The organism is Pseudomonas capeferrum, from assembly GCF_000731675.1.
Taxonomy (GTDB): domain Bacteria; phylum Pseudomonadota; class Gammaproteobacteria; order Pseudomonadales; family Pseudomonadaceae; genus Aquipseudomonas; species Aquipseudomonas capeferrum.
Genome location: NZ_JMIT01000001.1, coordinates 795,380 through 910,722, shown reverse-complemented (window position 1 = coordinate 910,722; position 115,343 = coordinate 795,380). Strand labels below are relative to the sequence as shown.

The window sequence follows — 115,343 nt, the reverse complement described above, 5'->3', positions numbered from 1 at the left end:
GGCTGCGACCGTGCCGGCATCAAGCCGACCCGGACCATGGCCGCGTGCAGTTGGCTCAACTGTTGATCGTCGCTGGCGTCGGCAAATGCACCTGGGTCGATGCCCAGCGCTTTGCCAGTGGAAAGCTGCAGCGCGTCGACCAGCCGCTGCAACGCTTCGCCGAAGGTGTAGGGCTGGCCACAGGTGCCACCCTCGCCCGGGGCCTCGCTGTCGATCAGCGTCAATGAGCGCACCTGCCGCCCCTTGGCTTGCAACCTGGCGGCGATGGCATGTGCCACCCAGCCCCCGAACGAATGCCCGACCAGGTTCAACGGCCCCTGCGGGTACAGCGCCTCGATCGCCAGCACATGGCAATCGGCAGCGGCTTCCACCGTGCTGTGCGGCACCGAGCAGCCATCCAGCCCGCGGGCCTGCAAGCCATACAGCGGCCAGTCCGGCCCCAGCGCTTCGGCCAGGCCAATGAAGCTGGTGACGCTGTCGCCGGCCCCCGGCACGCAGAACACCGGCGCGTGCCCAGCCTGACCGGTCTGGATCGCTACCAACGGCTGATAAGCCGCCACCTCGGCGTTAGGCACCGCGCCCAACGCCTGCCCGAGCACCTGCCCCAGCGCGGCCACATGGGGCGCCTGCATCACGCTGCGGTGGTCGCCCGGCACGCCCAGGGCGACCAGCGCCTGAGTCGGCAGCGTCTCGCCCCAGCCCAGGGCCGACAGGCTGTCGCTGCCCTGCTCGGCGCGCAGCAGGTGCACCGGTACACTCAGCGGCGCAGGGCGGTAATGCGCCAATGCTCGGCCGTGCGCCAGTTCGCGGGTGAAGTAGTGCTGCAGTTGCGCATCCGTCATGCTCGCCCACAGCCCATACAGCAGCTGATGTTCGCGGCAACTGGCCACCAGGGCGGTAAAACCCGTCTCCCCGGCTTCCAGGTGCTGCAACCGCGCCAGCTTGTCGGCGCCTGCCGGGCCCTGCGTGCGCCAGAACAGGCTGCAGTTGGCCAGCAACTGCCGCTCCAGTGCACGCGGCCCCTCCCAGCGCGCCTTGCCCTGGTCGGCCAGGCGCGGCACATAAGTGTCGATCAAGCCCAGGAACTCGACTGGCTCGTCCGCACCCAGCAACTGGTTGGCGATCTCGAAGGCCAGTACCCCACCGAACGACCAGCCGGCCAGGCGGTAAGGCCCCTGCGGCTTTACGCTGCGCATCTGCTCGATGTGGTAGCGGGCCAGACACTCCAGGGTGCGTGGTTGTGGGCGGTCACCCGGTACGCCGGGCAGTCCGTAGATAGCGAAGTCACCGGGCAGGTGCTGGGCCAGCACCGGGAAGTAGAAGTCCAGGCCGGTGAATTCGTGAACCAGGAACAGCGGCGTCTGCGTACCGCTGGCCCGCACCGTGATCACACCACGCGGCGCGGCATCCCGGTTGCCCAGCCGCGCCGCCAGCAAGGCGACGCTGGGCTGCTGGAACACATCGTTGATGGCCACTTGCAAACCCGCCTTGGTGATCTTGTCGACCAGCCGGATCGCGGCCAGGGAATGGCCGCCGAGTTCGAAGAAGTTGTCGTGGCGCCCTACCCGCTCCACGCCCAGCAGTTCGGCCCAGATCGCGGCCAGCAGGGTCTCGGTGTCGCCTTCGGGGGCTTGGTATTCGCGGTGTTGCAGGGCTTCGGCGTCCGGCAGCGGCAAGGCCTTGCGGTCGAGCTTGCCGTTGGGGCTTAGCGGTAGCACCTCCAGGTGTATGAACAGCGCGGGAACCATGAACGTCGGCAGGTGCCCGAGCAACGACGAGCGCAGCGCTTCCACTGGATGGAATTGGCCCGTGTAGTACGCGAGCAGCTGCTGTTCGCGGGCGATCACCACGGCTTCCTTGATCCCCTCTATCCGCGTCAGGCCGGCCTGGATTTCACCCAGCTCGATGCGCAGGCCATGGATCTTCACCTGATCATCGTTGCGGCCCAGGTACTCGATATTACCATCGCTCAGGTGCCGCGCCAGGTCGCCGGTGCGGTACAGGCGTGCGCCGGGGCGAGTGCTGAACGGGTCGTCGATGAAGCGTTCGGCGGTCAGTTCGGCGCGGTTGAGGTAGCCACGGGCGACTTGCACGCCGCCGATGAACAGCTCGCCAGCGACGCCTTGCGGTACCGGCTGGCCCAGCGTATCGAGCACGTACAGCGTGGTGTTGGCGATGGGCTTGCCGATTGGGGTGTTGTCCGGCGCCGTCATGCAATGCCAGGCGCTGACGTCCACCGCCGCTTCTGTCGGGCCATACAGGTTATGCAGCTCGACCGTTGGCAACTGCGCGTGGAAACGCCGTACCAGGCTGCCCGGCAAGGCTTCACCGCTGCACAGCACGCGCTTGAGGGCATCTGCCGAAGCGTCGCCATGAGCAAGGAACACATCCAGCATCGATGGCACGAAGTGCAAGGTGGTGACGCCTTCGCTGCGGATCACCTGACGCAGGTACTCCGGATCGCGATGGCCACCGGGGCGAGCCATGACCAGGCGTGCGCCGGTTTGCAGCGGCCAGAGGAACTCCCACACCGACACGTCGAAGCTGAATGGGGTCTTTTGCAAGACCACATCGTCTGCGCCGAGGTTGTAGGCGTCCTGCATCCACAGCAGGCGGTTGACCACACCGGCGTGCTCGTTCATCACACCCTTCGGCAAGCCGGTGGAGCCAGAGGTGTAGATCACATAGGCCAGATGACGTGGGGTCAACGTAGGAACTACCGGGTTGCTGGAAGGCTGCGCGTTCCAGGTTGGCTGGTCCAGATCAATAAGCCGGACCGCCTCCGGTACGTGGCGCGTAGCGCTGTGCACCAGCACCGCCACTGGCGCGCTGTCGCTCAGCATGTGGCGCACGCGTTCGGTCGGGTAATCCGGGTCCACCGGCACATAGGCGCCGCCCGCCTTGAGGATGGCCAACAGGCCAACCACCATCGACAGCCCACGTTCGACGCAGATCGCCACCCGATCATCAGACTTCACGCCCAACGCGATCAAGTGATGCGCCAGGCGGTTGGCCTGTTCATTCAACTCGCGGTAGCTGAGCGTGCCTTCCTCGGCCCGCACTGCAACCGCATCCGGTGTGCGCACGACCTGAGCTTCAATCAGCCCATGCAGGGTCTGCTCAAGGTCGTAAGCCACCGCAGTATCGTTGAAGCCCTGCAGCAACCGCTTGCGCTCATCGGCATCGGGCAACCCGGTATGGGCAGGGATGGCCCGATCACTTTCAACGAAGGTCCACAGTAACTGTTCGAAATACCCCGCATAACGCTCGATGGTGGCCCGCTCGAACAGGGCTGTCGCGTAGACGATACCGCCGGCAAAGCCTTCGCCAGCCTCGCCCAGGCTCAGGCTCAGGTCGAACTTGGCAATGCATGCCGGCCCACCCACTGCGCTCACCGCCAGGTCCGCCAACTGCAGCGCCTGCCGCTCCGGGCTGGCGTCCCAGTCCAGGGTGGCCTGGTAGAGCGGCGTATGCGCCAGGCTGCGGCGTGGGCGCAGCAGCTCGACCACCTGCTCGAACGGCAGGTCCTGGTGCGCCTGCCCGGCCAGCACCACGGCCTTGACCCTGGCCAGCAACGTGGCGACATCCGGTGCATCCGAAGTCTGCACGCGCAACGCCATGGCGTTCACGAACATGCCGACCAGGCCATCCACTTCCGCTTGCCTGCGGTTGGCCACGGGCGAGCCGATCACCACTTCGTCCTGGCCGGCAAGCCGGCTCAACAGCACCGCCCAGGCCGCCATGAACAGCATGTAAGGCGTCACACCATGGCGCCGGCACAGCGCTTTCAGGTCGCGGCTCAAGCGCGGCTCCAGGCACACCGCGACGCTGCCACCGGCATACTGCTGGCGCTCGGGCCGTGGGTGGTCCCAGGGCAGGCTGATCAGCGCCGGTGCCCCGGCCAACTGGCCGACCCAGTAATCGGCCTGCTGGCGCAGCGCATCGCCGCTCAGCCAGCGCCGCTGCCACAGGGCATAGTCGATGTACTGCACAGGCAAGGCTGGCAACGGGTCGTCGCCACCGCTGCCGAAAGCCTGGTACAGCGCCCCCAACTCGCGTACCAACACGGCCAGCGACCAGCCGTCGGCCACCAGATGATGCAAGGTCAGCAACAGCACATGGTGGTCCGGGGCGAGCTGCAGCATGCGCGCCCGTACCGGCAAGTCCCTGGCCAGGGCGAAGGGTCGGCCGGCCTCCTCGCGAATCAGCGCCGCCAGCGCTAGCTCATCCAGCCCATTGCAGATTTCCCAACCAAGCTGGAAGCCATCGCTGCCGCTGGCCAGTACCACCTGCGGCTCGCCGTCCCGCTTCACAAAATGGCTGCGCAAACTCTCATGGCGCTCGACCAGGCGCCGCAAGGCCCGCTCCAGCGCCGCGCAGTCCAGGCGGCCCTGCAAGCGCAGGGCCAGCGGAATGTGATAGGCCGCACTGGCCTCCTCCATCTGCGCCAAAAACCACAGCCGCTGCTGGGCGAACGACAGCGGCAAGGCACCCTGGCGTGGGCCCGGCTGGATAGCCGGCAACGCATTGCCGTCATGGGCAAGGCGCGCCGCAACCGCCGCCAGGCTGTCATCGGCGAACAGATCACCCAGGGCCAGCTCAAGGCCCAGGCGTTGGCGAACCTGGGCCACCATGCGCATCGCCAGCAACGAATGGCCCCCCAGTTCGAAGAAGCGGTCCTGGCGCCCGACGCTCTGCAGTTGCAGCAGTTCGCCCCACAGCGTGGCCAACGCCTGCTCGCGCTCGCCTTCCGGCGCCTCGTAAGCCGTCAGCGCAAGGTCCTGGGGCCCCGGTGCCGGCAAGGCCTGGCGATCGACCTTGCCGTTGTTGTTCAGCGGCATCCGTGGCAGCGCGACAAAGGCGCTCGGCACCATGTATTCCGGCAAGCGGCCACGCAGGAACGCGCGCAGCTCTGTGGCCTGCAGCGCTGCCTCGAGCCGGGTGAACCAGGCCACCAGCCGCAGCGGCCCCTGTTCGCCAGGCACGGCCATCACCACCACCTCGCCAACCCCCGGTGCCAAGGCCAACTGCTGCTCGATTTCACCCAGCTCGATCCGGTAGCCGCGGATCTTGACCTGGTCGTCATTGCGCCCCAGGCACTCCAATTGGCCGTCAGGCTGCCAGCGCACCAGGTCGCCGGTGCGGTACAGCCTGGCACCGGGTTGCTGGCTGAACGGGTCATCGATGAAACGCTGCGCCGTCAGTTCCGGGCGATTCAGGTAGCCCAGGGCCACACCGTCACCGCCGATGTACAGCTCACCGACCACCCCCTGCGGCACGGGTTGCTGCCAGGCGTCCAGCACATACACCTGGGTGTTGCCGATAGGCCGGCCAATCGGCACCTGAGGCGCGTTCGGCGCCAGTTCATGCACTTCGAAAGTGACCGCGAAGGTGGTGGTTTCGGTCGGCCCGTAGCCATTGACCAGGCGCAACCCAGGCGCCTTCTGCAGCAGCGTACGGAAGGCCGCGGGCTCTGCACGCTCACCGCCGCTGATCAACACGCGCAGCAGCGCCAAGGCCTCGGGGATCAGTTGCACGTACTGGTTGAACAGCGCCGTGGTCAGGAACAGTACGGTGATGCCTTGGTCCACCAGCGCCGCCGCGAAACGCTGCGGATCGACCAGCGTGTGGTGATCGATCACCCGCACCTGCCCGCCGTTGAGCAGTGCGCCCCAGACCTCCAGGGTGCTGGCATCGAATGCCGGGTTGGAGGCGAAGGCGATACGGTCGCCCGCCGTCAATTCGGCAAAGCTGTCGTTCAGCACAAGCCGCGCGATGCCCCGGTGCGTGACGCAAACGCCCTTGGGTTTGCCGGTGGTGCCGGAGGTGTACATCACATAGGCCGTGCTCCCAGCGTCCTGGGCCAGCCCAGGGTTGTGGCCGGGCTGGTCGTCGAGTGACAGTTGGTCGAGGTTCACACGCCGCACCGCAAGATCGACTGGCGTAGCGGCAAGCGTCAGCACTGCGGCGGCCTGGCAGTCCTCGACCACGAACGCCTGGCGATCGGCGGGGGCATGGATGTCCAACGGTACATAGACCGCACCACACTTGAGCACTGCCAGCTGCGCCACCAGCAGTTGCAACGAGCGCGGCAACAGCACCGCAACGCAGGCGCCCGGCGCCACACCGGTGCCCTTCAGGTAATGCGCCAGGCGGTTGGCGCGTTCATTAAGCGTGGCGTAGTCCACGGCCTGGTCGCCATGCACCGCCGCCAGTGCCAGCGGGTGGCGGGCCACGCGCTGTTCGAACAAGCGCTGCACCGCACATTCGCGGGGGTAGTCGCGCTGGGTGGCATTGAAGCCATTCAGCAAGGCCTGACGTTCTGCGTCGCCAACCAGCTGCACCTGCGCCAGTGGCTGTTGATCGTTATCGATCATGGCCCACATCAACGTCTCGAAGTAGCCCACATAGCGCCGCACGGTGGCTTCGTCGAACAGCGAAGTGGCGTAGTCGAGGCTGCCACGCAAGTTGTCGCCATGCTCGCCAAGGTTCAGCGTCAGGTCGAACTTGGCCACCTGGCCAGCCTGGGCCACGGCTTCCAGTTGCAGGCCCGGCAACTGCAAGGCGGCACCCTCGGTGGCCTGCCAGTTCAGGGTGGCCTGGAACAACGGCGTATGGCCCAGGCTGCGCAGCGGGCGAACGATTTCCACCACCTGTTCGAACGGCAAGTCCTGGTGCGCCTGGGCGTCCAGTACACGCGCGCGCACCTGCTCTAGCAGGTCGTGCGCTGTCGGTGCTGTTGCAGTGTCGATGCGCACGGCCAGGGTATTGACGAACAAGCCCACCAAGGGCTCCAGCTCGGCTCGGCCGCGGCCCGCTACAGGGCAACCGATCACCACCTCAGCTTGGCCGGACAACCGCGACAGCACGCCAGCCCAGGCGCTGAGCACGGCCATGTACAGCGTCACCCCATGACGCTGGGCCAGGGTGCGCAGGCCCGCCGCCAGGCGTGGCTCCAGCTGCAGTGGCAGGCTTGCCCCGGCAAAGTCCTGGCGCTCGGGGCGTGGGCGGTCGCTGGGTAGCTTGAGCAGGCTGGGCACGCCGTCCAGGGCCTGGCGCCAGTAATCGGCCTGGCGCTGCAACTGGGCGCCGGATAGCCAGCGGCGCTGCCAAACGGCGTAATCGCCATACTGAATGGCCAACGCCGGCAGTGGTTCATCCCTGCCTTGGCAGATGGCGGTGTACAGCGCGCTCAACTCGTGCGTGAGCACACCCAGCGACCAGCCGTCGGCGACGATGTGGTGCACGGCCAGGGCCAGCACATGATGCTCGGCGCCCAGGCGCAGCAGACACGCCCGCAGCAACGGCCCGTGGGCCAGGTCGAACGGTGCACTGGCCGCTTCATGCAAGCGGGCTGGCAGGGCATCGGCGCCAATGTCTTCGCGCTGGAACCACTCGCCACCCGCTGTGGCGGCAAACACCACCTCGGCACTGGCATCACGCGGCACGAAGCGGCTGCGCAAGGTTTCGTGGCGCTCGATGATCCGCAGCAATGCAGTCTCGAGGGCATCCGCGTCCAGTGGCCCGCGCAGGACCAGGGCCATCGGCACGTTGTAAGCCTGGTTGCCGCCGTCCATCTGCGCCAGAAACCACAACCGCTGCTGGGCAAACGACATTGGCAGCGGCGCATCGCGCGGCACCGGGCATATCGCCGGCAGCTCGCTGCGCACGGCCTTGGCCAGCACGTCGGCCACCGCAGCCAGCTCCGGGTTGGCGAACAGTTCGCTCAGGCTCAGCTCGACGCCCAGGCGCACGCGCACTTGGGAGACCATGCGCATGGCCAGCAAGGAATGGCCGCCAAGGCTGAAGAAATGGTCGCGACGGCCGACGCGTTCGACCTGCAGCAGCTCGGCCCACACGTGCGCCAGGGCCTGCTCCAGCTCGCCCTCGGGGGCCTCGTAACCCTGCTCGAACAATGCCGAGCGGTCAGGCTGGGGCAATGCCCGGCGGTCGAGTTTGCCATTGGCAGTCAGCGGCAACGCCTGCAGCGCGACGAACGCCACCGGCACCATGTATTCGGGCAAGTGCGCCTGCAACTGGGCACGCAGGCCTTCGGGGGTGAGCGGCTTGACGTCGGCCTGGGCGGTGAAGTAAGCCACCAGCCGTGGCTGGCCGGGCTGGTCCTCGCGGGCCAGCACCACCGCCTCATCGATGCCGGCCAAGGCGCTCAGGCGGCTTTCGATTTCGCCCAGTTCGATGCGTACGCCGCGGATCTTGACCTGGTCGTCGTTGCGCCCCAGGTAGTCCAGGGTGCCGTCGGGCAACCAGCGCACCAGGTCGCCCGTGCGGTACATACGCCCGCCGGCCGTGGCGACGAAGGGGTCGTCAAGGAAGCGCTCGGCGGTCAATGCCGGGCGGTTCAGGTAGCCCCGGGCGACCCCGGCACCGCCAATGTAAAGCTCCCCTGGCACGCCCAGCGCGACAGGTTGCTGATGGGCGTCGAGGACATACAGGCGCGCGTTGTCGACCGGCCGGCCGATGTGCAGCGCCGCGCCGGGCTCCAACACGCCAGAGCTGGCCACCACGGTGGTTTCAGTGGGGCCGTAATTGTTGACCACGGCAAAGCGCTGGGTGCGGTTGAACTGGCGCAGGCGGTCGCCGCCGATCAACAGAGTGCGCAAAGTCGGGTGTTCGAGCTGGTGATTGAAGGCGTATTCGGCCACCGGCGTGGGCAGGAAACTGACGTCCAGCGGCTGTGCCTGCCACCAGGCGAGCATGGCGTCGAGGTCTTCGTTGCCCTGGGATGCTGGCGCCAGGTGCAACGTAGCCCCGGCACACAACGCCGGCCAGACTTCCCAGGCCATGGCATCGAAACCAAAGCCGGCCAGGCTCGACGTGTGCCGGCCAGGGCACAGGTCAAAGGCGCGGCAATGCCAGTCGACCAGGTTGTTGACCGTGCGGTGCTCGACCATCACCCCCTTGGGCTGACCGGTCGAGCCCGAGGTGTAGATCACATAGGCCAGGTTGCTTGCATCCAGGCCGGGCACAAGGGGGTTGCTGTCGCAGGCGGGCCAGCCCGGCTGGTCCAGCAGCAGCACCGGCACCTCAACGGGCCCCAGGCGCGCCTGCAATGCCTGTTGCGTCAGTACCACCACCGGGCCGCTGTCGCTGAGCAGGTAGTGCACGCGCTCATCCGGGTGGGCCGGGTCTACCGGCACGTAGCCCGCCCCTGCCTTGAGCACAGCCAACAAGCCAACCAGCGTCTCCAGGCTGCGCCGGGCGACCACGGCGACACGGTCATCGGGCCGCACCCCCAGGCTGATCAGGTGCTGCGCAAGGGCATTGGCCTGGCGGTTGAGCGCGGCGTAAGTCAGGCACGCGCCGGCGCAGGTGGCGGCAACGTGGTCAGGGTACTGCTCGGCCAGTTGTGCGATGCGCTGGTGCAGCGCCAGCTGCCGTTCGTAGCTGGCCGGGTAATCGTTGAACGTTTCCAGCAGTTCCTGGCGCTCGCTGTCAGGCAGCATGGCAAGCGCCGTGACCGCTGCCTGAGGGGCCTGCAACAGGCCTTCAAGGACCTGCTGCAAATAGCCGCAGACGCGCTGCGCCGGGACCTCGGCACTGGCCAGCAAGGTCAGGCGAAAGCCCTCACCCAGGTCATCGACGCTCAGGGTCAACGGGTAGTTGGTGGCCTCGGCGGACTCGACGATGTCGATACCCGCCAGGGCTGCGCGGCGTGGTTGGGTAGTGTCCACCGCGCTGTGACGGTAGTTGAGCAAGGCATTGAACAGCGGCGCCGGCGCTGCCACACCGCTGCAACGCTGGGCCAGCGCCAGAGGCGCGTGTTCGTGGCGCATCAATGCACTCAGCCGCTGGTGGGTGGCGCGAATGGCCGTTGCCAGGTCCTCGCTGCCCAGGTCCACACGTACTGGCAGGGTGTTGATGAAAATCCCCAACGCCCGGTCAGTGGCTTCGGCCCCTTGCAGGCGCCCCATCAGTACCGTGCCGAACACCACCTGCTCACGGCCGGTCAGCCCCCCCAGCACACGCCCCCAGGCCAGGTGGAACACGCTGGCGACGCTCACCCCCAGGCTGCGCGCCAGGGTGCGCAGTTGCTGGCACAGGGCGAGCGGCAGGTCGAGCGAGTGCTCGTTGTGCACTTCGCCAACGCCTTGCACATCCTGGATGCCATACGCCAGAGTCGATTCATCAATGCCCTCCAGCATGTCGCGGAAGAACGCCTCGTGCTCGGCCTCGCTGATCCCCAGCACGGCCTGCGCCACGTAGTTGCGAAACGGCACCGGCGTGCCCAGGCGCTCGCCCTCGCCCGCCAGAAACGCGATCAGTTCGTGGCGCACCACCTCCAGGGCACTGTGGTCCATGGCGATGTGATGAAACTGCAGGGTGGCACTCAATGCGCCATCGGCCTCTGGGGCCTCACGCAGCAGGCGGATCAGCGGCGCCTGGGTCAAGTCGAGCATGCCGCGCTGGGGGTCGCTGGCGGGCAGTGTCGCCACTTGCAGGTCGGCACGGCGCCACACCACCTGTACCGGTGTTTCCAGCCCTTCCCAGTGCACCGAGGTGCGCAGGATATCGTGGCGGGCGATCACCCCGCGCAGGGCCTCGGCGAACGCCTGCAGGCGTGCTTCGCTGGCGAACACGAAACGCGCCTGCATCACGTAAGGGTCGCTGTCGGTGGCGCTGGCATGGTGGAACAACATGCCCTGCTGCAAGGGTGCCAGCGGGTAGATGTCCTGCACATTGGCCGCGCCGCCGGGGATGCAGGCAACGATGCCATCGAGGGTGTCCTGGTCGAGGTCGATCAGGTTGAGCATTTGCGGGGTGATGCGTGTGCAGCCAGGCGCGATCAGGTTTGCCGGCACCTGCACCGCGCCCTGTCTCACGGCCACGTACTCGCCGCGCTCGATCATCGCCACCAGCGCCGGCTTGTGCTCGCGCAGTTGCGCCACCAGTGTGGCGTCGGTCAAGGCCTGGCGGTTGCCCTGGACGGCCAGCTGGCCGTCCTTCAGCGCCAGCTGCACGTTTTTGGCCGTCAGTGTTGCCAGTAGTTGGTTGATGCTCACAGGACGATCTCCATTCTGTCTGTGATGGCTGCGTAGCCTGCCAATGTCGGTTGGTCGAACAGGGCGCGCACATCGGCTTCCAGGCCTTGGTCGCGCAGGCGGGAGGTCAGGGTCACTGCCAGCAGTGAGTGGCCGCCCAGTTCGAAGAAATTGTCGTGGCGACCTACCCGCTCCACGCCCAGCAGTTCGGCCCAGATCGTGGCCAGCAGGGTCTCGGTGTCGCCTTCGGGGGCTTGGTATTCGCGGTGTTGCAGGGCTTCGGCGTCCGGCAGCGGCAAGGCCTTGCGGTCGAGCTTGCCGTTGGGGCTTAGCGGCAGGGCCTCCAAGTGCATGAACAGCGCGGGCACCATGAACGCTGGCAGATGAGCCAGCAGTGCACTGCGCAGGGCTTCCACGGCCTGCTGCTCGCCGGTGTAGTACGCCACCAGACGCTGGTCGCGGGCGATTACAACCGCTTCCGTCACTCCCTCGATGGCGGTCAGGCCGGCCTGGATTTCACCCAGCTCGATGCGCAAGCCATGGATTTTCACCTGGTCGTCGTTGCGGCCCAGGTACTCGATATTGCCATCGCTCAGGTGCCGCGCCAGGTCGCCAGTGCGGTACAGGCGTGCGCCGGGGCGAGTGCTGAACGGGTCGTCGATGAAGCGTTCGGCGGTCAGTTCGGCGCGGTTGAGGTAGCCACGGGCGACTTGCACGCCGCCGATGAACAGCTCGCCAGCGACGCCTTGCGGTACCGGCTGGCCCAGCGTATCGAGCACGTACAGCGTGGTGTTGGCGATGGGCTTGCCGATTGGGGTGTTGTCCGGCGCCGTCATGCAATGCCAGGCGCTGACGTCCACCGCCGCTTCTGTCGGGCCATACAGGTTATGCAGCTCGACCGTTGGCAACTGCGCGTGGAAACGCCGTACCAGGCTGCCCGGCAAGGCTTCACCGCTGCACAGCACGCGCTTGAGGGCATCTGCCGAAGCGTCGCCATGAGCAAGGAACACATCCAGCATCGATGGCACGAAGTGCAAGGTGGTGACGCCTTCGCTGCGGATCACTTGGCGCAGGTACTCAGGGTCACGATGGCCACCGGGGCGAGCCATGACCAGGCATGCGCCGGTTTGCAGCGGCCAGAGGAACTCCCACACCGACACGTCGAAGCTGAATGGGGTCTTTTGCAAGACAACGTCTTCTGCGCCGAGGTTGTAGGCGTCCTGCATCCACAGCAAGCGGTTAACTACACCGGCGTGCTCGTTCATCACACCCTTCGGCAAGCCGGTGGAGCCAGAGGTGTAGATCACGTAGGCCAGATGACGTGGGGTCAACGTAGGAACTACCGGGTTGCTGGAAGGCTGCGCGTTCCAGGTTGGCCGGTCCAGATCAATAAGCCGGACCGCCTCCGGTACGTGGCGCGTAGCGCTGTGCACCAGCACCGCCACTGGCGCGCTGTCGCTCAGCATGTGGCGCACGCGTTCGGTCGGGTAATCCGGGTCCACCGGCACATAGGCGCCGCCCGCCTTGAGGATGGCCAACAGGCCAACCACCATCGACAGCCCACGTTCGACGCAGATCGCCACCCGATCATCAGGCTTCACGCCCAACGCGATCAAGTGATGCGCCAGGCGGTTGGCCTGTTCATTCAACTCGCGGTAGCTGAGCGTGCCTTCCTCGGCCCGCACTGCAACCGCATCTGGCGTGCGCACCACCTGCGCCTCGATCAGCCCGTGCAAGGTCTGCTCAAGGTCGTAAGCCACCGCGGTGTCATTGAAGTCCACCAACACCCGCTGGCGTTCCTCTGGCGCCAGCACCGGCAAGCGCTGCAATTGCAACTGTGGCGTCTGCTCCAGGGCCTCGACCATCGCCTCCAGCACCTGGTTCATCTGCCCGCAAATACGAGCCGCACCCACTTCGGCCGGGGTCATGGCAACCAGCCGGAAGCCTTCACCCAGGTCGTCCACGTTCAGGCCCAACGGGTAGTTGCTGCGCTCCTGGCTCTCGAGGTTCTCCATACCCTGGGTAGCCTGACGCTGGCTGTCAGTGACCTGCGTACTGTGCCGGTAGTTGAGCATGGCGCTGAACAACGGCAATGGCGCAGCCACACCGCTGCAACGCTGGGCCAAGGCCAAGGACGCGTGCTCATGGGCCAGCAAGGCGCTGAGGCGCTGATGCACGGCCTGCGCACCCTCGCGCAGGCTCACTTCGTTCAGGTCGACCCGCAGCGGCAAGGTGTTGATGAACATGCCCAGCGCCCGCTCGGCGCCTTCGCCGCCTTGCAAACGGCCAAGCAGCACGGTGCCGAACACCACGCGATCCTTGCCGCTGGCAGCCGCCAGCAGGCGTGCCCACGCCAGGTGGAACAGGCTGGCAACGCTGATCCCCAGCTGCCGGCCGTGCTGACGCAGACGTTGTGCCAGGTCGTCCAGCAGCCACAGCTGGGCCTCTTCGATGTCGCGGCCATCGCCTTGTACATCGCTGATGCCGAACGGCAGGGTCGGTTCGTCGATATCCGCCAACTGCTCGCGGAAGAACGCTTCGTGCTCAGCCTGGCTGATACCCAGCCGCGCCTGGGCTACATAGTTGCGATATGGCACCGGCGCCTGCGCCGGCTCGCCAGCGCCCTGCAGGTAACCGATCAGTTCCTCGCCGACCACCTCCATGGCGGTGTGGTCGAGCACGATGTGGTGGAACTGCAGGGTCGCTTCGATACGTTCCGTACCCGGCTGCTGGGTGTAGCGCAGGCGGATCAGCGGTGCCTGGCCCAGGTCGAGCGTTGCATCGCGCTCATCGCCGCCCGGCATGACCGACAACGGCGCATGCCGCCAGACCACCTGCACGGCTTGCGGCAGGCCCTGCCAAAGCACGGCGGTGCGCAGCACGTCATGCCTGGCGATGACCTTGCCCAGCGCTGTGGCAAAGTGGTCCAGGTGCTCGCGGCTGGCAAAGGCGAAGCGCGACTGCAACACATAAGGGTCATGTGCCTGCGCGCTGAGGTGGTGATAGAGAATGCCCTCCTGCAACGGCGCCAACGGGTAGATGTCCTGCACATTGCTGGCGCCGCCCGGCACCTGGGCAACGATGCGCTCGATGGCCGCCTGCTCCAGCGCGATCAGGGGCAGCATGCCCGGGGTGATGTGCTGGCAGCCAGCCGGGATCAGGTTGGCCGGCACCTGCACCTGGCCTCCCTGGCCCAGGGTTGCTGCCAGCGCCGCCACGGTCGGTTGGCCGAACAGCGTGCGCACATCGACTTGCAAGCCTTCCCGGCGCAGGCGCGCGGTCAGGTTCACGGCCAGCAGCGAATGGCCACCCAGCTCGAAGAAGTTGTCGTGCCGGCCCACGCGTTCGACACCCAGCATGTCGGCCCATACTGCCGCGAGGGCAGTTTCCACCTCACCTTGCGGGGCAACGTGGGCCTGGCCTGCGAGCAGGTTCGGGTCGGGGTCGGGCAACGCGTTGCGGTCGAGCTTGCCATGGCTGGTCAACGGCAATGCCGGCAGATGCATGAAGGCCATCGGCACCAGGTGCGCGGGCAGGCTTGCCTGCAACGCCTGGCGCAGTGTGTCCACGGCCACCGGTGCGGTTTCGGTGAACCAGGCCAGCAACCGCTCGCCGCGCACCAGCACCACCGCATCGCCAATACCGGGCTGGGCGGCCAACACGCTTTCGATCTCGCCAAGCTCCACGCGTACACCACGAATCTTCACCTGGTCGTCGTTACGGCCCAGGTAGTCGAGGGTGCCGTCAGCGTTCCAGCGCACCAGGTCACCCGTGCGGTACAGCCGCGCCTCGGGTTGCCCGCTGAACGGGTCGGCGACAAAGCGCTCTGCGGTCAGTTGCGGGCGGTTGAAGTAACCGCGGGCGACCCCCGCCCCGCCAATGTACAACTCGCCCACGGCGCCCACTGGCAGCGGTTGCTGGCGTTCGTCGAGCACATACACCCGGGTGTTGGCGATCGGCATGCCGATATGCAGCGCACCGGCCGCCGCCAACTGCCCGGAGGTGGCAACCACCGTGGCCTCGGTGGGCCCATAGTTGTTGACCAGGGCAAAGCCTGGGTCACGCTCGAACTGGCGCAGGCGATCCCCCCCGACCAGCAGCGTGCGCAAGGTCGGGTGCTGGCGCTCGCGGCGCAGCGCTTGCTCGGCCACCGGCGTTGGCAGGAAGCTGACCGCCAGCGGTTGCGCAAGCCACCAGTCGAGCAGTTCATCGACGTGCTCAGCGGCGATACGCGCAGGCGGCAGGTGCAGCACGGCCCCGGCACACAACGCCGGCCACACCTCCCAGGCCACCGCATCGAAGCCGAAACCGGCCACCGTGCTGGTATGGCTACCGGCGTTCAGGGCAAAGGCCTCGCCGTGCCAATGCACCAGGTTGGCCAGTGTGGCGTGCTCGACCATCACCCCTTTGGGCTGGCCGGTAGAGCCGGAGGTGTAGATCACGTACGCCAGTTGGCGATCATCCAGGCCTGCCACACGCGGGTTGCTGTCGGCTGCGCCCTGCCAGGCATCGCGGTGCAGCTGGACGCAAGGGGTCTCGCCGACCAGCGCCAGGGTGGCGGACTCGACCAGCACCAGTGCCGGTGCGCTGTCTTCGAGCAGGTAGGCGATGCGCTCGGCCGGGTACGCCGGGTCGATCGGCACGTAGGCTGCACCGGCCTTGAGCACGGCCAGCAGTGCCAGCACGCGCTCCAGGGTACGCGGCAAGCACAACGCAACCCGGTCGCCGACCTTTACCCCACGCTCGATCAGGTGGTGGGCGAGGCGGTTGGCGCTGCGGTTCAGCTCGCCATAGCTCAGCACCTGGCCATCCTGCACCAACGCCGCCGCTTGCGGCGTGCGGGCCGCCTGGGCTTCGACCAGGGCGTGCACGGTGAACCCTTTCGGGTAGTCGCGTGCGGTGGTATTGAAGGCTTCCAGCACCTGTCGGCGCGCTGCCGGGTCGAGGATCGACAACGTATCCACCGGTTTGTCCGGCGTTTGGGTCAGGGCCTGCAACAGCTCGATCAGGGCCTGGTTCATCCAGCCGGCGACCCGTTCGGCGCCGATGCCCTCCTGGGCCAGCACGCTCAGGGCAAACCCTTCACCCAGGTCGTCGACACTCAGGGTCAGCGGGTAGTTGCTGCGCTCCTCGCCGCCCAGCAGGCGCACGCCCGGGGTGCCGGTATCGGCCTCGGCAGGTGCCCCTGCCGTGCTGTGACGGTAGTTGAACAAGGCGCTGAACAACGGCGTGGATGCCGCCACGCCACTGCAACGCTGGGCCAATGCCAAGGACGCGTGCTCGTGCGCCAGTAACGCCGAGAGCCGCTGGTGGGTGATGCGCACCGCTTGCGCCACGGGTGCGCAGAGGTCGATGCGCAGCGGCAGGGTATTGATGAACACGCCCAACGCCCGGTCGGCTCCTTCGCCGCCCTGCAAGCGCCCCATCAGTACCGTGCCGAACACCACATCGGTGCGGTTGGCGAGCACCCCGAGCACCCGTGCCCAGGCCAGGTGCGCCAGGCTGGCGGCGCTCACCCCCAGGCGTCGCGCCTGCTCGCGCAGGCCGCGTGCCAAGCTGGCATCGATGGCCAGGCGGGCTTCTTCGATGGCGCGGCCATCCCCCTGCACATCGGCCAGGCCGAACGGCAAGGTCGGCGCGTCGAGGTCGCCCAGCATGTCGCGGAAGAACGCCTCGTGGCCGGCATCGTTGGCCCCCAGGCGCGCCTGGGCGACGTAGGTGCGGTAAGGCACTGGCGCCGGCAAGCGCTCGCCGTGGCCCGCCAGCACCGCCTGCATCTCGCTGGCGATGACTTCCATGGCGGTGTGGTCCAGGGCCAGGTGGTGGAACTGCAACATCGCCACCACACGCTGGTTGGCCGGGTCGTCGGCATGCAGCAGGCGCAACAGCGGTGCACGCGACAGGTCCAGGCGCTGGTGGCGGGCGTCGAAGCGTGCCTGCAAGGCGTCGATCACCGAGCCGGCGGCCAAGCCGCCGATTGCGCACACCTGCATCCGCGCTTCACGCCATACCACCTGCACGGCGTGCTCCAACCCTTCACTGACCACCGCAGTACGCAGGATGTCGTGCCGGTCGATAACCTGCTGCAAGGCACCCGCCCAGCGCTGCAACTGCGCCAGGTTGTCGAACGCCAGGCGCGATTGCAGCAGATACGGATCGCCCTGTGCGGCGCTCAGGTGATGGTACAGGATGCCCTCCTGCAACGGCGCCAGCGGGTAGATCTCCTGCACATTGGCCGCGCCGCCGGGTACGGTGGCGACGATACGGTCGATACTGGCCTGGTCGAGCGTGATCAGGCTGAGCATGTCCGGGGTAATGTGGCGGGCACCTTGCGGCACACGGTTGGCCGGCACCTGCACTTCGCGCCCGCTGCCCACCGCAGCAGCCAAAGCTGCCAGCGTCGGTTGGGCAAACAGCACACGCACATCGGCGCCAAGGCCGGCCTTGCGCATGCGCTCGACCAGGGTCACGGCCAGCAGCGAATGGCCGCCCAGTTCGAAGAAATGGTCGTGGCGGCCGACCTGCGCGACCTTGAGCAGCTCGGCCCAGATCGCTGCCAAGGTGGTTTCGACCTCACCCTGCGGAGCCTCGAACGCACGGTTCAGCACGGCATCACTGCCTGGCTGCGGCAAGGCACGGCGGTCAAGCTTGCCGTTGGCGGTCAGCGGCAGCCCACCCAGGCAGACATAGGCGGCCGGCAGCATGTAGTCCGGCAACTGGCCTTGCAACTGCTGGTGCAGTTCGGCAATGCCTGGGGCAGGCTCACTGGCGGTGAAATAAGCCACCAGGCGCTTGTCGCCCGGCACATCTTCGCGCACCACCACCGCCGTCTCGCGGATCCCGGCGCACGCCCCCAGGCGCGCTTCGATCTCGCCCAGTTCGACACGGAAGCCGCGCAGCTTGATCTGCTGGTCGGCACGGCCCAGGTAGCGCAAGGTACCGTCGGCCTGCCAGCAGGCCAGGTCGCCACTGCGGTACATGCGCGCACCCGGCTCGCGGCTGAACGGGTCGTCGAGGAAGCGTTCGGCGGTCAGCGCGGGCTGGCCGAGGTAACCCAGGGCGACGCCGTCGCCACCGATGTACAGCTCACCGACCGCGCCGACTGGCAACGGCTGCTGACGCGCATCGAGCACATAGCAGCGGCCATTGCCGATCGGTTTGCCGATGGGAATGCTGCCCGCATCGACCGCACGGATGGCGTAGGTGGTACTGAACGTCGTGGCTTCGGTCGGGCCATAGCCATTGAGCAGGTGCACCGGGGCGCCATGGCGCAATACCCGGTTGACCACGGCCGGGTCCAGTACATCGCCGCCAACTATCAGGTAACGCAGCTTGGCGAAGGCCGGCAGCAAGTCGTCGGCAAACTGGTGGAACAAGCCTGCAGTCAGCCACAGCACCGTCACGCCCTGCTCCAGCAACACCTCACGCAGGGCCTGACGCGACAGCACCTGGTGCTGGTCGATGACCACCACTGCGCCGCCGTTGAGCAGCGGCGCCCAGACTTCCAAGGTGCTGGCGTCGAACGCCGGGTTGGAGGCGAACGCGACGCGGTCCTGGCAGGTGAAGTCGGCGAAGCCGTTGTTGATCACCAGGCGCACGATGGCCCGGTGCGGTACCTGCACGCCCTTGGGGGTGCCGGTAGAGCCGGAGGTATACATGATGTAGGCGGCGCTTTCGGCATCCACCACCAGGCCCGGAGACTGCTGCGGGTAGCCGGCAAGGTCAAGGCGGTCCAGCTCGACGCGCAGGGCGTGGCCCACCGCGTGTTCACTGCTGAGGGTGAGCAACACCCGCGCCTGGCTGTCATCGAGCATGAAAGCCTGGCGTTCGACCGGCGCATTGCTGTCCAGCGGCACGAACACCGCAGCGCACTTGCTGGCCGCCAGTTGCGCCGCCAGCAGTTCGATGCTGCGTGGCAACAACAGCGCAACCCGGTCGCCAGGGCGTACGCCCAGGCCCAACAGGTGATGGGCCAGGCGGTTGGCGTGCTGTTCGAGCTGTGCGTAGCTCCATTGCCGGTCACCGTGCAACACCGCCGGCGCAGTAGGGCTGAGCGCGGCATAGGTGTCGAACAGGGTATGCAGCGCCTGTTCGCGTGGGTAATCGCGGCGGGTGGCGTTGAAGCCTTGAAGCACCCGCTCGCGCTCGGCCGGCGCCAGGCTGCTCACCTGGTGCAAGGCCATGGACGGTGCCAGTGCAAGGGCCTCGGCCAATTGTTCGAGGGCGGTGCTCAGCAACTGGCAGACCTGCGCGCCATCGACCTCTGGCACCGCTTGCACGGTCAGCACAAAGGCGTCGCCCAGGTCGTCGACATTGACCACCAGTGGGTAGTTGCTGCGCTCATGCGCGGCCAGTTGTTCGATACCCTGCCAGGCCTGGCGCAGCTCGGCCTTGGCCGGGGCACTGTGGCGGAAGTTGAGCAGGCTGGTGAACAGCGCCTGGGACGCGGGCACTGCGCTGCAACGCTGGGCCAGGGCCAGCGAAGCTTGCTCGTGGGCCAGCAAACGCGCCAGACGCTGGTGGGTCAGGCGCACGCCCTCGGCCACCGCCATCGCGCCCACGCTCACCCGCAGCGGCAAGGTATTGATGAACATGCCCAGCGCCCGTTCGGCCCCCTCGCCGCCTTGCAGGCGGCCGAGCAGCACGGTGCCGAACACTACCTCTTCGCGCCCGGACAATTGCGCCAGCACCTGCCCCCAGGCCTGGTGCACCAGGCTGGCGACGCTGATACCCAATACACGGGCCTGCTCACGCAGGCGGCCGGCCAGAGCGCTGTCCAGTGCCAGGCGGCTGTCCAGCACCCGGCTGGCGTCACTGTGCGCATCGCGCAGGCCGAACACGGTGGTGGGTTCGTCGATATCGCCCAGCAGCTCGCCGAACATGGCTTGGTCGGCCTGGGCATCGGCGCCCAGGCGCGCCTGGGCCACGTAGTTGCGGTAAGGCACGCTGGCGTGCGACAGGGCCTGGCCTTGCAGCACCGCGGTGATCTCGGCCACCAGTTGCTCGACAGCCGCATGGTCGAGAATGATGTGGTGAATCAGCAGGGTCGCCTCCACGCGACCTTTGCCTGGGCTTGGCACCAGGCGGATCAAGGGGGCCTGGTTCAGGTCGAGGGTGGTGGTGCCAGCCTGGCCGGCCACTGCAGGCGTGCTGCGCCAGACGACCTGCACGGGTTCGTCCAGGCCCTGCCAGTGGATGCTGGTGCGCAGGATATCGTGGCGGGCAATGACCTGATCCAACGCCGCGGCGAAGGCATCGAGTTCGGCCTGCCCCGGGAACGCAAAGCGCGCTTGCAGCACATAGGGGTCGGCGCCCTCGCTGGCGAGGTGGTGGTAGAGGATACCTTGTTGCAGCGGGGCCAGGCCGTAGATGTCCTGGACATTGGCCACGCCCCCTGGGATCTGCCCGACCAGCGTATCGATGGCCGCCTGGGACAGCTCGGCGAGCGGCAGCATGTCCGGGGTTATGCGGGTGCCATCTATCGGGATGCGGTTGGCCGGCACGCTCACGCCGGTTTCACCGCCGATGGCGGCGGCCAACGCAGCCAGGGTCGGCTGGCCGAACAGCACGCGGATATCGGCATGCAGGCCTTGCTGACGCAGGCGCGAGGTGAGGCTGACTGCCAGCAGCGAATGGCCGCCCAGTTCGAAGAAGTTGTCGTGGCGCCCTACCCGTTCCACGCCCAGCAGTTCGGCCCAGATCGCAGCCAGCAGGGTTTCGGTGTCGCCTTCGGGGGCTTGGTACTCGCGGCTTTGCAGGGCTTCGGCGTCTGGCAGCGGCAAGGCCTTGCGGTCGAGTTTGCCGTTGGGGCTCAGCGGCAGCGCCGGCAGGTGCATGAACAACGCCGGCACCATGAACGCCGGCAAGTGGGCCAGTAGTGCACTGCGCAGGCTTTCCACGGCCTGCTCCTCACCGGTGTAGTACGCCACCAGACGCTGGTCGCGGGCGATGACGACCGCTTCCTTCACGCCCTCGATGGCGGTCAGGCCGGCCTGGATTTCACCCAGCTCGATGCGCAGGCCATGGATCTTCACCTGATCATCGTTGCGGCCCAGGTACTCGATATTACCATCGCTCAGGTGCCGCGCCAGGTCGCCGGTGCGGTACAGGCGTGCGCCGGGGCGAGTGCTGAACGGGTCGTCGATGAAGCGTTCGGCGGTCAGTTCGGCGCGGTTGAGGTAGCCACGGGCGACTTGCACGCCGCCGATGAACAGCTCGCCAGCGACGCCTTGCGGTACCGGCTGGCCCAGCGTATCGAGCACGTACAGCGTGGTGTTGGCGATGGGCTTGCCGATTGGGGTGTTGTCCGGCGCCGTCATGCAATGCCAGGCGCTGACGTCCACCGCCGCTTCTGTCGGGCCATACAGGTTATGCAGTTCGACCGTTGGCAACTGCGCGTGGAAGCGCCGTACCAGGCTGCCCGGCAGGGCTTCACCGCTGCACAGCACGCGCTTGAGGGCATCTGCCGAAGCGTCGCCATGAGCAAGGAACACATCCAGCATCGATGGCACGAAGTGCAAGGTGGTGACGCCTTCGCTGCGGATCACCTGACGCAGGTACTCAGGGTCGCGATGGCCACCGGGGCGAGCCATGACCAGGCGTGCGCCGGTTTGCAGCGGCCAGAGGAACTCCCACACCGACACGTCGAAGCTGAATGGGGTCTTTTGCAAGACCACATCGTCTGCGCCGAGGTTGTAGGCGTCCTGCATCCACAGCAAGCGGTTAACTACACCGGCGTGCTCGTTCATCACACCCTTCGGCAAGCCGGTGGAGCCAGAGGTGTAGATCACGTAGGCCAGATGACGCGGGGTCAGTGCGGCGAGTACCGGGTTGCTGGAAGGCTGCGCATTCCAGGTTGGCTGGTCCAGATCAATAAGCTGGGCCGCCTCCGGTACGTGGCGCGTAGCGCTGTGCACCAGCACCGCCACTGGCGCGCTGTCGCTCAGCATGTGGCGCACGCGTTCGGTCGGGTAATCCGGGTCCACCGGCACATAGGCGCCGCCCGCCTTGAGGATGGCCAACAGGCCAACCACCATCGACAGCCCACGTTCGACGCAGATCGCCACCCGATCATCAGGCTTCACGCCCAACGCGATCAAGTGATGCGCCAGGCGGTTGGCCTGTTCATTCAACTCGCGGTAGCTGAGCGTGCCTTCCTCGGCCCGCACTGCAACCGCATCTGGCGTGCGCACCACCTGCGCCTCGATCAGCCCGTGCAAGGTCTGCTCAAGGTCGTAAGCCACCGCGGTGTCATTGAAGTCCACCAACACCCGCTGGCGTTCCTCTGGCGCCAGCACCGGCAAGCGCTGCAATTGCAACTGTGGCGTCTGTTCCAGAGCCTCGACCATCGCCTCCAGCACTTGGTTCATCTGCCCGCAAATACGAGCCGCACCCACTTCGGCCGGGGTCGTGGCAACCAGGCGGAAGCCTTCGCCCAGGTCATCCACGTTCAGGCTCAGCGGGTAGTTGGTACGTTCCTGGCCTTCCAACACCTCGATGCCTTGCCATGCCTGACGCTGCTCGGCGCTGGTTTCAGCGCCATGGCGGTAGTTGAGCATGGCGCTGAACAGTGGCAATGGCGCAGCCACACCGCTGCAACGCTGGGCCAACGCCAAGGACGCGTGCTCGTGGGCCAGCAGTGCGCTGAGGCGCTGGTGCACGGCCTGCGCGCCCTCGCGCACGCTCACCTCGTTAAGGTCGACGCGCAGCGGCAGGGTATTGATGAACATGCCCAGCGCCCGCTCGGCGCCTTCGCCACCTTGTAAACGGCCAAGCAGCACGGTACCGAACACCACGCAGTCCTTGCCACTGGCAGCCGCCAGCAGGCGTGCCCATGCCAGGTGGAACAGACTGGCGACACTGATGCCAAGCTGCCGCGCCTGGCGCCGCAGCCCTGCGGCCAGCTCGGCCGACAGCGCCAGCTTGGCCTCGTGCATGTCGCGGCCATCGCCTTGCACATCGCTGAGGTCGAACGGCAAGGTCGGCTCATCGATATCGGCAAGTTGTTCGCGGAAGAACCGCTCATGCTCGGCCGGGCTGATGCCCAGGCGCGCCTGGGCCACATAGTTGCGATACGGCACCGGGGTGGCCACCGGCGGCGTGCCGTGCAGGAAGCCGATCAGCTCTTCGCCGACCACCTCCAGGGCCGTGTGGTCGAGGACGATGTGGTGGAACTGCAAGGTGGCTTCGATCTGCTCGGTGCCAGGCACTTGACGATGCAGCAGACGGATCAGCGGCGCCTGGCTCAGGTCCAGGCCGCTCGCGCCTGCATCGAGGTGCAACAGCTGCAGTGGCGCATGGCGCCAGACCACCTGCACGGCTTGTGGCAGGCCATCCCAGAGCACGGCGGTACGCAGCACATCATGGCGGGCGATGACCTGGTCCAGCGCGCTGGCGAAGGCTTGCAAGCGCTCCAGGCTGGCAAAGCGCAGCCGTGAATACAGCACGTAAGGATCGTGCTCGGCGCTCAGGTGATGGTAGAGAATGCCTTCCTGCAGGGGCGCCAGGGGGTAGATATCCTGCACATTGGCGGCACCGCCCGGCACGCTCGCGACGATGCGGTCGAGCGCCGTTTGGTCGAGTTCGATCAGGCTGAGCAGGTCTGGGGTGATACGCGGGCAGTCGGCAGGGATACGGTTTGCAGGCACCACTACTTGCTGATTACGCCCCAGTGTCGCGGCCAAGGCCGCAACCGTTGGTTGACCGAACAGGGTGCGCACATCGACTTGCAGGCCCTCCAGCCGCAGCCGTGCAGTCAGGCTGACCGCCAGCAGCGAATGGCCACCGAGTTCGAAGAAGTTGTCGTGCCGGCCTACCTGCTGCACGCCGAGCAGTTCGGCCCACAATCGAGCCAGCAGGGTTTCGGTTTCACCGAGCGGGGCCTCGTACAGGCGCTCATGCAATGCACCGTCCGGGGCAGGCAGCGCGTTGCGGTCGAGTTTGCCATTCGGCGTCAAAGGCAGGTGGTCGAGGTGGATGTACTGCGCCGGCAGCATGTATTCCGGTAGATGCATCAGCAACGCTTTGCGCAGGCCGTCTGCCGCCTGCGGCTCACCGGTGAGGTAGGCCACCAGGCGCGCGCCACTGACTGGGGCATCGAAGGCCAGCACCACTGCCTCGCGTACGCCGGGAATACGCACCAGGCAGGCTTCGATCTCACCCGGTTCGATGCGCAGGCCGCGAATCTTCACCTGGTGATCGTTGCGGCCTAGGAAGACCAGGTTACCGTCCTGGCACTGGCGCACCAAGTCACCGCTGCGGTACAGGCGCTCGCCGTCGACGAAGGGGCTGGCAATGAAACGCTCGGCCTGTTGCGCTGGCAAGCCCAGGTAACCACGGGCCACGCCGGCGCCACCGATGTGCAGGTGGCCGACCACGCCCCAGGGCACCGGTTGGTCGTAGGGGTCGAGTACATACAGGCGGGTATTGTCGATGGCGGTGCCAATCGGCAATGCCCCTTGCGGCAGCTCGGCGCCCGGCTCCAGCGTCCAGGCACTGCAATCGACGGTGGTCTCGGTCGGCCCATAAACGTTATGCAGGCGCACACCCGGCAGGCGCTGACGCACCTGGGCGGCCAGGGCTTCGGTCAACTCGCCGCCACCGCAGACGATATCGCTGAGGCGGGTGCAGCGGCTGCTGGCGGGAGTTTCGAGGAACTGCTGCAGCAACGCCGGCACGAATTGCACCACGCTGACCTGCTGCGCCTCGATCAGTTGCGCGAGGTACTGCGGGTCGCGCTGGCCGTCCGGGCGTGCCAGCACCAGGCGCAGGCCGCTGCACAGTGGCCAGAACAGCTCCCACACCGAGGCATCGAAGCTGACCGGGGTTTTGTGCAGCACCGCGCCGTCACCCGCCGGCTGGCAAAGGCGCTGGCTCCAGCGCACCAGGTTGACCACGTTGCGGTGCTCGACCATGACCCCTTTGGGCAGGCCCGTGGAGCCGGAGGTATAGATCACATAAGCCAGATGCCGAGCGTTCAGCGCAGGCACGCGTGGGTTGCTGATCGGTTGGGCGTGCCAGCAAGGCTGGTCGAGGTCGACCAGGGGCGCTTGGGCGCCGTGCGCGGCCTCGCGGGTAGCGTTGTGCACCAGCACCGCCAGCGGCGCACTGTCCACCAGCATGTGGCGAATGCGTTCGGCCGGGTAACCCGGGTCGACCGGCACATAGGCACCGCCCGCCTTGAGGATGGCCAGCAAGCCGACCACCATCGACAAACCACGCTCGACGCAGATCGCCACACGGTCATCGGGTTTTACCCCTAGGCCGATCAGGTGATGGGCCAGGCGATTGGCCTGCTCGTCGAGCTGGCGATAGCTCAGTTCGCCCTCCTCGGCGGCCAGGGCAATGGCATTCGGCGTGCGCCTCACCTGCGCCTCGAGCAGCGCGTGCAACGGTTGCTCCGCAGCGTCGGGCCGCTGCGTGGCGTTGGCCAGCAGTTGCTGGCGTTCATTCGGTGTCAATACTGGCAGCTGCTGCACTAGCGTGTGGGGCGCATGCTCAAGGGCATCCAGCAAACCGACCAACACCTGCAACAGTTGCTCGCAGACGCGCTGCGCGCCGACCTGGGCGCTGACCTGGGCGGTCAGGCGCAGGCCGTCGCCCAGGTCGTCGACGTTGACACTCAGCGGGTAGTTGCCGTGCCCGCCGCTGGGCAGGGCCTCGATGCCTTCCAGGGCTTCGCGCTGCGCTTGCTGTTCGGGCTGGCTGGCGCCGTGGCGGTAGTTGAGCATGGCACTGAACAAAGGTGTCGGCGCGGCCACACCGCTGCAGCGCTGGGCCAGGGCCAGCGAGGCATGCTCGTGCACCAGCAGCGCACTCAGCCGCTGATGGGCCAGGCGCACACCGGCTTGCACACCCAGCCCCTGCAGGTCCAAGCGCAGCGGCAGGGTATTGATGAACATGCCCAGGCCGCGGTCGGCCCCCGCACCGCCTTGCAGGCGGCCGAGCAGCACGGTGCCGAATACCACGCGGTCCTGGCCACTGGTGGCGGCCACCAGCCGCGCCCAGGCCAGGTGCAGCACGCTGGCGGCGCTTACGCCCAGCTGCTGCGCCTGGCGGCGCAGGCGCCGGTATTGCTCGCTGTGCAGCTGCACGGTGGCCAGTTCGAAGGCACTGGCCTGGCCCTGCAGGTCGAGCAGGCCATAGGGCAAGGTCGGCGCGTCGATGTCGGCCAGTTCGGCGCGGAAGAACGCTTCGTGTTCGGCCTCGCTGATGGCCAGGCGGGCCTGGGCCACATAGTTGCGGTAGGGCACGGCCGGCTGGCTGGGCTGTTGCCCGCGCAGGTGATCGCGGATCTCCGCAAGCACCACTTTCATGGCCGTATGGTCAAGGGCGATGTGGTGGAATTGCAGGGTGGCCTCGATGCGTTCCGCGCCCGGCTGCGGGTTCGCCAGCAGGCGCATCAATGGGGCCTGGCTGAGGTCAATTCGGCCGGCCTGTTCGGCGCACTCAACCAGCACCGACCCTGGCACGCTGCGCCAGACCACCTGGGCTGGCTGCGCCAGGCCGTCCCACAGCACGGCGGTGCGCAGGATATCGTGGCGGGCGATGACCTGGTCCAGGGCAGCGGCGAACGCTTGCAGGCGGGCCTGGCTGTCGAATGCCACGCGCCATTGCAGCAGGTACGGGTCTTGGTCGGCGGCGCTCAGGTGATGGTAGAGAATGCCTTCTTGCAGCGGTGCCAGCGGGTAGATGTCCTGCACGTTGGCGGCGCCACCCGGCACCGTGGCGACAATGCGCTCGATGGCGGCGGCGTCCAGGGCCAGCAACGGCAGCATGGCCGGGGTGATGTGGGTGCAGCCCTCTGCAATGCAGTAGTCCGGCACGCTTACCTGGCGGCCATTGCCCAGTGCGGCCGCCAGTGCGGCCACGGTCGGTTGGCCGAACAGCACCCGCACGTCGGTAGGCAGGCCTTGTTGGCGCAGGCGTTCGATCAGGGCCACTGCCAGCAACGAGTGGCCGCCCAGTTCGAAGAAATTGTCATGCCGCCCTACCCGCTCCACGCCCAGCACCTCGGCCCAGACGCTGGCCATGGCCGCTTCGGTCTCGCCGACGGGCGCCTCGTAACCCCGGCTGACCCAATCGGCGGTATCCGGTTCGGGCAGGGCACGGCGGTCCAGCTTGCCGTGGCTGGTCAGCGGCCACTCCTCCACACGGATAAACGCTTGCGGCAGCATGTGCCCCGGCAAGCTGGCCTGCAGCGCTTGACGCACAGCGTCGATCACCACCGGTGCGGACTCGGTGAACCAGGCCAGCAAGCGCTCGCCCCGCACCAGCACCACGGCATCGGCAATACCCGTCTGTGCGGCCAGGGCGGCTTCGATTTCACCCAACTCCACGCGCATGCCGCGAATCTTCACCTGGTCGTCGTTGCGGCCGAGGTAATCGAGGGTGCCATCGGCGTTCCAGCGCACCAGGTCGCCGCTGCGGTACATGCGCGCGCCAGGCTTGCGGCTGAACGGGTCGGCGAAAAAGCGCTGCTCGGTCAGTTCAGGGCGATTGAAGTACCCCCGCGCCACCTGCGCACCGCCGATGTACAGCTCGCCCACAACGCCCACCGGCACCGCTTGGCGATGCGCGTCGAGCACGTAGACGCGGGTATTGGCGATGGGCTTGCCGATGTGCAACGCAGCGCCGGGCTGCACCTGCCCAGAGGTGGCGACCACCGTGGTCTCGGTCGGTCCGTAGTTGTTGACCAGGGCAAAGCCTGGGTCACGTTCGAACTGACGCAGGCGGTCGCCACCTATCAGCAAGGTGCGCAAGGTCGGGTGCTGGCGTTCGCGGCGCAGCGCCAGCTCGGCCACGGGCGTGGGCAGGAAGCTGACGGTCAGTGGCTGTTCGAGCCACCAGTCAAGCAGCGCTTCGACATGTTCATTGCCGATGTGCGCAGGTGGCAGGTGCAGCGTGGCACCGGCACACAATGCCGGCCAGACCTCCCAGGCCATTGCGTCGAAACCGAAGCCCGCGACGCTTGAAGTACGTGTACCGGTCTCCAGCGCAAAGGCCTGGCAGTGCCAGTGCACCAGGTTGGCCAGGGTATGGTGTTCGATCATCACCCCTTTGGGCTGGCCGGTGGAGCCAGAGGTGTAGACCAGGTAGGCCAACTGGTGAGCATCCAACCCGGGCACGTGCGGATTGCTGTCGAGGGCGTCATCGCTGGCGGCCTGGTCGAGGTTCAGGCGCGGTATGCCAGCAGGCAAGCCGTCGATGGCCGCTTCGCTCAACACCAGGGCGGGCGCGCTGTCGGCCAACAGGTAGGCGATGCGTTCGGCGGGATAGCTTGGGTCCACCGGTACATAGGCGGCCCCGGCCTTGAGCACGGCCAGCAGGCCGATCACCCGCTCGGCGCTACGGCCCAGGCACAACGCCACCCGGTCACCGCAACGCACGCCGCGTGCGATCAGCTGGTGCGCCAGGCGGTTGGCCCGAAGGTTCAGGTCACCATAGCTGAGCGCCATGCCCGGCTGGCTGACTGCCGTGGCATCCGGGGTCGCGGCTGCCCGGGCCTCGACCAGAGCATGCACCGTCAGCCCTTGCGGATAGTGCTGCGTGGTGGCATTGAAGCTGCCCAGCAGTTGCTGGCGAGCTTCATCGTTCAAGATCGATAGGCTGTCGACCGGCGCCTCCTGTCCCTGCTCCAGTGCTTGCAGCAGCTGGGTGACGGCATTGGCCATCCACGTGGCAACCCGCGCCGCACCAATACCCTCGACGGCCAGCACACTGAACGTGAAGCCATCACCCAGGTCGTTGACACTGAGGGTCAGCGGGTAATTGCTGCGCTCCTCGCCCCCGAGCAGGCGCACGCCCTCCCAGATGCCCTCACCGTCACGCGCTGCATCGTCGGCGCTGTGCCGATAGTTGAGCAAGGCGCTGAACAGCGGCGCAGCGGCCGCCACGCCACTGCAGCGCTGGGCCAGGGCCAACGGCGCGTGCTCATGGCCGAGCAAGGCCGACAGGCTACGGTGGGTGGCGCGCACGGCGGCACGCATGGCCAGCGTGGTGTCCACCCGCAGCGGCAGGGTGTTGATGAACATGCCCAGCGCCCGATCGGCGCCCTCACCCCCTTGCAGGCGGCCCATCAGCACGGTACCGAAGACCACGTCATGGCGGTTGGCAAGCACCCCCAGTACCCGCGCCCAGGCCAGGTGCATCAGGCTCGCGGCGCTGACACCCAGTTGCCGGGCCTGGGCGCGCAAACCGAGGGCAACCTCGCCGTCCAGGGCCTGGAAGGCCGTTTCGATACCCCGGCCATCGCCCTGCACGTCGGCGAAGCCCAGCGGCAAGGTCGGCTCATCGACATCGGCGAGCATCTCGCGGAAGAACGCCTCGTGGCCGGCCTGATCACCCAGGCGGGCCTGGGCCACATAGTTGCGGTACGGCACCGCGGCCGGCAGCGTATGCCCCTGGCCAAACAGCAATGCGCGCATTTCGCGGGCGACCACGTCCATGGCCGTGTGGTCGAGGGTGAGGTGGTGGAACAGCAGAATCGCCACCACCTGGTGGTTGGCGGGGTCCAGGCTGTAGTACAGGCGGGTCAGCGGCGCCTGGGTCAGGTCCAGCCGGTGTTGCCGTGCATCGAAACGCGCATGCAACTGCTCGATCCGTGGCCTGCCATCCTCATCAGCCAGGTCATCGATTTCACTGACCACCAGTTCGGCCTTGCGCCAGACCACCTGCAGCGGCTGCGCCAGCCCTTGCCAGAGCACTGCGGTGCGCAGGATGTCATGGCGGTCGATAACCTGTTGCAGGGCACCGGCCCAGGCCAGCAGGCGTTCGACACTGTCAAAGGCCAGGCGGGTCTGCAGCAGGTAGGGGTCGCCCTGCTCGGCGCTCAGGTGATGGTAGAGAATGCCCTCCTGCAGGGGTGCCAGCGGGTAGATTTCCTGCACGTTGGCAGCGCCACCCGGCACGCTGGCGACGATGTCGTCGAGGGTCGCCTGCTCCAGGGTGACCAGGCTCAGCATCTGCGGGGTAATCCGTTCAGCGTGCAGCGGCACCCGGTTGGCGGGCACCGTCACTTCGCGGCCGATAGCCGCTGCGCTGGCCAGCGCGGCCAGGGTCGGCTGGGCGAACAGCACACGCACATCGATGAGCAGGCCAGCCTTGCGCAGGCGCTCGACCAGCGTCACCGCCAGCAGCGAGTGGCCGCCCAGTTCGAAGAAGTTGTCGTGCCGCCCTACCCGTTCCACGCCCAGCACATCGGCCCAGATGGCCGCCATCGTGGCTTCGGTCTCACCTTCAGGCGCCTCGAATGCCTGGCCGAACAACTGCGAGGTAGCCGGGTCGGGCAGTGCGCGGCGGTCCAGCTTGCCGTGGCTGGTCAGCGGCAGCTCAGCCAGGCGCAGCAACGCCAGCGGTACCATGTGCGCCGGCAAGCGGGCCTGAAGGGCCTGGCGCAAAGTTTCGATATCCACCGGGGCGGTCTCGGTGAACCAGGCCAGCAGACGCTCGCCCCGCACCAGCACCACGGCCGTGTCGATGCCGGGCTGCGCTGCGAGGGTGGCTTCGATTTCGCCCAGCTCTACCCGCACGCCGCGAATCTTCACCTGGTCGTCGTTGCGGCCGAGGTAATCGAGGGTGCCATCGGCATTCCAGCGCACCCTATCACCGCTGCGGTACATCCGTGCGTTGGGCTGCGCGCTGAACGGATCGACGAGAAACGCCTGCTCGGTCAACGCTGGGCGGTTGAAGTAGCCACGCGCCACTTGCGCCCCGCCGATGAACAGCTCACCGGTGACGCCGACCGGTACCGGCTGCAGGCCTTCGTCCAGCACATAGACGCGGGTATTGGCGATCGGCCGGCCGATGTGCAGAGGCCCGCCAGGCACCACCTGCCCGGAGGTAGCGACCACGGTGGTTTCGGTCGGCCCGTAGTTGTTGACCAAGGCAAACCCTGGGTCACGCTCGAACTGGCGCAGGCGGTCGCCGCCTACCAGCAAGGTGCGCAGGGTCGGGTGCTGACGTTCGCGGCGCAGGGCCTGCTCGGCCACCGGTGTAGGCAGGAAACTGACCGTCAACGGCTGCGCCAGCCACCAGTCGAGCAGTTCATCGACATGCTCGTTGGCGATGTGCGCAGGCGGCAGGTGCAACGTGGCCCCGGCGCACAGAGCGGGCCAGACTTCCCAGGCCATGGCGTCGAAGCCGAAACCGGCCACGCTGGACGCCTGTGCAGTGGCGTCCAGCGCGAAGGCCTGGCAGTGCCAGTGCACCAGGTTGGCGAGGGTGTGATGCTCGATCATCACACCCTTCGGCTGGCCGGTGGAGCCGGAGGTGTAGACCAGATACGCCAGGTGCTGCGCGTGCAACTCAGGCAACTGAGGGTTGCTGTCGTGCACAGCGATGCTTTGTGCAAGATCCAGGTCGAGGCGCGGCACCCCGGCCGGCAACCCGGTAATAGCAGCCTCGCTCACCACCAGTGCCGGTTCGCTGTCGGCCAGCAGATAGGCAATGCGCTCTGCCGGGTAGGCGGGGTCTACCGGTACATAGGCCGCGCCCGCCTTGAGCACACCCAGCAACGCGACCACGCGCCCGCTGTTGCGCGGCAGGCATAGGGCAACACGGTCGCCCACCTTGACGCCACGCGCGATCAGCTGATGCGCAAGCTGGTTGGCGTGGCGGTTGAGTGCGTCGTAACTCAAAGCCTGGTCACCCTGCAGCAGCGCCACCGCAGCCGGTGCGCGGGCCGCGCGGGCCTCGACCAGGGCGTGGACGGTCTGCCCCTGTGGGTACGCCCCAGCCGTGTGGTTGAACTGTTGCAGCAACTGTTCGCGCTCTGCCAGGGGCAGTGCCTGCAGCCCTTGCATGGGTGCAGTGGGCGCATGTTCCAACGCCTCGACCAGGCTGGCCAGGATCTGCTCGAATTGCGCGCACAAGCGCGCCGCGCCCCATTCGGGCAGGCTCTGTACGGTCAGGCGCAGATCGTCGCCCAAATCATCGACGCTGACGGTCAACGGGTAATCGGTACGTTCCTCGGCGCCGACGATATCGATGCCGTCGGCCACCGGGATGACCTCGGCAGCATCGCCCGCATCGCTGTGGCGGTAATTGAGCAGGGTGTTGAACAGCGGCGCCGGTGCAGCCACGCCGCTGCAGCGCTGGGCCAGGGCCAGGGACGCCTGTTCGTGGCCAAGCAAGGCGCTGAGCCGTCGGTGGGTGGCCAGCAACGCATCACGCACGCCGGTTGCGCCAAGGTCAATACGCAGCGGCAGGCTGTTGATGAACATGCCCAGCGCCTGCTCGCTGCCGTCGCCGGTGGTCATGCGGCCCAGCAGCACACTGCCGAACACCACCTGCTGACGCGCCGAAAGCTGCCCCACCAGCCGGCCGAAGCCCAGGTGCAGCACGCTCGCCGGGCTTACCCCGAGTTGCCGGGCCTGGCTGCGCAGGCGCTGGCTGAGCGCCGGGGCCAGAGTCAGGCGTGCCTGCTCCAGCAGCGCATCGCCTTTGGCTTGCAGGCCGAAGGCCAGTGTCGGCTCATCGATGTGACCCAGCATCTCGCGGAAGAACCCTTCATGGGCCTGCTCATCCAGTGCCTGGCGGGCGGCGGCCAGCACGTTGCGAAACGGCATGGGCGCGGCCAAGTGTTCGGCCTGGCCGGCAAGGTGCGCCTGGATTTCCCGGCGCACGATATCCAGCGCGGTATGGTCCATGACCACATGGTGGAACATCAGCAGTGCCACCCACGTCTCACCTTCGCCCTGCGCGTGCATCAACTGCATCAGCGGCGCCTGGCGCAGGTCGAGGCAGTATTGGCGCGGGTCGAAGCGCGCGCACAACTCGGCCAGCGCCGCGCTACCGGCAACCGGGACGGCTTCGCGAACCAGCGTCGCCTGCTGCCAGACCACTTGCACCGGTTGGTCAAGGTACTCCCAGTGCAGCGCGGTGCGCAGGATGTCATGGCGCTGGATCACCCACTGCAGTGCCTCGGCGAAGGCTTCGAGGTGGGCTTTGCTGGCAAAGCGCAGTTGCACCTGCGACAGGTACGGGTCGCCGTCGCTGGCGGACAGGTGGTGGTACAGCATGCCCTGCTGCAGCGGCGCCAGCGGGTAGATGTCCTGAACGTTGGCGGCGCCGCCGGGCACGCTGGCGACGATGCGGTCGATGGCCTGTTGCTCCAGGGCTACCAGCGGCAACATATCGGGGGTGATGCAAAAGGCCGGGCTCAGCCAGTCGTCATCGCGTTCGGCGAGCATCTCCAGCAACGCCGGCTTGTGCCGCGACAGCGCCTCCCACAAGCTATCGTCCAAGGTGTCGTCATCGCCGAGGACGATCAGGTCCTGGTCTTCACGCTGGAGTCGGATTGCACGGGTGGAAAGAGCAGCCATCAGTTCGCTGAAGTGCATCGGTAAGCATCCTGCTTTGCCTGGAAATAGGGATCGTGGACACGCTAAAGGATCGTGACCGGTCGGTCTGACATGGGAAGCGGGGACAATTGCGGATAGCTCCGGGGCCGCTATGCGGCCCCGGTGCTTTCAGATGCGCCTGCGTTTGCCCAGGCTGGGAATGGTGGTCTGCGGTATCACCACCTCGACCTGTTCGAGGCGGGTGCTGGCCGCAAGCCCCGCCAGCGTCGGCTGGCTGAACAAGGTGCGGGCATCCACATGTAGGCCGGCCTGGCGCATGCGTGCCACCAGGCCGACGGCCAGCAGTGAATGGCCACCCAGCTCGAAGAAGTTGTCATCCCGCCCGACTTGCTCGATTTTCAGCACATCGGTCCAGATCTCGGCCAGCGCGGTTTCCAGCTCGCCGCGCGGGGCCTGGTAGGCGCGGCTGATCACCGACTCTGCACCCGGCGCCGGCAGGGCCTGGCGGTCGATCTTGCCGTTGTTGCTCAAAGGCAACTGGGCCAAAGCAACGAACGCCTGCGGCACCATGTACTCGGGCATGCGCGCCAACAGGTGACTGCGCAGTACTTCAAGCGCCGGCGCGCTGCTGCCCTCGCGGCAGGTGAAGTAGGCCACCAGGCGCTCTTCGCGCATCAGCACCACGGCCTGGCCGATTGCCGGGTGTGCGGTCAGCGACGCTTCGATCTCGCCAAGCTCCACCCGCAAACCGCGCAGCTTGACCTGGAAGTCGTTGCGGCCGACGAAGTCCAATTCGCCGTCCAGGCGGTAGCGCACCAGGTCGCCGGTGCGATACAGCCGGTCGCCCTCGACAAATGGGCTGGCGATGAAACGCTCGGCCTGCAACGCCGGCAGCCCAAGGTAGCCACGGGCCACGCCGACACCGCCAATGTGCAACTGGCCCACCGCACCCAGCGGCACCGGCCGGTCGTGCGCATCGAGCACATACAGGCGGGTATTGGCGATCGGCCGGCCAATCGGCGGCGCCAGCAGCGGCAGGGGCTCATGGGGCTGCAAGGTCCAGGCGGTGCTGTCTACCGTGGCTTCCGTGGGGCCATAGACGTTGTGTAGGCGCACCTTGGGCAGGCGCTCGCGCACACGCTGCAGCAACGCCAGTGTCAGTTCGCCGCCGCCGCAGAAGATGTCCGTCAGGCTGGTGCAACCCTGGACACCAGGTTCTTCGAGAAACTGATGCAGCAACGCCGGCACGAACTTGATCGTGGTCACCTGGCTGGCCTGGACCCGTTGCACCAGGTACGCAGGGTCACGATGCCCGTCAGGGCGTGCCAGGACCAGGCGCAGGCCGGCGGTCAGCGGCCAGAACAGCTCCCAGACCGAACCGTCGAAACTGAACGGCGCCCGCTGCAGCAAGGCATCGCCCGGGCGTGGCGGGCAGATTCGCGAACCCCAGTGCATCAGGTTGCACAGGCCACGGTGCTCGATCATCACCCCCTTCGGGGTGCCGGTTGAGCCCGAGGTGTACATCACATAGGCCAGTTGCGACGGGCCCAGGCCAGCTACCTGCGGGTCAGTTGTCGGGCAGGCGTGCCAGTCGCCACGGTCGAGGTCGAGCACAGGGCCTGGCAGTTGGTCGAACAGGCCCTGGGTAGCGCCGTGTACCAGCACCACCGTCGGGGTACTGTCATCAAGCATGAAGCGCAGGCGCTCGGCCGGGTAGCCAGGGTCCAGTGGTACGTAGGCACCGCCCGCCTTGAGCACGCCGAGCAACGCCACCATGAGTGCAGCGCCGCGCTCGACGCACACCGCCACCCGCGCATCCGGGCGTACGCCCAGGCCGATCAGGTGGTGGGCCAGGCGGTTGGCCTGGGCGTTGAGGGCCTGGTAATCGAGGAAACTGTCGTCGGTCTGCAGCGCGATGGCCTGGGGCGTACGCCGCACCTGGGCCTGGAACAGCGCAGGCAAGGTCTGCGTGACCGGGCTTTGCAGGTCTTGCGTGGCGTTGAAACCATGCAGCAAGCGGTGTAGCTCACCTTCAGGCACCGCGCACAACGCCGTCAGGCTCACGCTGCGGCGTTCGGCAAGGGCGCTGCCCAGCTGGCGCAAGGTCGCCAGCAAGTAGTTCAGTACCCGCTGCGCGCCAATCGCTCGCGGCGCACGCACGGCAAGCTGCAGCCCGTCGGCGTGGTCGTCGACCGTCAACACCAGGCCATGGCTCAGGACTTCACTGGCCTCGACCAGTTCCACACCCGGCAGCACCTGCCCGTGCAACACGGCCCCTTGGCGGTAGTTGATCAGGCTGTCGAACAGCGCGGTGCCCGCCGGCAGGCCGCTGCACCGCTGAGCGAGCATCAGCGGTGCGTCCTCGTGGCCGAGCAATGCGGCCAGGCCCGCGTGGGTCTCGCCCAGCGCCTGTTCGACCGAACGATGCTCCAGCTGCACCCGCAACGGCAAACTGTTGATGAACATGCCCAAGGCACGATCAGCGCCTTTGCCCGCCATGCTGCGGCCCAGCAGCACTGTGCCAAGGGTGACTTCATCACGCCCGCCGAGGGTCCCTAGCACCTGGGCCCAGGCCAGGTGCAGCAAGCTGGCGAGGCTCGCCCCCTGATGCCGGGCCTGGGTACGCAACAACCCCGCCAGCGGCGCTTCGACGGCCTGGCTATGGCTGTGCAGATCAAACGCATCCACCGGCTCGCCGCCGAGCCCGGCAATAGGCGCAGGCGGCTCAATGCCGGCCAGTTGCTCGCGAAAGAACGCCTCGTGCCGTGCCTGGCGCTCGGCAGCCGCACTCAGCGCCACATACTCGCGATAGGGCACAGGCGCCGGCAGCTGTTCGCCACGCCCGGCCATGAAGGCTTCGAGCTCGCCCAACAGCACCTGCAGCGAGACGGCATCGTTGACCAGGTGGTGGAAGCGCAGCAAACCCAGCCAGCGCCCGTGCTGGGCATCCTCGGTGCAGGCCAGCGCCATCATCGGTGCCTGGCGCAGGTCCAAGGGCCGATGCTGGGGGTCGTAGTGGCTGCGCAGTTGCCCGGCGATGTTGCCGTCGGGCGCTGTCGTCAGCCAGTTATCGACCGGCAGGCGCGCCTGGCGCCAGACCACCTGTTGGGGCTGTTCGAGCCCCTCCCAGGCCAGGCTGGTACGCAGGATGTCGTGCCGGTCGATCACCTGCTGCAACGCCTCGCCGAAGGCCTGCAACTGCTGGGCGCTGGCAAAGGCGAACAACGCCTGCTGCTGGTAAGGGTCGCGTACATCGGTGACATGGTGGTACAGCAGGCCCTGTTGCAGGGGGGCCAGCGGATAGATTTCCTGCACGTTGCCAGCACCGCCCGGTACCGAGGCGACGATACGGTCGATGGCGGTTTGCGTCAGCACGCTGAGCGTGAGCATGTCAGGCGTGATGCGCTGGCACTGCGGCGCTACCCGGTTGGCCGGTATGCGAACGGCTTCCCCGACCATCACGGATGCGGCGAGGCTGGCCAGGGTCGATTGGCCGAACAGCACCTGCACATCGGCTTGCAGGCCTTGCTGACGCATTCGCTCGATCAGTTGCACGGCCAGCAGCGAATGGCCGCCCAGCTCGAAAAAGTGATCCTGGCGCCCTACCCGCTCGACCTGCAGCAATTCAGCCCAAAGCACGGCCAGGCGTTGCTCGACTTCACCAATGGGCACCTCATGTTCGCGGCGCACCTTGGCGGCTTCGTCCGCAGTCGGCAAGGCGCGGCGGTCGAGCTTGCCATTGGCGGTCAGCGGCCAGGCCGCCAGGTTGACATAGGCCACCGGCAGCAAAGCCGCTGGCAGGCGTTCGCGCAGGTGTTCATGCAGTGCCCGCGGTGTTACCGCCAACTGGCCGATGTACCACGCTTGCAGTTGGCCTTCGCGCAGCATCACCACGCACTCGCGTACCGCCGCATGGCTGGCCAGGGCGGCCTCGATTTCAGCCAGCTCAACCCGGACACCGCGGATTTTCACCTGGTCGTCGTTACGCCCGAGGTATTCCAGGGTGCCGTCGGGCAGCCAGCGCACGAGGTCGCCGGTGCGGTACATCCGCGCCCGTGGCAGCGTGCTGAACGGGTCGTCGAGAAAGCGCTCGGCGCTCATCTGCGGCCGCTTGAGGTAACCCCGGGCAACCCCCTTGCCGCCCACATACAGCTCGCCCGGGGCCCCGATGGGCAACAGGCGGCGCTGCTCGTCGAGCACGTACAACTGCGTGTTGGCCACCGGCCCGCCGATATGCAGCGGGCCACCTGCCGTCACCTCGCCCGAGGTCGCCACCACCGTGGCTTCGGTGGGGCCGTAGTTGTTGATGACCCGGTAGCGCCGCTCGCGGGCCATGCGCCGCAGGCGGTCGCCGCCAATCAGCAGGGTCTGCAAGGTGGGGTGTAGCTCACCTTGGGCGAAGGCATGCTCGGCCACCGGCGTGGGCAGGAAGCTGACATCCAGCGGCTGGGCGCGCCACCAGCGGAGCAAGGCATCGATGTCTTCGGCACCGTCACGCACGGGTGCCAGGTGCAGGGTCGCGCCGCTGCACAGGGCCGGCCATACCTCCCAGGCCATGGCGTCGAAGCCGAAGCCGGCCAGGCTCGACTGATGGCGGCCTGGGCCCAGCTCGAACGCACTGCAGTGCCAGTCGATCAGGTTGGCCAGCATGTGGTGCTCGACCATCACGCCTTTAGGCTGCCCTGTGGAGCCGGAGGTATAGATGACGTAAGCCAGATCGCTGGGCAGCGGCTGCGCAGGCCGGGCCAGGGCGGCGGGCGGCGCGTTCCAGTCCCAGCGATCCAGTTCGATCTGCGCCAGACCATGCGCGGGAAGGCGATCACACAGCCATGACTGGGTCAACACGATGTCTGGCTCGCTGTCGCCCAGCAGGTAGGCCAGGCGTTCCTGCGGGTGGGCCGGGTCGATCGGCACGTAGGCGGCACCGGCCTTGAGCACGGCCAACAGGCCGACCAGGGTGTCCAGGCCGCGTTGGGCGACCACCGCCACGCGCCGGTCAGGCTTGGCACCCTGGTTCGCCAGGTGCTGGGCCAGCGCGTCGGCGCGGCGGTCGAGCTCGCCGTAGCTCAGGCTCTGGCCATCCTGAAGCGCTGCCAAGGCCTGCGGCGTGGCCTTGGCCTGGGCCTCGATACGACGATGAATCAACGCCTCGCCATTGTCGGGCCCTCGTTGCGCCGTGGCATTCCACTGCCGCAGGCGGGCGTGCTCGCTGGCGGTCAGCAGGTCAAAGGACGCGATACTTTGCTCCGGTTGTTCCAGGCCTTGCTCGAGGACGTGCAGCAGGCGCTCGGCCAGCGCCGTAGCGTCCTGTTCACTGAACCAGGCGCGGTTGTGCACCAGGTGCAGGCGAGCGCTGTCACGTTGGCTGTTGCAGCGCAGGTGAATGCTCAACGGGGTGGGTTCATGGCCATTGCAAACCATCACGGTGTGGCCAGGCACGTCACCGAAACGCAGGTCGTTGCCATCCTCTTCGAACGACACCATCAGTTCGAACAGCTGTGGCCGTTCTTCACGCAATGCGCCGAGGCTGCGGTTGAGTTCGCTGAGGGCGAAACGCTGGTGGCGGAAGTCCTGCTTGAGCGCATCGCGTATCCCCTGCACCAGCGCCGCGAAGGTGCGCTCGCGGCCAAAGTCCATGCGCAACGCGCTGACTTGGGTAAACAGCCCCAGGGTCGACTTGAACTGCGCGTTGCCGCGGTTGCGCACCGGCAAACCGACCACCCACTCGTCACGCTGCCAGGTGCGTGCGCTGCACACATGCAGGGCGGCCAGCAGTACATGAAATGGCGAGGCCTGCAGCGTGCTTCCCAGCGCTCGCATACGTGCCAGCAAACGGGTATCGAATGGCTGTTCGAGCACTGCGCTGGGCGGCGAAAGGTGTACCGCGTTACGCTCGCGCGGCGCCAGCAAGGCGTCCGGCAACTGCTGGTATTTAGCCAGCCAATAATCGCGGTCGCGGTCGTGCCGTGGCGAACCCTGGTACTGGGCATCGTCCTCGATGAACGCCCGATAGGACGGTGCGCCGCTCGGCAGGGGCAGCCCCTGTTCGAGCAGGTTGTAGTATTCGGCGATCTGCTTGAACCACTGGTCCACCCCCCAACCGTCGAGGACCAGGTGGTGGGCCTGTACGGCAAACAGGTAGCGCTGCTCGCCCAGGCGAATCAGTGTGGTGCCCCAAAGCGGGCTGGCATCCAGGCGATAGGGCGTCTGCATCCGGGCTTGCAGCAGGGCCTGGGCGGCCGCCCACGGCGCCTCTGCATCGCGCACATCGTGCCGCACCAGTTCCACTTCCAGGGTGGGGGCAAAGTACTGCCGCGCCATCCCCCCCTGTGTCACCAGCACAGTACGCAGGCCGTCATGCTGGGCAACCAGGTGCGCCAGTGCCTGGCGCAGCCGCGCGGCATCCACCCCGCCGTTCATTTCGACATAGGCGCCGATGTTGTACAGCGGCGAGTCGCCGTGGCTGATCTGGTCCAACCAGATGTCGCGCTGGGCAACGCTCAGGGCAAAGGTTTCGGCGGCAGGCATGAGTCGGCAGGTCCTTCTGATTGATCATCCGCGGATTCAAGCACCCCGCCCCCAGGCTGTATGGCCCCCGAAACCCGGACACACGCTGGACCTGTAGAAGCCTGCTGAAAAACATGTAGGAGATTTGCTACAGCATCTACCCGGTATTGCCTACACCCGAAACTATCGGCATGGAACAGGCCTGGATCGCCACGCTTCTGGCGTCAATTGGCTGGCCAAGCCCTCATTCGCCAGTACCGACACCGTCCGTGCCCCTGCCCACCTGATCCGCAATCGGTGGCACTTTCTGTCCCTGTTTTCCACTACAGACGCAGCACCCCGGCCGGGCTTGAATACCGCCACTCCCACCTACCCCCCAGAGGACTCGACCGCGAGACCACCCGCCGCAAAGCTTAGAATCAAGGAAGACAATGATATGAAGCTGACCGACAGCCTCGAACACCGCCCCGACCCGCAGTTGTATCTGCAACTGGGCGAACTGATCGCCAGTACCGGCGCCGAGCGCTTCGCCGACCAGATGTTGCATCTGGTAAATGCCCAGGTGCCGGTCCACAGGCTCGACCTCAGTGAATGGACCCTTGACCCACGCCAGGCCAGCGTCAGCCGCATCAGGGTACTGGGCAGTGCCGGCCCTGCCCCTGAACTGCCCAACGTCAACAACCTGCGCCACCCGCTGCTGCAAAGCATCATGCAGATGAAGGACCCGCTGCTGATCGAATTCAAAGCCCCACAAGACGCTGGGCAGCCTCGCCAGAGTGCCCACCAGTGCAACCTGGTGTCCTGCAGCGGTGTGCAGCGCTGGGTCATCTGCTTTCATCGCTTGCCCAGCCAGCGTGGCTTTTCGCTGGCTGAACTGTCGCAACTGAAAAGCCTGTCTGACACCTTGCTGCCGCTGGTCGAGCACCACGGCCAGTTGCTGCGCCAAGGGGGGGCACGGCATGCCGGCTCGCCGCTGGCCGATTTGCCAGCGGGCTCGTTGCGCCATTCGTTTGGCGAGCGCCTGGTGCAGGAAGCCGTGAGGCTGTCGACCCGGGAACAGGAGGTCTGCCTGGGCCTGCTGACCGGCGGCACGGTGCCGGAAATGGCGCAGCGGCTGAACGTGAAAAACAGCTCGATCGAAACCTACCTCAAGCGCGCCACCGCCAAGCTGGGGGTCAGTGGCCGCCATGGCCTGACCAAATGGATGGCCGGCGCCTGACTCTGCGAGACACACCGATGCCCCGATCTAGCCTTATCCTGTGCGCTGCGCTGTTGTGTGGCTGTTCGCTGGCCCCTGACTACCAGCGCCCAGGCGCAGCGGTGGCCGCGCACTACCCACAAGGGCCTGCCTATCAAGGCGATGTGCAGGCGCACCCGGCCGTCGATGACTGGCGCCAAGTGTTCCAGGACCCGGTATTGCGCCAATTGATCGACAACGCCTTGGCCAATAACCGCAACCTGCGCAGTGCAGCGCTTAATGTCGAGGCCTACCGTGCCCAGTACCGCATTCAGCGCGCCGAGCTGTTGCCCAAGGTCTCCGCCAATGGGCAGGGGCAGCGTCAGTACCTGCCGCGGCGCATGACCGGCACCGATCAGGGCATGATCAGCTCCACCTATGCGGCGACCTTGGGCGTGAGCGCCTACGAGCTCGACCTGTTCGGCCGCCTGCGCAGCCTCAGTGACCAAGCGCTGCTGACCTACCTGGCCAGCGACCAGGCCCGGCGCAGCACCCAGTTGAGCCTGGTGGCCAGCGTCGCCAGCGTGTACCTGACCTGGCGTGCCGACCAGGAGCTGCTGGCCCTGGCCAACGACACCCTGGTAGCGGACGAGCGCAGCCTGCGCCTGACCGTCAACCAGCGCCGCGCGGGTACTGTTTCGGCTCTGGACCAGATCCAGGCACGTACCAGCGTCGACAGCACGCGCGCGGCCGTGGCCCGTTACAAACGCCAGATGGCCCAGGACCTCAACCAACTGACGCTACTGGTGGGTGCCCCTGTGGCCGACGACCTCCGCGCCCTGCCCCTGGCCAATGAACAGATCGCCGGCTTGCAAGCCGGCCTGCCCTCCGACCTGCTGCAACGCCGCCCGGACATTGTCCAGGCCGAGTACCAGCTGCGCGCGGCCAATGCCGACATTGGCGCAGCACGTGCGGCGTTTTTCCCCAGTATCAGCCTGACCGCCAATGCCGGCAGCACCAGCCCCGCGCTCAGCGGGCTGTTCGATGCAGGCTCGGGTACCTGGCTGTTCCAGCCGCAGATCAACCTGCCGATCTTCACCGCCGGCAGCCTGCGAGCCAGCCTGGACTACGCCCGGCTGCAGAAGGAGATTCAGGTGGCGCAGTACCAGAAGGCGATCCAGGGCGCCTTCCAGGAAGTGGCGGACGGTTTGGCGGCGCGCGCGACCTACCAGCGGCAGTTGCAGGCCCAGCGCGACTTGGTGGCGTCGAACCAGCGCTACTACGACCTGGCCGAGCACCGTTACCGCATTGGCGTGGACAGCAGCCTGACGTTTCTCGATGCGCAGCGGTCGTTGTTCAGTGCCCAGCAGGGGCTGATCAATGACCGCTTGGCGCAGCTGGTGGCGGAGGTGAATCTGTATGCGGCGTTGGGTGGCGGCTGGCAGGAGGCTGCCGACGCTCACGCTCGCGATGGGGCGCCCGGCAGCGCGTTCGTGGGTCTAAACTGAACAGGGCCAGATCACCAGGCATGAACCGGGGGGCTTCCACACGCGGAGGTGTGAGATGAGCCAGTTCAAACGTTTGTTCGTCATGCTCGGCCCGCAGATGCGCCACACGCCCGCGCTGCAACGTGCGGCGGCTTTGGCCGAGTCTAGCGGTGCATTACTCGATATCAACGTATTCGTCGACGATGTCGACACGTTCGGCTTGATGAGCGACGGCCGGGAACGTGAACGGCTGCTCAGCGACAACCGCCAATGGCTGGCCGATGAAGCCGAGCAACTGGCCGATGCCGGCCTGGATGTGTCCACCGAATTGCTGCTGACCCGCGACCCGTTGGCCAGTGTGATCGAGCGCATCGAACGCCTGGGCTGCGACTTGCTGGTCAAGGATGTGCAGCACGAACCGGTGCTCAAGCGTTTGCTGGTAACCCCCCTGGACTGGCAGTTGCTCAAAGACAGCCCAGTCGCCGTGCACCTGGTCAGCGACATCCGCCTGCCCCTGCCCCGGCAGATCGCCGCCGCAGTAGACCTCAACAGCCATGGCGCAGGCGAGCACCTGGACGAGCAGGTGATTCACAGCGCCCATGCCCTGGCCTTGCAGTGCAACGCCGAGTTGCACCTGTTGCATGTGTGCGACGCAGCCAAAACCCATATCGCCGACTTCGGCGCCGGCACGGTCACCATGCCTGGGTTCGATGGCAGTGTGCGCACCGCGCAACGGGCGTCGTTCAACCGCCTGGGTGACCATCACCAGGTGCCATTGGAGCGCAGGCATTTCGTGGAGGGGCCGGCGATTCGTGCGATTGCCCAGTTCATCAGCCATAGCCGGGTCGATGTAATCGTCATGGGCAGCCATCGGCATGACGCCATGCAGACCTTCTTGGGCGGCACCACGGCGCATGTGCTGGAGCATCCGTTGTGCAATGTGCTGGCGATCAAGGCGGGGGCCTGAGGGTTTTCGTTACCTGCAGGTTGCGCGCCGTGTGTAGGAGCGGCCTTGCCGGGGCGGCGAGAGGTAAACTGGCACGGGCGCTCCACTTAAAAAGAATGCATTTGATAATGATTCGTAGTAATTTCGCGACGCTTTGTACCCCTTCCCCTAGCGCCCTACTCCAGGATCGTACCGTCGATGCGTCGCACGTTCGTTTCGCTTTGTGTGCTTCATGCTGTCTCCCCGCTGGCCTGGGCTGAACCCGACTCGCTCAGCGATTCCGCCCAGATTGAACTCCAGGCCTTGAACATCACCGGTACCGCCGACAGTGAACGTGCCGATGGCCCGGTCGTTGGTTACAAGGCGAGCCGTTCGGCTAGCGCCACGCGCACCGACACCGCCCTGCACGAGACCCCGCAGTCGGTCAGCGTGGTACCCAAGGACGTGCTCGAAGACACCGGCGCCACGCGGCTACAGGATGGCCTGGACTACGCCGGCGGTGTAGGCCGCGCCAACAACTTCGGTGGCCAGGGCCTGACCACCTTCACGGTACGTGGCTTTACCACGGGCGAGTTCTACCGCAATGGCTTCCCGATCAACCGCGGCTACCCCAATGCCCCCGACGCCAACACCGTCGAGCGCCTGGAAGTGATCCGCGGCCCGGCCACCAGCCTGTACGGCCGCGGCGACCCCGGTGGGACCTTCAACGTGGTCAGCAAGCAACCGCAGGCTGAACGCAAGGTCACCCTGGGCAGCCAGATCGACGACCAGGGCATGCACCGCGCCACCCTCGACGCCACCGGCGCGCTAAATGAGGAAGGCACCCTCGCCTACCGGCTGAACGTGCTCGGTGAAGGCGGCGAAAGCTTTCGCGATGATGTGCAGAGCGAGCGCTACGACGTGGCGCCCGTGCTCAGCTGGCAGGTCAACGACAGCACCCGGATCGTCTTCGAAGGCGACTTCATGCGCAACAACCACCCGCTCGACCGTGGCCTGACCCGCTATGCCACCCAGACCGGGAGCGCCTCGCGCGACACCTACATCTGGGAGAAAGGCAGCGACAATTTGCTGCACAACGACAACAACATGGCCCAGGTGCGCTTCGAGCACCTGCTCAATGACAACTGGACGCTGGCTGGCGGTTTCCAGTTTCTCGATGGCTCGCTCAAGGGCAACGCGGTTGAAGCCAATGGCGCGCCCACTGACGGGCGCACCCTGCAGCGCAACTTCAACTACCGCAAGCTGGAATGGACCGACCGTGACTGGCAACTGAACCTCACCGGCCACTTCGATACCGGTGGTTTCAGCCACACGCTGCTGACTGGCATCGAGTACGAGAACTACGACTACAACTCGATCATCCAGCGCTCCTCGGCGGCCTATCCGATCGATATCTACAACCCGGAGCTCGGCCAGCCAAGGCCCGCGCTGACGCCTACCACAACGTGGGACAAGGAAAACCTGCAGACCTGGGCGTTCTTCATCCAGGACCAGGTGGCCCTGACCGAGCGCCTCAAGGCCTTGGCCGGCGTGCGCTTCGAACGCTTCGAGCATGACTACGACGACAAGCTGGTCAACACCCGCGACTTCAGCAAGGGCGAGAATGGCGTGACCCCGCGCTTTGGCCTGATCTACGACCTGACCGACACCGTGGCGGTTTATGCCAACACGGCGCGCTCATTCAAGCCTAACAGTGGCACGCCCGCTGGCAGCGGTGGCTTCGATCCCGAGAAGGGCAAATCCTACGAGCTGGGCGTGAAGTGGGAAGCGCTCGATCGCCAACTGAGCATTGATGCGGCGGTGTACCACATCGTCAAGGAAAACGTGCTGGCACGCGACCCCAACGACCCCTTGGGTATTTACAGCATCGCAACGGGCGAGGTGCGCAGCCGCGGCCTGGACATCAACATCGCTGGCAATATCACCCCTGCGTGGCGTGTGATGGGTGGCTACGCCTATGTCGATGCCGAAGTGACCAAGGACACCACCGTGCCGACCGGCACCCGCCTGGCCAACATCCCGCGTAACAGCTTCAGCCTGCTGAACACCTACGAGTTCCAGGATGGCCTGGCCAAAGGCCTGGGGCTTGGGGTGGGGGTCAAGTACGTGGATGATCGCGCCGGCCAGACAGCCGCAACGACCTACACCATGGAACGCTACAGCGTGGTCGACCTGCTCAGCTTCTACAAGGTCAATGAACACGTGCGGCTGAACCTGGATGTGAAGAACGTCTTCAACAAGGGGTATGACGAAGGGGCGTTCAATAGCTACGCCTACCCAGGCGCACCGCGCACGGTGCAGGCCGGGGTTTCCTACACGTTCTGACCGCCGCGCAATTGTAGGAGCGGCCTTGCGTCGCGAAAGGGGCGCGAAGCGGCCCCCTACGTTCTTGCTGGCACCCGAAAACCCGGGGCCGCTGCGCAGCCCTTTCGCGACGCAAGGCCGCTCCTACAAGGTACCGGCACCGCGGTTAGAACGCCTTGCTGTAGAACAGCGAGTACGACTCGATCCCGTCGTTCGGCTGCTTGATGCCCGCATTCGAGTAGTGCATGGCACGGATGCCTACCTTCTGCGCCCCAGGCAGCTTCAGGCCAAAGCCGATGCGGTCCTCGAAGTTGACCGCAGAACCCAGCCGCTGGTTGCCCACATCCGTCTTGGAAAACGCTGCCAGGCCAATACCGGCCTCGATGTAGGGGGTGTAGGTGAAGCCGCTGAACTCGTAGGTGAACACCGGGCTGAACGACAGCGAGTGCGCGCCGCTGGCGTCGCCGCCCTCCCAATAGGTGTAAGCCGCATCCCAGTAACCGGTCACATAGCCAGTACTGCTTTCCAGCCATTTCTTGTCCCAATCGAACGACAGGCCGATTCGGTAGGTCATGTCGCCTTGGCCGGTGGCACCAACGGCACCGGAAATCTGCGCAGCCTGAGCCAGATTGGCCCCGGCGAAGGCCAGCACTGCAGCGGCCAGCGAAGCAGCGAGACGGGTTTTCATCAATGACATCTCCTGATGGTCTACACGGCAAGTGGGGGCTTGAGCCCCTCGATCTTGTGCGGTGGCCGGCGCATCCAGACCGGTCACACGAGGTAATACTTTTTCGATTATTGTCCAGATAATCAGAAAGTTGAAAGAGCTTTGCCACTATCGGCTAATGCTGATGGCCAACGCCCTGCCCCGTGGCCCGAGCGGGTTCAGTCGTATTCCCCCTCTTCATGCTCCCCTAACAGCCGCCGCTGCCTGGGCGTGGCTTCCTCCAGCACACGAGGGTTGAACTGCCAATGCAGGTACGGTGAAAACTTCTGCGCCACCATGCGCCGGCCGTAATGCACTTGCAGCATGTCGCGCTCGCGCGCCTGCGTGCAGTTGGCGCCGCCGCTGTGCCAGACATCACTGCGAAACAGCAAAGCATCCCCCGCCTTGCACAATACCGGAAGCGCTTCACGCCCTTGCCATTGCACTTCGCCGGCCTGCGGCGGGCGAGCGGCACGATGGCTGCCCGGTACGATCCAGGTCGGCCCGATGCTGTGATCGATATCGCAGAGGTACACCTGCGCAGTCAGAATCTGCATCGGCTGGGTAAAGGTCCCGCGCTCGCTGATCCAGGCCGGCAGTTGCAGGGGCAGATGGTCAAGGTGCAGCGCCATGCCGGGGTAACCGGGGTGGCTACGCCAGGCGGTCTGGCCGATTACGTGGCAGTCCTCGCCAAGCGCGGCCTCTGCCAGGTTGATCAGCGGTGGCAGATCAAGAAACGGCAACCACAGCGAGTTGCGGTTGAACACGCATTTGTAGTGTTCGAGCAGCCCCTGGTAGTCCCAGTGAATCGGCTGCAAGTCATCGATAGCGCAGCGCAGCAGCGCGATGCGCAGGGGTTCGAGCACACCGGGGATCAGCACGAAACCCTGCTCGTCCAACATCTCCAGCTGAAGCGCCAAGCTCATGGCGGTGTGCTCCATTACAGCAGGAGTACAAATGTACCCCTGCCCGCATTTTATCTGTCAACGCCAGTGCAAGTTCACCGTGGCAGGTCCTTTGCCATCCACTACCACCTGTTGCTGGACAGTCTCACCCTCGGCATTGCCGGTGACCTTGTAATGACCCGGTGGTAGCTGCACAAAGAGCAGCGGGCCGACATCGGTAACGCTGAGCACGGGCTGCCCTTGCGCACTTTGAATATCAACAGAGGCACCGCTTTGGAACTTGCCTTGCGCGCCAGTCGAGAGCTCGACGTGCAAGTCATAGCCTTTGGTCTTGCGCAGGGCATTGGCTTCATCCTGGCCGATACCGCCTTGCAGGTAACGCACGCCGTTCTGCTCTTGCGGTTGCAACTGCACGGCCTGCATGTCGATGGGCGCATTGAGGTCGGCGGCTGCCGCCAACGTCCAGGGCATCGCCAGGGTGAGCAGCAGCGCCGCGCCAAGGGCATAGTGATGATTACGCATGGTATGACCCTCCTTCTGAGGATGGTTTACCTATTATCCGATCCTTTGAAGGCACTGGCGTTTGCACTGATGCGTGGTCGTTGAGCCACGTCTACAGCCTCGCGGAGTGCTGCAGCGCGATTGTTCACGGGCTTGTTACTTGCGGTGTTTACGACAGCTATTTTCATAAACAGCCTGGATCAGAAATAACTTGCAAATCACACATTCGCTTACATCCAAACGCTCGACATGACACCAACTATCGGTACATGGTTATTTACCCTGCTTGCACAAACCAATATACGTTCAGTTTACAGCTGAGTGAGACAGTAGGGAATTTCCTACAAACATCTGGCTCAGCATCGCACCACCCAGAGAAACTACTTAGCACGTTGACCTCTATAAACAATGAACGCACGAACGCCACGGTAGGCATTTGATTAATTTTTGGAGCGCGCAGCACGCAATGGACAGGCCCGATGAAGACATACGTCGAAAACAAGCCGATATCGCGCTAAGCAGCGCACACCCGTACGCCTACTTCCAGCTACTGGGACTGATGCACCCGTTGTACGAGGATGTCTCGAACAGCGCCCCCCTGTCCCCAGAGGCCCGGCGCCGATTAAGCAGGCGAGTAGTAGCAGTTAGAAGTTATTCAACACATTATGAAAGAGTTCCTTTATGAAACGACGTCAATTTTTTATGGGTAGCGCGCTTGCATTGGCTTCAACAGCATCTCCTCTGTTCTTAAGAAAACTGGCAGATGCCTCACCACAGCAGAAGGCAGCGAGGCTACCAATAATGCCCACTTGCCCAACGGACGGCGAAGCGATCAAGCTGATCAATGCACAGATGAGTCGTATCGCCGGTGTCCATGCGTGTACCCGTCCATTCCGCCACGCGGGGCCGCGCATAGAAGCAGAGCTGCTGGGAAGCAAGCTTGTGGTACACAATTATGGGCATGGTGGTTCTGGTTGGTCACTCTCCTGGGGTTCAAGTATGCAAGCATTACGCATGGCACAGGCAGCGACGCCTGGGCTGCGTACCCTTGGTGTTATCGGGTGCGGCCCGCTTGGCCTTACTTCTGCGTTATTGGCACAACACGCGGGTCTGTCTGTACGTATATACGCAAAGGCCCTACCACCGAACGTGTCATCCATGGGAGCCACCGGATTATGGTCCCCGGATTCGCGCTTCTGCGACCTGCAACATGAGGCTGACTGGGCGGCACGCTGGAATGAGATGGCTAGAACTTCATTCGATAAGTATCAGCAAACGGCGGGTTTGCCAGGCAGACTAGTCGAATGGTTCAATGGTTATAAACTCTCCGATACACCATTCCCGGTTAAAGACCTCTACGGCTCGCCTCCACAAACAAAAGATGAAGACGAGCCTGAGTATGCTAGGTTTGCAAACGACTTCCTGCCGCCGCAGATAGATCTGCTTCCTGGCGGTCACCCGTTCCCAACCCGATACGCGCGGTGCTGGACCAGCTTGATGTTCAACATCACGCCCTATGCGAGTAAGCTGGTGGCTGATTTCTTGGCCGCTGGTGGAAAGGTTGATATCAGGGCATTCAACCATCCAAACGAGCTGCTGACATTGCCAGAATGCACCTTTATCAACGCTACCGGTTACGGTGCCAAGGCGTTGTTCAATGACGAGACCGTTATTCCTGTGCGCGGGCAAACAGTGCGTTTGATGCCGCAGCCGGAGGTCATCCACGGATTAAGAGCTGAACAGTTTCTCGTCATGCCGCGTCGTGACGGATTGATCGTGCAGAATATGGACGAAACAGGGAACTTCAACAATAGCAACGATGCGCCAGACCTTGTTGAGGCCAAGGCCATTCTTGAGCAAGCTGCAACGTTTATCGCACGCATTGGATAGTTGCATCGCATTGGGTACTGGTCAACTTGCCGCACGCTGCGTCACGTTGAACCGTGGAAGCCGAACCCGCTCGCGTTCTGCATCCCCTGAGCCAGGAGATCTATCAACGTCATGGTGATCCAGCCTGATCGCCAGCGCTTCCCCGGCAGCGTCCATCGTTGAGTCGATCAAACCCAAGGAGAGCGCCTTCGGGTCGTGACAGGCTTCGTATTTCTCGAAGCCCCACCCCCGAGGCCTCCCAAGCTTCCTGAACCCGGCGTGTGCTATACCCCCCCTTCGTTATGGCACCCGAAACATCAACTCAGGCGCCGCTCTTCAAGCAACTTCACAAACATGCTCAAACTCCGCGAAACCGCGCCCCGCCGCCACACCAGCCACGTCTTCAAATAGCGAAAATCTTCCGACATCGGCCAGGCGCTCACCGTGCTGCAGCCCGGCATGTTGTCGAGCATGCTGCGCGGCATCATGGCCAGCCCCGCCCCGGCGCTCACGCAGGCCAGCATCCCGTGATAAGACTCCATCTCATGGATCTTGCCCGGCACGGCCTGGTCCTGCACAAACCAGTTCTCGAAATGATGGCGGTACGAGCAGTTGGCGCGAAACGCGTAGATGCTCTCGCCGTTGACGTCCTGGGCACGGGTTACCGGTGCATGGTTGAGGGGCGCGATGACCATCATCTCTTCCTCGAATACCGGCATGCCCTCCAGGGTTGGATGCAGCAGCGGCCCGTCGACGAACGCCGCGACCAGGCGCCCGGACAATACCCCTTCGAGCATGGTCCCGGAAGGCCCGGTCGAGAGGTCGAGGTCGACCTTGGGGTAGCGCTGGTTGTACGCCGCCAGCAGGGCCGGAATACGCACTGCCGCGGTGCTTTCCAGCGAGCCCAGGGCAAAGGTGCCCTGCGGGTCCTCGCCCGCCACGGTCAACCGCGCCTCGTGCACCAGGTCGAGAATGCGCCGGGTGTACTCGAGAAAGTTCCAACCCGCCGGCGACAGGCGCAGGCGGCTTTTCTCGCGGATGAACAGCTCTACGCCCAGGTCTTCTTCCAACTGCTTGATGCGCGTGGTCAGGTTCGAGGGCACCCGATGGATATGCTGCGCGGCAGCGCTGATGCTGCCCTGCTCGGCCACTGCCTTGAAGATTTCCAGTTGCACCAGGTCCACAGTCATTCTCCAAACGTGAATGTTTCGCTCATTATTATTCAGTTTTCATTAAAACCCTACACCACTAGTCTGGCGTCACTGATTAACAACAACGAGAGTGTCCGCCATGAGCGCGATCAGCAGCCTGACCCATGCCATCTCCCTCGACCCGCACAGCGGTGAGCAGATTGGCGCCTACCCCTTCGATACCAACGCCGCACTGGAAGCGGCGTTGCAACGTGCCAAGGTGGGCTATGGGCAATGGCGGCTGGTGTCGCTGGGTCAGCGCAGCGAGTACCTGCTTGCCCTGGCCAGCACCCTCGAAGCCAAGGCCGAAGCCTTTGCGCAGATGATCAGCCGTGAAATCGGCAAGCCGATCACGCAGGCCCGTGGCGAAGTGAGCAAGTGCGTGGGGCTGTGCCGCTGGTATGCCGAGCACGGCCCGGCCATGCTGGCAGCAGAGCCGACGCAGATCGAGAAAGCCCGTATCGAGTACCGCCCGCTGGGGCCGATCCTGGCCGTGATGCCGTGGAACTTCCCGGTCTGGCAGGTGCTGCGCGGCGCTGTGCCGGCGATCCTCGCCGGTAACACCTACGTGCTCAAGCATGCCCCGAACGTCATGGGCAGCGCTTACCTGTTGGGTGAACTGTTCAAGGATGCCGGCCTGCCGGAGGGCGTCTTCGAAGTGCTGAACGTGACGCCGGACGGTGTCACCCGCGCCATCAACGACCCACGCATTGCCGCCGTGACCCTGACCGGCAGCGTGCGCGCTGGCATGGCGATTGGTGCACAAGCCGGGGCCGCGCTGAAGAAGTGCGTGCTGGAGCTGGGCGGGTCCGACCCGTTCATCGTGCTGGCCGACGCCGACCTGGATGCCGCAGTCAAGGCGGCTGTCATTGGTCGCTACCAGAACACCGGCCAGGTCTGCGCCGCGGCCAAGCGCCTGATTGTCGAAGAGAGCATCGTTGAAGCCTTCACCCGCAAGTTCGTTGAAGCGACGCGCGCGCTGAAAGTCGGCAACCCGCTGGAAGAAGACACCTACATCGGCCCGATGGCCCGCTATGACCTGCGCGACGAACTCGATGGCCAGGTCCAGGCGACCCTTGCCGAAGGCGCTACCCTGCTGCTGGGTGGCAACAAGGTCGAAGGCGTGGGCAACTTCTACGCACCGACCGTGTTTGCCAACGTCACCCCTGAGATGACCGCGTTCAAGCAGGAGCTGTTCGGGCCCGTGGCCGCGATCATCACGGCGCAGGATGCCGACCATGCGGTGGCATTGGCCAACGACAGCGAGTTCGGCCTGGCCGCGACTATCTACACGGCTGACTATGCACTGGCTGAACGCATGACCGCGGCACTGGATACCGGTGGCGTGTTCATCAACGGCTACTGCGCATCCGACCCGCGCGTCGCCTTTGGTGGCGTGAAGAAGAGTGGTTTTGGCCGTGAGCTGTCGCACTTTGGTGTACGCGAGTTCACCAACGCACAGACGGTGTGGCTGGACCGTAACTGACCGGTGCATTGGGGCCGCCTTGCGGCCCCAATCACTTCAATCCCTGACCTGGTCTTTCACCCAGTCCAGCATCCCACCTGGCACGATCAGCTCATGCCGTGCCCGCGAACAGGCGGTATACAGGCCCGCCAGCATCCGTGCACGTTCGTTGCGATTGCCCGCCACCACCGGCGTGACCATCAGCTCCGGTGACACCATCACCCGGGCGAACTCCATGTTCTTCACGTCGCTCACCCGCCCCAGGAACAGCTTGGGCGCCTTGTCCCAGCGATAACGGCTCTTGGCCTTGGCAAAATGCTCTGGCGTATAGCCCTTGCGCAGCATGTTGGCCACCGCCACGAAGGCCTTGTCATCGCCCTTGTCCTGCTCCAGCGCCTGCCAGCTGGCATAGCGGAACAACATGGGGTGGCGCGGCCGGGTGCCAAACCGGTACAGCTCGATGCAGTCCTCGACGAACAGCTCGAAATCCTTGCGTGCGCTCTTCAGCAGCACGAAGGGCACGCCTTGGTGAGTGAGGCGCTGGAACCAGCCAAACAGCCCCCATTCATCATCGACGATCAACGCCGTGGGCTGTTCCGGCACCGTGACGGTGTCGAAGAAGCTGACCCGGGTGTAGTGTTCGGCACTGCCACTGAACGCGGCCTGTATCTTGGCCGGGTGCGCCTGGATCAACGGGTTGAGCACGTTGTCCATCGCCGGCCCGGCGCGCAGCGAATGGTCGATGTAGCGCTGACGGATAAAGCCGCCATGGTGCGGGCTCAGGCCGTTGAGGTTCTGCAGTTCGTCGCCCAGGGTGATGACCGATTGCGGGCTGCGGTCCAGCACCGCGAGCATCGGCGCCGAAAGCTCGTGGGCCTCGTCGACGATGATGTGGGTGTACCGGCTGTCGATCACGTCCTGCGTCAACGACAGCAGTTTGACCCGGTGGTAATCACGCACCGGCAGCTGGATTTCCCGAGTTGATGGGCGGATCAGCTCCTGCCAGTACAAGCGCGCCTTCTCCAGCAGCACTTCCTGGTCCAGCGGCGAGGTGCCGGGCCCAGCCCAGGGCAAATGGTGCAATTGCAACTGGGCATCACCGGTTCGGCAAAAACTGCGCACGGCCTTGATACACAAGGCCACGACATCGCGGGCGTCAAGCGGGCCGATATCGGGGATATTCAGCCACTTCACCACCTGCGCTTCCTGCGGGCGCCAGGACAGCTTGGTGCGATACGGGTCGCGCAGGCGCCAACCATTACTGGTGAGGTCACGGTTGAGGAGTTCGTCTGCCAACTGCCCAAAGGTCAGCGCGGTGTAGGCCTGGGCATCCTTGACGCGTGCCTGCAATGCGCGCAGTTGGCCCTCGGTCAAGGCCAGCAGCAGCGTGCGCTGGGGGTCGAGCAAGCGGGCGAACTGGTGGATCAGGAAGGTCTTGCCGGTGCCGGCGAAACCTTGCACCGCAACAGACTCGTCGACGCCGGAGAGAAACTCTCGCAGCAGGCGGTTTTGTTGATCACTCAACAAAAGGTCACTGGCCAATGAGGGCAGGTAGACCGGGTGCAGCGGCGTGACCTGCTGCCGGTAGCTGTCGGCAAAGCGGAAATTCCACTGGCCTTCGGCATCGAGCAAGGCGTCGCTGTCGTACTCGACCTCGCTGGCCAGCAGGCCGATGCCATTCTCTCCCAACATGCCCAACCCCATGGCGAACGCCTCGCGGTCGAAGTGCTGCGCCACCTGGCCCTGAAAGCGGCCCGGTGCGGCGGTTTCGACTTCGCTGGCGATGCGCACGATTTCGGCAAAGCGCCGTTCCTGCGCGTCTGCCGTCGCGGTGGCCGGCTGGCGCGGCAGGTTCTGCACGAACAGCACTGCAGCCGCCTGCACAACACTGGCGGTTGAGAAAAAGTCGCTGGCAGCAGGCTCGCTGGCGAGACGGTCGGCTAGGTCACTGGGCAAAGGCAGGTAGAACATCGGGACCTCGGGTGGGAACAGCCCGGCACGATAGCAACTTTCCGAGGGGTGTGCTGGGTTCAGTGTTGCCCTCAGCCCCTGCCCCGCTTCAGCGTTTCACTCGGCAACTCGCGGAACAACTGCCGGTAGCTTTCGGAAAACCGCCCCAGGTGCCAGAACGACCAGCGCATCGCCACCTCGGCCACCGTGACATCTGCCTGGCGCAGCAGGTCTCGGCGCGCGCCGTTGAGCCGGCGCAAGCGCAGCCAGTGCGCCGGCGGCATACCGGTGAACGCCTTGAACGCCTGTTGCAACTGGCGCAGGGAAACACCGGCCACGTCGGCCAGCGCCATCAAATTGAGCGTTTCTTCGGGGCAGTCCGCCGCCCATTCACTGACCCGGCGCATGATCTCGCGCGCTTCACTTCGCCTGCCCAGCGCACCACCGTCCAGGCGCTGGCAGGCACTGTCGAGAATGAACAGGCAGTCTTCCAGCAGTTGCTCGGCCAGCGCCTGCCCCTGCAGCGGGCAATCGGCATGGCCCAGGCGGGTCAGGGTGGCGCTCAGCCAACTGCCGAACAACGCGTTCTGGCCACTGCCCAACGGCACCATGAACAGCCCGTCCAGGCGCTGGGTATCGAGACCATGACGGGCCAGGAACGCCTGGTCGAACACCACCGCCACCTCTTCGTAGTTTTCCGGGGTGATCCAGATATTACGGCTCTGCTCGTTGAGCAGGTAAAGGCTGTTCTCCGTACGGTCGAAGCAGAACGCCAGCGAACCGCTCGGGGGGCGGAAGAATTGCTCGACACGGGTGTTGAGACGCTCTTCATACACCTCCACGCCATCCAGCCCCAGGCAGCGCAGTTCGCCGCTGAAGTGCCCCGGCGACATTTGCCGGTACTGCTGTTGCCAGCCTGGGGTGGCACGCACCTGCTCGGTGACATCGGTGGTGTGGAAAGCCTGGACCTGCAAGGCATTGGGCGTTGTCACGCATCGTCCTGTTGCACTCTTTTGGTGCATTGATTGCCGGAGAAAGTGGATAGATTGCCCTTGGGGGCTGCGACCAAGATAGCCCCCAGCGCGTCACCTGGGAAGCCACCGGCTCCCGCCGCGCACACAAAAACCCAACCAAGAGGTCTGTATGAACGCCCCCTTCGATCAGCTGTCCACCTGGCTGAAAGAACACCGGATCACCGAAGTCGAATGCGTGATCAGCGACCTGACCGGCATCGCCCGCGGCAAGATCGCGCCGACCGCCAAGTTTCTGCATGAGCGCGGCATGCGCCTGCCCGAAAGCGTGCTGCTGCAGACGGTCACCGGCGACTACGTTGACGACGACATCTACTACAGCCTGCTCGATGCCGCCGACATCGACATGATCTGCCGCCCTGACCCGGCTGCGGTGTACCAGATCCCCTGGGCGATCGAGCCGACCGCGATCGTCATTCACGACACCTTCGACAAGCAAGGCAACCCCATCGAGCTGTCACCGCGCAACGTGTTGAAGAAGGTGCTCAAGCTTTACGCCGACCAAGGCTGGCAGCCGATCGTCGCGCCGGAGATGGAGTTCTACCTGACCAAGCGCTGCGAAGACCCGGACCTGCCACTGCAGGTACCGTTGGGCCGCTCCGGGCGCGCTGAAAGCGGTCGCCAGTCGTTCTCGATCGACGCCGCCAACGAATTCGACCCGCTGTTCGAAGACGTTTATGACTGGTGCGAACTGCAGGGCCTGGACCTGGACACGCTGATCCACGAAGACGGCCCGGCGCAGATGGAGATCAACTTCCGCCACGGCGATGCCCTGGACCTGGCCGACCAGATCACCGTGTTCAAGCGCACCATGCGCGAGGCGGCGCTCAAGCACAACGTTGCAGCTACCTTCATGGCCAAGCCGATTACCGATGAACCTGGCAGCGCCATGCACCTGCACCAGAGCGTGGTCGACATCGCCACCGGCAAGCCGGTGTTCGCCAATGAAGACGGCAGCATGAGCGAGCTGTTCCTGCACCATATCGGCGGTTTGCAGAAGTACATCCCCAAGCTGCTGCCGATGTTCGCGCCAAACGTCAACTCGTTCCGCCGCTTCCTGCCGGACACCTCGGCACCGGTCAACGTCGAGTGGGGCGAAGAGAACCGCACGGCCGGGCTGCGGGTGCCAACCTCAAGCCCCGAGGCGATGCGCGTCGAGAACCGCCTGCCGGGCGCCGATGCCAACCCGTACCTGGCCATCGCCGCGAGCCTGCTGTGCGGCTACCTGGGCATGATCGAGAAGATCAACCCGAGCGCGCCGGTGCAGGGCCGGGCTTATGAGCGACGCAACCTGCGCCTGCCAATCACCATCGAAGATGCCCTGCAGCACATGGAAGACTGCGAGACCGTGCAGCAATACCTGGGCAAGCAATTCGTCCAGGGCTATGTCGCGGTCAAGCGTGCCGAGCACGAGAACTACAAACGGGTGATCAGCTCCTGGGAGCGTGAATTCCTGATGCTCAGCGTTTGATTTGCCCGGGGCGCGCGGCGCCCCACCTCCATCGAAACCAAGAACAAGACCAACGAGGTGTCGACATGCGTCATCTGCAATCCCTGGTTCCTGCTGCATTCACTTTGCTGTTCGGCGCTGCCGCCCAAGCTGCACCGACCGTCAGCGTGTACAACTGGACCGACTACATCGGTGACACCACACTGGCCGACTTCCAGGCCAGCAGTGGGGTCAAGGTGGTCTATGACGTGTTCGACTCCAATGAAACCCTGGAGGGCAAACTGTTGGCCGGTCGCACCGGCTACGACGTGGTCGTGCCTTCCAACCACTTCCTCGCTCGCCAGGCCCAGGCCGGGGCCTTTTTACCGCTGGACCGCAGCAAGCTGCCCAACTGGAAGCACCTTGACCCAAAGCTGCTCAAGCAGCTTGAGCAGAACGACCCCGGCAACCAGTACGCAGTGCCCTACCTGTGGGGCACCAACGGCATCGGCTACAACGTCGACAAGGTCAAGGCCGCACTGGGCATCGACCACATCGACTCCTGGGCGGTGCTGTTCGAGCCCGAGAACCTTAAAAAACTCAAGCAGTGTGGCGTGGCCTTCATGGACTCGCCCGACGAGTTGTTCCCGGCGATCCTCAACTACCTGGGCATGGACCCACGTAGCGAAAACCCTGCGGACTACACCAAGGCAGAAGCCCGCCTGCTCCAATTGCGCCCTTACATCACCTACTTCCACTCCTCAAAATATGTCTCGGACCTGGCCAACGGCGATGTCTGCGTAGCCTTCGGTTACTCCGGCGACGTGTTCCAGGCCGCCAACCGCGCGGTGGAGGCGAACAACGGCGTCAAGGTTGCCTACAGCATTCCCAAGGAAGGCAGCAACCTGTGGTTCGACCTGCTGGCCATCCCCAAGGACGCCGCCAACCCGGACCAGGCCCTGGCGTTCATCAACTACCTGCTCGAGCCGCAGGTGATCGCCAAGGTCAGCACCACGGTCGGCTATGCCAATGCCAACCCCGACGCCCAGGCCTACATGGACAAAGCCCTGGTGCAAAACCCCGAGGTCTATCCGCCCCAGCACGTGCTGGACAAGCTGTACATCTCCAGCACGCCCAGCCCCAAGATCATGCGCGTGATGACCCGCTCCTGGAGCAAGATCAAGTCCAACCGCTGAGCCGAGAACACCCATGCCTTTCGATACCCTGCACACCGCTTCGTATTATGCCGCCACGGCACGCCACACGGCGCCCTACCCCAGCCTGGACGGCGAACTGACGGCCGATGTCTGCGTGGTCGGCGGCGGCCTCACTGGGGTCAATACCGCGCTCGAACTTGCCGAACGGGGGCTGTCGGTGATCTTGCTCGAAGCCCGGCGCATCGGTTGGGGCGCCAGCGGGCGTAACGGTGGCCAACTGATCCGCGGCATCGGCCATGACGTCAGTGGTTTTGCCCGTTATGTCGGCCAGGATGGCGTGCGTTACCTGCAACAGGCTGGCATCGATTCGGTGGCCTTGGTGGCCGGGCGCATCGCGCAATACGGTATTGCCTGTGACCTGCGCTGGGGCTTCTGCGAACTGGCCAACACTCCCGCCCAGTTTGCCGCCTTCAAGGCCGAACAGGACGACCTCGCCGCGCTGGGTTATCGGCACGAAACACGCCTGGTCAGCCCCGAGCACATGCACCAGGTCGTCGCCAGCGACCAGTACGCCGGTGGCCTGGTGGACATGGGTTCGGGCCATCTGCACCCACTGGACCTGGTGCAGGGCGAGGCGAGCGCGGCTGCAGGCCTTGGCGTGCGCATCTTCGAGCAGAGCCCGGTACTGCGCATCGAGCATGGCCCCACCGTGACCCTGCACACCGCCCACGGCAAGGTCAGGGCACACAGCCTGGTGCTGGGCTGCAACGCGCACCTCGATGAACTGGAGCCGCGCCTGAGTGGCAAGGTGCTGCCAGCCGGCAGCTATGTGGTGGCCACCCAGCCGTTGCCAGAGGCGCTCGCCAGTAGCCTGATCCCGCAGAACATGGCGCTGTGCGACCAGAAGGTCGGCCTGGACTACTACCGCCTCACCGCTGACCGCCGTCTGTTGTTCGGGGGTGCCTGCCATTATTCCGGGCGCGACCCCAAGGACATTGCCGCCTACATGCGGCCGAAGGTACTCAAGGTGTTCCCGCAGCTGGCCGAGGTACGCATCGATTACCAATGGGGCGGCATGATCGGCATTACGGCCAACCGCTTCCCCCAGGTCGGGCGGCTGAGCCAGCACCCGAACGTCTACTATGCCCAGGGCTATTCAGGGCATGGGTTGAACGTGACCCACTGGACGGCCAAACTGCTCGCCGAAGGCATTTCCGTGGGCCACAGCCAAGGGCTGGATGTGTTCAGTGCGGTACCGCACCTGACCTTCCCGGGCGGCAAGGCGCTGCGTTCACCGCTGCTGGCGTTGGGGATGTTGTGGTATCGGTTGCGCGAGGTGCTGGGGTAAGCGCTGCCTCTGCGCCCTCATCATGCAAGCCTGTGTGATGAGGGCACACCAATGTAGAACCTGAAGAATATTCGCTAACTTACTGATTTATAAGGCAAGCAAGGCAAGACCATTTAGTACAAAGCACTTAAAGAATCGCTTGTAAGCCTTTGCATTGTATGATGTTTAGCAATTTAAGCGCCGGCCCTGCAGGGCGCGTCTCCTCCTGCTCCCATTTTCGAACTGTCGAAACACTCGTGTGCAGATGCATGGCGAACACCGGCTGGCTGAAGTTGAGTGCCTCACGCAAATGTCGGATGTCCAACCGTAGCGTAGGAAGTTTCTGTGTTATGCGCCGAGTTGCCGGGATTCATGCCAGTTGAACGGCGGCCAAGCCCTGGCACAGCATACCGCCACCGCCTTTCGAGATTGCCCCTGACCACTGGCCAACTCGCCCGCACCTGCTAGCGTTGTTCTGGCCGACCCCTCATGGATGCATCACGATCATGAAATCACTGCCTCGCATCACCCTGTTATGCGCAGCTTTGCTTGCCGTCGCGGCCTGCTCCAGCAACCGCGTGGACCCCAGCGACTACTCCGGCTTCCTGAAGGACTACAGCCGCCTGCAACCCGCTGAAAGCCCTTCTGGCGCACCGGTGATGCGCTGGATGGACCCCAAGGTCAACGTCAATCAGTACAGCCAGGTGTTCATCGAGCCCAGTCAGTTCTACCCCAAACCGCAACCGACAGCGGTCATCTCGGCGCAGACGCTGCAGGAGATCACCCGTTACTTCAACGAAGCGATGCGCCGTGAACTGGGCAGTGTACTGACCCTGGCCAAGGCCCCCGGCCCGGGCACCATCGTCGTACGCCCGGCGATTACTGCGGTCTCCACCAGCAACGAGGGCTTAAAGGCCTACGAAGTGATCCCGATTGCGCTGATCTCGGCAGGCGTGAATACCGCCATGGGCGGCCGTGACCAAGACGTAGATGTCGGTGTCGAGGCAGCCTTCCTCGACGGCGCCAGCCAGAAGGTGCTCGCTCAGGTGGTGCGCAAGGGCGCAGGCAAGGAGCTAGAGAACGACACCCAGAAGCTGACCCTGGATGACGTCAAGCCCGTGCTGGATGGCTGGGCCAAGGACATGCGCGCAAGCTTTGTAGCGCTGAAACAGAAAAGCCGCTAACCAGACCCGGGGCCGCAAAGCGGCCCCGGGCAGGGTGAATCAGCACTCGACATAGGCGACAGCCAGGCCGCCGCGCGAGGTTTCCTTGTAGTTGGCATGCATGTCCGCACCGGTGTCGCGCAAGGTGCGGATAACCTGATCGAGCGAGATGAAGTGCTCGCCATCGCCGCGCAGGGCCATCTGCACCGCGTTGATTGCCTTGACCGCAGCAATCGCGTTGCGCTCGATGCATGGCACCTGCACCAGCCCGCCGACCGGGTCGCAGGTCAGGCCCAAGTTGTGCTCCAGGGCAATCTCGGCGGCATTTTCCAGTTGCGGTGGCGTGGCACCGAGCACTTCGGCAAGGCCAGCCGCCGCCATCGAGCACGCCGACCCCACTTCGCCCTGGCAACCGACTTCGGCACCGGAAATCGAAGCGTTGGTCTTGCACAGGATGCCGACTGCGGCCGCTGCAAGCAGGAACCTCACCACATCGTCATCGCAGGCATCCGGGTTGAACTTCATGTAGTAGTGCAGCACGGCCGGGATGATGCCTGCCGCACCGTTGGTGGGCGCCGTCACCATGCGCCCGCCGGCGGCGTTTTCTTCGTTTACCGCCAGGGCAAACAGGTTGACCCACTCCATGGCGCTGAGGGTCGAACCGATCACGTTCGGTTTGCCAAGCTCCTGCAGGCTGCGGTGCAGTCGTGCGGCGCGGCGCTTGACCTTCAAGCCACCCGGCAGGATGCCCTCATTGCGCAGGCCATTTTCGACGCACTCACCCATTGCTGCCCAAATGCGCAGCAGCCCTTCGCGCACCTCGGCTTCCGTGCGCCAGGCACATTCGTTGGCCATCATCAGTTGCGCGACACTCAATCGGTGCGCCTTGCACAGCGCCAGTAACTCAGCCGCGCTGGCAAACGGATACGGCTGATCGACCGAATTCGCTTCACTCTGCGGGGCATCGACCTCAGCCTGCTCGACGATGAAACCGCCACCCACCGAATAGTACGTCTGGCTGAACAGGCTGCTCTGCCCGCCCAGCGCTTCAAGGGTCATGGCGTTCGGGTGATATGGCAGGCTTTCGTCCAGCAGCCGCATGTCGCGGGTGTAGTTGAACGCCAGCGGGTGGCTACCATCGAGCATCAGGCAGTGCTCCTGCATCAGCTGGTCGATCCGCGGCTCGATGGTGGCGGGGTCGATCCGGTCCGGCCACTGGCCCATCAGCCCGAGCAGGCACGCACGGTCGGTGGCGTGGCCAACCCCGGTGGCCGACAGCGAGCCATACAGCCGCACCTCGACGCGCGTCACCTGGGCCAGCAAACCGCGCTCGCGCAGGGCCTGGGCAAAGGTCGCCGCTGCCCGCATCGGGCCCACGGTATGGGAGCTCGAAGGGCCGATGCCGATTTTGAAGAGGTCGAAAACACTGATAGCCATACTAATGCCTGACCGGGCTGGACAGAAACGCCCATGCACGGTTCACTGGGAAAATTGAACGCTACTGCGAAGTTGAGCGATACTGACCTGCTGCGGCAAGGATGACCAACGAAACCTCCTAAGCAAGGCTTTAGTGGTACTAAACGATGAGACGACAACTCAATGGCCAGATGTTCGTCTGGCTGTATGTGTTCTCCTGTGCGGCCCGGCATTTGTCATTTACCCGCTGCGCCGAAGAACTGCACATCACACCGGGCGCAGTCAGCCAGCAGATGCGCCAGCTGGAGGAACGGCTGGGCTATCGCCTGTTCCTGCGGCGCGCCCGCGGGGTCGAGCTGAGCGCCGAAGGGCAACGCCTGGCCCAGACAGTGGCCGAGGCCTATGGCAGCATCGAGGCCGAGCTGCTGCGCCTGGACGCCGGTGAGATCCGCGGCACCTTGCGCCTGCGTTCTATTCCGTCATTTCTGGCCAAATGGCTGACGCCGCGTTTGCCGCGCTTTCAGCAGCGCTACCCGGACATCGAGTTGCGGCTGGTGGCCGAAGACAGCGCACAGGCACTGCACCCGGGGGACTTCGACCTGGCCATCGACCTGAACGATGGCAGTTACCCGGGCATGCTGTCGACGCCGCTGCTGGACGAGCAGATCTTCCCGGTCTGCTCGCCCACGCTGCTGCGTGGCCGACCACCGCTGCACGGGCCGGCTGACCTTGCGCATTACCCCTTGCTGCATGACATCACCGCCTGGCGAGGGGCCTCGGAGTACGCTGAATGGGAGTTCTACCTGGAAGGTATCGGCGCGGGCGGCCTCGATGTACGGCGGGGGCATACCTTCAACCGCAACCACCTGACCATCGAGGCGGCGATTGCCGGGGTTGGCGTGGCAATCGCCCGGCGCACCCTGCTCAACGATGAACTGGAACGGGGGGCGCTGATCGTGCCGTTCGGGGTAGCGATCGCCAACCACAAACGCTATGTGGTGCATTACCCGCCCGGCGGGCTGACCCAGCCCGGCGCCCGCGCGGTGCATGATTGGCTGGTGGAAGAGGCTCGCGGGTTCAGGGAACTGCACCCGCTGGCGTGAGGGTCGACAGCGTCGGGCTAGTACGCCTGCTTGCCGGTAAAGGCATTGAGCGTGCGGACCAAAATGACAAAGTCGAGCCACAACGACCAATTGTTGATGTACTCGATGTCCGAGTCGACCCGCTGGATCATCTGCTCAATGTCTTTGGTTTCACCCCGGAAGCCCCTGACCTGCGCCAGGCCGGTCATGCCGGGTTTGATATTGTGCCGCGCAAAGTAGTCGACAATGTCTTGCGAATACAGCGTATCGTGCTGAAGTGCATGGGGGCGCGGCCCCACCAACGACATTTCGCCGGTCAATACATTGAACAACTGCGGCAACTCGTCCAGGCTGGTCTTGCGAATAAAGGCGCCCACCCGGGTGAGCCTTGGGTCATTCTTCTGAGCCTGTTTGACAACGCCATTTTCCGGTTGATGAACATGCATGCTACGGAACTTCCAGATGCGAAAGGATTCCCCCGTCCAGCCCATCCGTTCTTGCCTGAAGAAGACCGGGCCGCGACTGTCGATCTTGATCGCGATAGCCACCGCCAGCAGCACCGGTGAGGCACACAGTAAAATCAATGCGGCCAGCACCCGGTCTTCGAGGTTCTTCAGAAACAAACTCATGCCGGTCAAGGGTGTTTCCGACAAGGTCAATACCGGAATACCGGCAATTTCCCGCACACTGTGGTTAATCAAGCGCAACGAGAAGATATCCGGCACCCAGTTGACCGCAATGCACTTGTCGAGCAACTTCAAATAGACATCGTTAATCACTTCGGAGCCACCCAGCGGGGTGACCAGGTACACCGTGCGAATGGCGTGCTTGGCGACAATCTCGTCAAGGTCGGTGACATGCCCGAGTACCGGCAGGCGCTGCTTTGCGTCGGCACTGCCCTGCTCAGCCGAATCATTGATCAGCACGCAACCCAGCACCCGTTCACCGAACCAGGGGTTGTTGCTGATCTTCTGGTGCAGGAAGTTGGCAAGGTCACCCGCTCCGATAATAAGCGCGTTGTCCAGGCGGGCGTGGGCGGTAAAGCGTTTTTGCAATTCACGCACCACCACATGTAAAAACAGCTGGGCAAAATAACCAAAGACAAACAACTGCACCACCAACAACCGCGAGTACGTCTCGCTTTGTTTGGTAAGAAATGCCATGACCACCAGAAAACAAAAGGTTGCCGACCACGCCTTGAACAACCTGAACGCCTTGATCGACAAGCCGACGTTGGTTCGATAAATTGCATAATGGTCGTAAATAACAGCCAGCGCACCAATTAACAACAGCAGCATGATCACATAATCAGAGGTAATGTGACCGAACTGATCATAGATCAAGTACCAGGCAACACCGGTTACTGCAATTCCATCTAGACCTGCCTGAATGGCGTTACTTACGCTGCTTCTTCGCTGAAGTAAGGAACGACTGCTTCTGGGTTCGAGAACCATTTCAGACCTCATTAATTTGAGCGTAGCAAGTGCCTGGCAGCTTACTCAATCAATCCATAACAGCCTTTGAAGTAGAATCCTGTATTCTGAATAGTCTTCGCCGCCCCCCAAGGCCGCTTGTTATCACTGTAGCAGTCGCTCGCCCACCCGGCGGGCGGAATCCGCCCTGCCATGGATTTTGGCCATTTCAGACGGCTCGCCTGGCCGAATCGTCAGATACGCCTGGGCGTGTTACGGGCATCGAGCGTCTTCGCCTTGGTGCAGAACAGGGTTCGGATAAGGAACGCCGGGTTACCCACCACGTAACGCATGAACAGGCGTTTAGGCTCCTTCACCAAACGGAAGATCCACTCCCCGCCCAACCGGCGAAGCCAGGCCGGGGCCCGGCTGACCTTGCCGCCAAGAAAGTCCAGAATCGCCCCACCGCAGACGATCAGGCACGGCCCGCCACTGGCAACCAGCCATTGGGCAAGCGCTTCCTGCTTGGGCATCCCCATGCCCAGCACGATCAGTTCCGGCTGCGTTGCCCGGGCAAGTTCAAGGTAAGTGGCCACATCGGCAAAACCATCGTGGACCGACACCGGCACCAGACCGAAGCGGGCCTCGCAGCACTGCACCGCTTGGCCCAGAAACGGCTCTCGGGTACCCCAGAACGCAACTCGGCGCCCCTTGAACGCCGCCATCAGCTTGGGAATGAGGTCTGTACCATTCATGTTCAGCCCAGGGTCCAGCCCCAGGCGGCGATACAGGATGGCCATGCCGGCCCCATCACGCAGCAGCACATCGGCAGAACACAGCGCCTTGCAGTAATCCGCATTACCCGCCACCAGGTTCATGCCATGGGCATTGACGAAACCCAGTACCGTCGGCGCCTCGGGCCGGCACAGTGCCTCAAGCAGGTGTTGCGCTTGCGCAGGGTCACTGACTACCTGCAGTTTGCCGATAATCGTTTTCCAGCGGCTTTGCCATTCGCTCATCAGCTGTCATCCCGTTTCGAGCGCACCCATTCAACCTGGCGTTTGATCAAGAAACCCAGATACAAAGGGATCTTTCTCGCGGCGTAGAAAGGGGCGTAAAGCAACACCGAAAACGGGATCAGTTCCCGAGAGAAACGCCACCACGCCAGCAGCACCGCCACACCCAGCATTGCCAAGGCCGCCGTGGCGATCCACGCCGGTGCGGTGATACCGAACAGCAGCGCGGCCAGCCAGCACACGCCTACCACCACTATCAAGGCCAGTACCAGCAACGCCAACGGCGGGACCATCAGGTCCAGGGCCATGGCCAGCAGCGGCCAATTGCGCCGCGCGAGCGCGCCCACCAGCAAGCTAGGCACTTCGGCCACGATCACCCCCAGGTGGCCATGCTCCCAGCGGGTGCGCTGGCTGCTCAAGCCTTCCTGGCTGAGCGGGAACTGGCTGGTGACCTGCGCGAGAGGGCAAAACAGCGGTGGCTTGCCGCCCCGGCACAAATCCAGGCCCAGCTTCAAGTCTTCGACGAGGTGCCCATTGGCCAAATCGACCGCTGCCAGGTCCTGCCAGGAGAATGCCATGCCCGCCCCCATCAGCTGACAAGGCCAGCCCAGGCGTGCCCACCCTCGCGGGCGCACCAGGTTCTTCACCCGCCAGGCAAATTCGGCAATCTGCACTTTCAGGCCCGCGCCGGCGGGCGCATGCATCAGGTAGAGCGCCTGCACAGGCCGCGCAGCTTCAAGGCAGCGGCGTGCCAGCAGGTCAATGGCGCCCTCACCCACCTGGCAGTCGGCGTCGACGATGATCACCACCTCTGGCGGGTCCTGCGCCAGATGCCGCACACCGAAGTCCAGTGCATAGCCCTTGCCACGCAGTTGATCGTTGTGCCGCTCCATCACTTCAGCGCCCGCCCTGCGCGCCAATTGCGCGGTGTCGTCACTGCAATTGTCCGCCACCACCAGCAAACGGTCATGCGCCAGCATTTGCGGGCCGACGCTTGCCAGCGTCGACGCGATGATCGACGCCTCGTTGTGCGCAGGCACCAGCACCGCCACGCGCGGGCGCCTGGCACCGGCCGCGGGCGGTGATCGTGCAGGCAGGCAAGCCAGCAGCACCTGCGCGAACAACACCATCGATGGCAGCAGGATGGCAACCGCCACCAGGCCTATTAGCCACGCCAATAGGCTGATCATGCGCAGGCCTTGAAGTAGCTGGCCAACTTGGCCGCCTCGGTATCGATATCGTGGCGTTGCAGCACCCGCTCATACGCCGCCTCGCCCATGCGCTGCAACACATCGGCGGGTTGCGCCAGGCAATCGGCCATTGCCGCAGCCAGCTCCTCCACCGTGCCCGCTGGGAACAACCAGCCATTCTCGCCCTGGCGAACCAGCTCGGGGATGCCCGCCACATAAGTCGTCAACACCGGCCGGCGCAACGCCATGGCCTCCATGATGACCACCGGCAAGCCCTCGGCGAAGCTGGGCAACACCAAGGCACGGGCCGCCAGAATTTCGTCCCGCACCTGGGCGCCGCTGATCCAGCCGGTTATCCGCACCTGTGCCTGCAAGCCATGGCGGGCGACCAGGGCTTCGATCTGCCCGCGCATCTCACCATCCCCTGCCAATACCAGCTCGAATGCAACGCCTTGGGCGGCCAACAGGCGGGCCGCCTCGATCAGCAACAGCTGGCCCTTCTGTTCGCACAGGCGCCCCACGCACACCAGGCGTGGCGCCGAAGGTGCTGCAACAGCGGCGACGGCATGAAACTCGCGCTCCAGGCCACAATGCACCACCTTCACTTTCCCCCAGTGCTCATGGGCCACCCAGCGGAACAACTGGCTGCGCCCGTAAGAACTGACCGCCGCGACAAACGCTGCGCGGCGCACCTTTTCGCCCACGTGCAGAAATTGCGGTTTATCGAATTCTTCCGGGCCGTGCACGGTAAAGCTGTAGCCAGGCCCGCCGAGTGCATGGGCCAGCATCACCACCTCGGTGGAGTTGGTGCCAAAGTGCGCGTGCACGTGCTTGGCGCCAAAGGCCTGCAACCAGAGCAAGACCTTGCACGCCTCTGCCAGGTACACCAGGTGATAAGGCCAGGCCCGGTCTGCGCGCTGGCCCATGCGCAAGGCCAGCCACAGGGTGGCGAAGAAGCGCCGGGGCTCGGCGCGCAGTACCTGCAGCGTCGGTGCCAACAACCCCTTGACGCCGTCCTGCAGCACGTAGCGGGTCTTGTCCCGCTCGGCAATGTCCTCGGCGTCCTGCAGTTCGGCGTCCCAGCCCCGCAGGGCAATGCGCTGGATCTCCATGCCCTGGCGCTCCAGCGCCAGCATTTCGCGTCGAATGAAGCTATGGCTGACCTTCGGGTACTGGTTGATGAAGTAAGCAATGCGCATAGGAATCCAATTCAATGCCTGCGTAATGAACCCTGCCAACGGCAACCCGTTACTTCAGGCTGTCGATCGCCGGCGGCGGCCCCCCTGCCGATGCACGTTCAAGCACATCCCCCTTCATCCCTTGTAGCCCATGGTTGCGCTCGCTGCCTGACAATGCAGCTTCAACGCGGGCGAAAACGTCATCCAGCAAGGCATGACGCCGGCGGTACATCGCCCGCTTCTTGGGCGCGATGTCGTCTGCAGCCCGCTTGGCCGCGGCCAAAGGCAGACTGAAAAAGTCCTCGCGCTCCGACGCTGTGGCGCCGTTTTCCTGCCAGATGACGTCGTAATGGGCGGCCAGGTCTTGCGTCTTGTCGGCGCCAAAATAGGGATGACGATGGTGGCGGTACGCATCGCCGACGGCGTAGATGCGCACTACCCCCAGCGCCCTGGCCATGCACTTGAAGGCTTCCAGCAGAAAACTTCTGGGGCGCAGGCCTTCGAAGTCCTTGGTCAGGTCCCTGTAGATGTTCAACGACGTTTCGCTGTCGATGCCTTTGTGAATGCCCTGGACGGCGCCAATGAACAGGCACAACTCACCGTGCTGACGGCACAGGGTGAACGCCAGTGACGCCACGCGCAGATCGCCCTGGAACAGGTTGAGCACCAGTTCACCTTCACGCTTGAACCAGATGGGCCGGTCCAGCAGCAGCGCGCACCCCTTCGAATAGGCTGACAGGTCACACAAGGTCAGGCTGTCGTCCCGGCCCAGCAGCAACAATTTCGGAAACTGCCTGGCCACCTCTTCGAAGTGCGACGCCACCACCCCCAGGCGCTCCTGCGCCTGCCAATTCTTGCTGATGTAGGGCCACTGCACGACGCCGATGCAATCCACCCCAAGCCTTGCAAAGCGGTCATCACCCAGCGCAGCCGACATGCGCTGCATGAACGCCTTCAGTGCGGGCCACTGCCTGGCGATCTCTACCGTCAGCTTGGCTTTGTTGTTCAAGGCCCGCAGCGAGTAGCCGGGTTGCAGGGTGAGCACACTTTTCACTATCGATCTGGCAATCATAGGGCTCTCATTTGTACTCGATCAACGCGGCCTTGCCGGCAGCGAACCGGTTCAACAGGAACTTTACCTGCCCAAGCATTTCAGGGAATTTGCCAAGCACCAGGAACACCGCCTGCAACCAGTTCTCGCGCCTCGACTTGCCACCGCGACGCGCCAGGCGCGCGGCCTGCAGCGGGTAGATCAGCAACAGCAGCAGCGCCCAGCCACCCAGCAGGCCACTGGCAAGCACTGTCGCCAGCGGGATACCCAAGCCCCACAGCCAGGCGCGGCGAGACTCGCGCAACCAATGATGCTCTGGCGCGCCCCCATGCAAGAAAGCACCTTCGGCATAGGCATGGCCGGCCCGCAAACTGCGTCGCCACCACTGCCTGAAATGGGTCATGGCCGCATCGTGCAAGGTCATTTCAGCGGCCAGCCGCCAGATCTTCCAACCCTTGGCGCGCAAGCGCACGCACAACTCTGGCTCTTCGCCGGCAATCAGGTCCGGGCGGAACCCGCCCACTTGGGTGAACGCGTCGACACGCATCAATGCATCGCCACCACAGGCCTTGGCTTCACCGATGGGCGTGTCCCATTCCAGGTCGCACAGCCAGTTGTAAATCGAGCGCTGGGGGAACCGTTCGCGCCGACGCCCGCACACCACCGCCACCTCAGGGTGCGCCTGCAGAAATGCCTGGGCGCTGGCCAACCAGCCTGGATCCACCTCGCAATCACCGTCGACAAACTGCACGTAGCGCATCGATGGCAACAGCCGTTGCAGGCAAGCGAAGCCCTCGTTACGCGCCCGGGCTGCGGTGAACGGGCGGGCCATGTCGAGCGCCAGCACGTGCACGCCCAAAGCCTGCGCCATGGCCACGGAGCCGTCGCTAGAACCTGAGTCGACGTACACCACCTGGTCCGCACCGTGCGCCAACGAGCGCAGGCAGCGCTCCAGGCGCAGCCCCTCATTGCGGCCGATCACCACCACGCCGATACCTGTCTCCATGGGCCTCACTCGACCGGGCACGCCACAGCTTCAGTTGGTTTTCGACGCTTGACGGTCGCGGGTACACCGACCGCCAGTGAGTCGTCGGGCACATCGATCAGCACCACGGCATTGGAGCCAATGGTCACGTTGTTGCCGATGCGGATATTGCCCAGCACCTTGGCCCCTGCGCCGATATCGACGTTGTTGCCAAACACCGGCGCAATCGGCTCGTTGACGTTCTTCAGGCCCACCACCACACCGTTGCGAATACGGCAGTCATCGCCGAACCGGGCGTAGCCACTGATGACGATGCCGCCAAAATGGTCGATGACGAAGTTGCGGCCGATCACCACCTCGCAGGGCAATTCCACCCCGGTGATGATCTGCACGAACTTGAACAAGATCTTGTAGAGGATGGAGAACAGTTTGCGCAGCAGGGCCGGGCGCACACCATAGCGCCAGCGCCCAAAGCGATACACCAGCAGCACCCAGAACCCCTGGGCGCCCCAATCACCACCGTGTGCACGCAAGTCCGCGCGGATATTCTCGAACATGGCTTCACCTACCGTGTGGGTTGGGTTGCGAACCGGGTCTTGAACAACAGCGACCAGGTGGTCTGGCAATGCCGCCAGCAGGCCCGTATCGCAGCGCGGCCCCTTCCCTTCAACAGCGCCTTGAGCGCCAGCACCAGGTCCCCTATGCACACCAGCAGCATGTGCAGTGCCAGCCCGGCAACACCGTGGTGTTTGCGAAAGTACAGCAGCTCGCTCTCGATCTGGTAACTGGAGATCTGCCGGCTGGCCGCCTCCAGTTCGCTGACTGACTTGGAGCTTTCGCCGCCGATGTGCACCACCGTGGTATGGGGATAGAACACCACCTTCCAGCCCGCCTCCTTGACCCGCTTGCAGTGGTCAACTTCCTCGTAGTACAGAAAGTAGCGCGGGTCGAACAGGCCGACCTGGTCCAGCACTTCTCGACGGACCAGGTAGAAGCAACCGGGCAGCCAGTCGCACTCCCGTACCGAGCCATGGTCCCAGCTCATCTCGTCGACCATTTTCAAGCCGGGGAAAAAGCGCCCCAGCCCGGTGCGGCCGACAAACACGTTCAGGGGGGTTGGGAAGTAGCGGCAACTGGGTTGCAGGTCACCCTCGCGACCTTCCAGGCGCACGCCTAGCACACCGCACTCAGGGTGGTTGTCCATGTACTCGATGGTTTTGGCCAGGGAGTCGGCCGCCACGAAGGCATCGGTGTTGAGCAGCAGCGCGTACTTGCCCTGCAGGTGCGCAAGCAACTGGTTGTTGGCACGGCCAAAACCGACGTTCTTCTTGTTGCTCAGCAACAGCGCCTCGGGGCACACCTTGGCCATGCGCTCTACAGAGTCATCGACCGAGGCATTGTCGACAACCAGGTAACTGGCGAGTTTTTCGCTATCGGCCTGGCGCAGCGCATCGAACATGGGCTGTAGCAAGGACGCGGTATTGAAGTTGACCACCATGACATCGACGGGTTTTCTATCCATTGCTACCGTCCCCGAAGAAGTACTGCCGCCGTTGCGCAGCAAGGGCTGGCTCGACCGCCGGGTCGAATGCACCTTTGCGCTGTTTGACCATTTCGATCCAGGGGTAGCTTTCGCAGCGATCCTCGACCCTTTTGATCAGGGCCTCGGTGGTGCAGATGAACTTGGCCGGGTTGCCGCCGACCACGGTGCCGGGCAGCACGTCCTTGGTGACCACCGCACCGGCAGCCACGATCGAGTCGGGCCCGATGGTCACGCGGGGCATGACGATTGCGCCATGGCCGATGAAGCAATTGTCCTTGATGTCGATGTAGCCGACGGAATCGAGGTGTTTGCCGTAGCAGAGTTCGATCAGCGCGACCACGCCATCGTGCCCGATCAGGGTGCAATCCGAGAGCCCGACGTTATTGCCAATGCGCACCAGCGCAGGGTCAGTGACGTTGCACCCAGGGTTGATGTGGAAGTTGTTGCCTACCGAATGAAACTTGCCCCAACGGGCCAGGTAGTTGCCCCACTCCCGTCCTGTAGGGTTACAGAACTTTTTGTATGTCGAGCCTCCACGCCCTGTGGAATTGACATAATACGTCAGTGCACTCCGTAGCCATCCATTCATTCTGCAAGCCTCGCAATCAAAGCGAATCTGGACTGTCCCTGAGGCGAATTCGGTCTCGTTCTTCTTGGTGCTGACCGCATCGCACTCAACCCGTTTACAACGTGCGTTACACCGTGGCACCCGTAGCCGATTTCAATTTTTCATTGAGGTGGTCCGCCAGCCGCACGGCAAATTGCAACAACGGCATGGTCGGGTTGGAAGCGCCGCCCTTGGCGAAGATACTGCTTCCCGCAATGTAGAGGTTCTGGGTGCCGAAGACTTTGCAGTCGGCATCGACCACACCGAACTCGGGGGACGCGGCCATGCGCGTGGTGCCCATATGGTGGGCATGCGGCGCCATCTTCAGCGGCACCGACGTGTCATACACGAAGTCATTGAGCTTGACGTAGCCAAGGTCCATGTCGGCGAACTGCTTGGCCAGTTCAGTACCAATGCACTTAATGGTGTGCCGGTCGGTGTCGCTCAACGCCCAATTGACGTTGACCTTGGCCACCCCCAGTTCATCCTTTTCATCCAGCAGCGATATGCGGCTTTGCCGGTTGGGGAACTGCTCGATCATCGTGCCGATCACGCCGTCGCCGGGGCAGCTGAACTTGGCGAAAAATTCGATTTTGCTGGCAACGCCCATGTCACAGGCGAGGTTCTCCAGAAAGTGTTTGACCTCGGCCGTGCGGCCATAGGTCTGTACATCCGAGAGCAATGCGGCAGTCACATTGCCTTTACCTGCCTGGTACTCCGCGACAAAGGCATCGGTGGTGTAGTACTGGCGCATCTCCTTGTCCTGGTCCGACTTCAGGATGAAGGTCCCCATGTCGATATTCAGGTGTTCCATGAAGCAACACCCGGTCAGCCCTTGCTTGTCGACGATACCGGCGGCCAGCAGGGTTTCACTGTTGAGCAATTGCCGGGCATTTTCGATGGCGCCGGTCGCCAGGATGAAGTGCCTGGCCTGCACGCGCTGCCGATGGCGGTCGTAGTCAGACACCACGGCGGCCATCACCTGGCCTGAGGCTTTGTCGAACTCAAGATCGACGCAGTTGCAATTGATGAACACATCCAGCCCCGCAGTCTCATTCAGCGCTGTTGCGTACTTCTGTGCAAAGCGCGTCGGCGGGCTGAGCAGGAAGCGGTCAGGCTCGAACTCGCCGCCACTAAGGCCGGTGTTCATCGCATGAAATGCCGCGCCTGACGGCAGGTCGACGATCTCCATGGCCGCCGCCAGATAACCCTCGATTTCCGAATACGGGATGGGCCAGCCGGGCAAGTCACCGGGCGGTGCAATGGCGAAATCCGAAGGGGTAAAAGGCCGGCAGCGCCCCGCCCAGTGATTGGACGTGCCGCCCAGATAACGCAGGCGTGTTTCCTCGGCGTACAACTCAAGGCCAGTCGACGTGCACTGGTACAGCCCTTGCGAATGCGGCGAATACTCGTGCCCGCCCCCTTCGGCCAGCATCACGTTCCACCCGGCAGCCGCCAACCGCAGCGCCAGGGTAATGCCTGCGGGGCCAGCCCCGATGATGCAAAAATCGTAGCCGTCACGCAGCGTTTTCTGCTGCTGATAGTCCTTGATCATGCTTGCTCGTTCCGGAAGTACTGCGAGGGCAACACCCAGCCATTGATTACCACGTAGCCGGTTTTTTCGACGGGTTTGCGTGCAACGTCTGCGCCCCCGCCAAACACGGCGCCGCCAACGCCCAGCAAGACACAGCTCTGAAGAAAGCCCCTACGACCCAAAAGCGCAGTGCACAACGTAAGCTTCCCCATGATCCCGACCTATCTCGATGAAGTGTTCAAAAGTCAGTCACTCAACCGCCCCGACGTTGAAACATCGCTCGCCAGACGGCGGCGTTACAGCCAGTTGAACAAACGGGTCGCCAGCAGGCCGCAGAGCGCGCCCACCGCCAGCATCGGCAAGACCACCAGCTCGCGCTTGATGCTGAAGATATCAAGCTTGCAGTTGACGTAGACAATCAGCAGCAGCGTCGGGAAGGTATGCAGGGCAACCCCCCAGATTGCATAGTTCACCCCACCAATGGCCAGCAGCAGTGGCAACAACGCCCATAACGAGACTAGCCGGATGATGTTGTCCATGGCCTGGTACTTGGTCAGGCCCAGGGCAATCCATATCTGGTGTGCCAAGGTATAGCGCAATGTGAAGAAGGACAGCGACAGAATGGCAAGGATCGTACCTGCCTCGGTGTAACGCGCGTCATACATCCAGCCGATCAGCAACGGGCTGGCGGTCAGGAACACCCCGCAGGCAAACAGCATGGCCAGGTCGACCAGCAACCTGAAACGGTAGTACAAGGCCTTCAGGCGCTCTTTGTCACCTTCCCGGGCGGCTTCGCTGAAGGCCGGCAGCGCCACCGAACCCACCAGTTTCAGCAACCCGGTCTGCACAGACCCGAGGATCAGCACGGCAATGGAATACACACCCAGTTGCCCCGCCGTCATGCTGGCGCCAAACCAGATGCGGTCGCCGTACATGGCCAACACCCCCACCATCGACGACAGCAGGATCCAGCGGCCAAACACGATCAGCTCGGTCAGTGCACTACGGTCCCAGCGCAAGTGGTTGTTCGGCCCTTGCAGGGCCGTGTGGCCCAGTACAGTACCCGCCAGGGCACTGACCAGGCCCGCGACCACCAGTGACCAGATCGACCGCGTGAAGTAGCCGATCACCAGCATGGCGATCAAACCGACCACTTGCGAGGCAAGGTCTACCAGCACCACGCGCTTTTGTTGGAAAGTTCGTACAGCGACATCTATCTTGGTGGATTGGAAGCCCCAGATGATTGCCGAAAGGCCAGTCACCGCCAATACCATCGGCAGCTCCGGCGCCGCATAGGTGGAGTCCGCCGGCCACAGGTTGGCAAGCTGCGCGAACCAGGACGCGGCCGCCAGCAGCAAGGTCAGGGCAAACAGCACGAAACCGCGGATGATCTGTACGGTCCAGGCGGTATTGAGAAATTCTGGGTCGTCACCCCGGTGGCTCTGGATGATGTTCTGGCGCAAGCCGACATCGGAGAGCAAGTGCAAAAGCACCGAAACCGTGGTGGCAATGACCATCACACCGAACATTTCCGGCAATAGCAAACGGGCCATGATCAGGTTGCCGCCCAAGCGCATGACCTGTGACGCCACCAGCGATACCAGGTTCCATGACCCGGCCTTCAGTGCGCGGTTGCGCAGGCTCGCTGAGGCTGACACATCAATCGACGGCATGACTTCAATCTCTGACTGATTCGCTAAAAGTCACTATAGTTTCAATTAGCCATGATGCTAGCCGTTGCTTACCGAGGGATAGGTGCCTTAGCCAATGCCTGAACATTTTCGTGCACTTGTCGTCATTCTGTTTCTGGCAGGCGTCGTTTTCGTCATGGCGCGCCGCCCGGCGACAGATCTCATCCCCTACAGCGACTTCAAGCGCCGACGCAACCTATGGTTCGTCCTGACGCTGGTGGCCTTTGCCTCCCATAGTTTCTGGGTGTACGTGGCTGCGGCCGCGATCATCATGTATATCGCAGGGCGGCGCGAACGCAATGCCATGGCGCTGTTTTTCATGTTGCTGTTCCTGATTCCACCTGCGTCGGTGCAGATACCCGGGTTCGGCGTGGTCAACTACCTGGTCGACCTCAACCATGTTCGCCTGCTGACGCTGTGCGTGTTGCTCCCTGCGGCGCTGGCCTTGAGCAGGCAAAGCGACACCCTGCGCTTCGGCCGCACCTGGCCGGACAAGCTGCTGGCGGCAAGCCTGGTGTTGATGAGTGTGCTGTACCTGCGTGAAACCACCCTCACTGACACCTTGCGCCAGGCACTGTACCTGTACATCGATGTGTTCCTGCCGTACTACGTCGCCAGCCGTGGGCTCAAGGAAATCAGTGACTTCAAGGATGCCATGCTGGCGTTCGTACTGGCCTCCTTCGTCCTGGCATTGATCGGCGTCGCCGAGTTCGTCCGCCACTGGCTGCTGTACAACGCCCTGATCGATGCCATGGGCGTGCAATGGAGCATGTCCGGCTACCTGAGCCGCGGTGGCTCGCTGCGCGCCAGCGCCACCACCGGCCAGGCGATTGCGCTGGGTTACGTAATGAGCGTGGCCATCGGCCTGTACCTGTTCGTCCAGGGTTACGTCCGCAGCCAGCTGCAGCGGGTACTCGGCGCGCTGCTGCTGGCCGCCGGGCTTTTCGCACCCTTGTCCCGCGGCCCCTGGATCGGCGCCGTGGTCATCGTGGTGGTGTTCATTGCCCTGGGCAAAGGCGCGGTCAAGCGCCTGACCGTGCTCGCCCTCGCCGGCGTGCTGGCGCTGCCGCTGCTGACGGTGCTGCCCGGGGGCGACAAGGTGCTGGACCTGTTGCCCTTCATCGGCAATATCGAGAAAGAGAACATTACCTACCGGGAACGGTTGATCGACAACGCCTGGATCGTCATCCAGCGCAACCCGCTGTTCGGCTCGTTCGACTTCCGTAACACCCCGGAAATGCAATCGATGATTCAGGGTGAAGGCATCATCGACATCGTCAACACCTACGTCAGCCTGGCGCTGCGGGTCGGGCTGGTCGGGCTCGCGCTGTTCGTGGCGTTCTTCGTCACCGTGCTGCTGGGCATCCGCAAGGCCATGCGCGCATTCCCCGACAAGGATGACGAGCAACGGCAACTGGGCCGGGCCTTGCTGGCGACCCTGGTGGGCATTCTGGTGATCATTTTCACCGTCAGCAGCATCACCATCATCCCCACGGTGTACTGGTCGATCGCCGGGCTTGGGGTGGCCTACATACAAAGGGTGCGCAGGCTCCGTGCCAGCCAGGCCAGCGCCCTTGCCGATGCACGACTTCAACCCAGGTGATGCCAATGACCGCTTTTTCCATGCACCGCTTCGTGCGGGCTTCGCTGCTCGCTGGCCTGGCCGTGGTGTCGCAGGCTGGCTGGGCATCAGGCTGGCTCGTCAGCGTCGAAGAACAGAACGGCCTGCCCACCGTGACCCGCGGTGGCGGCCCCGTGATGAAAGCAAAGTTCGACTTCTGGGCGGCTGACTGGAGTTGGACCGGCTTTTATACCGCCTTCAAGGTCAATGCGCCCTACCGCTACACCCTGCAAGGCAAGAATAAGGAGCTGGACTTCGACCTGGCAGCGGATATCCGCAAGGAGCAGGCGCAAACCCTGACCTGGGCGTTCGACCTGACCGCACACAGCAGGCAGAGCGACGTGATGGGCGGCGGCATCGTGTTCCAGTTCGACCCTGCCGTGGTCGCCGGGGAAATGGGCGAGCCGGTGCTGCTACCCGGCAACCGCGGCTGGTCCTGGGGCAAGGATGCGCAAGGCAGGCGCATCGAGATGCGCTTCGAGCCTGCGCTGGCGAAGGTGTACTTCGAACAGGGCAACACCTCCGAAATTCGCGCGTTTTTCTACAAAGACCCCATCAGCGCTGGCCAGCAGCAGATCAAGGCCACATTGAACGTGACCGGCGATATCGAGCTTGGTCCCACCCCAACCGAACGCTTTGGCCTGGCCGACCCCACACAATGGCCCGACGACCAGCTCGACTGGCAAACCTCGCCGGTCGACCTGTCCTTTCTCAATGCGCCAGAGAAACCGGCAGGCAAGCGCGGTTTTGTCAAAGCCTCTGGCGAGCAACTGGTGTTCGAGGACAACACGCCCGTACGCTTCTGGGGCACCAACCTGTCCGCATACTCGCTGTTCAAGACGCCGGACGAGGAAATCACCAAACAGGCCAAGCGCCTGTCGGCACTGGGCTTCAACCTCGTGCGGCTGCACCACCATGACTCGCCGTGGGTCAGCCCGAACGTGTTTGGCGACGGCACCCTGATTCGCGATACCCAGCAACTCAATGCCGAATCACTGCGCAAGATTGACCTGTGGGTCAAAAGCCTCAAGGACGAAGGCATCTACGTATGGCTCGACATGCACGTACAGCGCGCCCTCACTGCCAATGACAATATCTATGCCTTCGACGAACTGGCCAAGGGCGAGAGCCGGGTCGACCTCAAGGGCTATGCCTATGTGAACCTAAGCATTCAACAGGCGATGAAGCGCTTTGCCGAGCAGTACATGACCCATGTGAACCCTTACACCGGGCTTGCCTACAAGGACGACCCGGCAATTGCCGCGGTATTGATCACCAACGAGAACGACATCACCCAGCACTACGGCAACGCCCTGATGCCGGACAAGCGCGTGCCCAAGCACAGCCAGCTCTACATGGAGGAAGCCAAAGCCTTCGCCAAGCGCCATGACCTGTCGGCAGACCGCACCTGGCGTGCCTGGGAGCATGGCCCGTCGAAACTGTTCCTGAACGACCTGGAACGGCGCTTCGATGTCGACATGATCGCGCACCTGCACAGCCTGGGGGTCAAGGTACCCATTGCCACCACCAGCACCTGGGGTGGCAACGGCCTGAGCGCGCTGCCGGCGCTTACCGCTGGCGATGTGATCGACGCACACAGCTACGGCGCCATCGGCCAGCTCGAAAAGAACCCGCTGACCAGCGACGGGATGATCAACTGGATAGCCGCAGCCCAGGTGGTCGGTTTGCCCCTGACGGTCACCGAGTGGAACGCCGAACCCTTCCCGCTGCCCGACCGCCATTCACTGCCCCTGTATGTGGCAGGCACCGCCAGCCACCAGGGCTGGGACGCCATGATGCAATACGCCTACAGCCAACAGGCCTTCAACAGCGGCTGGCGCACGGCAGACAATTGGCACGCCTACAACGACCCAGCGATGCTGGCCACCCTGCCCGCCGCCGCCCTGCTCTATCGCCGCGCCGATGTACGCCAAGCCACCACCCGCTACGTTTTCGCGCCAACACCGGCCACCTTGTTCGACCAGGACATCACCCCGCGCAACGCGCTGGCCCTGCGTACCGCCATGGAAAAAGGCAGGCTGCAGATTGCCATGCCTCAGACGCCGGAGTTGCCGTGGCTGAAACCCAGCGCCATCCCTGCCGACGCACAGGTGCTACACGACCCTGGGCAGTCGCTGCTGGACGCCGATGCCAGCGAGTCGGTGACTGATACCGGGGAGCTCAAGCGCAACTGGCAACAAGGCCTCTACACCATCGACACGCCCCTCACCCAGGCCGCGACGGGCTGGCTTGGCGGGCGAACGGTCAACCTGGGGCAAATCGCGGTACAGGCAAAAACACCGTATGCCAGCGTCGTCGTGCAAAGCCTTGATGCGAAACCGCTCGGTCAATCGCGCAGCCTGCTGATCTCTCTGGGCACCCGGGCCGTGCCCAAGGCCGATGACAAGACGCCGTTCAATGTCGAGCCCTTCGAAGGCACGTTGTCGATCAAGGCTGCAGCTGGCTTGAAACTCTTCGCGCGCGACGCCCAGGCACAGCTGAAGGAACTGCCAGCGGCCTACCAGGACGGGCGATACAGCATCACCTTCGATGGCCAGTACATGTCCAACTGGCTGTTCTTGAAATAGGGCATTTGGCCATCTACAGTCTCTGAAGACCTGTAGCTGATACTCCCGCCGGTTCGATTCAGGGACGACTCACTGCGTCGGTACAACAGCAGCGTCCAGGAGGCACGGATGAAGTTACTGGTTGTCGGTGGCGCGGGGTATATCGGCTCGCACATGGTCAAGCACTTGCTGGCCGCAGGCCATGAAGTGGTGGTGGCGGACCTGGTGTCGCCTGGCCCTGGGGTGCAATGGGCCGAACTGGACATTGCCAATGAGCCCGCGCTGGATGCCCTGTTCGCCGAGTGCCCGTTCGATGCGGTGTTCCACTTCGCTTCGTTCATTCAGGTGGGTGAGTCTGTCAGCGCCCCTGGCAAGTACTATCAGAACAACGTAGCGGCTACCCTGACATTGCTGCAGGCCATGGTGAATGCGGGTATCAAGCGCTTGGTGTTCTCCTCCAGCGCTGCCGTGTACGGCAACCCCCACTACGTGCCCATCGACGAAGCGCATGGCAAGGCACCGATCAACCCTTACGGCCTCAGCAAATGGATGGTCGAGCAGATCCTTGAGGATTTCGACCGCGCCTACGGGCTGAAGTCGGTTTGCCTGCGTTACTTCAACGCTGCGGGGGCTGACCCTGACGGCCAGTTGGGCGAACGCCATGAGCCGGAAACCCACCTGATACCGCTGATTCTCCAGGCAGCCTCCGGCCGACGTGATGCGGTGACGGTGTTTGGTCGTGACTACGACACTGCAGATGGCACCTGCATCCGTGACTATGTCCATGTCGCCGACCTGGCATCGGCGCACGCGCTGGCGGTGGACTACCTGATGGCAGGCGGCGCCAGCACGGCATTCAACCTAGGTAATGGGTTGGGCTTTTCAGTGCAACAGGTGATCGATACCGCCCGTGCAGTCACAGGCCGGCAGATCCCTACGCTCGATGCGCCACGCCGCGCCGGCGACCCGCCCAGGTTGGTGGCGGATGCCAGCAAGGCAATGCAGGTGCTGGGATGGCAGCCTGCGTATGCGTCGCTTGAACGGATTGTGGCGCATGCCTGGCAGTGGGAGTTGCAGTACCCCTGGCATTGAGAGCTGCCTGCTCAATTCCCTGGGGCTGCTTCGCGGCCCGTTCGCGACGCAAGGCCGCTCCTACAGACCGCAGGGTCTCAGTAGTACGTGCGGGGTTTTTCATCCGCCTTGTTCAACACGGTGCCAATCAGATTGACCCCCGCCAGATGGTGCAGACATTCCTCGATCTCCTGCTTGCTGTTCATGCCGTTGGCCACCACCAGCAGCACGCAGTCGAACTTGGGCATCACCGTGATCGCATCGTCAGAGCTCAACAGCGGCGGCAGGTCGAAGATGCAGATCCGCGACTCATAGCGGTTGCGCAAATCACCGATCAGGTTGCTCACCCGGGGTGAGGACAGCACTTCGGTAGACAGCGGAATAGGCACCCGTGTCGGCAGTACCACAAAGCGGGGCAACGTCGGGTTGACCAACACTTCTTCCAGCCCGGCTTCGTCAGCCAACAATTCGTTGAGCGCCTTGTCCATCGGCAAGCCCAGGCTGCTGCCGACCTTGGGCCGACGCAAATCGAAGTCCACCAGCAGCGCCGTCTTGGTCGTGTGGTGGGCAATGCTCATGGCCAGGTTGATGGCCAGGACTGTCTTGCCTGCTTCAGGCGTTGGCGAGGTGATGGCCAAGGTACGCCAGCCGTTTTCCTCCATGGCCTTCAACACCTGCGTGCGCAACAGGTCAATGGGCCCACTCATGTTCGAGTTCTTGTTGTAAGCGACGATGCGATGACGCTCAAGGTGCTCCGCACGCAACGGCACCACCTTGGTCTGCACATAATCGAACTGCCCAGGCACCTCGGGTTGCTCCGCCCCGTGGGCGGTTTGCGGTGTCTGAGTGGCACCTGGAGAAACTTGATGAATATTATTGCCAACTACCGGCTTGATCCTGTCCATCACTGCTTTCCCTATTCAAACCGCGCCATAGCCTTGAACAGCAACACATCCAACGGCATGTAGAACACGTGCACCAGCACTACCAGCATAGCAATCAGCACAAGCCCCGCGATGATCAGCAGGTTGCGCCAGCGCCGGCGCTTGGCCAGTTCCGCCTGGGTGGTGATGAACGGCACCGTGACCAGCACGCGCTTGCCCAGCACGCTTTCCAGCGCACCGACGCCACGCACCCGTTGATTGAGGATTTCCAGCAGCATCACCAGCGCACCGCCACCTGCCGGTGCCAACACCAGGCCCAAGGCAGCGATTTTCTTGCGGTTGGGCTTGATTGGCTTCTCGGGCAGCAGTGGTGGTTCGAGCAGCACGAAGCGCTCTGCCTTGTTTTCCTGCTCCAAGCTTTCGGTAATTTTCGCGCCCATCTCCTTGGCGCGGATTTCCTCGTACTTCTTGCGGGCGTTGTCGTGGTCACGCATCAAGGTGACCAGGCCACGCTCGACTTGCGGGGCTTCGAGAATCTCTGCCTCGTAGCCTTCCATCTTCTTCACCAGCTCTCGCTTTTGCTCGGCCAACGAAGCGATGCGCTCCTGGGCGGCGCCGATCCTTGCACGAACGCGGGCCACGTCAAGGCTCACCGAAGACGCAGCCTTGCTGTTGCCGCCACTGGCTTCGAGCGCCTGGATCTTGCGTTTTACCGCCACCACATCCGGGTGCGCTTCTTTATACCGGCTCAGCAGCCGGGTGTACTCGGCCTTGAGGCTGGGCAGGTCCTGCGGCAGGTCTGCACTGGCCGGCCGCGTACCGTCGGCCTTGGTGGTCAGCCCGGCATTGGCTGCGGACAACTCAAGCTCGAGGTAACGCAGCTCTTCCTGCGCCGTCTTGTAGTCGCGGTCGACCTCCCTGAACTCAAGCTCCGAGCGCGACAACATGCTCATGCGCAGCGATTGGTGCTCGGGCAAGGCATTGGCATGGGCTTGCTTGAAGTCTGCCAACTGGTTCTCCAGGCTGGCGAGTTCGGCACCCAGTTTGTTCGCTTCCTGGGTCAGGAACTCAGTGGTCTCGTTCGCCCGCTCGGTGCGCTGCTTCAGGTTTTCATTGAGAAACAGCGTGACCAGTTCGCTGGCCACTTCCTTGGCGACTTCCGGCTTCTTGTGTTCGAACGACACGGTGAAGGCGACCGTGGCCTCACCGCGCCCTCTGACGAAGGTACTGAGCGAGGCGACCACGATGGCATTGCGCATCTGCTCGATCTTGTCGCTCTCGCTGAGCTGCTTGCCCTTGTCGGCGAACAGGTTGTACTTGTCGATGATCCGCAGCAGGTTCTCGCGGGTCATGACCCGCTGGCGGATGACCTCGATGCGCTCATCGGCAAAGCTGTTGTTATTCGCCGAGACCAGCTCCGGCGAAATCTGCTGCGACTCCACCAGAATGGTGCCGGTGGACTGATAGATAGGCGGCACACTCAGCGCCACCACCACGGTGGCGGCAAGAATGACTACGATACTGATCCCCAATAACAGGGCCCGATCCTTGATTATGGCGATGTAATCTTTGAGGGAGAGCTCGTAGTCAGACTTCATAAAGGCCACCAGGCTGAAGTTCAGAGGTCGGGGTACCTATACGTCAACGTCAAACCAACAATCGTAGCGGTCGCATCGGGTGCATCATCCTGGCGCCGTTCCTTGTACATCAACGATAGGCGCAGATCCCAAAAAGGCGAAAATTCCCGGCTGGCCCAAATGCTGTAGGTTTGCAGGGTATTGGGCGTTTGCCCCTTGCTGTCTTGCCATGACGCATCGGCCCCGACACGGGTCAGTTCGTTGACCGCATAACTGTAGATACCGCGCACCATGTCGAGCTGGGCAAAACCACCCTCGGCACTGGCGACCGTGCTGCGTTCGGCGCTGAAACTGGCATCGGAGCGCACCCCGGTATACAGCAGCGAAGCACCGCCCTCACCGCGCCGGCCGCCCTCGGACCCGGACACCTTGTTGACCCCCAGGTGCGCATCCGCACTCAGGCGTTCGGAAAACTGATACTTGACCCCGACCGCAGGCGTGTAACTGTTGGAGGCCGTGGCAGTAAGGTCTTCCTCGGGCTCATAACGCCTTGCGCCAAAGCGCGTATAGAGGTCGGCCCGCTCACTCCAGGCGTAGGTCCAAGTGAATACGTTGCCCAGTTCGTTGTAGCCGGTCAGGGTGTCGATGTCATAACGGGCACGGGTGTACTTGGTTTCGTTGGACAACGTGCTGCGCTCGGTGATGGCGCTGCTCCAGTTGCCTGCCAGCGAATACAGCTTTTGCGTGCCATCGGTCGTCACCACACCGGTGTCCTGGACGGTGCCGGATAACGTGGAGCTTTCGTTGTAGAGGGCTACCAGGCCAAAACGCCCTTTCTCGGTGTCTCGCTGCCAGCCAAGGCTCACGTTCGGGTCTTCGCGGTCGTCGACGATGTCGGTGTCGGACGAGCGCAACACCTGCATGCCAAGACCCAAGCGCAACTCGTCGCGGTCGAAGGTACCGACCAGGGTGTAGTCGGGCGCGATGATCGTGCGCGTCACACCCTTTTCTTCAGACGACAGCAACAAGGGGTTGCTGTCGTATTCGACCGAGGACGGCACCACCACCGAGGACTGCCAATTTGCTGCCTGGACCGCGTCCGTAAACGGCAAGACCAAGATTGCCGTTGCAATGCTAGTTGTTCTTAGAAGAGGCATTAAGTGTTCTTATTAAGGCAAGATCAAGGAACGACCAGCGTATCGCCAGCCTGAAGTTGGATGTTGGTGGACATGTCACGCCCGGAAACCAGGTCCTTATATCGCACGGGCAGAATCTGTTGTCTGCCCTTGTCGACACGGACCACCTTGATGGCGCTTTCGTCAGCGAATTTGTCCAAACCACCCGACATGCTCAAGGCCTGCAATACGGCCGTGGGGCCCGCCATCTGCACGGGCCCGGGCTTGATCACCTTGCCCTGCACATAGACCAGGTTGCCGGCGATGCTCTTGACGACAACGCTGACGTTCGGGTCGGGGAGGAATTTTTCGAGTTTGGCAGCGACCTGTTTTTCGACTGCCGTGACATCGAGGCCGGCGACATCGATTCGCCCGGCCAAGGGGAAGGTGATACTGCCATCGGGAAGTACGGTGGCCTCCTGACGCAGGCTCTCCTCTTGCCAGACAGACACCATGACCACGTCGCCAGGGCTGAGCAGGTAACTTGCGTTATTTTCGAGGGCGTTGCCGGTACCGGACCACAGCATCAGCACGCAAAAAGCGGAACACAATGAACGTACCATGAGGGTCCCTCCGGCCTATTGGCCCGACAAAGAGCACTGAATGAGAACGGCACACAAACTCTCGCTCCACTTCGCAACCGTACCACCTGCTGCGACGGCCTCAACCATCCTGGAGGCCCTGTAACTGACGCTGCGAAGCCCTGACCCACCAGCACGCTGCGCTACCCTACGGCTATTGGCAATTACTGGCTACTGGAATATAGCAACAGTTGGAAAATTGACAAGCCGCCCGCGGCAGCGAAAAGTCGTGCATCAAAGCACAGTCGTCAAATTACCGACGGCACTGAATGCGTGTGCTATTGAACAACCGTTAAAGACGTACTTTACCCTGCCGACGCGTGGCGTGTTTAAATCTTTCTTCTATTGGCAACCGCCACAAAACCAATCACCGCGAAGGCGAAGAACCAACCTGCTGTTGCGACAGGAATGACACTGTTTTGATTGACATAAGAATCAGCAGCGCGTGCTGCGCCACTTAAAAGCACCAACAAGAATATTGATTTTATGAACAGTGTCGAGCGCATAACCCCCTCCTATATAGAGGATAATAAAAGTATTTATATTTGGGTTTAGCGGGAGACTTCCTCGCTGTTGATTTGAGCTTATGGGCACAATGACACTACGTCAATGATCCGACACCATAATAAATCTCAATGAACGAGGGGTGACTTCGTCAAAATGCCGTCACACAAAAAATGCAAGCGCCCAAGGCAGTTGCCTGACACTTTCCACTTCGCTGTAAGAGACTGAAATGCCTAAATTTTCTAAAACCTCGGCCGCCCGGAAGACCCCAGCGGTGTGCGATATCGGCAAGGGAAGGCGTTAAGCGTGGAACCGAGTGCGTTTCATCGGTGAGAAGGCAAATGCCAATCGTTGAGCTTGCGAACCGAAATCTGGCGCTTTTCAACCAGGCACTGACACGGACTATAAGGGCATCAGATCGAGGGTGCGTTCCACTTCCTCGATGTCGATCCTGAAGCCATCGCCCTCCGGCATGCCCACCACAAAGCCGAAGTGCTGCTGGTCGCGATCCGTCAGGTACTTGTAATAGCTGACAAAACGGTTCGGAGGCTGCAACGTCAACACGCTGCCGCCGGTTTGCAGCACGTTGACGCCGTGAACCAACTGGCTGCCTTCAACCCCGACCACCACTCTGGCGCCGGCACAGGCTGCAATAATGCTCGGCACGTCGGTCTTCAGTGGATCGACAACGCGAAAGCCCCGGGTCTGGCGCAGGTGCTCTGCAATCGCCTTTTCATTACGCAGGAAACGCAAGTCGCCGTCGCCCCCACGCAAAATGAACACGCCGGGGTGCGGCTCATGGTTGACGTGCGAAAGCAGTTTTTCACCCATGGCCCGGTAGCGTAAATGCCGGCTGCGGTTATTGCTCTGATCGTCAAACAGCACCAGTTCACGGAAAAACGCACTGCGCAGACGTAGGGGCTTCATGTCTAACCAATCTTCATAGGCAGGCGCCTGGGAAAACAACGGGTAGCGGGCTGATGGCGCCGTGGTCACCGGTACGCCCTCGTTACGGGCCAGTGCGTAAGTGACACAGTCTTCCATCAACCAGGTGCCAAACCACGAATTGCCATTTTGCGTGCAATAGATGGCCGCTCGTTCGATTTCGTTCTCGACGACAACCCGCGGAAAGGTACTGGGTTTCAACGATAACCAATGGCTGGCCTTGCCCTTGTAGAGCGCCCCGTCTATGAGCCAGACGTCCTTGATCAAGTAGCCGCGTGTAGGCCCCTGCACAACGCTGAGGCCGCCTTCCATGGTGCGCGCAGGATGCACATAGGGGTAAAACCGCTTGGCCTCCCACCCCGTCACCCGCTCGAGCTGATTGGGCAAAAAGAATGCTGGCGGGGAGAGCGTTGTTTCACCCGGCGCAATCTCCCAGCTTTTTGACGCGATGCTTTTCAGGTCGACCGCCGAATTGCGGGCGAGTCGCTTACGTGCCATGTACTTGTAGGCAGCGAGGGTCCACTTATGCCGTTTGCCGGCGGACGGTGCGCTGAATTTCGACATATCGCTTCCCATGAAGCTGCTCCCCCGGGTGGCGTGGCCACTGGCGCTCTGAATCAGTTGGATGTGACCCTTTCCATCGTCGGCGGCGACTGTAAGTTGGCGTAACGCGTGCGCAAGGTTTCAATAAAGGACTCCCCCGAACCGGCGGTGCCATAGAGGTAGATCTTGTGCAGCCCGCCAAACACCATTTCGTGGTATCGGCTGGCGACCTCTTCCTCACTCGGCCCATCTGGCAAGCCCAGGTGCAGGGTCAGTTTGTCGCCTTCGACAGCGAACATCGGGGTTTCCCAAAGAAACTTCGCCGTGCCGGTCTTGGGTAGCCTGACGAACAGGTAGGCATGGTTGCCCAACGAATCGATATCGCCGCCGCGCCTTCTCTTCCATTTCAGCAAGCCGTCATCCGGCCGCGCCAGGCACAGGCCGATATCGTAATAATCAAAGCCGTGTTGCAACGCCCACTCCAACGCCATGAACGTGGTGATAGAGTTCACTTCCCGCAGTTTTTTCGCATCTGAAAACACCGCCTCGCTATAACCAAAACGCAGCGTGCTCCAATAACGTTTGCCGCCGCGCGTCACTTCACACCCCAGGTGACAACCAATGACGTCGTCGCCCAAGGTGATCAGGTCCAGACGCCCTACATGCTTGGCGATGCGAAACACATCGTCTGTGGGGAACTGCGCGGCATGAATACCTTGCCTTGCGGTGGCATAGGGGCGCAGTAGCTGGCTGTCGGCCATTGCGATTTCTTCATCCGACAGTGTCTGCCTCATCTGGTAGAGCGGTCGGTTCTTGCGAATGCTGCGGCGCAATTCGCTGTCGTAGCGTGCGGTAATGTCCTCCAGCGGGCGCCCCAGCGGTACCACGGCGCTCAGGTAGTGCGGCACCGACAAGGCCCCGGTGGTGGGCAATTCACTCACCAGCACCACATGGGTCGACGCTTCAGGCTCTGCACTGCCGGCGGCCACCGCGCCGGTGCCCGGTACCTTGCCACCAATCAGCAACTTGGCCATCTCGCGCTGATGCTTACGGCCGATGTAGAGGATTTCGTAGGGGCTTTCCTGCTGCAGCCGGAACCTCGCGACTTCCCACCGCCAAAAACAGGCTCGCCCAAGCACTTCTCGTATTTTGCTGGAGAGCAACCTGATCTCGTAGCGCGTGGAGGGAGAGATGAGTTTTCGTGCAAGAGCCGCCAAGTTCTCTTTCATGCTGGTTCGACATCCTTTGATGTTGTCTAAGGGCAGATCAGCAAAAGATCACAGTTGACTGCAATAAACACACCCAACGCGCTGATATATAAAAGATTGCTTACGAAACATCACTCTCACATTCAGTAACAATTTAAGATGCAAGGCCATGCTTTGGCAAGCGGCACTTTGACAGCATGAACACCTATTTTATGACGTCAAATTTCTTGTTTGCATTTGATGACTTTATGACGCTAACCCATGACGTATGTTCAGTTAAGCGCACTACTCGGCTACCACCTGGTTATTAGCAATTGCCGTTTGATACTGGCTCCTCATAAAGGAGCATCCACATGCCCGCCCTCTCTACGCTCGCCCCCCATCAAGACCTGCTCAAGCAACAGCTTCCTGCCTGGGCCCATCGAATAGCGGCCTCTCAATGGCAGCGTTTGAAACAAAGCCATGTACCGGCCTATTTCACCCAGGACTGGTTCGCCAATGCCGCCCCTGCTCTTCGCGAGGCTGTACAGCGTAGCCAATCGCGCCTGTTACGCTCGCAAGCCACGCTCGCTCGCTCGCTGCGGGGGCTTGAACAAGTTGCCGAATTCGCTGAATCGCGACTCAAAGCTTGCCTCGCCGAGCGGGGCTGCACGGCACCCTTGCGTGGCACTGAGCTGCTTCGGGTAGAAAGCACCTGGCATTGGATAGGGCTGCGCACGCTTTACAGTCATCGACGCGACAATCTGCTGCAAGCCGCACTGCAGAACTTCGCCGACGACGAGTCCTTCACGCCCCAAAGTGCCATCGCCCTGAGCGCCAATATTCATGTAACAGCCGCCGAGGTGCAGGGCATCGCGTTCACCGGCGCGCAAACGCCCGCATCGCACTTTGCGATGCCCACGGAGCACTACCTGGTGGATCCATTGCCACTGGCACCCGCTTCGTTCGCCGCGCTGTGTCGCACACTGGACTTAGGGGGGCAATACCAGACTCATCTGGATCAGCATTTCGCCAAGCCCCCGGTACGTGAGCAGGCAATAGCCGTGTACAAGGACCGGTTGCGCCTGGCTGCCGACCTGGCCTACCTGCGCCATGAACTGAGCGGTGCCACGCGTGACCACGTCGACCTTTTGTTGCAGGGCGATAATCTGCCGTGCTGGCAACTGGCGTTATTCGGTATCACGCTGCACGAGGTCATGCTGATCGAAGCAGGGCGCGCCGGGCTGCTGCTCTATCTGCCCGGCCACGAGGCGCTGCGGCTAGTTACCGATCTTGATGCAGTTCACGACGCATTGGCGGCCCTGTTGCTGGAGCCCGCCACCCGGCAGATGTTCATGGCTTACATTGAGCAGAGCCAGCATCAACACTTTCTCAACTTGCTGCACCAAAACCTTGATGCCTCGGGCACGTCTGCCGACGACCAGGCATGGTCGCGGGCCAGTCATGCAGACCTGCGCCCGACGCGGCTAGCCATCACCGAGGAGCCATTCGGTTTCTATCAGGCGCAGCACGTAGACCGCCTCAAGCGCGAAGCACGCCAACTGGCGGTGCCGACGGCTGAAGCCGATGCCAAGGCGCGGGCGAGCCGTCTGCAAGCGTGGGAAGACCGTGGCCTGGATGCGCTCAACCTGGCCGGTTTCTTCATTCCTGCCGTGGGCACGCTGATGCTGGCGGTGACAGCGTGCCAACTGCTTGGCGAAGTGTACGAGGGTTATGAAGCCTGGCATCAGGGTGATCGCCATTTGGCACTGGGCCATCTGGAGGCGGCCGGGCTGAGTCTGGCACTTGCCGCTGGCTTGGCGACTGCAGGCCACGTGGTGCCGAAGCTGTTCAAAAGCCCGCTGCTGGAGCAGCTGCAGGAGGTGCGCAGCAGCGATGGCTGCTACAAGCTCTGGCAACCTGATCTCACACCTTACCGCAGCGACCAGCCGTTACCGGAGCACGTACAAGCCAACGCACAGGGCCAGTACCTGCTCGACGGCCGGTATTTCATTCGCATGGATGGCCATCTCTACGAGCAACGCCTGGACAATGAATTACAGCAATGGCGTATCGTCCACCCCCATGTGCAAGACGCTTGGCAACCCCCGCTGGAACACAACGAACAGGGCGCTTGGCGCGGCTGTCATGAACAGCCATCACAGTGGTCGTTCGCGGTACTGATACGTCGTTTGGGGCAAGACTACCCTGCGCTGAGGGCAGACCAACTTACCCTGGCAGGCCGCATCAGTGGTAGCGATGCAGCCAGCTTGCGCCGCGTACACCTCGAGGGGCAGCCGGCACCTGTGTTGTTGCTCGACACCTTGCAGCGCATGGCCGCGCAAGCCGAGGCGCAAGCACTGGGTGGCGACGCGCCAGAGGCCTTGTTCGCGCGCCTGTATAACGGCGAGGGGCCCATCGAGCCCGCAACAGATCGGTTACTGCAGGCCTACCCTCGCCTGTCGGCCGCACTGGCCAGGCGCTTGCTGGCGCCACTGGACGCTGTAGAAGCACTGGCCTGGGAACACGACGCAACGTTACCTGCCTGGCTGCGCCAACAAATTGAACATACACACAGCGAACTGCCTCTTGTACGTGCCTTGGAAGGCGTGCTGGTGCCGGCTCGGGCCAGTGCCGAAAGCGAACGCCTGCTGTTCAGCGCCCTCGCTGACTGGCCTGACTGGCCGCGCGATGTACGCCTGGAGCTGCGTGCCGGTAGCCCCGAAGGCCCGCTGCTCGACAGTGTTGGCAGTGACCAGGCCAGGCGCATCTGCCGGGTCATCAGGTCTACAGAAGGCTATGAAGCTGACCTGGGGCAGCGCCCTGCCCCCGCCACGCGGGACCAGGACCTGTGCCGCGCAATCGAACAGGCGCTGCCGCAGGCCGATCGTGGCGCACTGGCGATCACCGTGGCAGATGGGGGTTCGATACGCCAGCGCATCCAGAGCTGGGCCAACGAAAACAGGGAGGCCCTTGCGCAAAGACTGTGGGGGCATGGCGCCATGCGACGCGCGCTCCCCGGCCAGCTACGTGGGGGGCGCCCGCTTGACCCCGAACCACCGCACCCGCGCCAAACGAGTTCACTGGCCGGGGCCTACCGCCGTCTGTACCCCAATGCCACCGATTCAGAGATCGAGGATGCGCTTGAAAGCGGGCAAGAAGATGATGAGACTGATGACAATTCCCTTCTCTCCCCCACACAAAGACTGCGCGACCTGCAGCAACGTCTGGATACCCTGCGCCGCGACCTGCACGAGTGGGCCCGCCTCGACCCGCAGCGCCCACACCAGCGGCAGCGAGCGATCCGCCCGATCGTCAACGCCTGGCGGCGCCTCTCGACGGTTTCGCTCGGGGACGGGGGGCGCATCTACAGCCTCGACCTTTCCGGCCTGGAGCTTGAAGACCAGGATTTGGCCAGCCTGGTCTTGCCGGACGACTTCACCCATGTGGAGCACTTGTCGCTGAGCAATAACCCCTCGCTCAGCCAGTTACCCGCAGTGCTCCATGAGCGCCTTCCCTGGCTGAGACGTTTGTTGCTGTCCAAATGCCGCTTCAATTCACTACCCCGTTTGGCCAACCCTGGTCGATTGACCTGGCTCGACCTGGACAACAACCGCATCACTTGGGACTACCGCGCACAAGCATCCTTGAATCAATGCTCCGGGCTCGTAGTCCTCGACCTTTCGGGCAACCCACTGCTGGAGGCCCCTGACTTGAATGGGCTTGATCACCTGAAAACCCTGTTCCTGAATGATTGCGGGCTGACCGAGTTACCCGCAGGCCTGGAGCGGATCGCCGAACCTATGGTCCTGGACATGTCGGGCAACCAGTTCCTGAAATTGCCCGACGGCTTCAGCCTCCCGGAACCGTCCGCCCAGGCCCTATGCCTAGAAAGTGAATGGCTCGGCGAAAGCGTGCTTGCACAAATTGATGCTTACAACACGGCCCATCAGGTCGATCTGCTGGTAAGTGAAAGTGACTATGACGAGTTCTTCGAGCAAACCGGGCCTGAGGAAGCCGCACTTTGGCAGCGCTTTCCGCTGCAGTATCGTCGCGACCTCAGGCCACTGCTCGGCGACGATTTTTTTCGAAGCCAGCCCCAGCAAGCGCGAGCGGAATTCTGGCGCCGCCTGGCAGCCATCGATGCTGATCAGGTACTGCGCGAAGAATGGCTGACCCACCCGCCAGCCAACCTGTTCCAACTGCCACTGTGAAGTGATCAGCAGCCGCGCCTGTCACCCAGGTGACAGGCGCTGCCGGCGCGGGTTGCGCGCTATCCAGCCGTGCAATTCGGCGGCGGGCATCGGCCGCCCCATCAGGTAACCTTGCCCCTGATCGCACCCGGCATTGCGCAGAAAGTCGTACTGCTCCTGGGTTTCGATACCCTCTGCGGTAATGCGGTACCCCAGGGCATGCCCCAGGTCGATGATGGCGCGGGCAATGGCCACGGCATCATCGTCAACCGGCAAGTCCTTGATGAACGCGCGGTCGATCTTCAGGTGATCGATAGGCAGCGCGCGCAGGTAGGCCAGTGATGAATAGCCGGTACCGAAGTCATCCACCGCAGTGGCCACCCCCATGGCCTGCAATTGCGCCAGCACCGCACAGGCTTGCTGCTGGCTCTCCATCAGCAGGCTCTCGGTAATCTCCACTTCCAGCAGATGGGCGGGCAACCCATGGCGCTCCAGGGCCACCGCCAGGCTCGACACATAATCGCTGCGCTCGATCTGCAGCGCCGCGACGTTGATCGCCAGCGGTCCCGGCAGGCAATCGTCCATACGCCATGCCGCCAACTGCGCACAGGCCAGTTCCAGCACCCGCTCACCCACGGGGATGATCAACCCGGTACGTTCTGCCAAGGGGATGAACTCGGCCGGTGATACCAGGCCGGCTTGCGGATCGCGCCAGCGCAGCAGCGCCTCGACACCCTCCAGCCTGCCGCTGAACAGGTCCACTTTGGGCTGGTACCAAAGCTCGAACTCATCGTTGTTCAGCGCCCGGCGCAAATTGCGCTCCAGTTCCAGGCGTTGCTGCAAGCGCGCAGTCATGTCCGGGTGGTAGGGCCGCCAGGTGTTACGCCCGCTTTCCTTGGCGGCATACATGGCGGTATCGGCGTGGCGCAGTAGGTTGTCGACACCTTCGCCGTGCTGCGGGCACCAGGCCAGGCCGATGCTGCCGGTAACCAACGCGGCATTGCCCTTGAGGTCGAACGGCCGTTGCAGGCAGCGCAGCAGGTGGCACAGTTGGTGGCTTATCTGGCCCTGAGTGCCCTGGAGCATGAACACGAACTCGTCGCCGCCCAAGCGGCAGACGCGGTCGTGCAGGTCCAGTTCCTGCAGAAAACGTGCGGTGGCTTGTTGCAGCAGCAGGTCGCCCATGGCATGGCCGAGGCTGTCGTTGACCTGTTTGAAACCGTCGATGTCGAGTACCAACACGGCCAGGCCGTGCCCCTTGTTGATGGCCTCGGCCAGTTGCCGCTGGAACAGCACCCGGTTGGGCAACCCGGTGATGGTGTCGTAGTGCGCCAAGCGCTCGAACTGCGCCTGTGAGTGGTGCAGCTCGCGGTTTTGCTGCTGCAGATGGCGCTGCTTGCGCTTGAGCCGCACGGCGTACAGGCCAAGCAAGCCCGTGGCGGCAACGACCAACCAGAACAGCGGCGAAGCCAGCAGTGCGCACGTCTGTTCATCGCAAAACGGGGGGCTGGATGTGATCATAGGCCTGCGCACGCACTCGGTTAGTGCTGTATCGGCGCAGCGCAGGCAATGTTGAGCCAGACTGGTGTTTTTCCTGCGGCCGGTGCATGCTCGAAGCTGAAGCGTTTCACCTGGCACGCAATCCGCTCAGATATGTGAGGTGCAGTACCCATGAACCGTCTGCTCGATTCACTCTTCCCCACTGCCGACAACATCCCCGACACCTGGCGCCTGGAAGCCCCCCTGGAACAACGCGACTACTTGGTGAACGGCCAGCTCAAGCGCTGGGACGGCCCGCTGGCCACGGTGCGCAGCCCGGTCTGGCTGAAGCAGGCCGACGGCGAGCAGCAGGTCGTGCTCGGCAGCGCCCCGCTGCTTGACGCCGACACCGCCCTTACCGCGCTGGATGCCGCCGTGCAGGCCTACGACAAAGGCCGCGGCGCCTGGCCAACGATGCGCGTGGCCGAGCGCATACAGCACGTCGAAAGCTTCCTTGCACGCATGCGCGAACAGCGCCAGGCGGTGGTCAAACTGCTGATGTGGGAAATCGGCAAGAACCTCAAGGACTCGGAAAAAGAGTTCGACCGCACCTGCGACTACATCGTCGACACCATCAATGCACTCAAGGACCTCGACCGCCGCTCAAGCCGTTTCGAGCTCGAACAAGGCACCCTTGGCCAGATCCGTCGGGCGCCACTGGGCGTGGCACTGTGCATGGGGCCATACAACTATCCCCTCAATGAAACCTTCACAACGTTGATCCCCGCGCTGATCATGGGCAATACCGTGGTGTTCAAGCCGGCCAAGTTTGGCGTGCTGCTGATTCGCCCGTTGCTCGAAGCTTTCCGCGACAGCTTCCCGCCTGGGGTGATCAACGTCATCTATGGCCGCGGCCGCGAGACCGTCAGCGCGCTCATGGCCAGCGGCCTGGTCGACGTGTTCGCCTTCATCGGTACCCACAAAGCCGCCAGCGACCTGAAGAAACTGCACCCACGCCCACACCGCCTGCGCGCGGCGCTCGGCCTGGACGCCAAGAACCCCGGCATCGTGCTGCCCCAGGTCGACCTGGACAACGCCGTCGAAGAGGCCGTCACCGGCGCCCTGTCATTCAACGGCCAACGCTGCACTGCGCTGAAGATACTGTTCGTCCACGAGGATGTGGTCGAGGTCTTCCTGGACAAATTCCAGCGCAAGCTGGCCGCGCTCAAGCCGGGCATGCCGTGGGAGCCAGGCGTCGCGCTGACGCCTTTGCCGGAGCCGGGCAAGGTCGACTACCTCGACGGCCTGGTGGCCGATGCCACGGCCAAGGGCGCCCGCGTCATCAACGAAGGCGGCGGGCAGAGCCGCGGCTCGTTCTTCTACCCCGCCCTGCTCTACCCGGTGAACCATGAAATGCGCGTGTACCACGAAGAGCAGTTCGGGCCGCTGGTGCCGGTGGTGCCCTACCGCGACCTGCAGACCGTCATCGACTACGTGCTCGACTCCGATTACGGGCAGCAGCTGAGCTTGTTCGGCAACGACCCGGCGACCATCGGCAGCCTGGTCGATACCTTTGCCAACCAGGTCGGCCGCATCAACATCAACGCCCAGTGCCAGCGCGGGCCAGACACCTACCCGTTCAACGGCCGCAAGAACAGCGCCGAAGGTACGCTGTCGGTGCATGACGCTTTGCGCGTGTTCTCGATCCGCACGCTGGTGGCGACCAAGTTCCAGGAAGCCAACAAAGCGCTGATCAGTGAGATCATCCGCAATCGCCAATCGAGCTTCCTGACCACCGACTACATCTTCTAACCCGCCAGCGCTTAATGGAGAAATGGCATTTGCATTGGTCGCCAAGCTGTATAAACATACAGCTTGGCGATCAGTGTCGGCCTTGCCCTCGCAAGCGGCCAGCACTGCCAATGCAAAAGGAGGCCATACCATGTCAGCCAAACCCATCCCCGAAGGCCAGCACAGCATCACCCCTTACCTAGGTATCAAGGACGCCGCCAAGGCCATCGACTTCTACAAGCAGGCCTTCGGCGCCATCGAAATGTTCCGCCTCGACGGCCCTGACGGCCGCGTCGGTCACGCCGAGCTGAAGATTGGCGACTCGTCACTGATGCTCGCCGACCCGTGCGACATGGAGGGCGGGCTTACCGCCAGCCAGCATGTCGATGGCGCGGCCATCGGCCTGCACCTGTACGTCGAAGACTGCGACCAGGTCTACGCCCAGGCCATTGCAGCGGGTGCCACTGCGCTGCGGCCGCTGCAGGATCAGTTCTACGGTGACCGCAGCGGCACCCTGAAAGACCCGTTCGGCAACCTGTGGTTCATCTCCACGCACAAAGAGGACCTCACCCCGGAAGAAATCCGTGCCCGCGCGGCCAAACTGTTCAGTGGCAACTAAGCCGCCGGCTGCGCGCCTCAAGTTGAAAGTGAAAGCGCTTTGCTTGAAGCTTGGGGCTCGTAGCTTGGAGCTGCCCGTCAATGCGTATCATCGATAAAACCGCCGCGCAGGTGCGCAGCCTCACACCCGCCGAAGAAGAACTGCTGGTTGGCTTCAGCACAGGGACGCTCGTCGGCCCACGGCTGCTGCAGGCCAACCAGTTGCTGATGAAGGTGCGTAACGCCAACCAGTGGCTGGCCTGCGACTGCCGCAAAGACGCCCTGCCGGTGCTCAACGTGACCCTCAATGGCAGCACCGGCACGCTGTTTTTGAAAAACAACCCCGGTACCGCCGAGCATGCACCGGGCTGCCCGTTCACCAAGGACGAGCGTGAAGCCGCAGAGCGCGAAGACGACCCTGCACCACCCGCCGCGTGGCTGCCACCCGATACACCGTTGCGCCTGATCGGTGACTTTCGCCCGGCCCAGGACAACGGCGGCGGTGATGGCAATGAGCGGCGCGAGCAGCAACGGTTGCTGTCGCTGTTGCTGACCTGGGTCGAGATCAGCGGCCTGAACCTCTACGCCACCCACCTGAAAAAAGACCTCACCGGGCAGTTTGCCGAATTGCGCAGCGTTGCCAGCCGCTACCCGCTGCTGGAGCGGGTGCCGGCCAGCAACTACCTGGAAACCCGCCTGGACATGAAGCACATGATGATGCTCAAGGCCCGGCTGCGCGAGGCCACCGTGTTCGGCAACCACCGCCGGCATGGCCTGATGCTCGACTGTGTCGACCAGATCAAAGGGCGCAAGCTGTTCAACAACCGCAGCGACGAGGGGTTCGATTTCCAGGGCCATCACCTCTATTGGGGCGGCAACCGCACGGCCGGCCCCCTGTTGGCATTGGCGCTGTACTCGCCCACCAGCGCCGGTAGCCATTTCTACGAACTGATCCATGTGGCCAGCGTACCGGTGCTGTCGCGTGCCCACCTGTTCCCGGTGTACCGCGATGAAGAGCGCGAGCCGCTCAAGGCGCTGGTGTCGCTGATCGACTGGATGGCCAGCAAGGGTGTGAAGGTGCAGATGCGCCGACCGGTGATCGGCGGCCAGGTGATGGATGAACTGGTCCTGACGTCGGATCAGGACCGGGTGCTGTCAGTGTCGCTGCTGGAGCAACCGATCGGCCCCGAGCCGGATGCCGAGAACTTCAAGCGCTACGCCGACTTCAAGAGCCTGGAGACCTTCCGCAAGTTTGTGGCGGGTTTCTTCATGCGGGAGCGCTGAAACCCTCAGGTGTTGGATGTGCGTCCAACACCTGAGGTTGTACTCAGATCAACCAAGAAACAGCTGGTAAGCCGGGTTCTCGGTCTCGTCCCAATAGCGATACCCCATCTCGTCCAATGCCTGGGGCAACCTCGCCTGCTCATCGGCCGGCACTTCAAGTGCAGCAAATACCCGCGCTTCTGCGGCGCCATGGTTGCGGTAATGGAACAGGCTGATGTTCCAACGTTTGCCCAACCGCTCCAGGAAGCCCAGCAGCGCACCTGGCCGCTCCGGGAACTCGAAGCGCAGCACACGCTCATCCGCCCCAGGCGCGGCATGCCCGCCCACGGTGTGGCGCACATGCAGCTTGGCCAGTTCGTTGTCGGTCAGGTCGAGTACGCTGTAACCCTGCTCGGCGAGGCTGGCCAGCAGCTTTTCACGTGGGTCGTGCAGCGGGTGGGTCTGCACCCCGACAAACAGACGCGCTTCCTTGCCCGGGTAGTAGCGGTAGTTGAACTCGGTGATCTGGCGTTTGCCCAGTGCCTGGCAGAAGGCGCGGAAGCTGCCCGGTTGCTCGGGGATGGTCACGGCGATGATCGCCTCGCGCTGCTCGCCCAGTTCTGCCCGCTCGGCCACATGCCGCAGGCGGTCGAAATTGACGTTGGCGCCGGAGTCGATGGCGACCAGGGTCTGCCCCTGCACACCCTCGCGGGCCACATACTTCTTGATACCGGCCACGGCCAGGGCACCGGAAGGCTCGGTGATCGAGCGGGTGTCGTCGTAGATGTCCTTGATCGCCGCGCACAGCTCATCGCTGTTGACGGTCACCACCTCATCGACGAAGTGCCGGCACAGCTCGAAGCAATGGGCACCGATCTGCGCCACCGCCACACCATCGGCAAACGTGCCGACCTGGGGCAGGATCACCCGTTCGCCTGCGGCCAGCGCAGCCTGCAGGCAGTTGGAGTCTTCCGGCTCGACGCCGATCACCTTGACCTCGGGCCGCAGGTATTTCACGTAGGCGGCAATGCCCGCCACCAACCCGCCACCGCCCACCGGGACGAAGATCGCATGCAGATCACCCGGGTGCTGGCGCAGGATCTCCATGGCCACCGTACCTTGCCCGGCGATCACGTCCGGGTCATCGAAGGGTGGCACGAAGGTAGCGCCCTCTTGCTCGGCCAGCTGCAGGGCATGGGCCAGTGCGTGGGGGAAGCTCTCACCGTACTGCACCACGTGGCCACCCCGCGAACGCACCCCTTCGACCTTCAGCGAAGGTGTGGTGGTTGGCATGACGATGGTGGCTTTCAGGCCCAGGTGCGAAGCTGCCAGGGCGACGCCCTGGGCGTGGTTGCCCGCCGACGCGGTGATCACCCCGCGTTCACGCTGGGCCGCTGTCAGACGCGACAGCCGCGTGTAGGCACCGCGGATCTTGAACGAGAACGTGGGTTGCAGGTCTTCACGCTTGAGCAACACCTGGTTGCCAAGGCTGGCAGACAGCGCTGGCGCTGGCTGCAGCGGTGTTTCGATGGCCAGGTCGTAGACGGGCGCTGAGAGAATGCGCCGCACCTGCTCCGAGAGTAGCTGCTGGGGCGTGGGCGGGGTACGCAGGTTGGCGCTGAAGCTGGTCATCGATGACTCCTTGGCTGTTTTCACGGTGCCCAGGAGTCAGAGAGTAAAAACCCGCCTCCAGGGCGGGTTAGGTGCACGTACGCGCTAGCCCGCCAAACTGATAATGGCGGTAATAATAATGGCGTTCACGTGCGGGAATGTGTTCATGGGGTAAGAACTTATCCCGCCGCATGGCAGCAAGTCAACACTTTGCCTGCTGCGCCGAAAGCGGCACATCGAAGACCTTGTCGAAGCCCCACTGGAACACGAAGGCATAGACGAAGAAGAACACGAACAACGCCAGGTTGGTCAGAAACGCCGCCCACAGGCTCACATCCAGCCACCACGCCACCAGCGGCAGCAGAATCACCACCAGCCCGCCTTCAAAACCCAAGGCATGCAAGACCCGGCGCATGAAGGTGCGCTTACGCTGCTGCTGACGCGCCTCCCAGCGCTCGAACGCCCAGTTGAAGGCCATGTTCCAGCTCATGGCAATGCCCGACATGAGCACCGACAGCGCGGCCGATTGGGCCATACCGGCAGCAAACGCCAGTTCCAGCGCTGGGGCCACGCAGGCCACGGCGATGGCTTCGTAGAGGATGGCCTGGACGATTTTGCGTGCCTTGCCTTGCATGTTCAGCTCCCTGAAAAACGACCTACCAAGCTACAAGATGTGGCCCACAAGAAAAAGGCTGAAATTCATATCTGACTAACCGTTCAATAAAAGGCTCGACCGCACTGTGCGCCGCTGTGGCCTGCCCAGCACGTATTGGACAACCCTGTATTGGGCTGCTTGTACAAATGCCGTGCACGCAGCGACACGTCATGCACCTTCGTCCAGAGAGCCGTACGAGGACCACGCATGAGCCTGCATGCCTCAAAGGAGCTCACCGATGCTCAACTGCGCCATGGCCACCACCTGGACCCTCCTCAGACCGTTCTACGGCACCAACATCGACCTGCAAGACCTGGTAGCCGCCATGCTGATCAGCTACGCGCTGTTCATCAGCGGCCTGGTCATCTACAGCTACCTGCGTATCCGCCAGGCCAAGCTGCACAACTTTTATATGTCCAAGGTGCTGCTCGACCAGGCTTACGACATCGACAACTTCAAGCAGGTCAACGACCGGTTTGGGCATGATGTTGGCGATGAGGTGCTCAAGCGCGTGGCTCAGCACATCAAGGCGTCAATCGTAGGCCATGAATTCGCCAGGCTCGGCGGCGAGGAGTTCGTAATCTTCTTCCATGGGCTGGATCAGCCGGCTGCCGATCGACAGGTTGCGGCGTTGTGCAGGCGTGTACGTGAAGACCGGGGGGCGCATCCGGTGACGATCAGCATCGGGCTGGCCCGGGTGGACCCTGCAGGTACCTTGACCAGGGCGCTGGTCAAGGCGGATCAGGCGTTATATGAGGCCAAGCACAACGGTAAAGATCGCTTCGTGCTGTGGACTGCCCAGCAGAGCGAACCTACCCACCCGCAGGCAGGCGAATCCTGAACTGCGCCCCGCCCAGCGCAGACTGCGCCACCGTCAACGTGCCGCCCTGCCCTTCGATGGCCCTCCGGCTGATCGCCAGCCCCAGGCCGAAACCACCGGTATTGCGGTCACGGCTACGGTCCAGGCGATAGAACGGCTGGAAGATCCGCTCACGTTCTTCAACCGGAATGCCGATCCCGTCGTCCTCGACCGTCAGCAGGCAAGCGCCGTCCTCTTCAAGCCGCAACCTCAACAACAGGTTTTCGTCGCAATAACGCATCGCATTGCGCACCAGGTTCTGCACCGCCCGGGCTGTCAGCCGTGGGTCGAGCACGAACCGCGGCAGCTCACGCTCGGCACGCACTTCCCACTGGATGCCGCGGCTGTCGAGCTCTTCGGCAAAGCCGCCAAGCACACTGTCGACCAGCTCCAGCAACGACACCTCGACCCGCTCACGGGCCTGGTCGGCGTTGTACAGGCGGCTGTAGGACAGTAGCTCGAGCACCAATTCGTCCAGCTCACGCACGTGCCCAACCAGCTCCAGCAGGCGCTTGCGGCTGGTGGGCGGCACCTCGTCGAACAGCAGCACAAGGCCGAAGTCCAGGCGAGTCAGCGGTGTGCGCAGCTCATGGGATACCGCATTGAGCAGCTCGCGCTGCTGGTTGACGTGGCGCTCCAGGTCGCTGGCCATGGTGTCGAACACCCCGGCCAGTTCGCCGATGTTCGAGTGCGGCGAGATGTGCGTGCGTTCCGCCATCTGCCCCTGGCCCAGGCGCCGGGCGGTCTCTTTGAGCCGCTCCAGGTCGCGCCAGTGCGGCCATACCCACAGCAGCAGGCAACCGAGCATGGCCGCGCCGATCAACACGGTGACGCCCCACGACAGCACGTTGATGTCCAGTGGGTCCGGGGGTGCATGCAGGCGCACCAACCAGTCCTTGTCGAGCGGTGCCAGCACCGTCTCGTAATAGCCCCAGTCGGCGATGCGCACGGCGTACGACCCGTGCTCCAGGCGCGCCTGTTCATCCTCGCTCAGCTCGGCCTGGTCCCTGCGCAGCAGCTTGATTTCGAGCGGTGCGAAGGCGTCTGCCAGGTCTTGCTCCACCGCTGGCCAGCGCTCGCGCGGGGCTTGCTGGAACTGGCGCACGATCAGCGACTGCACGCCTTTGGCCTGGTCCAGGTTGTAGGCCATGAAGCGATCATGGAACAGCCCGACGATAGTGTCGGGGATGAACAGCAGCGCACCGGCGTAGGCGACGATGATCACCAGGTAGAGGCGCACCAGGATCTTCAGCATACTCGGTCAGCACTCCCACTCGACGCGGCTGAACAGGTAACCTTTGCCCCACACGGTCTTGATCTTGCGGGCCTCGCCAGCGCTGTCGTCGAACTTGCGGCGCAGCTTGGAAATGGCGACATCCACCGAGCGGTCGGTGCCGTTGAACTCGATGCCGCGCAATTGCTGGAGGATGCGGTCGCGGCTGAGCACTTCACCGGCATTGCGCGCCAGCACCACCAACAGGTTGTATTCGCCGCTGGAAAGCTCCACTTCTTCACCGCGCCAGCTGACCAGGCGCTCGGCCAGGTCGATGCGCAAGCAGCCGACCAGGATCTGCTCGCTGTCCAGGCGCGGCTCGTGAACGCCGCTGCGGCGCAGCAAGGTCCGTACACGCGCCAGCAGCACACGGGGCTCGCACGGTTTGGTCACGTAGTCGTCGGCGCCCATCTCCAGGCCCAGCACCTGGTCGTGGCTGTCGTCGCGGGCCGTCAGCATCAGGATCGGCAGGCTCTGCGATTCCTGGCGCAGCAGGCGGCACACCTGCAGGCCATCGATACCTGGCAGCATCAGATCGAGGATGACCAGGTCGGGTTTGTCCTGGCGCAAGGCCTCCAGCACATGATCGCCGCGGGCGATCACCCGGACATGAAAGTCGTTGCGTTGCAGGTAGCTGGCGATCAGTTCGGACAGAGCGCTGTCGTCCTCGACCAGGAGAATATTCGGCATAGGCGTTTGGGTAGCGTTCAGTGAAGACGTCGCCGGCCTCTTCGCGGGCTTACCGGCGAAGGGTCCAGCACACAGGGTTACAGGCAGAATATAGAATCCCCTATAGCGACAGGATTTTTCTTCACACTTTTTCACACACGTCCTACAGGTATTAACAGGCACCGGAACGCCGTCTGCCTTAGCATACGCACGGTCATCATCGGAAGATCCGTATGCTTATTACCCGTATTCCTCGCCTGCGCCCCGTGGCGCTACTGGCGTTTCTGAGCATCTCCCTGGCCGGCTGTGGCGACAGCAACGAGCAGGAAGAAAAAACCCCCGCCCCCCACGTCCGCGTGGAAACCCTGCAATTGCAGCCACTGGCCATCAGCAGCGAACTCAGCGGCCGGATCCTCGCCCCGCGCACTGCCGAAGTGCGCGCGCGGGTGGCCGGCGTGGTGCTCAAGCGGGTGTACCGTGAAGGCAGCGACGTCAAGCAAGGCGACGTGCTGTTTCTGATCGACCCGGCGCCGTTCAAGGCCGACCACGACAGCGCCCGCGCCACCCTGGCCAAGGCCCAGGCCAACCTGTATCAAGCGCGCCTGCAAGAGCAACGCTACCGCGAGCTGGTCGACGAAAAGGCCGTGAGCCGCCAGGAATACGACAATGCCCGGGCCAGCTTCCTGCAGGCCGACGCCGAAGTGTCCGAAGCCAAGGCCGCCCTGGAGCGCGCCCGCCTGAACCTGGGTTATGCCACGGTAACCGCGCCGATCTCTGGGCGAATCGGCCGTGCGCTGGTGACCGAAGGTGCACTGGTTGGGCAAAACGAGAGCACGCCCCTGGCCACCATCCAGCAACTGGACCCGATTCACGCCGACGTCACCCAGTCGACCCGCGAGCTCAACGCCCTGCGCCGTGCCCTGCGTGCCGGCGAGCTGCAGCAGGTCGGCGACGGCCAGGCCCGCGCCACCCTGATCCAGGACGATGGCAGCGCCTACCCGTTGCCCGGCAAGTTGCTGTTCTCCGACATCAGCGTCGACCCGAGCACCAACCAGATCACCCTGCGCAGCGAGTTCCCCAACCCGGACCTCGACCTGCTGCCAGGTAGCTACGTGCGCGTGCGCCTGGAGCAGGCGGTGCAGCCCAAAGGCCTCAGCGTGCCGCAGCGCGCCATCCTGCGTGACAGCGCCGGCGTGCCGAAAGTGCTGGTGGTCGACCCGCAGGCCCGCATCAGCGACCGTCAGGTGGTGCTGGGCAATGCCCAGGGCGACCGCTGGGTCGTCAGCGAAGGCTTGGCGCCCGGTGAACAAGTGGTTATCGAAGGCCTGCAGCACGTCAAGGCCGGCGACCAGGTGCAGGTCGAAGCGAGCCAGGGCACAGCGCCCGGCGCGCCGCCCATCGCACAGCACAACAGCCAGTGAGGGGCTGACCCATGCCGCATTTCTTCATTGACCGCCCGGTGTTCGCCTGGGTGGTCGCGTTGTTCATCCTGCTGGCCGGCGCCTTGGCCATCCCGCAGTTGCCGGTGGCCCAGTACCCCAACGTGGCCCCGCCACAGGTGGAAATCTATGCCGTGTACCCTGGCGCCTCGGCGGCGACCATGGACGAAAGCGTGGTCAGCCTGATCGAGCAGGAGCTCAACGGTGCCGACAACCTGTTGTATTTCGAGTCGCAAAGCAGCCTGGGCAGCGCCACCATCACCGCCACCTTCGAGCCTGGCACCCACCCCGACCTGGCCCAGGTCGATGTGCAGAACCGCCTGAAGGTGGTCGAGTCGCGCCTGCCCCGCCCCGTGACCCAGCAGGGCCTGCAAGTGGAAAAGGTATCCACCGGCTTCCTGCTGCTGGCCACCCTGACCTCGGAAGACGGCAAGCTCGACGAAACCGCCCTGTCGGATATCCTCGCGCGCAACGTGATGAACGAAATCCGTCGCCTGAAAGGCGTCGGCAAGGCCCAGTTGTATGGCTCCGAGCGCGCCATGCGGATCTGGATCGACCCGAGCAAGCTGATCGGCTTCAACCTCACGCCTAACGACGTAGCCGACGCCATCAGCGCACAGAACGCCCAGGTCGCCCCCGGCAGCATTGGTGACCTGCCCGCCCGTGGCACCCAGGAAATCACCGCCAACGTGCTGGTCAAGGGCCAGCTGAGCACCCCCGAGGAATTCGCGGCCATCGTGTTGCGCGCCAACGCGGACGGCTCCAGCGTGACCATCGGCGATGTCGCCCGGGTCGAGATCGGCGCCCAGGAATACCAGTACGGCACGCGCCTGAATGGCAAGCCGGCCACCGCCTTCAGCGTGCAGTTGGCCCCTGGCGCCAACGCCATGGAAACCGCCGACCTGGTGCGGGCGAAAATGCAGGAGTTGTCGCGCTACTTCCCGGAGGGGGTGAAATACGACATCCCTTACGACACCTCGCCCTTCGTCAAGGTGTCCATCCAGCAGGTGATCAACACCCTGTTCGAGGCCATGTTGCTGGTGTTCGCGGTGATGTTCCTGTTCCTGCAGAACCTGCGCTACACGCTGATCCCGACACTGGTGGTGCCGGTGGCACTGATGGGCACCTTCGCCGTGATGATGGCCATGGGCTTCTCGGTCAACGTGCTGACCCTGTTCGGCATGGTGCTGGCCATCGGCATCCTGGTCGACGATGCCATCGTGGTGGTGGAAAACGTCGAGCGGATCATGGCCGAAGAAGGCCTGCCGCCCAAGCAAGCCACGCGCAAGGCCATGGGCCAGATCAGCGGGGCGATCGTCGGCATCACCCTGGTGCTAGTGGCGGTGTTCCTGCCAATGGCCTTCATGAAAGGTTCGGTGGGGGTGATCTACCAGCAGTTCTCGGTGTCCATGGCGGTGTCGATTCTGTTCTCGGCGTTTCTTGCCCTGAGCCTGACCCCTGCCCTGTGCGCCACCCTGCTCAAGCCGCTGGTCAAAGGTGAGCACCACGAACGCAAGGGCTTCTTCGGCTGGTTCAACCGGCGCTTCGATAGCATGAGCAACGGCTACCAGCGCTGGGTCGTGCACGCGCTCAAACGCAGCGGCCGTTACTTGCTGGTGTATGGCGTGCTGCTGGCCGTGCTGGGCTATGGCTTCAGCCAGCTGCCCACAGCGTTCCTGCCGACCGAAGACCAGGGCTACACCATCACCGACATCCAGCTGCCGCCCGGTGCCAGCCGCATGCGCACCGAGCAGGTGGCCGCCCAGATCGAGGCGCATAACGCCGAAGAACCGGGTGTAGGCAACACCACGCTGATCCTCGGCTTCAGCTTCTCCGGCAGCGGGCAGAACGCGGCGCTGGCCTTCACCACGCTCAAGGACTGGTCCGAGCGCGGTGCCGACGACAGCGCCCAGTCGATCGCCGACCGCGCCACTATGGCCTTCACCCAGCTCAAGGATGCCGTGGCCTACGCTGTACTGCCGCCCCCTATCGATGGCCTGGGTGAGTCGACCGGTTTCGAGTTCCGCCTGCAGGACCGGGGTGGCATGGGCCACACTGAACTGATGGCCGCGCGCGATGCATTGCTGGCCAATGCCGGCAAGAGCAAGGTGCTGACCAACGTGCGCGAGGCTTCGCTGGCCGAAAGCCCACAGGTGCAACTGGAAATCGACCGTCGCCAAGCCAATGCCCTGGGTGTGTCGTTCGCCGACATCGGCGCAGTGCTGGATACCGCCGTAGGCTCCAGCTACGTCAACGACTTCCCCAACCAGGGCCGTATGCAGCGGGTGGTGGTGCAGGCCGAGGGCGACCAGCGCAGCCAGGTCGAAGACCTGCTGAAAATCCACGTGCGCAACAGCAGCGGCAAGATGGTACCGCTGGGGGCCTTCGTTCAGGCGAAATGGGTCAGCGGCCCGGTACAACTGACGCGCTACAACGGTTACCCGGCGGTTTCGATCTCCGGTGAACCGGCCGCGGGCTACAGCTCGGGCGAAGCCATGGCCGAAGTCGAGCGCCTGGTCGCGCAACTCCCCGCCGGTGCGGGCCTGGAATGGACCGGCCTGTCCCTGCAAGAGCGGCTGTCCGGCAGCCAAGCACCGATGCTGATGGCGCTGTCGCTGCTGGTGGTGTTCCTGTGCCTGGCAGCGCTGTACGAAAGCTGGTCGATCCCGACCGCCGTGCTGTTGGTAGTTCCGCTCGGTGTGCTCGGTGCGGTGCTGGCCGTAACCCTGTGCGGCATGCCCAATGACGTGTTCTTCAAGGTCGGCGTGATCACCCTGATCGGCCTTTCGGCAAAGAACGCGATCCTCATCATCGAGTTCGCCAAGAGCCTGATAGACCAAGGCGTCGATGCCGTGGACGCTGCGGTACAGGCAGCCCGCCTGCGCCTGCGGCCGATCGTCATGACCTCGCTGGCCTTCATCCTCGGCGTGGTCCCCCTGGCCGTCGCCACCGGCGCCAGCTCGGCGAGCCAGCAGGCGATTGGTATCGGGGTGATCGGCGGCATGCTCAGCGCAACCCTGGCGGTGGTGTTCGTGCCAGTGTTCTTCGTGGTGGTGATGCGCCTGGCCGGGCGGGGTAAGGCCAAGCCTGAAGCGCGAGCCAGCCACGCCACTGAAGGCTGACAGGTCGGGGTAAGCCGATGAACAGGAGCGTTGGCGTTGCGCTCCACGCTCCTGTTCTGGTTAACCCGCTACTTTTTGTTAACCGCCGCCTTTAGCTTCAATGAAAGCATCGAGGGCTTGTGCAGCCTTCAACTTTGAGACTTCTGCCTTTTCCGCGATGGACTTGGTCAGTTCGCCTTTGTTCATAGACTCGCTCCTTGGTTTGCAGGCTTGTCCCCAGACAGCGCCGTCGGCGTATTTAGGGCCCCATTGGGGTAAGCCCACAACTGGTAAAAATGTCAGGTCGCGCACCCTGTTGTTCTGCCAATCTGGACTTTCACTTCCAGGCATGGGAGGTTGCCAAGCCTTGAACCTTGGAAACTGCCCGATGACCTGCCCCCCCTTGCCCTGCTGTTCTGTTCTCATCCTCGCCGGCGGCCGTGGCCAGCGCATGGGCGGCCGCGACAAGGGGTTGCTGGCCTGGAAGGGCGAGCCGCTGGTGGCGCATGTACAGCGCGTGGTGCGGCCGTTGAGCGATGACCTGGTGATATCCTGCAACCGCAACCAGGCGGCCTATCGGGCCTATGCCGACCAGTTGGTCGGGGACGCCGACCCGGACTTCCCCGGGCCGTTGGCCGGGGTGATCGCCGGCCTTGCCGCGGCGCGGCACGAATGGGTGGTGGTGCTGGCTTGCGATGCGCCGCTGATCGACCCAGTGTTGATCGAGGAATTGCTGCAGTTGGCGGTGACTGGCAACAGTGCGGCGATGGTGCGCCAGGGCGGTTACTGGCAACCGATGTTCAGTGTATTGCCGCGCAGGCTGTTACCGATGCTGCAACAGGCCTGGGCGGCCGGTGAGCGGAGTTTGCAGAAGGCCCTGCTGCTTGAGCCGGTGCAGGGGCTGGAGTGTGCCGAGGGTGACCGCAGGTTGAGCAATTTCAATAGCCCTGACCTGCTGCAGGGCTGAAGGGTCGATTTCCTCCACGCATTAACCAGCCGACAGCTCCCCGACGCTGATCTCGCGCATTCTGAACTTCTGCACCTTGCCGGTCACCGTCATCGGGAACTCATCGACAAAACGGAAGTAGCGCGGCACCTTGAAATGGGCAATCCGCGCCCTTGCCCATTCGCGCAGCTCGTCTCCAGTGGCCGCATGCCCCGGATGCAACCGCACCCAGGCAACGATCTCCTCGCCATACTTGCTGCACGGCACGCCAATCACCTGCACGTCGGCGACCGCCGGGTGAGTGAAGAAAAACTCCTCCAGCTCACGCGGGTAGATGTTCTCGCCGCCCCGAATGATCATGTCCTTGCTGCGCCCGACGATGCGCACATAGCCCTGCTCGTCCATCACCGCCAGGTCACCGGTATGCATCCAGCCTTCGGCATCGATGCTTTCGGCCGTGGCCTTGGGGTTGTTCCAGTAGCCCAGCATCACGCTGTAACCACGGGTACAGAGCTCGCCGATCTCACCGCGCGGCACGCTGTGGCCATCGCCATCGACGACCTTGTTCTCCAGCCACGGCTGGGTCCGCCCGACACTGCTCACCCGCCGCTCCAGGTCATCATTGGCGCCGGTCTGCAATGACACCGGGCTGGTTTCGGTCATGCCATAGGCAATCTGCACCTCGGCCATGTGCATCTCGTCGATGACCCGGCGCATGACTTCGATCGGGCAGGTAGCGCCGGCCATGATGCCGGTGCGCAGGCTCGAGAGGTCGAACGCGTGACGTTGCGGGTGATCCAGTTCGGCGATGAACATGGTCGGTACGCCGTACAGTGCCGTGGCCTTCTCTTCGGCGACCGCGCGTAACGTGGCCAACGGGTCGAACGCATCGTTGGGGTAGATCAGCGTACTGCCATGGGTCATGCAGCCCAGGTTGGCCATGACCATGCCAAAGCAGTGGTACAGCGGTACCGGCACCACCAAGCGATCATGCTCGGTCAGGCCGAGGCTTTCGCCGACCATGTAGCCATTGTTGAGGATGTTGCTGTGGCTCAGCGTGGCGCCCTTGGGGAAGCCGGTAGTGCCGGAGGTGTACTGGATGTTGATCGGGTCGTCACAGTGCAGTTGCGCCTGGCGCGCCGCAAGGGCCTCGGCGCTGACGGCATCGGCGCTGACGGCATCGGCGCGAGCCTGCAAGGCGTCCCAGGCCATAAAGCCCGGCGGCGGTGCCGCAGCCAGGCTCACCACCCCGCGCAGTTCGGGGAAGCGCTCGCAGGCCAGTGCGCCCGGCGTGCCATGGGCAAGGCCCGGGACCAGGCCGAGCAGCATGGCGTGGTAATCGGAAGTCTTGAAGGCGTCGGCGCAGATCACCCAACGGCAACCCGACTGGACCAGGGCGTAGTCCAGTTCGCTTGTGCGGTAGGCCGGGTTGATGTTGACCAGGATTGCCCCGACCTTGGCGCTGGCGAACTGGGTGATACACCACTGGGCACAGTTGGGGGCCCAGATGCCCAGGCGGTCGCCCGGTTGCACGCCCAGGGCCATGAGCGCGCGGGCGTGCTGGTCGACGGCTGCGGCCAGTTGCCGCCAGGTGTAGCGCAATGATTGGTGGTGAACGACCAGGGCTTCGCGGTCGGGGAAGCGGGCCACGGTGGTGTCGAAGGCGTCGCCGATGCATTGGGTAAGCAAGGCCTTGCCCTGGTCGCCCTGGGAGTAGCTTGGCTGGGTCATGGGTGCGCTCTTGTTGTTCTTGTGTTGATTGGCCGGCCCTTGCGCAGGCAACACCGCCCCCACAGGTACTGCACGCCCTGTGGGAGCGGGTTTATCCGCCCTACCTGACAAACACTTGCGGCGTAGTGGTCGACATGTCCCCACCCGGCAGCTTGATGTTCTTCACTTTCTCCAGCGTCTGCGGGTCGAACACCGCCAGGTCGTTGAAGGTGCCGCCCAGGTACAGCTTGTCGCCCTTCTTGTCGAAGGCCACGCAGTAATAGGTGTGTTCAAGGTTAGCTGCCTTGATCAGTTTGCGTTCCTTGATGTCATACCGCGCCAGGCGGTTGAGCACACCGTAGATCTGGTTCGGATCCTTCGGCGAACGCAACCCGGTGAAGTACAGCTCGGTCAGGTCGGCAAACTCCTGGGTGTGGGTCTTGCCGGTCTTCAGGTCCACACTCAGGTAACCATAGAGCAGCTCGGCGGTGGCCGGGTCCTGCTTGTCGTCCTTGAACTTGGCGATGGTATAGAGCATCGAGAACTCGTGCCGGGCGCTCTGGTGCGGCCAGAAATACAGCACGTCCGGGGCGCTGTAGCCGGGCCGGTTCCAGTTGCGCAACGGCAATGCCACCTCGTACCTGCCGGTTTGCACGTCCATCTTGTAGATGTCCGGGCCGGCCACGAACAGGCTGCCATCGTCGGCGGCGCGCATCAGGTACACCTGGCGCGGCATCGGGAAGGTACGCGCAGGTTTGGCATCGAGGCCATCGGCGGTGCGGAACACCTCCAGGCGCGGCGGCTTGACCACATAGTGATCGTTCAGCCGCTGGGTCGGGTTGACCGTGGCATACACCTCTTTACCGTCCGGGCTGATGGCAAAGGAATACATCGATTTGCCGACCTCCCCGGGCACACTGGACAAACTGGCGTGGAAGGTGGTCTTGCAGGTGTCCAGGTCGATGCCGTAGAGGTCGCCGTAATGGTTGTTGAGCACATAGGCGGTGCGGTTGTCGGGCGCCATCATCGCGGTGCCGGGGCCGAACGCGTCAGGCATGCGGCAGCTCTTGTACACCGCATCCGTGGCCACATCGACCACGTGCAGGTTGTTCGGGTAGTTGGTCACGATCAGGTATTCATGGCCAGCCTTCAAGGCCGGCCCGGTGTCGTCAGCCTGTACCGCCCAGGCGCTGGCCGTGGTGGCGACGGTGAGCGCGAGCTGCGCGCAGAGTCCAGGTTTCATGCGGTTTCCCCTTGTCATTCTTGTTGGGCCGGTCACTTGTCTTTCGGGAACACGGTGCCAAGGTTGCGCCAGTCGTCCTGGGAGTTGGTCGCCTGGGCGTTCCAGTCCTGGTAGGTGCTCATCATGTCCGGCACCTGGGCCGGCCACCAGCAGGGGTCGGAACAGCCATAGAGGTCGGCCTCCATGGGCTGGCACAGCGAGCTCACGCCACCGAAGGCGTCCACCTCCCAACCCGGGTCGGTGGTGGCGGTACAGCCCGCCACCGCGCTCATCGCCATGACCTCTTCAACACGGTCTTCGGCAGCGGCCTGTTCGAGGATGCGCGCCTTGTTGTTCAGGGGCTTCAAATGCTTCATGTCAATGCGCCTTCCGCGGGGTGATATAGCGGTCGATGAAGGCCGGGTTGGCGGCCATGATGCGGCTGTAGACTTCGATGCCGAAGTCGACCCAGTCGCGCATCAGTTCGCAGTAGTGGTAGGTGGGGTGCTGCGGGTCGCCGTAGCGTGCGTAGCTTTCGTGGTAGCAGCCGCCGGAGCACAGGTTGCGGATACGGCAGCTTTCGCACCCCGTGTTGCTGCGGTCCAGGCGTTGCGACAGGAAGTCATTGAGCTGCGCTTGTTTGACGCCTTGGTGCACATTGCCAAAGGTCGGCAGGCTGGAGCCGGTGAAGCGGTGGCACAGGTTCAGCTCGCCTTCGTGGTCTACCGCCAGCATCTTCAACCCGGCGCCGCATGGCAGGGCTTTCTTGTGGCCTTCGTGGATGTCGGTGATCAGCTGGTGCAAGTTGGAGAAGCCGATGTTGCGGTGCTCCAGCGCTGCTTCCAGGTAGCGTCGGCCCAGGGTTTTCATATTGGCGAACACCTGCACCAGCTCGTCGCCGGTGAGGTTGAACGCCGACAGGTCGCCGGAGGTCACCGGAGCGAAACCGACCTCTGCAAAGCCCAACTCGTTGAACAGGTGATGCCAGATGGTCTCGACATCGGTGATGCCGCGGGTCAGGGTCACCCGCGCCCCCACCGGGCGGCTGTTGTAGCGCGACAGCAGCATCTCGGCCTTGCGCCGCACCACGTCGTAGGTGCCCTGCCCGCCCACGGTGATGCGGTTGCGGTCATGCACGGTCTTGGGCCCGTCGATACTGATCGACAAGCCGAAGCGATGGGCGTTGAGCCAGTCGATGATCTCTTCGGTCAGCAAGGTGGCGTTGGTGGTCATGATGAACTCCACCTGCTTGCCAGCCTCGGCAAAACGCCGCTCGCAGTAGGCCACCATGTGCTCGATCAAAGGCCGGTTGGACAACGGCTCCCCGCCGAAGAACACCACGCTGTAGCGTTGCTCGTCGGGCGATTCCTTGAGCAGCATCTCCACCGATGCCTCGGCGGTGGCGGTACTCATCTTCTTGCCGGCCGAAGGTTTGTCCAGGTCCTCCTTGTAGCAGTAGGTGCAACTGAGGTTGCAGCCGGTGTTGACGTTGAGCACCACCGTGTTCAACGCCGTACGCTCGACCTGCTTGAGGGCGATTTCCGGCGTCAGTGGCGAGCCGTCGCTGACCACTTCCAGGGCGATCAGCTCGCGCAGGGTCTCTTCGATATCGACGCCGGCAAACTGCTGGCCGAGGCGCTGCATCAGCTCTTCGGCAGAGCAGCCTTGCTGGCGCAGGGTGTCGATGATGCCGCCGGTTACCGCGTCAGTGGCAAACAGCGAGCTGCTTGGGATATGAAACAGCATGCGGTCGGCATCGACCTGCACTTCGTGCAGGTTGCGTTCGACCAGGTTCAATTGTGCGCCCATGGCGACCTCCGATAATCGATCCGTTGGAAAACGCGTTCACACCTGCCTTATGGCAAGGGCGGGTTGTTCCAGCGTTGGACGGTGACGATCATGTGGCCCTCGCCGGTCTGGCCGCCGTCAGCCAGGGTGGCAATGACCTTCAGGTTGCCCGCGTTGTTGGTCATCATCTTGCGTGCCGGGTTAGGCCCTGCGCCGCCGGGCACGAAGACCCCGTCGGCCTGCATCTGGCCGGCGAACTTGACGTCCTCGTCCTCGACTGCACGCTCGTTGAACGGCTCGACGTTCCACTTGGCCGGCAGGTAACCGATGCGCAGCGGCTGGCCGCTGGCGTCCTTGCCCCAGGCTTCGGCTTCGAAACGCCCTTGCACCTTCGGTACCGAAGCGCCGTTCTCGCCGATGCGGGCGATGGAGAACGCCGGCACCACCTTGACCTCGTCGACCTTGTCGTACACCGCCAGGTTGACGCCCTTGAGCGCGCCCACCACCACTTCTCGCTGGCCTGGCTTGGCGTCTGCCGCCGCGCGCGCCTTGACCCGCATCAGGGTCGGCGTGGCCTCAAGTACTTCGGTCACTTCAACACCTGCGCCCAGTTCCGGCTTGCCCGACAGGCCGCTGCCGACCAGGGTGATCTCGCTCTCGGCACCCACCTTGATGTACGCCGGCTGCACTGCCAGCAGGCGTGCCTTGCCCGCTTTCACGGCGCTGAAATCCAGGCCGCGCTCATCGTGATCGGCCTCGAACATGCGGCCTTTCATCTCGCCATCCAGCGCCGCGAATACCTGGCGCAGGTTGCTGTCGCCGACTTTCACGTTGCCGCGCCATTCATAGCCGTTGTAGAGAATCGCCGAGCCGCTGCCCGTGAACGGCGTACCGTCGGCGTAGCTGCCGTTGACCTCGACCTTGAAGGTGTCGCCCTCCCCCGCGCTGACAGTCATCACCCCGCGTACATCGCCTTTGGCCAACATGTGGCCGCTGAACGCCCACTGCCCTGGCAACGCATCGGCCTTGGGCCGGGCCTGCTGCCATTGGGCCCAGGCCGGGCTGTCGAGCGGGAAGCGCTTGGCCAGGTCCGGCACCACTTGCTTGAGGGCGATTTCCAGCCAGTCGCGATCGCGGGCCTGGGCCTGGTATTCGAGGGACGGCCATTGGCCGAGGTGGAAGTTGACCAGGTGTTCCCATTCCTGGGCCGGGCGGCGTTGCAAGGCGACCCGGGCACCGGAGTGGCAACGGCCACAGGTTTCACTGAGCTGTTGGTCGAAGTGCTCGACCGTGTTCAGCCGGCGCTCCATGGCGTAACGCACGCCGTCGGTTTCACTGGGCGCCAGGCCCTGCTTGTCGGCCAGGTACTTGACCAGGGTGCGCCGATCATCGTCGCTGATCTGCAGGCCGTGCATGACCTGCATGCGGGCGATGCTCATCAGCCAGCCTTCGGGCGTCTTGCGCTGATGGCTGATGCGGCTGTAGTTGTCGTTGCCCTCGGGGATATGGCAACCCATGCACTTGGTTTGCAACAGGCTCGGGCCCTGCTCGGCCGCCATGGCCTGGGTGCTCAGCAGCGCGGCGGCGACCAGCGCCAGTTTGCCCGCATGCCGCCGGAGTCGAGTCGTCTTCAAGGTCAGACCTCCACGGTTGTTGTTCTTATCGTTTTTGCACGCTTTGGTACAGCAGATGTGCATGTGACTATGGCGATACAGGAACTGTGCCACCTGCTTCAAATGTGTTGAATTTCAGCCTCTTAGTAGGTTTACAACGGTCGTGAAGGCGAACCTGAGCCTTGTCGGAGCGTGCCATTTCGCGACAGTGTGTTTCATGTTGAGACAGGGCCCTGCCCCGCGAAGAGGCCAGTGCAGGCAGTGTTTCACCACCGTCTCACAGCGTCTCAATGTGCAACAGCGCAACCCTGCAATCGCAACCTTGCACGGCGGCAAACCCCAAGCGCCTCAAGCCCTTGGACCCGATCGGCGACCTTGGCACGGCCATTGCGCAACCGCCTCTCACATTCCAATGACAAGAGGCACTGCCCCATGCTTTCCGAACTGCCCATCCTGCCCGCCACCCGCGCCTTCCTCGAACGCAAGCTGAAGATGCGCATCGGCGCCGACTGGCAGGACGCCGCCAGCGGGCGCACCCTGTCGTTTCGCAACCCGGCCACTGGCGAGGTGCTCGGTGAAGTGCCCGCCGCCGACGCCGAAGATGTCGACCGCGCCGTACGTGCCGCGCGCCAGGCCTTCGACGATTCGCCGTGGAGCCGCCTGCGCCCGCGAGAGCGCCAGAACATGCTGTGGCGTCTGGCCGACCTCATGGAGCGCGATGCGCAACAACTGGCTGAGCTTGAGTGCCTGAACAACGGTAAGAGCGCCGCCGTGGCCAAGGTCATGGACGTGCAGTTGGCCATCGATTTCTTGCGCTACATGGCCGGCTGGGCCACCAAGATCGAGGGTAGCACCGTCGAAGCTTCGATGCCGTTGATGCCCAACGACCAGTTCCACGGCTTTGTCCGCCGCGAGGCGGTTGGCGTGGTGGGCGCCATCGTCGCCTGGAACTTCCCGCTGCTGCTGGCCTGCTGGAAGCTGGGCCCGGCCTTGGCCACCGGCTGCACGGTGGTGCTCAAGCCCGCCGACGAAACCCCACTGACCGCGCTCAAACTGGCCGAACTGGTGGACGAAGCCGGCTACCCGGCCGGCGTGCTCAACGTGATTACCGGCACCGGCCTGAATGCCGGTGCGGCGCTCAGCCGTCACCCGGGCGTCGACAAGCTGACCTTCACCGGCTCGACCGAAGTCGGCAAGCTGATCGGCAAGGCGGCCATGGACAACATGACCCGCGTCACCCTGGAACTCGGCGGCAAGTCGCCGACCATCGTCATGCCCGACGCCAACCTGCAAGAAGCCGCCGCCGGCGCCGCCACGGCAATCTTCTTCAACCAGGGCCAGGTGTGCTGCGCAGGCTCG

Annotated in this window: 61 protein-coding genes and 1 pseudogene (2 of these 62 running past the window's edge); 23 read left to right on the top strand and 39 right to left on the bottom strand. The window is 63.8% G+C overall.

Annotated features, from left to right (window positions below; all coding sequences use genetic code 11):
- The 3 genes from PC358_RS04010 to PC358_RS04000 all read right to left on the bottom strand — a co-directional run.
- Positions 1-11,021, bottom strand: partial view of a non-ribosomal peptide synthetase gene (locus tag PC358_RS04010; protein WP_033697700.1) — the 5' portion only. Its footprint begins 301 nt before the window's first position; 11,021 of the gene's 11,322 nt are visible here — the first part of the coding sequence; its start codon is at positions 11,019-11,021; its stop codon lies off the left edge, out of view.
- Complete coding sequence (locus tag PC358_RS28265; protein WP_033697699.1) at positions 11,018-33,340, bottom strand: non-ribosomal peptide synthase/polyketide synthase; 22,323 nt, start codon at positions 33,338-33,340, stop codon at positions 11,018-11,020. Before PC358_RS28265 ends, PC358_RS04010 begins: the two co-directional genes overlap by 4 nt.
- A gap of 129 nt (positions 33,341-33,469) precedes the next feature.
- Entirely contained in the window at positions 33,470-39,829 is a 6,360-nt protein-coding gene (locus PC358_RS04000; protein WP_033697698.1) for a non-ribosomal peptide synthetase, read from the bottom strand.
- A gap of 415 nt (positions 39,830-40,244) precedes the next feature.
- Here PC358_RS04000 and PC358_RS03995 point away from each other — a divergent pair, with 415 nt between their 5' ends.
- The 4 genes from PC358_RS03995 to PC358_RS03980 all read left to right on the top strand — a co-directional run bounded on the left by PC358_RS03995 (position 40,245) and on the right by PC358_RS03980 (position 45,743).
- A complete protein-coding gene (locus tag PC358_RS03995) occupies positions 40,245-41,027 on the top strand; it encodes a helix-turn-helix transcriptional regulator (protein WP_033697697.1) in 783 nt (260 codons plus the stop codon).
- A 17-nt stretch (positions 41,028-41,044) separates the two neighbouring features.
- Positions 41,045-42,493 (top strand): efflux transporter outer membrane subunit, encoded by a 1,449-nt coding sequence (locus PC358_RS03990; protein WP_033697695.1) that lies wholly within the window; start codon positions 41,045-41,047, stop codon positions 42,491-42,493.
- 55 nt (positions 42,494-42,548) lie between these two features.
- On the top strand, positions 42,549-43,439 hold the full coding sequence (locus tag PC358_RS03985) for a universal stress protein (RefSeq protein ID WP_033697693.1): 891 nt from the start codon (positions 42,549-42,551) through the stop codon (positions 43,437-43,439).
- Positions 43,440-43,616: 177 nt separating this feature from the next.
- Entirely contained in the window at positions 43,617-45,743 is a 2,127-nt protein-coding gene (locus tag PC358_RS03980; protein ID WP_033697690.1) for a TonB-dependent siderophore receptor, read from the top strand.
- Between the two features lie 145 nt (positions 45,744-45,888).
- Here the strand turns inward: PC358_RS03980 and PC358_RS03975 are convergent, their stop codons facing one another.
- From PC358_RS03975 to PC358_RS03965, 3 genes are all read right to left on the bottom strand, one after another.
- Positions 45,889-46,410 (bottom strand): acyloxyacyl hydrolase, encoded by a 522-nt coding sequence (locus tag PC358_RS03975; RefSeq protein ID WP_033697688.1) that lies wholly within the window; start codon positions 46,408-46,410, stop codon positions 45,889-45,891.
- 197 nt (positions 46,411-46,607) lie between these two features.
- Positions 46,608-47,354 (bottom strand): phytanoyl-CoA dioxygenase family protein, encoded by a 747-nt coding sequence (locus PC358_RS03970; RefSeq protein WP_033697686.1) that lies wholly within the window; start codon positions 47,352-47,354, stop codon positions 46,608-46,610.
- A 57-nt stretch (positions 47,355-47,411) separates the two neighbouring features.
- Positions 47,412-47,855 (bottom strand): peptidase associated/transthyretin-like domain-containing protein, encoded by a 444-nt coding sequence (locus PC358_RS03965; protein WP_033697685.1) that lies wholly within the window; start codon positions 47,853-47,855, stop codon positions 47,412-47,414.
- Positions 47,856-48,515: 660 nt separating this feature from the next.
- Between PC358_RS03965 and PC358_RS03960 the strand changes: the two genes are divergently transcribed.
- A complete protein-coding gene (locus PC358_RS03960; RefSeq protein ID WP_033697683.1) occupies positions 48,516-49,724 on the top strand; it encodes an FAD-dependent oxidoreductase in 1,209 nt (402 codons plus the stop codon).
- Between the two features lie 296 nt (positions 49,725-50,020).
- On the opposite strand, the gene ptrR is transcribed toward PC358_RS03960, so the two are convergent.
- Positions 50,021-50,887 carry a putrescine utilization regulator PtrR gene (gene ptrR / locus PC358_RS03955; protein ID WP_033700022.1) on the bottom strand — a complete coding sequence of 289 codons (867 nt, stop codon included), beginning with the start codon at positions 50,885-50,887 and terminating at the stop codon, positions 50,021-50,023.
- Positions 50,888-50,993: 106 nt separating this feature from the next.
- On the opposite strand from ptrR, the gene PC358_RS03950 reads away from it, so the two are divergent.
- Positions 50,994-52,379: an aldehyde dehydrogenase family protein gene (locus tag PC358_RS03950; RefSeq protein WP_033697681.1), complete on the top strand. Its 1,386-nt coding sequence runs from the start codon at positions 50,994-50,996 to the stop codon at positions 52,377-52,379.
- A gap of 36 nt (positions 52,380-52,415) precedes the next feature.
- Here PC358_RS03950 and PC358_RS03945 read toward each other — a convergent pair whose 3' ends face one another.
- Positions 52,416-54,329 (bottom strand): DEAD/DEAH box helicase, encoded by a 1,914-nt coding sequence (locus tag PC358_RS03945; protein ID WP_033697679.1) that lies wholly within the window; start codon positions 54,327-54,329, stop codon positions 52,416-52,418.
- 71 nt (positions 54,330-54,400) lie between these two features.
- Positions 54,401-55,300 carry a helix-turn-helix domain-containing protein gene (locus PC358_RS03940; RefSeq protein ID WP_033697677.1) on the bottom strand — a complete coding sequence of 300 codons (900 nt, stop codon included), beginning with the start codon at positions 55,298-55,300 and terminating at the stop codon, positions 54,401-54,403.
- 151 nt (positions 55,301-55,451) lie between these two features.
- Between PC358_RS03940 and PC358_RS03935 the strand changes: the two genes are divergently transcribed.
- The 3 genes from PC358_RS03935 to PC358_RS03925 all read left to right on the top strand — a co-directional run bounded on the left by PC358_RS03935 (position 55,452) and on the right by PC358_RS03925 (position 59,273).
- Complete coding sequence (locus PC358_RS03935; RefSeq protein WP_033697674.1) at positions 55,452-56,810, top strand: glutamine synthetase family protein; 1,359 nt, start codon at positions 55,452-55,454, stop codon at positions 56,808-56,810.
- Between the two features lie 65 nt (positions 56,811-56,875).
- Positions 56,876-57,964, top strand: a complete 1,089-nt coding sequence (locus PC358_RS03930; RefSeq protein WP_033697672.1) for a polyamine ABC transporter substrate-binding protein — start codon at positions 56,876-56,878, stop codon at positions 57,962-57,964.
- Positions 57,965-57,977: 13 nt separating this feature from the next.
- A complete protein-coding gene (locus PC358_RS03925) occupies positions 57,978-59,273 on the top strand; it encodes an NAD(P)/FAD-dependent oxidoreductase (RefSeq protein WP_033697671.1) in 1,296 nt (431 codons plus the stop codon).
- Positions 59,274-59,400: 127 nt separating this feature from the next.
- On the opposite strand, the gene PC358_RS26845 is transcribed toward PC358_RS03925, so the two are convergent.
- Positions 59,401-59,562 carry a helix-turn-helix domain-containing protein gene (locus PC358_RS26845; protein ID WP_443201144.1) on the bottom strand — a complete coding sequence of 54 codons (162 nt, stop codon included), beginning with the start codon at positions 59,560-59,562 and terminating at the stop codon, positions 59,401-59,403.
- Positions 59,563-59,758: 196 nt separating this feature from the next.
- On the opposite strand from PC358_RS26845, the gene PC358_RS03920 reads away from it, so the two are divergent.
- Positions 59,759-60,436 (top strand): DUF3313 domain-containing protein, encoded by a 678-nt coding sequence (locus PC358_RS03920; RefSeq protein ID WP_033697669.1) that lies wholly within the window; start codon positions 59,759-59,761, stop codon positions 60,434-60,436.
- Between the two features lie 39 nt (positions 60,437-60,475).
- On the opposite strand, the gene PC358_RS03915 is transcribed toward PC358_RS03920, so the two are convergent.
- The gene (locus tag PC358_RS03915; RefSeq protein ID WP_033697668.1) at positions 60,476-61,852 is read right to left on the bottom strand and encodes an L-serine ammonia-lyase; all 1,377 of its coding nucleotides are present in this window, start codon (positions 61,850-61,852) and stop codon (positions 60,476-60,478) included.
- A 146-nt stretch (positions 61,853-61,998) separates the two neighbouring features.
- Between PC358_RS03915 and PC358_RS03910 the strand changes: the two genes are divergently transcribed.
- Complete coding sequence (locus PC358_RS03910) at positions 61,999-62,934, top strand: LysR substrate-binding domain-containing protein (protein ID WP_033697667.1); 936 nt, start codon at positions 61,999-62,001, stop codon at positions 62,932-62,934.
- 17 nt (positions 62,935-62,951) lie between these two features.
- Here PC358_RS03910 and PC358_RS03905 read toward each other — a convergent pair whose 3' ends face one another.
- The 11 genes from PC358_RS03905 to PC358_RS03850 form a co-directional block, all read right to left on the bottom strand.
- Positions 62,952-64,367, bottom strand: coding sequence for an undecaprenyl-phosphate glucose phosphotransferase (locus tag PC358_RS03905; RefSeq protein WP_033697665.1), 1,416 nt, complete (start codon positions 64,365-64,367; stop codon positions 62,952-62,954).
- A 212-nt stretch (positions 64,368-64,579) separates the two neighbouring features.
- Complete coding sequence (locus tag PC358_RS03900; protein WP_033697664.1) at positions 64,580-65,344, bottom strand: WecB/TagA/CpsF family glycosyltransferase; 765 nt, start codon at positions 65,342-65,344, stop codon at positions 64,580-64,582.
- Complete coding sequence (locus tag PC358_RS03895; protein ID WP_033697663.1) at positions 65,344-66,531, bottom strand: glycosyltransferase family 2 protein; 1,188 nt, start codon at positions 66,529-66,531, stop codon at positions 65,344-65,346. The genes PC358_RS03900 and PC358_RS03895 overlap by 1 nt, the downstream gene beginning before the upstream one ends.
- Positions 66,528-67,730, bottom strand: a complete 1,203-nt coding sequence (locus tag PC358_RS03890) for a glycosyltransferase family 4 protein (RefSeq protein ID WP_033697662.1) — start codon at positions 67,728-67,730, stop codon at positions 66,528-66,530. The genes PC358_RS03895 and PC358_RS03890 overlap by 4 nt, the downstream gene beginning before the upstream one ends.
- A gap of 49 nt (positions 67,731-67,779) precedes the next feature.
- Positions 67,780-68,781: a VirK/YbjX family protein gene (locus PC358_RS03885; protein ID WP_033697661.1), complete on the bottom strand. Its 1,002-nt coding sequence runs from the start codon at positions 68,779-68,781 to the stop codon at positions 67,780-67,782.
- Between the two features lie 7 nt (positions 68,782-68,788).
- Complete coding sequence (locus PC358_RS03880; protein ID WP_033697660.1) at positions 68,789-69,766, bottom strand: glycosyltransferase family 2 protein; 978 nt, start codon at positions 69,764-69,766, stop codon at positions 68,789-68,791.
- Between the two features lie 5 nt (positions 69,767-69,771).
- On the bottom strand, positions 69,772-70,302 hold the full coding sequence (locus PC358_RS03875; protein WP_033697659.1) for a serine O-acetyltransferase: 531 nt from the start codon (positions 70,300-70,302) through the stop codon (positions 69,772-69,774).
- Between the two features lie 8 nt (positions 70,303-70,310).
- The gene (locus tag PC358_RS03870; RefSeq protein WP_033697658.1) at positions 70,311-71,267 is read right to left on the bottom strand and encodes a glycosyltransferase family 2 protein; all 957 of its coding nucleotides are present in this window, start codon (positions 71,265-71,267) and stop codon (positions 70,311-70,313) included.
- Complete coding sequence (locus PC358_RS03865) at positions 71,260-71,877, bottom strand: acyltransferase (RefSeq protein WP_033697657.1); 618 nt, start codon at positions 71,875-71,877, stop codon at positions 71,260-71,262. Before PC358_RS03865 ends, PC358_RS03870 begins: the two co-directional genes overlap by 8 nt.
- Before the next feature lie 106 nt (positions 71,878-71,983).
- Complete coding sequence (locus PC358_RS03860) at positions 71,984-73,450, bottom strand: FAD-dependent oxidoreductase (protein WP_033697655.1); 1,467 nt, start codon at positions 73,448-73,450, stop codon at positions 71,984-71,986.
- A gap of 275 nt (positions 73,451-73,725) precedes the next feature.
- Positions 73,726-75,102: an oligosaccharide flippase family protein gene (locus PC358_RS03850; protein WP_033697650.1), complete on the bottom strand. Its 1,377-nt coding sequence runs from the start codon at positions 75,100-75,102 to the stop codon at positions 73,726-73,728.
- Between the two features lie 94 nt (positions 75,103-75,196).
- On the opposite strand from PC358_RS03850, the gene PC358_RS03845 reads away from it, so the two are divergent.
- From PC358_RS03845 to galE, 3 genes are all read left to right on the top strand, one after another.
- The gene (locus PC358_RS03845) at positions 75,197-76,723 is read left to right on the top strand and encodes an O-antigen ligase family protein (RefSeq protein ID WP_033697648.1); all 1,527 of its coding nucleotides are present in this window, start codon (positions 75,197-75,199) and stop codon (positions 76,721-76,723) included.
- 5 nt (positions 76,724-76,728) lie between these two features.
- Positions 76,729-79,329: a cellulase family glycosylhydrolase gene (locus tag PC358_RS03840; protein WP_033697646.1), complete on the top strand. Its 2,601-nt coding sequence runs from the start codon at positions 76,729-76,731 to the stop codon at positions 79,327-79,329.
- A gap of 108 nt (positions 79,330-79,437) precedes the next feature.
- Positions 79,438-80,400: a UDP-glucose 4-epimerase GalE gene (galE, locus tag PC358_RS03835; RefSeq protein ID WP_033697644.1), complete on the top strand. Its 963-nt coding sequence runs from the start codon at positions 79,438-79,440 to the stop codon at positions 80,398-80,400.
- A 77-nt stretch (positions 80,401-80,477) separates the two neighbouring features.
- On the opposite strand, the gene PC358_RS03830 is transcribed toward galE, so the two are convergent.
- The 7 genes from PC358_RS03830 to PC358_RS03805 form a co-directional block, all read right to left on the bottom strand.
- The gene (locus PC358_RS03830; protein ID WP_033697643.1) at positions 80,478-81,284 is read right to left on the bottom strand and encodes a CpsD/CapB family tyrosine-protein kinase; all 807 of its coding nucleotides are present in this window, start codon (positions 81,282-81,284) and stop codon (positions 80,478-80,480) included.
- Between the two features lie 11 nt (positions 81,285-81,295).
- Entirely contained in the window at positions 81,296-82,861 is a 1,566-nt protein-coding gene (locus tag PC358_RS03825; protein WP_033697640.1) for a GumC family protein, read from the bottom strand.
- 20 nt (positions 82,862-82,881) lie between these two features.
- On the bottom strand, positions 82,882-83,997 hold the full coding sequence (locus PC358_RS03820) for a surface lipoprotein assembly modifier (protein ID WP_033697639.1): 1,116 nt from the start codon (positions 83,995-83,997) through the stop codon (positions 82,882-82,884).
- 23 nt (positions 83,998-84,020) lie between these two features.
- Entirely contained in the window at positions 84,021-84,578 is a 558-nt protein-coding gene (locus PC358_RS03815; RefSeq protein WP_033697637.1) for a polysaccharide biosynthesis/export family protein, read from the bottom strand.
- Positions 84,579-84,925: 347 nt separating this feature from the next.
- On the bottom strand, positions 84,926-85,102 hold the full coding sequence (gene eppA / locus PC358_RS27885) for an EPS-associated small membrane protein EppA (protein WP_077068395.1): 177 nt from the start codon (positions 85,100-85,102) through the stop codon (positions 84,926-84,928).
- 400 nt (positions 85,103-85,502) lie between these two features.
- Complete coding sequence (locus PC358_RS03810) at positions 85,503-86,621, bottom strand: glycosyltransferase 61 family protein (protein ID WP_033697636.1); 1,119 nt, start codon at positions 86,619-86,621, stop codon at positions 85,503-85,505.
- A gap of 41 nt (positions 86,622-86,662) precedes the next feature.
- Positions 86,663-87,817 carry a hypothetical protein gene (locus PC358_RS03805; protein ID WP_033697635.1) on the bottom strand — a complete coding sequence of 385 codons (1,155 nt, stop codon included), beginning with the start codon at positions 87,815-87,817 and terminating at the stop codon, positions 86,663-86,665.
- A 332-nt stretch (positions 87,818-88,149) separates the two neighbouring features.
- Here PC358_RS03805 and PC358_RS03800 point away from each other — a divergent pair, with 332 nt between their 5' ends.
- Positions 88,150-91,989, top strand: coding sequence for a leucine-rich repeat domain-containing protein (locus PC358_RS03800; protein WP_033697634.1), 3,840 nt, complete (start codon positions 88,150-88,152; stop codon positions 91,987-91,989).
- A 21-nt stretch (positions 91,990-92,010) separates the two neighbouring features.
- Here PC358_RS03800 and PC358_RS03795 read toward each other — a convergent pair whose 3' ends face one another.
- The gene (locus tag PC358_RS03795) at positions 92,011-93,489 is read right to left on the bottom strand and encodes a putative bifunctional diguanylate cyclase/phosphodiesterase (RefSeq protein ID WP_081874708.1); all 1,479 of its coding nucleotides are present in this window, start codon (positions 93,487-93,489) and stop codon (positions 92,011-92,013) included.
- A gap of 150 nt (positions 93,490-93,639) precedes the next feature.
- Here PC358_RS03795 and PC358_RS03790 point away from each other — a divergent pair, with 150 nt between their 5' ends.
- The 3 genes from PC358_RS03790 (at position 93,640) to PC358_RS03780 (ending at position 97,119) form a co-directional block, all read left to right on the top strand.
- Complete coding sequence (locus PC358_RS03790; protein ID WP_033697633.1) at positions 93,640-95,259, top strand: NADP-dependent glyceraldehyde-3-phosphate dehydrogenase; 1,620 nt, start codon at positions 93,640-93,642, stop codon at positions 95,257-95,259.
- Positions 95,260-95,389: 130 nt separating this feature from the next.
- Positions 95,390-95,857 (top strand): VOC family protein, encoded by a 468-nt coding sequence (locus PC358_RS03785; RefSeq protein ID WP_033697631.1) that lies wholly within the window; start codon positions 95,390-95,392, stop codon positions 95,855-95,857.
- Between the two features lie 80 nt (positions 95,858-95,937).
- Positions 95,938-97,119, top strand: a complete 1,182-nt coding sequence (locus tag PC358_RS03780) for a hypothetical protein (protein WP_033697629.1) — start codon at positions 95,938-95,940, stop codon at positions 97,117-97,119.
- A gap of 48 nt (positions 97,120-97,167) precedes the next feature.
- On the opposite strand, the gene ilvA is transcribed toward PC358_RS03780, so the two are convergent.
- A complete protein-coding gene (ilvA, locus tag PC358_RS03775) occupies positions 97,168-98,730 on the bottom strand; it encodes a threonine ammonia-lyase, biosynthetic (RefSeq protein WP_033697627.1) in 1,563 nt (520 codons plus the stop codon).
- Positions 98,731-98,911: 181 nt separating this feature from the next.
- A complete protein-coding gene (locus PC358_RS03770; RefSeq protein WP_033697625.1) occupies positions 98,912-99,343 on the bottom strand; it encodes a PACE efflux transporter in 432 nt (143 codons plus the stop codon).
- 268 nt (positions 99,344-99,611) lie between these two features.
- On the opposite strand from PC358_RS03770, the pseudogene PC358_RS03765 reads away from it, so the two are divergent.
- Positions 99,612-100,205 (top strand): annotated as a pseudogene (locus PC358_RS03765) (GGDEF domain-containing protein); the annotation flags it as partial.
- Here PC358_RS03765 and PC358_RS03760 read toward each other — a convergent pair.
- Both PC358_RS03760 and PC358_RS03755 read right to left on the bottom strand, forming a co-directional pair.
- A complete protein-coding gene (locus PC358_RS03760) occupies positions 100,177-101,478 on the bottom strand; it encodes an ATP-binding protein (RefSeq protein WP_033697623.1) in 1,302 nt (433 codons plus the stop codon). The pseudogene PC358_RS03765 and the gene PC358_RS03760 overlap by 29 nt on opposite strands.
- 6 nt (positions 101,479-101,484) lie before the next feature.
- On the bottom strand, positions 101,485-102,186 hold the full coding sequence (locus PC358_RS03755) for a response regulator (protein ID WP_033697621.1): 702 nt from the start codon (positions 102,184-102,186) through the stop codon (positions 101,485-101,487).
- Between the two features lie 212 nt (positions 102,187-102,398).
- On the opposite strand from PC358_RS03755, the gene PC358_RS03750 reads away from it, so the two are divergent.
- From PC358_RS03750 to mobA, 3 genes are all read left to right on the top strand, one after another.
- A complete protein-coding gene (locus PC358_RS03750) occupies positions 102,399-103,586 on the top strand; it encodes an efflux RND transporter periplasmic adaptor subunit (protein ID WP_033697619.1) in 1,188 nt (395 codons plus the stop codon).
- 11 nt (positions 103,587-103,597) lie between these two features.
- On the top strand, positions 103,598-106,726 hold the full coding sequence (locus PC358_RS03745; protein WP_033697617.1) for an efflux RND transporter permease subunit: 3,129 nt from the start codon (positions 103,598-103,600) through the stop codon (positions 106,724-106,726).
- Positions 106,727-107,093: 367 nt separating this feature from the next.
- Positions 107,094-107,672, top strand: a complete 579-nt coding sequence (gene mobA, locus PC358_RS03740; protein ID WP_033697616.1) for a molybdenum cofactor guanylyltransferase MobA — start codon at positions 107,094-107,096, stop codon at positions 107,670-107,672.
- A gap of 21 nt (positions 107,673-107,693) precedes the next feature.
- On the opposite strand, the gene PC358_RS03735 is transcribed toward mobA, so the two are convergent.
- The 5 genes from PC358_RS03735 to peaA all read right to left on the bottom strand — a co-directional run bounded on the left by PC358_RS03735 (position 107,694) and on the right by peaA (position 114,005).
- A complete protein-coding gene (locus PC358_RS03735) occupies positions 107,694-109,382 on the bottom strand; it encodes a fatty acid CoA ligase family protein (protein ID WP_033697615.1) in 1,689 nt (562 codons plus the stop codon).
- Between the two features lie 100 nt (positions 109,383-109,482).
- Positions 109,483-110,604, bottom strand: a complete 1,122-nt coding sequence (peaD, locus tag PC358_RS03730) for a quinohemoprotein amine dehydrogenase subunit beta (protein WP_033697614.1) — start codon at positions 110,602-110,604, stop codon at positions 109,483-109,485.
- 32 nt (positions 110,605-110,636) lie between these two features.
- On the bottom strand, positions 110,637-110,960 hold the full coding sequence (qhpC, locus tag PC358_RS03725) for a quinohemoprotein amine dehydrogenase subunit gamma (RefSeq protein ID WP_008091708.1): 324 nt from the start codon (positions 110,958-110,960) through the stop codon (positions 110,637-110,639).
- Between the two features lies 1 nt (position 110,961).
- On the bottom strand, positions 110,962-112,392 hold the full coding sequence (gene peaB, locus PC358_RS03720) for a quinohemoprotein amine dehydrogenase maturation protein (RefSeq protein WP_033697612.1): 1,431 nt from the start codon (positions 112,390-112,392) through the stop codon (positions 110,962-110,964).
- A gap of 47 nt (positions 112,393-112,439) precedes the next feature.
- Complete coding sequence (gene peaA, locus PC358_RS03715) at positions 112,440-114,005, bottom strand: quinohemoprotein amine dehydrogenase subunit alpha (protein WP_033700020.1); 1,566 nt, start codon at positions 114,003-114,005, stop codon at positions 112,440-112,442.
- A gap of 411 nt (positions 114,006-114,416) precedes the next feature.
- Between peaA and PC358_RS03710 the strand changes: the two genes are divergently transcribed.
- A protein-coding gene (locus PC358_RS03710) for an aldehyde dehydrogenase family protein (RefSeq protein WP_033697611.1) crosses the window boundary here: on the top strand, positions 114,417-115,343 show its 5' portion. It continues 567 nt past the right edge of the window; only the first 927 of its 1,494 coding nucleotides appear in the window; the start codon lies at positions 114,417-114,419; its stop codon lies beyond the right edge, outside the window.

Coding starts and splice junctions, on each gene's coding strand:
- PC358_RS03950 (WP_033697681.1), top strand. CDS start 50,994: ATGAGCGCGATCAGCAGCCTGACCCATGCCATCTCCCTCGACCCGCAC.
- PC358_RS03815 (WP_033697637.1), bottom strand. CDS start 84,578: ATGGTACGTTCATTGTGTTCCGCTTTTTGCGTGCTGATGCTGTGGTCC.
- PC358_RS03945 (WP_033697679.1), bottom strand. CDS start 54,329: ATGTTCTACCTGCCTTTGCCCAGTGACCTAGCCGACCGTCTCGCCAGC.
- PC358_RS03865 (WP_033697657.1), bottom strand. CDS start 71,877: ATGAATGGATGGCTACGGAGTGCACTGACGTATTATGTCAATTCCACA.
- PC358_RS03875 (WP_033697659.1), bottom strand. CDS start 70,302: ATGTTCGAGAATATCCGCGCGGACTTGCGTGCACACGGTGGTGATTGG.
- PC358_RS04000 (WP_033697698.1), bottom strand. CDS start 39,829: ATGCCTGCCGCCGAAACCTTTGCCCTGAGCGTTGCCCAGCGCGACATC.
- PC358_RS03780 (WP_033697629.1), top strand. CDS start 95,938: ATGCGTATCATCGATAAAACCGCCGCGCAGGTGCGCAGCCTCACACCC.
- PC358_RS03985 (WP_033697693.1), top strand. CDS start 42,549: ATGAGCCAGTTCAAACGTTTGTTCGTCATGCTCGGCCCGCAGATGCGC.
- PC358_RS03810 (WP_033697636.1), bottom strand. CDS start 86,621: ATGGGAAGCGATATGTCGAAATTCAGCGCACCGTCCGCCGGCAAACGG.
- PC358_RS03990 (WP_033697695.1), top strand. CDS start 41,045: ATGCCCCGATCTAGCCTTATCCTGTGCGCTGCGCTGTTGTGTGGCTGT.
- PC358_RS03930 (WP_033697672.1), top strand. CDS start 56,876: ATGCGTCATCTGCAATCCCTGGTTCCTGCTGCATTCACTTTGCTGTTC.
- PC358_RS03970 (WP_033697686.1), bottom strand. CDS start 47,354: ATGAGCTTGGCGCTTCAGCTGGAGATGTTGGACGAGCAGGGTTTCGTG.
- PC358_RS03795 (WP_081874708.1), bottom strand. CDS start 93,489: ATGATCACATCCAGCCCCCCGTTTTGCGATGAACAGACGTGCGCACTG.
- PC358_RS03820 (WP_033697639.1), bottom strand. CDS start 83,997: ATGCCTCTTCTAAGAACAACTAGCATTGCAACGGCAATCTTGGTCTTG.
- PC358_RS03885 (WP_033697661.1), bottom strand. CDS start 68,781: ATGATTGCCAGATCGATAGTGAAAAGTGTGCTCACCCTGCAACCCGGC.
- PC358_RS03830 (WP_033697643.1), bottom strand. CDS start 81,284: ATGGACAGGATCAAGCCGGTAGTTGGCAATAATATTCATCAAGTTTCT.
- PC358_RS03845 (WP_033697648.1), top strand. CDS start 75,197: ATGCCTGAACATTTTCGTGCACTTGTCGTCATTCTGTTTCTGGCAGGC.
- PC358_RS03735 (WP_033697615.1), bottom strand. CDS start 109,382: ATGACCCAGCCAAGCTACTCCCAGGGCGACCAGGGCAAGGCCTTGCTT.
- PC358_RS03980 (WP_033697690.1), top strand. CDS start 43,617: ATGCGTCGCACGTTCGTTTCGCTTTGTGTGCTTCATGCTGTCTCCCCG.
- PC358_RS03745 (WP_033697617.1), top strand. CDS start 103,598: ATGCCGCATTTCTTCATTGACCGCCCGGTGTTCGCCTGGGTGGTCGCG.
- PC358_RS03760 (WP_033697623.1), bottom strand. CDS start 101,478: ATGCTGAAGATCCTGGTGCGCCTCTACCTGGTGATCATCGTCGCCTAC.
- PC358_RS03935 (WP_033697674.1), top strand. CDS start 55,452: ATGAACGCCCCCTTCGATCAGCTGTCCACCTGGCTGAAAGAACACCGG.
- PC358_RS03805 (WP_033697635.1), bottom strand. CDS start 87,817: ATGAAAGAGAACTTGGCGGCTCTTGCACGAAAACTCATCTCTCCCTCC.
- PC358_RS03910 (WP_033697667.1), top strand. CDS start 61,999: ATGAGACGACAACTCAATGGCCAGATGTTCGTCTGGCTGTATGTGTTC.
- PC358_RS03770 (WP_033697625.1), bottom strand. CDS start 99,343: ATGCAAGGCAAGGCACGCAAAATCGTCCAGGCCATCCTCTACGAAGCC.
- peaD (WP_033697614.1), bottom strand. CDS start 110,604: ATGAAACCTGGACTCTGCGCGCAGCTCGCGCTCACCGTCGCCACCACG.
- PC358_RS03755 (WP_033697621.1), bottom strand. CDS start 102,186: ATGCCGAATATTCTCCTGGTCGAGGACGACAGCGCTCTGTCCGAACTG.
- eppA (WP_077068395.1), bottom strand. CDS start 85,102: ATGCGCTCGACACTGTTCATAAAATCAATATTCTTGTTGGTGCTTTTA.
- ilvA (WP_033697627.1), bottom strand. CDS start 98,730: ATGACCAGCTTCAGCGCCAACCTGCGTACCCCGCCCACGCCCCAGCAG.
- PC358_RS03975 (WP_033697688.1), bottom strand. CDS start 46,410: ATGAAAACCCGTCTCGCTGCTTCGCTGGCCGCTGCAGTGCTGGCCTTC.
- PC358_RS03890 (WP_033697662.1), bottom strand. CDS start 67,730: ATGCGCATTGCTTACTTCATCAACCAGTACCCGAAGGTCAGCCATAGC.
- PC358_RS03790 (WP_033697633.1), top strand. CDS start 93,640: ATGAACCGTCTGCTCGATTCACTCTTCCCCACTGCCGACAACATCCCC.
- PC358_RS03785 (WP_033697631.1), top strand. CDS start 95,390: ATGTCAGCCAAACCCATCCCCGAAGGCCAGCACAGCATCACCCCTTAC.
- PC358_RS03925 (WP_033697671.1), top strand. CDS start 57,978: ATGCCTTTCGATACCCTGCACACCGCTTCGTATTATGCCGCCACGGCA.
- PC358_RS03920 (WP_033697669.1), top strand. CDS start 59,759: ATGAAATCACTGCCTCGCATCACCCTGTTATGCGCAGCTTTGCTTGCC.
- PC358_RS03880 (WP_033697660.1), bottom strand. CDS start 69,766: ATGGAGACAGGTATCGGCGTGGTGGTGATCGGCCGCAATGAGGGGCTG.
- PC358_RS03960 (WP_033697683.1), top strand. CDS start 48,516: ATGAAACGACGTCAATTTTTTATGGGTAGCGCGCTTGCATTGGCTTCA.
- PC358_RS03825 (WP_033697640.1), bottom strand. CDS start 82,861: ATGAAGTCTGACTACGAGCTCTCCCTCAAAGATTACATCGCCATAATC.
- PC358_RS03915 (WP_033697668.1), bottom strand. CDS start 61,852: ATGGCTATCAGTGTTTTCGACCTCTTCAAAATCGGCATCGGCCCTTCG.
- PC358_RS03860 (WP_033697655.1), bottom strand. CDS start 73,450: ATGATCAAGGACTATCAGCAGCAGAAAACGCTGCGTGACGGCTACGAT.
- PC358_RS03965 (WP_033697685.1), bottom strand. CDS start 47,855: ATGCGTAATCATCACTATGCCCTTGGCGCGGCGCTGCTGCTCACCCTG.
- PC358_RS03870 (WP_033697658.1), bottom strand. CDS start 71,267: ATGGATAGAAAACCCGTCGATGTCATGGTGGTCAACTTCAATACCGCG.
- mobA (WP_033697616.1), top strand. CDS start 107,094: ATGACCTGCCCCCCCTTGCCCTGCTGTTCTGTTCTCATCCTCGCCGGC.
- peaB (WP_033697612.1), bottom strand. CDS start 112,392: ATGGGCGCACAATTGAACCTGGTCGAACGCAACCTGCACGAAGTGCAG.
- PC358_RS03800 (WP_033697634.1), top strand. CDS start 88,150: ATGCCCGCCCTCTCTACGCTCGCCCCCCATCAAGACCTGCTCAAGCAA.
- PC358_RS03750 (WP_033697619.1), top strand. CDS start 102,399: ATGCTTATTACCCGTATTCCTCGCCTGCGCCCCGTGGCGCTACTGGCG.
- PC358_RS03850 (WP_033697650.1), bottom strand. CDS start 75,102: ATGCCGTCGATTGATGTGTCAGCCTCAGCGAGCCTGCGCAACCGCGCA.
- galE (WP_033697644.1), top strand. CDS start 79,438: ATGAAGTTACTGGTTGTCGGTGGCGCGGGGTATATCGGCTCGCACATG.
- qhpC (WP_008091708.1), bottom strand. CDS start 110,960: ATGAAGCATTTGAAGCCCCTGAACAACAAGGCGCGCATCCTCGAACAG.
- PC358_RS28265 (WP_033697699.1), bottom strand. CDS start 33,340: ATGCACTTCAGCGAACTGATGGCTGCTCTTTCCACCCGTGCAATCCGA.
- PC358_RS03840 (WP_033697646.1), top strand. CDS start 76,729: ATGACCGCTTTTTCCATGCACCGCTTCGTGCGGGCTTCGCTGCTCGCT.
- PC358_RS03995 (WP_033697697.1), top strand. CDS start 40,245: ATGAAGCTGACCGACAGCCTCGAACACCGCCCCGACCCGCAGTTGTAT.
- PC358_RS03905 (WP_033697665.1), bottom strand. CDS start 64,367: ATGGTTCTCGAACCCAGAAGCAGTCGTTCCTTACTTCAGCGAAGAAGC.
- PC358_RS03900 (WP_033697664.1), bottom strand. CDS start 65,344: ATGAGCGAATGGCAAAGCCGCTGGAAAACGATTATCGGCAAACTGCAG.
- PC358_RS03895 (WP_033697663.1), bottom strand. CDS start 66,531: ATGATCAGCCTATTGGCGTGGCTAATAGGCCTGGTGGCGGTTGCCATC.